Origin of the sequence: Microbacterium pumilum (assembly GCF_039530225.1) — a bacterium.
Classification (GTDB): Bacteria; Actinomycetota; Actinomycetes; order Actinomycetales; family Microbacteriaceae; genus Microbacterium; species Microbacterium pumilum.
Window position 1 is genome coordinate 3,317,490 of the sequence record NZ_BAAAOH010000001.1, and the last position, 113,866, is coordinate 3,431,355.

Annotated in this window: 111 protein-coding genes, 1 tRNA gene, 2 pseudogenes and 1 riboswitch (2 of these 115 only partly in view); of the genes and pseudogenes, 47 read left to right on the forward strand and 67 right to left on the reverse strand. The window is 69.0% G+C overall.

Annotated elements, in window-relative coordinates:
- Nucleotides 1–214, forward strand: partial view of a DEAD/DEAH box helicase gene (locus ABD188_RS14960; RefSeq protein WP_344063953.1) — the end only. 1,280 nt of this gene lie to the left of the window's left edge; only the last 214 of its 1,494 coding nucleotides appear in the window; the start codon falls outside the window, past its left edge; the stop codon is at nt 212–214.
- Between the two features lie 119 nt (nt 215–333).
- Here ABD188_RS14960 and ABD188_RS14965 read toward each other — a convergent pair whose 3' ends face one another.
- On the reverse strand, nt 334–1,197 hold the full coding sequence (locus ABD188_RS14965; RefSeq protein ID WP_344063956.1) for a PHP domain-containing protein: 864 nt from the start codon (nt 1,195–1,197) through the stop codon (nt 334–336).
- 123 nt (nt 1,198–1,320) lie between these two features.
- Here ABD188_RS14965 and ABD188_RS14970 point away from each other — a divergent pair, with 123 nt between their 5' ends.
- The 3 genes from ABD188_RS14970 to ABD188_RS14980 are packed head-to-tail and all read left to right on the forward strand — an operon-like array spanning nt 1,321 to nt 5,609.
- Entirely contained in the window at nt 1,321–2,340 is a 1,020-nt protein-coding gene (locus tag ABD188_RS14970; protein ID WP_344063959.1) for an endonuclease/exonuclease/phosphatase family protein, read from the forward strand.
- 39 nt (nt 2,341–2,379) lie between these two features.
- Nucleotides 2,380–3,801, forward strand: a complete 1,422-nt coding sequence (locus ABD188_RS14975; RefSeq protein WP_344063962.1) for an aminopeptidase P family protein — start codon at nt 2,380–2,382, stop codon at nt 3,799–3,801.
- 5 nt (nt 3,802–3,806) lie between these two features.
- Nucleotides 3,807–5,609: a gamma-glutamyltransferase family protein gene (locus tag ABD188_RS14980; RefSeq protein ID WP_344063964.1), complete on the forward strand. Its 1,803-nt coding sequence runs from the start codon at nt 3,807–3,809 to the stop codon at nt 5,607–5,609.
- A gap of 8 nt (nt 5,610–5,617) precedes the next feature.
- On the opposite strand, the gene ABD188_RS14985 is transcribed toward ABD188_RS14980, so the two are convergent.
- Complete coding sequence (locus ABD188_RS14985) at nt 5,618–6,301, reverse strand: alpha/beta hydrolase family protein (protein WP_344063967.1); 684 nt, start codon at nt 6,299–6,301, stop codon at nt 5,618–5,620.
- Entirely contained in the window at nt 6,301–6,990 is a 690-nt protein-coding gene (locus ABD188_RS14990; RefSeq protein ID WP_344063970.1) for a YflT domain-containing protein, read from the reverse strand. The genes ABD188_RS14985 and ABD188_RS14990 overlap by 1 nt, the downstream gene beginning before the upstream one ends.
- A gap of 40 nt (nt 6,991–7,030) precedes the next feature.
- Between ABD188_RS14990 and ABD188_RS14995 the strand changes: the two genes are divergently transcribed.
- The 3 genes from ABD188_RS14995 to ABD188_RS15005 are packed head-to-tail and all read left to right on the forward strand — an operon-like array spanning nt 7,031 to nt 10,001.
- A complete protein-coding gene (locus tag ABD188_RS14995) occupies nt 7,031–8,320 on the forward strand; it encodes a magnesium transporter MgtE N-terminal domain-containing protein (protein ID WP_344063973.1) in 1,290 nt (429 codons plus the stop codon).
- Nucleotides 8,320–8,850 carry a DUF1003 domain-containing protein gene (locus ABD188_RS15000; RefSeq protein ID WP_344063976.1) on the forward strand — a complete coding sequence of 177 codons (531 nt, stop codon included), beginning with the start codon at nt 8,320–8,322 and terminating at the stop codon, nt 8,848–8,850. Before ABD188_RS14995 ends, ABD188_RS15000 begins: the two co-directional genes overlap by 1 nt.
- Nucleotides 8,847–10,001, forward strand: a complete 1,155-nt coding sequence (locus ABD188_RS15005) for an Mrp/NBP35 family ATP-binding protein (protein WP_344063979.1) — start codon at nt 8,847–8,849, stop codon at nt 9,999–10,001. The genes ABD188_RS15000 and ABD188_RS15005 overlap by 4 nt, the downstream gene beginning before the upstream one ends.
- A gap of 67 nt (nt 10,002–10,068) precedes the next feature.
- On the opposite strand, the gene ABD188_RS15010 is transcribed toward ABD188_RS15005, so the two are convergent.
- A complete protein-coding gene (locus tag ABD188_RS15010) occupies nt 10,069–10,443 on the reverse strand; it encodes a twin-arginine translocase TatA/TatE family subunit (protein ID WP_344063981.1) in 375 nt (124 codons plus the stop codon).
- A 72-nt stretch (nt 10,444–10,515) separates the two neighbouring features.
- Here ABD188_RS15010 and ABD188_RS15015 point away from each other — a divergent pair, with 72 nt between their 5' ends.
- Complete coding sequence (locus ABD188_RS15015; RefSeq protein ID WP_344063984.1) at nt 10,516–11,151, forward strand: O-methyltransferase; 636 nt, start codon at nt 10,516–10,518, stop codon at nt 11,149–11,151.
- A gap of 74 nt (nt 11,152–11,225) precedes the next feature.
- On the opposite strand, the gene ABD188_RS15020 is transcribed toward ABD188_RS15015, so the two are convergent.
- From ABD188_RS15020 to dapE, 3 genes are all read right to left on the reverse strand, one after another.
- Nucleotides 11,226–11,399: a DUF3117 domain-containing protein gene (locus tag ABD188_RS15020; RefSeq protein ID WP_344063987.1), complete on the reverse strand. Its 174-nt coding sequence runs from the start codon at nt 11,397–11,399 to the stop codon at nt 11,226–11,228.
- Between the two features lie 116 nt (nt 11,400–11,515).
- The gene (locus ABD188_RS15025; protein ID WP_344063990.1) at nt 11,516–12,748 is read right to left on the reverse strand and encodes a hypothetical protein; all 1,233 of its coding nucleotides are present in this window, start codon (nt 12,746–12,748) and stop codon (nt 11,516–11,518) included.
- Nucleotides 12,730–13,806 (reverse strand): succinyl-diaminopimelate desuccinylase, encoded by a 1,077-nt coding sequence (dapE, locus tag ABD188_RS15030; RefSeq protein ID WP_344063993.1) that lies wholly within the window; start codon nt 13,804–13,806, stop codon nt 12,730–12,732. Before dapE ends, ABD188_RS15025 begins: the two co-directional genes overlap by 19 nt.
- A 56-nt stretch (nt 13,807–13,862) precedes the next feature.
- Here dapE and dapD point away from each other — a divergent pair, with 56 nt between their 5' ends.
- Together dapD and ppk2 are read left to right on the forward strand one after the other, a co-directional pair.
- The gene (gene dapD / locus ABD188_RS15035) at nt 13,863–14,819 is read left to right on the forward strand and encodes a 2,3,4,5-tetrahydropyridine-2,6-dicarboxylate N-succinyltransferase (protein WP_344063996.1); all 957 of its coding nucleotides are present in this window, start codon (nt 13,863–13,865) and stop codon (nt 14,817–14,819) included.
- Nucleotides 14,820–14,859: 40 nt separating this feature from the next.
- Nucleotides 14,860–15,660, forward strand: coding sequence for a polyphosphate kinase 2 (gene ppk2, locus ABD188_RS15040; protein ID WP_344067148.1), 801 nt, complete (start codon nt 14,860–14,862; stop codon nt 15,658–15,660).
- Nucleotides 15,661–15,673: 13 nt separating this feature from the next.
- Here the strand turns inward: ppk2 and ABD188_RS15045 are convergent, their stop codons facing one another.
- The 8 genes from ABD188_RS15045 to ABD188_RS15080 form a co-directional block, all read right to left on the reverse strand.
- Complete coding sequence (locus ABD188_RS15045) at nt 15,674–16,972, reverse strand: citrate synthase (RefSeq protein WP_344063998.1); 1,299 nt, start codon at nt 16,970–16,972, stop codon at nt 15,674–15,676.
- 184 nt (nt 16,973–17,156) lie between these two features.
- Nucleotides 17,157–18,266: a succinyldiaminopimelate transaminase gene (gene dapC / locus ABD188_RS15050; RefSeq protein ID WP_344064001.1), complete on the reverse strand. Its 1,110-nt coding sequence runs from the start codon at nt 18,264–18,266 to the stop codon at nt 17,157–17,159.
- Nucleotides 18,267–18,284: 18 nt separating this feature from the next.
- Nucleotides 18,285–18,605 (reverse strand): ferredoxin, encoded by a 321-nt coding sequence (fdxA, locus tag ABD188_RS15055; protein WP_344064004.1) that lies wholly within the window; start codon nt 18,603–18,605, stop codon nt 18,285–18,287.
- 9 nt (nt 18,606–18,614) lie between these two features.
- Entirely contained in the window at nt 18,615–18,986 is a 372-nt protein-coding gene (locus ABD188_RS15060) for a histidinol dehydrogenase (protein WP_344064007.1), read from the reverse strand.
- A 31-nt stretch (nt 18,987–19,017) separates the two neighbouring features.
- Nucleotides 19,018–19,332, reverse strand: coding sequence for an AzlD domain-containing protein (locus ABD188_RS15065; RefSeq protein WP_344064010.1), 315 nt, complete (start codon nt 19,330–19,332; stop codon nt 19,018–19,020).
- On the reverse strand, nt 19,329–20,033 hold the full coding sequence (locus tag ABD188_RS15070; RefSeq protein ID WP_344067151.1) for an AzlC family ABC transporter permease: 705 nt from the start codon (nt 20,031–20,033) through the stop codon (nt 19,329–19,331). The genes ABD188_RS15065 and ABD188_RS15070 overlap by 4 nt, the downstream gene beginning before the upstream one ends.
- 209 nt (nt 20,034–20,242) lie before the next feature.
- Nucleotides 20,243–22,156, reverse strand: coding sequence for a translational GTPase TypA (gene typA / locus ABD188_RS15075; RefSeq protein ID WP_344064014.1), 1,914 nt, complete (start codon nt 22,154–22,156; stop codon nt 20,243–20,245).
- A gap of 139 nt (nt 22,157–22,295) precedes the next feature.
- Nucleotides 22,296–23,996, reverse strand: a complete 1,701-nt coding sequence (locus ABD188_RS15080) for a dipeptide ABC transporter ATP-binding protein (RefSeq protein WP_344064019.1) — start codon at nt 23,994–23,996, stop codon at nt 22,296–22,298.
- Between the two features lie 38 nt (nt 23,997–24,034).
- Between ABD188_RS15080 and ABD188_RS15085 the strand changes: the two genes are divergently transcribed.
- Nucleotides 24,035–24,634, forward strand: a complete 600-nt coding sequence (locus ABD188_RS15085; protein WP_344064022.1) for a PH domain-containing protein — start codon at nt 24,035–24,037, stop codon at nt 24,632–24,634.
- On the opposite strand, the gene ABD188_RS15090 is transcribed toward ABD188_RS15085, so the two are convergent.
- The 3 genes from ABD188_RS15090 to ABD188_RS15100 form a co-directional block, all read right to left on the reverse strand.
- Nucleotides 24,625–25,860, reverse strand: coding sequence for an ABC transporter permease (locus ABD188_RS15090; protein WP_344064025.1), 1,236 nt, complete (start codon nt 25,858–25,860; stop codon nt 24,625–24,627). The genes ABD188_RS15085 and ABD188_RS15090 overlap by 10 nt on opposite strands.
- 2 nt (nt 25,861–25,862) lie before the next feature.
- Nucleotides 25,863–27,407 (reverse strand): ABC transporter permease, encoded by a 1,545-nt coding sequence (locus ABD188_RS15095; RefSeq protein WP_344064028.1) that lies wholly within the window; start codon nt 27,405–27,407, stop codon nt 25,863–25,865.
- Between the two features lie 209 nt (nt 27,408–27,616).
- Nucleotides 27,617–29,488 carry an ABC transporter family substrate-binding protein gene (locus ABD188_RS15100; protein ID WP_344064032.1) on the reverse strand — a complete coding sequence of 624 codons (1,872 nt, stop codon included), beginning with the start codon at nt 29,486–29,488 and terminating at the stop codon, nt 27,617–27,619.
- A 154-nt stretch (nt 29,489–29,642) separates the two neighbouring features.
- On the opposite strand from ABD188_RS15100, the gene ABD188_RS15105 reads away from it, so the two are divergent.
- Together ABD188_RS15105 and ABD188_RS15110 are read left to right on the forward strand one after the other, a co-directional pair.
- The gene (locus ABD188_RS15105) at nt 29,643–30,497 is read left to right on the forward strand and encodes a CPBP family intramembrane glutamic endopeptidase (protein ID WP_344064036.1); all 855 of its coding nucleotides are present in this window, start codon (nt 29,643–29,645) and stop codon (nt 30,495–30,497) included.
- 410 nt (nt 30,498–30,907) lie between these two features.
- A complete protein-coding gene (locus ABD188_RS15110) occupies nt 30,908–31,906 on the forward strand; it encodes a hypothetical protein (RefSeq protein WP_344064039.1) in 999 nt (332 codons plus the stop codon).
- 342 nt (nt 31,907–32,248) lie between these two features.
- On the opposite strand, the gene gcvP is transcribed toward ABD188_RS15110, so the two are convergent.
- The 4 genes from gcvP to ABD188_RS15130 form a co-directional block, all read right to left on the reverse strand.
- A complete protein-coding gene (gene gcvP, locus ABD188_RS15115; RefSeq protein ID WP_425561379.1) occupies nt 32,249–35,101 on the reverse strand; it encodes an aminomethyl-transferring glycine dehydrogenase in 2,853 nt (950 codons plus the stop codon).
- Nucleotides 35,102–35,157: 56 nt separating this feature from the next.
- Complete coding sequence (gene gcvH, locus ABD188_RS15120) at nt 35,158–35,541, reverse strand: glycine cleavage system protein GcvH (RefSeq protein ID WP_344064044.1); 384 nt, start codon at nt 35,539–35,541, stop codon at nt 35,158–35,160.
- 43 nt (nt 35,542–35,584) lie between these two features.
- Nucleotides 35,585–36,727, reverse strand: coding sequence for a glycine cleavage system aminomethyltransferase GcvT (gcvT, locus tag ABD188_RS15125; protein WP_344064047.1), 1,143 nt, complete (start codon nt 36,725–36,727; stop codon nt 35,585–35,587).
- 267 nt (nt 36,728–36,994) lie between these two features.
- Nucleotides 36,995–37,091, reverse strand: a riboswitch (glycine riboswitch).
- Nucleotides 37,092–37,158: 67 nt separating this feature from the next.
- The gene (locus ABD188_RS15130) at nt 37,159–38,334 is read right to left on the reverse strand and encodes a MarP family serine protease (protein WP_344064048.1); all 1,176 of its coding nucleotides are present in this window, start codon (nt 38,332–38,334) and stop codon (nt 37,159–37,161) included.
- Between the two features lie 122 nt (nt 38,335–38,456).
- Here ABD188_RS15130 and ABD188_RS15135 point away from each other — a divergent pair, with 122 nt between their 5' ends.
- The 6 genes from ABD188_RS15135 to ABD188_RS15160 all read left to right on the forward strand — a co-directional run bounded on the left by ABD188_RS15135 (nt 38,457) and on the right by ABD188_RS15160 (nt 45,262).
- Entirely contained in the window at nt 38,457–39,179 is a 723-nt protein-coding gene (locus ABD188_RS15135) for an NUDIX hydrolase (RefSeq protein WP_344064050.1), read from the forward strand.
- A 12-nt stretch (nt 39,180–39,191) separates the two neighbouring features.
- Nucleotides 39,192–40,541, forward strand: coding sequence for a quinolinate synthase NadA (nadA, locus tag ABD188_RS15140; RefSeq protein WP_344064051.1), 1,350 nt, complete (start codon nt 39,192–39,194; stop codon nt 40,539–40,541).
- 137 nt (nt 40,542–40,678) lie between these two features.
- Nucleotides 40,679–42,271, forward strand: coding sequence for an L-aspartate oxidase (nadB, locus tag ABD188_RS15145; protein WP_344064052.1), 1,593 nt, complete (start codon nt 40,679–40,681; stop codon nt 42,269–42,271).
- Nucleotides 42,271–43,122, forward strand: a complete 852-nt coding sequence (nadC, locus tag ABD188_RS15150; protein WP_344064055.1) for a carboxylating nicotinate-nucleotide diphosphorylase — start codon at nt 42,271–42,273, stop codon at nt 43,120–43,122. The genes nadB and nadC overlap by 1 nt, the downstream gene beginning before the upstream one ends.
- A gap of 17 nt (nt 43,123–43,139) precedes the next feature.
- Nucleotides 43,140–44,294 carry a cysteine desulfurase family protein gene (locus ABD188_RS15155; protein ID WP_344067153.1) on the forward strand — a complete coding sequence of 385 codons (1,155 nt, stop codon included), beginning with the start codon at nt 43,140–43,142 and terminating at the stop codon, nt 44,292–44,294.
- Nucleotides 44,291–45,262 (forward strand): glycosyltransferase family 2 protein, encoded by a 972-nt coding sequence (locus ABD188_RS15160; RefSeq protein WP_344064057.1) that lies wholly within the window; start codon nt 44,291–44,293, stop codon nt 45,260–45,262. Before ABD188_RS15155 ends, ABD188_RS15160 begins: the two co-directional genes overlap by 4 nt.
- 51 nt (nt 45,263–45,313) lie before the next feature.
- Here the strand turns inward: ABD188_RS15160 and ABD188_RS15165 are convergent, their stop codons facing one another.
- Both ABD188_RS15165 and ABD188_RS15170 read right to left on the reverse strand, forming a co-directional pair.
- Nucleotides 45,314–47,368, reverse strand: a complete 2,055-nt coding sequence (locus tag ABD188_RS15165; RefSeq protein WP_344064059.1) for an ABC transporter ATP-binding protein — start codon at nt 47,366–47,368, stop codon at nt 45,314–45,316.
- Nucleotides 47,369–47,434: 66 nt separating this feature from the next.
- Nucleotides 47,435–48,079: a DUF1345 domain-containing protein gene (locus ABD188_RS15170; RefSeq protein ID WP_344064062.1), complete on the reverse strand. Its 645-nt coding sequence runs from the start codon at nt 48,077–48,079 to the stop codon at nt 47,435–47,437.
- Nucleotides 48,080–48,187: 108 nt separating this feature from the next.
- Between ABD188_RS15170 and ABD188_RS15175 the strand changes: the two genes are divergently transcribed.
- Nucleotides 48,188–49,708 carry an MDR family MFS transporter gene (locus ABD188_RS15175; RefSeq protein WP_344064065.1) on the forward strand — a complete coding sequence of 507 codons (1,521 nt, stop codon included), beginning with the start codon at nt 48,188–48,190 and terminating at the stop codon, nt 49,706–49,708.
- A gap of 94 nt (nt 49,709–49,802) precedes the next feature.
- A complete protein-coding gene (locus ABD188_RS15180; RefSeq protein ID WP_344064068.1) occupies nt 49,803–50,384 on the forward strand; it encodes a carboxymuconolactone decarboxylase family protein in 582 nt (193 codons plus the stop codon).
- A 6-nt stretch (nt 50,385–50,390) separates the two neighbouring features.
- Here the strand turns inward: ABD188_RS15180 and ABD188_RS15185 are convergent, their stop codons facing one another.
- Nucleotides 50,391–50,525: a hypothetical protein gene (locus tag ABD188_RS15185; protein ID WP_344064071.1), complete on the reverse strand. Its 135-nt coding sequence runs from the start codon at nt 50,523–50,525 to the stop codon at nt 50,391–50,393.
- A gap of 63 nt (nt 50,526–50,588) precedes the next feature.
- On the opposite strand from ABD188_RS15185, the gene ABD188_RS15190 reads away from it, so the two are divergent.
- A complete protein-coding gene (locus tag ABD188_RS15190; RefSeq protein ID WP_344064074.1) occupies nt 50,589–50,963 on the forward strand; it encodes a hypothetical protein in 375 nt (124 codons plus the stop codon).
- On the opposite strand, the gene ABD188_RS15195 is transcribed toward ABD188_RS15190, so the two are convergent.
- The 3 genes from ABD188_RS15195 to ABD188_RS15205 form a co-directional block, all read right to left on the reverse strand.
- Nucleotides 50,949–51,809, reverse strand: a complete 861-nt coding sequence (locus ABD188_RS15195; protein WP_344064077.1) for a DNA-formamidopyrimidine glycosylase family protein — start codon at nt 51,807–51,809, stop codon at nt 50,949–50,951. The genes ABD188_RS15190 and ABD188_RS15195 overlap by 15 nt on opposite strands.
- A 139-nt stretch (nt 51,810–51,948) precedes the next feature.
- Nucleotides 51,949–53,427 carry a cardiolipin synthase gene (cls, locus tag ABD188_RS15200; RefSeq protein WP_344064079.1) on the reverse strand — a complete coding sequence of 493 codons (1,479 nt, stop codon included), beginning with the start codon at nt 53,425–53,427 and terminating at the stop codon, nt 51,949–51,951.
- Between the two features lie 93 nt (nt 53,428–53,520).
- Entirely contained in the window at nt 53,521–54,438 is a 918-nt protein-coding gene (locus tag ABD188_RS15205; RefSeq protein ID WP_344064081.1) for an SMP-30/gluconolactonase/LRE family protein, read from the reverse strand.
- A gap of 237 nt (nt 54,439–54,675) precedes the next feature.
- Here ABD188_RS15205 and ABD188_RS15210 point away from each other — a divergent pair, with 237 nt between their 5' ends.
- Nucleotides 54,676–55,770, forward strand: coding sequence for a fatty acid desaturase family protein (locus ABD188_RS15210; protein WP_344064084.1), 1,095 nt, complete (start codon nt 54,676–54,678; stop codon nt 55,768–55,770).
- A 165-nt stretch (nt 55,771–55,935) separates the two neighbouring features.
- Complete coding sequence (locus tag ABD188_RS15215; protein WP_344064087.1) at nt 55,936–56,121, forward strand: hypothetical protein; 186 nt, start codon at nt 55,936–55,938, stop codon at nt 56,119–56,121.
- A 13-nt stretch (nt 56,122–56,134) separates the two neighbouring features.
- On the opposite strand, the pseudogene ABD188_RS15220 reads toward ABD188_RS15215, so the two are convergent.
- Nucleotides 56,135–56,628, reverse strand: a pseudogene (locus tag ABD188_RS15220) (metallophosphoesterase family protein).
- 171 nt (nt 56,629–56,799) lie between these two features.
- On the opposite strand from ABD188_RS15220, the gene ABD188_RS15225 reads away from it, so the two are divergent.
- Entirely contained in the window at nt 56,800–57,258 is a 459-nt protein-coding gene (locus ABD188_RS15225; protein WP_344064089.1) for a DUF6325 family protein, read from the forward strand.
- A gap of 1 nt (nt 57,259) precedes the next feature.
- The gene (locus ABD188_RS15230; RefSeq protein ID WP_344064092.1) at nt 57,260–57,421 is read left to right on the forward strand and encodes a hypothetical protein; all 162 of its coding nucleotides are present in this window, start codon (nt 57,260–57,262) and stop codon (nt 57,419–57,421) included.
- 27 nt (nt 57,422–57,448) lie between these two features.
- Here the strand turns inward: ABD188_RS15230 and ABD188_RS15235 are convergent, their stop codons facing one another.
- The 4 genes from ABD188_RS15235 to ABD188_RS15250 all read right to left on the reverse strand — a co-directional run bounded on the left by ABD188_RS15235 (nt 57,449) and on the right by ABD188_RS15250 (nt 62,212).
- Nucleotides 57,449–58,951 carry a glycoside hydrolase family 130 protein gene (locus ABD188_RS15235; protein WP_344064094.1) on the reverse strand — a complete coding sequence of 501 codons (1,503 nt, stop codon included), beginning with the start codon at nt 58,949–58,951 and terminating at the stop codon, nt 57,449–57,451.
- The gene (locus tag ABD188_RS15240; protein WP_344064097.1) at nt 58,948–59,994 is read right to left on the reverse strand and encodes a glycosyltransferase; all 1,047 of its coding nucleotides are present in this window, start codon (nt 59,992–59,994) and stop codon (nt 58,948–58,950) included. Before ABD188_RS15240 ends, ABD188_RS15235 begins: the two co-directional genes overlap by 4 nt.
- Nucleotides 59,991–61,121 (reverse strand): glycosyltransferase, encoded by a 1,131-nt coding sequence (locus ABD188_RS15245; RefSeq protein WP_344064100.1) that lies wholly within the window; start codon nt 61,119–61,121, stop codon nt 59,991–59,993. The genes ABD188_RS15240 and ABD188_RS15245 overlap by 4 nt, the downstream gene beginning before the upstream one ends.
- Nucleotides 61,122–61,336: 215 nt before the next feature.
- Entirely contained in the window at nt 61,337–62,212 is an 876-nt protein-coding gene (locus ABD188_RS15250; RefSeq protein WP_344064103.1) for an ion transporter, read from the reverse strand.
- A 223-nt stretch (nt 62,213–62,435) separates the two neighbouring features.
- Between ABD188_RS15250 and ABD188_RS15255 the strand changes: the two genes are divergently transcribed.
- Nucleotides 62,436–63,437: an LLM class flavin-dependent oxidoreductase gene (locus ABD188_RS15255; RefSeq protein ID WP_344064106.1), complete on the forward strand. Its 1,002-nt coding sequence runs from the start codon at nt 62,436–62,438 to the stop codon at nt 63,435–63,437.
- A gap of 10 nt (nt 63,438–63,447) precedes the next feature.
- Here the strand turns inward: ABD188_RS15255 and ABD188_RS15260 are convergent, their stop codons facing one another.
- Complete coding sequence (locus tag ABD188_RS15260) at nt 63,448–64,506, reverse strand: uroporphyrinogen decarboxylase/cobalamine-independent methonine synthase family protein (protein ID WP_344064109.1); 1,059 nt, start codon at nt 64,504–64,506, stop codon at nt 63,448–63,450.
- Nucleotides 64,507–64,705: 199 nt separating this feature from the next.
- Here ABD188_RS15260 and ABD188_RS15265 point away from each other — a divergent pair, with 199 nt between their 5' ends.
- A complete protein-coding gene (locus ABD188_RS15265; protein ID WP_344064112.1) occupies nt 64,706–65,056 on the forward strand; it encodes a LysR family transcriptional regulator in 351 nt (116 codons plus the stop codon).
- Between the two features lie 15 nt (nt 65,057–65,071).
- Here the strand turns inward: ABD188_RS15265 and ABD188_RS15270 are convergent, their stop codons facing one another.
- Genes ABD188_RS15270 through ABD188_RS15285 form a run of 4 tightly spaced genes read right to left on the reverse strand, consistent with a single transcriptional unit; the run spans nt 65,072 to nt 68,183 of the window.
- On the reverse strand, nt 65,072–65,635 hold the full coding sequence (locus tag ABD188_RS15270; protein ID WP_344064116.1) for an alpha/beta fold hydrolase: 564 nt from the start codon (nt 65,633–65,635) through the stop codon (nt 65,072–65,074).
- A gap of 29 nt (nt 65,636–65,664) precedes the next feature.
- Entirely contained in the window at nt 65,665–66,738 is a 1,074-nt protein-coding gene (gene ychF / locus ABD188_RS15275; protein ID WP_344064119.1) for a redox-regulated ATPase YchF, read from the reverse strand.
- 60 nt (nt 66,739–66,798) lie between these two features.
- A complete protein-coding gene (locus ABD188_RS15280; protein ID WP_344064123.1) occupies nt 66,799–67,413 on the reverse strand; it encodes a dihydrofolate reductase family protein in 615 nt (204 codons plus the stop codon).
- A 20-nt stretch (nt 67,414–67,433) separates the two neighbouring features.
- Nucleotides 67,434–68,183: a class I SAM-dependent methyltransferase gene (locus ABD188_RS15285; RefSeq protein ID WP_344064127.1), complete on the reverse strand. Its 750-nt coding sequence runs from the start codon at nt 68,181–68,183 to the stop codon at nt 67,434–67,436.
- A gap of 81 nt (nt 68,184–68,264) precedes the next feature.
- Here ABD188_RS15285 and ABD188_RS15290 point away from each other — a divergent pair, with 81 nt between their 5' ends.
- Both ABD188_RS15290 and ABD188_RS15295 read left to right on the forward strand, forming a co-directional pair.
- Nucleotides 68,265–68,867: a 3'-5' exonuclease gene (locus tag ABD188_RS15290; RefSeq protein ID WP_344064130.1), complete on the forward strand. Its 603-nt coding sequence runs from the start codon at nt 68,265–68,267 to the stop codon at nt 68,865–68,867.
- A gap of 81 nt (nt 68,868–68,948) precedes the next feature.
- Complete coding sequence (locus tag ABD188_RS15295; RefSeq protein WP_344064133.1) at nt 68,949–70,262, forward strand: DNA recombination protein RmuC; 1,314 nt, start codon at nt 68,949–68,951, stop codon at nt 70,260–70,262.
- Nucleotides 70,263–70,310: 48 nt separating this feature from the next.
- Here the strand turns inward: ABD188_RS15295 and ABD188_RS15300 are convergent, their stop codons facing one another.
- Both ABD188_RS15300 and glpX read right to left on the reverse strand, forming a co-directional pair.
- Nucleotides 70,311–70,610, reverse strand: a complete 300-nt coding sequence (locus ABD188_RS15300) for a hypothetical protein (protein ID WP_344064136.1) — start codon at nt 70,608–70,610, stop codon at nt 70,311–70,313.
- A gap of 48 nt (nt 70,611–70,658) precedes the next feature.
- Nucleotides 70,659–71,648 (reverse strand): class II fructose-bisphosphatase, encoded by a 990-nt coding sequence (gene glpX / locus ABD188_RS15305; protein ID WP_344064139.1) that lies wholly within the window; start codon nt 71,646–71,648, stop codon nt 70,659–70,661.
- Nucleotides 71,649–71,833: 185 nt separating this feature from the next.
- Here glpX and fbaA point away from each other — a divergent pair, with 185 nt between their 5' ends.
- On the forward strand, nt 71,834–72,865 hold the full coding sequence (fbaA, locus tag ABD188_RS15310; RefSeq protein WP_344064141.1) for a class II fructose-bisphosphate aldolase: 1,032 nt from the start codon (nt 71,834–71,836) through the stop codon (nt 72,863–72,865).
- Nucleotides 72,866–72,880: 15 nt separating this feature from the next.
- Here the strand turns inward: fbaA and ABD188_RS15315 are convergent, their stop codons facing one another.
- The 4 genes from ABD188_RS15315 to ABD188_RS15330 are packed head-to-tail and all read right to left on the reverse strand — an operon-like array spanning nt 72,881 to nt 75,778.
- Nucleotides 72,881–73,588, reverse strand: a complete 708-nt coding sequence (locus tag ABD188_RS15315) for a zf-HC2 domain-containing protein (RefSeq protein ID WP_344064144.1) — start codon at nt 73,586–73,588, stop codon at nt 72,881–72,883.
- On the reverse strand, nt 73,585–74,115 hold the full coding sequence (locus tag ABD188_RS15320) for a sigma-70 family RNA polymerase sigma factor (protein ID WP_344064147.1): 531 nt from the start codon (nt 74,113–74,115) through the stop codon (nt 73,585–73,587). Before ABD188_RS15320 ends, ABD188_RS15315 begins: the two co-directional genes overlap by 4 nt.
- A gap of 53 nt (nt 74,116–74,168) precedes the next feature.
- Nucleotides 74,169–74,741: a DUF6264 family protein gene (locus ABD188_RS15325; RefSeq protein WP_344064150.1), complete on the reverse strand. Its 573-nt coding sequence runs from the start codon at nt 74,739–74,741 to the stop codon at nt 74,169–74,171.
- Complete coding sequence (locus ABD188_RS15330; RefSeq protein WP_344067155.1) at nt 74,741–75,778, reverse strand: 4-hydroxy-3-methylbut-2-enyl diphosphate reductase; 1,038 nt, start codon at nt 75,776–75,778, stop codon at nt 74,741–74,743. Before ABD188_RS15330 ends, ABD188_RS15325 begins: the two co-directional genes overlap by 1 nt.
- Before the next feature lie 116 nt (nt 75,779–75,894).
- On the opposite strand from ABD188_RS15330, the gene xseA reads away from it, so the two are divergent.
- From xseA to ABD188_RS15365, 7 genes are read left to right on the forward strand one after another with little or no spacing between them, the layout of a single operon-like run.
- Nucleotides 75,895–77,229: an exodeoxyribonuclease VII large subunit gene (xseA, locus tag ABD188_RS15335; protein ID WP_344064153.1), complete on the forward strand. Its 1,335-nt coding sequence runs from the start codon at nt 75,895–75,897 to the stop codon at nt 77,227–77,229.
- Nucleotides 77,230–77,238: 9 nt separating this feature from the next.
- The gene (locus ABD188_RS15340) at nt 77,239–77,490 is read left to right on the forward strand and encodes an exodeoxyribonuclease VII small subunit (protein ID WP_344064156.1); all 252 of its coding nucleotides are present in this window, start codon (nt 77,239–77,241) and stop codon (nt 77,488–77,490) included.
- Nucleotides 77,490–78,125 carry a DUF4245 family protein gene (locus ABD188_RS15345; RefSeq protein ID WP_344064159.1) on the forward strand — a complete coding sequence of 212 codons (636 nt, stop codon included), beginning with the start codon at nt 77,490–77,492 and terminating at the stop codon, nt 78,123–78,125. Before ABD188_RS15340 ends, ABD188_RS15345 begins: the two co-directional genes overlap by 1 nt.
- A gap of 38 nt (nt 78,126–78,163) precedes the next feature.
- Nucleotides 78,164–78,778 (forward strand): carbonic anhydrase, encoded by a 615-nt coding sequence (locus ABD188_RS15350; RefSeq protein ID WP_344067157.1) that lies wholly within the window; start codon nt 78,164–78,166, stop codon nt 78,776–78,778.
- A 33-nt stretch (nt 78,779–78,811) separates the two neighbouring features.
- A complete protein-coding gene (locus ABD188_RS15355; protein WP_344064162.1) occupies nt 78,812–80,206 on the forward strand; it encodes a class II fumarate hydratase in 1,395 nt (464 codons plus the stop codon).
- A 47-nt stretch (nt 80,207–80,253) separates the two neighbouring features.
- The gene (locus ABD188_RS15360; protein ID WP_344064165.1) at nt 80,254–81,765 is read left to right on the forward strand and encodes a sensor histidine kinase; all 1,512 of its coding nucleotides are present in this window, start codon (nt 80,254–80,256) and stop codon (nt 81,763–81,765) included.
- Nucleotides 81,762–82,418, forward strand: a complete 657-nt coding sequence (locus ABD188_RS15365) for a response regulator transcription factor (protein ID WP_344064168.1) — start codon at nt 81,762–81,764, stop codon at nt 82,416–82,418. Before ABD188_RS15360 ends, ABD188_RS15365 begins: the two co-directional genes overlap by 4 nt.
- Nucleotides 82,419–82,501: 83 nt before the next feature.
- Here the strand turns inward: ABD188_RS15365 and ABD188_RS15370 are convergent, their stop codons facing one another.
- The 4 genes from ABD188_RS15370 to ABD188_RS15385 all read right to left on the reverse strand — a co-directional run bounded on the left by ABD188_RS15370 (nt 82,502) and on the right by ABD188_RS15385 (nt 86,780).
- The gene (locus ABD188_RS15370; RefSeq protein WP_344064171.1) at nt 82,502–83,101 is read right to left on the reverse strand and encodes a hypothetical protein; all 600 of its coding nucleotides are present in this window, start codon (nt 83,099–83,101) and stop codon (nt 82,502–82,504) included.
- Nucleotides 83,102–83,270: 169 nt separating this feature from the next.
- Entirely contained in the window at nt 83,271–84,626 is a 1,356-nt protein-coding gene (gene phoH2 / locus ABD188_RS15375; protein ID WP_344064174.1) for an RNA 5'-3' helicase PhoH2, read from the reverse strand.
- Between the two features lie 191 nt (nt 84,627–84,817).
- Nucleotides 84,818–85,936 carry an aminotransferase class V-fold PLP-dependent enzyme gene (locus ABD188_RS15380; RefSeq protein WP_344067160.1) on the reverse strand — a complete coding sequence of 373 codons (1,119 nt, stop codon included), beginning with the start codon at nt 85,934–85,936 and terminating at the stop codon, nt 84,818–84,820.
- 58 nt (nt 85,937–85,994) lie between these two features.
- A complete protein-coding gene (locus ABD188_RS15385) occupies nt 85,995–86,780 on the reverse strand; it encodes an isoprenyl transferase (RefSeq protein ID WP_344064177.1) in 786 nt (261 codons plus the stop codon).
- A gap of 111 nt (nt 86,781–86,891) precedes the next feature.
- Here ABD188_RS15385 and trhA point away from each other — a divergent pair, with 111 nt between their 5' ends.
- Nucleotides 86,892–87,617 carry a PAQR family membrane homeostasis protein TrhA gene (trhA, locus tag ABD188_RS15390; protein ID WP_344064180.1) on the forward strand — a complete coding sequence of 242 codons (726 nt, stop codon included), beginning with the start codon at nt 86,892–86,894 and terminating at the stop codon, nt 87,615–87,617.
- Between the two features lie 23 nt (nt 87,618–87,640).
- On the opposite strand, the gene ABD188_RS15395 is transcribed toward trhA, so the two are convergent.
- Nucleotides 87,641–87,970, reverse strand: coding sequence for a hypothetical protein (locus tag ABD188_RS15395; RefSeq protein WP_344064183.1), 330 nt, complete (start codon nt 87,968–87,970; stop codon nt 87,641–87,643).
- A 103-nt stretch (nt 87,971–88,073) separates the two neighbouring features.
- Here ABD188_RS15395 and ABD188_RS15400 point away from each other — a divergent pair, with 103 nt between their 5' ends.
- Together ABD188_RS15400 and greA are read left to right on the forward strand one after the other, a co-directional pair.
- Entirely contained in the window at nt 88,074–88,481 is a 408-nt protein-coding gene (locus tag ABD188_RS15400; RefSeq protein WP_344064186.1) for a DUF4307 domain-containing protein, read from the forward strand.
- 92 nt (nt 88,482–88,573) lie between these two features.
- Complete coding sequence (gene greA / locus ABD188_RS15405) at nt 88,574–89,065, forward strand: transcription elongation factor GreA (RefSeq protein WP_344064189.1); 492 nt, start codon at nt 88,574–88,576, stop codon at nt 89,063–89,065.
- Between the two features lie 56 nt (nt 89,066–89,121).
- Here greA and ilvA read toward each other — a convergent pair whose 3' ends face one another.
- Both ilvA and ABD188_RS15415 read right to left on the reverse strand, forming a co-directional pair.
- On the reverse strand, nt 89,122–90,390 hold the full coding sequence (gene ilvA / locus ABD188_RS15410) for a threonine ammonia-lyase (RefSeq protein WP_344064192.1): 1,269 nt from the start codon (nt 90,388–90,390) through the stop codon (nt 89,122–89,124).
- Nucleotides 90,387–91,580, reverse strand: a complete 1,194-nt coding sequence (locus tag ABD188_RS15415; protein WP_344064195.1) for an AI-2E family transporter — start codon at nt 91,578–91,580, stop codon at nt 90,387–90,389. Before ABD188_RS15415 ends, ilvA begins: the two co-directional genes overlap by 4 nt.
- A gap of 104 nt (nt 91,581–91,684) precedes the next feature.
- Between ABD188_RS15415 and ABD188_RS15420 the strand changes: the two genes are divergently transcribed.
- Complete coding sequence (locus ABD188_RS15420; RefSeq protein WP_344064198.1) at nt 91,685–92,962, forward strand: winged helix-turn-helix domain-containing protein; 1,278 nt, start codon at nt 91,685–91,687, stop codon at nt 92,960–92,962.
- Between the two features lie 9 nt (nt 92,963–92,971).
- Entirely contained in the window at nt 92,972–93,883 is a 912-nt protein-coding gene (locus ABD188_RS15425; RefSeq protein WP_344064201.1) for a hypothetical protein, read from the forward strand.
- A gap of 3 nt (nt 93,884–93,886) precedes the next feature.
- Here the strand turns inward: ABD188_RS15425 and ABD188_RS15430 are convergent, their stop codons facing one another.
- The 12 genes and pseudogenes from ABD188_RS15430 to ABD188_RS15485 form a co-directional block, all read right to left on the reverse strand.
- Nucleotides 93,887–94,972 carry a DNA glycosylase AlkZ-like family protein gene (locus tag ABD188_RS15430; RefSeq protein ID WP_344064204.1) on the reverse strand — a complete coding sequence of 362 codons (1,086 nt, stop codon included), beginning with the start codon at nt 94,970–94,972 and terminating at the stop codon, nt 93,887–93,889.
- Between the two features lie 28 nt (nt 94,973–95,000).
- The gene (locus ABD188_RS15435) at nt 95,001–95,888 is read right to left on the reverse strand and encodes a M48 family metallopeptidase (protein WP_344064206.1); all 888 of its coding nucleotides are present in this window, start codon (nt 95,886–95,888) and stop codon (nt 95,001–95,003) included.
- A 29-nt stretch (nt 95,889–95,917) separates the two neighbouring features.
- Nucleotides 95,918–96,487: a LemA family protein gene (locus ABD188_RS15440; RefSeq protein WP_344064209.1), complete on the reverse strand. Its 570-nt coding sequence runs from the start codon at nt 96,485–96,487 to the stop codon at nt 95,918–95,920.
- 83 nt (nt 96,488–96,570) lie between these two features.
- The gene (locus ABD188_RS15445) at nt 96,571–97,884 is read right to left on the reverse strand and encodes a D-arabinono-1,4-lactone oxidase (RefSeq protein WP_344064212.1); all 1,314 of its coding nucleotides are present in this window, start codon (nt 97,882–97,884) and stop codon (nt 96,571–96,573) included.
- Nucleotides 97,881–99,110 (reverse strand): alanine racemase, encoded by a 1,230-nt coding sequence (locus ABD188_RS15450; RefSeq protein WP_344064215.1) that lies wholly within the window; start codon nt 99,108–99,110, stop codon nt 97,881–97,883. The genes ABD188_RS15445 and ABD188_RS15450 overlap by 4 nt, the downstream gene beginning before the upstream one ends.
- Nucleotides 99,111–99,269: 159 nt before the next feature.
- Nucleotides 99,270–99,342 (reverse strand) — tRNA-Leu (locus ABD188_RS15455).
- A gap of 84 nt (nt 99,343–99,426) precedes the next feature.
- Nucleotides 99,427–100,857: an NAD(P)/FAD-dependent oxidoreductase gene (locus tag ABD188_RS15460; RefSeq protein WP_344064218.1), complete on the reverse strand. Its 1,431-nt coding sequence runs from the start codon at nt 100,855–100,857 to the stop codon at nt 99,427–99,429.
- A gap of 20 nt (nt 100,858–100,877) precedes the next feature.
- A pseudogene (locus ABD188_RS15465) lies at nt 100,878–102,160 on the reverse strand (S8 family serine peptidase).
- Nucleotides 102,157–102,675 (reverse strand): DUF501 domain-containing protein, encoded by a 519-nt coding sequence (locus ABD188_RS15470; RefSeq protein WP_344064221.1) that lies wholly within the window; start codon nt 102,673–102,675, stop codon nt 102,157–102,159. The pseudogene ABD188_RS15465 and the gene ABD188_RS15470 overlap by 4 nt, the downstream one beginning before the upstream one ends.
- A 74-nt stretch (nt 102,676–102,749) precedes the next feature.
- Nucleotides 102,750–103,292 (reverse strand): FtsB family cell division protein, encoded by a 543-nt coding sequence (locus tag ABD188_RS15475; RefSeq protein ID WP_344064224.1) that lies wholly within the window; start codon nt 103,290–103,292, stop codon nt 102,750–102,752.
- 33 nt (nt 103,293–103,325) lie between these two features.
- Nucleotides 103,326–104,606, reverse strand: coding sequence for a phosphopyruvate hydratase (eno, locus tag ABD188_RS15480; RefSeq protein ID WP_344064227.1), 1,281 nt, complete (start codon nt 104,604–104,606; stop codon nt 103,326–103,328).
- Nucleotides 104,607–104,712: 106 nt separating this feature from the next.
- The gene (locus ABD188_RS15485) at nt 104,713–105,381 is read right to left on the reverse strand and encodes an O-methyltransferase (protein WP_344064229.1); all 669 of its coding nucleotides are present in this window, start codon (nt 105,379–105,381) and stop codon (nt 104,713–104,715) included.
- 155 nt (nt 105,382–105,536) lie between these two features.
- On the opposite strand from ABD188_RS15485, the gene ABD188_RS15490 reads away from it, so the two are divergent.
- Entirely contained in the window at nt 105,537–106,022 is a 486-nt protein-coding gene (locus ABD188_RS15490; RefSeq protein ID WP_344064231.1) for a DUF4442 domain-containing protein, read from the forward strand.
- Nucleotides 106,023–106,053: 31 nt separating this feature from the next.
- Complete coding sequence (locus tag ABD188_RS15495) at nt 106,054–107,307, forward strand: APC family permease (RefSeq protein WP_344064233.1); 1,254 nt, start codon at nt 106,054–106,056, stop codon at nt 107,305–107,307.
- On the opposite strand, the gene ABD188_RS15500 is transcribed toward ABD188_RS15495, so the two are convergent.
- From ABD188_RS15500 to nhaA, 3 genes are all read right to left on the reverse strand, one after another.
- The gene (locus ABD188_RS15500; protein ID WP_344067163.1) at nt 107,291–108,700 is read right to left on the reverse strand and encodes a histidine--tRNA ligase; all 1,410 of its coding nucleotides are present in this window, start codon (nt 108,698–108,700) and stop codon (nt 107,291–107,293) included. The genes ABD188_RS15495 and ABD188_RS15500 overlap by 17 nt on opposite strands.
- 39 nt (nt 108,701–108,739) lie before the next feature.
- Nucleotides 108,740–109,378, reverse strand: coding sequence for a nucleoside triphosphate pyrophosphohydrolase (locus tag ABD188_RS15505; protein ID WP_344067166.1), 639 nt, complete (start codon nt 109,376–109,378; stop codon nt 108,740–108,742).
- Between the two features lie 68 nt (nt 109,379–109,446).
- Nucleotides 109,447–110,601, reverse strand: a complete 1,155-nt coding sequence (nhaA, locus tag ABD188_RS15510) for a Na+/H+ antiporter NhaA (RefSeq protein ID WP_344064236.1) — start codon at nt 110,599–110,601, stop codon at nt 109,447–109,449.
- Between the two features lie 96 nt (nt 110,602–110,697).
- Here nhaA and ABD188_RS15515 point away from each other — a divergent pair, with 96 nt between their 5' ends.
- Both ABD188_RS15515 and ABD188_RS15520 read left to right on the forward strand, forming a co-directional pair.
- On the forward strand, nt 110,698–113,373 hold the full coding sequence (locus tag ABD188_RS15515; RefSeq protein WP_344064240.1) for a phosphoenolpyruvate carboxylase: 2,676 nt from the start codon (nt 110,698–110,700) through the stop codon (nt 113,371–113,373).
- Between the two features lie 49 nt (nt 113,374–113,422).
- Nucleotides 113,423–113,608 carry a hypothetical protein gene (locus tag ABD188_RS15520; protein WP_344064243.1) on the forward strand — a complete coding sequence of 62 codons (186 nt, stop codon included), beginning with the start codon at nt 113,423–113,425 and terminating at the stop codon, nt 113,606–113,608.
- Nucleotides 113,609–113,615: 7 nt separating this feature from the next.
- Here ABD188_RS15520 and ABD188_RS15525 read toward each other — a convergent pair whose 3' ends face one another.
- A protein-coding gene (locus ABD188_RS15525; RefSeq protein WP_344064245.1) for a gamma carbonic anhydrase family protein crosses the window boundary here: on the reverse strand, nt 113,616–113,866 show its 3' end. It continues 349 nt past the right edge of the window; only the last 251 of its 600 coding nucleotides appear in the window; the start codon falls outside the window, past its right edge — the gene reads right to left on this strand; its stop codon occupies nt 113,616–113,618.

Consider the following 113,866-nt stretch of genomic DNA (forward strand, 5'->3'; position numbering starts at 1 on the left):
CGCCGCGGGTGGCTCCGGATCGGGTTCGACCGGACCCGCTGCCCGCAGCGCTGCTCCCGACGTCCCCGCCGACCACGGCTCGAACGACGCGGCCGAGGGCGAAGGCACGCACGACGGAGGCGGCAGCGAGCATCACGACGGAAATGCCGCCCCGCGTCGCCGTCGCCGTCGTCGCGGCGGCTCGCGCGGGGGCGCACCCGTCGCCGGGGCCTGAGCCGCGGCATCCGCTCGACGGCTTCAGGTGAATCGACCGATTCAGGACGATTCGGCGTCGGAACCTCCTGAATTCGCCGAATCACCTGATCTGGATGACACGGCCACCGCGCGGAAACGTCAGGGGTAGACCGGTGCGGTCCCGGTCGACTGGTCGATGATGCGCGCGACCATGTCGTCGTCGGTCGTGTTCTCCGCCGGCTGGTTCGGCTTGCCGAGCCCGTGGTAATCACTCGAGCCGGTGATGATGAGGTCTCGCTCGCTCGCCAGGCGGCGGAGGGTGCGGATGCCGCTCTCGAGGTTCTCGCGGTGGCCGAGCTCGAATCCGCCGAGGCCGGCGGCCAGCATGCGGTCGAGCAGGGGCTTCGGCAGCACCCCCGCCCTGCCTGCGGGATGCGCGATGATCGCGACGCCGCCTGCTCCCACGACAAGCTCCACCGCCGTGACCGGATCGGGTGCGTAGAGCGCGACGTAGTAGTCGCCGCGGGGGCTCAGGATGCTCGAGAACGCCTCGGCGCGGTCGCGCACCAGGCCACGCGCGACGAGCGCATCGGCGATGTGCGGACGCCCGACCGTCGCGCCGTCGGAGGTCTGCGCGACGATGTCGTCCCATTCCAGGTCGTAGTCGCGCCCGATGCGGTCGGCCATGATCCGCGCACGATCCAGGCGTGACGAGCGGATGCGGTCGGTCATGGCTCGCAGCGACACATCGTCGGGATCGACGAGATAGGCGAGCACGTGGACGCTCCGCCACTCATGCCGAGCCGACAGCTCCATACCCGGGATGAGCGTCATGCCGAGGGATGCCGCCGCCTCGGCCGCCTCGGCCCAGCCCGATGTCGTGTCATGGTCGGTGAGTGCCGCCGTTCGCACGCCATGCCGGTGCGCAGCCGCCATCACTTGCGAGGGAGACTCCGTGCCATCGGAGTGGACGGAGTGCAGATGAAGGTCGCTCGGCCCTACGAAGCGTCGCGTCCCCTGCACGTTCCGAGCGTAGCGCGCGGCGCAGACGCACCGACTCCGCGCCGGCAGCGATCGCCTGCGCGACACCGTGACACGGTGTGTGCGCTGACGGATCTCTCAGCCTGCTGACATAGAGTCGCGGTCGTGCTGCGCCTCGTGGGGATCCTGGTGACCGTGCTGTTCGCGGTCGGCGCGGCGGTCCTCACATGGCCGTCCTTCTTCCGCGTCGAGCGGCACTATCCGATCGCGCAGATCATCTCCTTCCGCGGCGTCGTTGTGCTCGGCTTCGCGGTGCTGATGGTCATCGCGCTGCTCCTGGCGATCGCGCGCCCGATCCGCGGGCTCGCCCTTTCGATCGCCCTCGTCGCAGGTCTCGCGGCCGTCGCCGGCGGCATCACGATGTGGTCGCGGGGACTCGGCACCGACACGCTTCCGGCAAAGACCGAGAGCAGCATCCGCGTCATGACGTGGAACACCGCCGGCTCGGCCACATCGGCCGAAACCGTGGCGCGGATCGCCGTCGCGATGGATGCCGACATCGTGACGCTGCCCGAGACGACGATCGAGACCGGCGAGCAGGTCGCCATCGCGATGGGCGAGCTCGGACACCCGATGTGGGCGCACCACGCCGAATACGGCACGGACGGGTGGGATGCCCGTTCGACGACGCTGCTCATCTCTCCGGATCTCGGCGACTACGCCGTCATCGAGTCGTCGCAGGACGGGTCGAGCAACACCTCGACGCTGCCGAGCGCCGTCGCGATGCCGACCTCGGGCGACGGCCCGATCGTCGTGGCGGCGCACGCCGTCGCCCCGCGGCCGAGCTACATGCAGCACTGGCGAGACGACCTGCAGTGGCTGGCCGACCAGTGCTCCACCGCCAACGTCATCATGGCCGGCGATTTCAACGCCACCGTCGATCACATGGGCCAGCTCGGGGTCGACGGCGGCGCACTCGGGCTGTGCCACGACACCGCGAGCGACACGGGCAACGGTGCGATCGGCACCTGGTCCACCGACATGCCGGCTCTGCTCGGCGCGCCGATCGACCACGTGATGGCCTCGTCGGGATGGAAGGCGACAGGCTCGCTCGTGCTCCGGTCGCTCGGCGACTCGACGAGCGACCACCGGCCGCTCATCGTGCAGCTCGAGCCCGCCGGCTGAGCCCGGGCGGCGATTTCGCCGGCGTGCGAGACTTGATGCATGAGCACGACAGGCGACAGCGATACGATCGCACAGACCGACTCCGAGTCCCCCTCCACCACCGTCAACCGGCGCCAGCCGTTCGGCCAGGGTTTCCTCGACACCATCTCGACCGGATGGGCGGATCGGCCGGCATCGGCACCCCCGCAGCGCGAGCAGGCTGTGTTCGCCAGCGCGCGACGCAGCGCGGTGTCTGCGGCGTTCCCCGGTAGGCGCATCGTGGTGCCGGCCGGTGAACTCAAGCAGCGCAGCAATGACACCGACTATCCGTTCCGGGCGCACTCGGCCTTCTCGCACCTCACGGGCTGGGCGGCCGACTCCGAGCCCGACTCCACTCTCGTCCTCGATCCCCGACCCGATGGCGGCCACGAGGCGACGCTGTACTTCCGCGAGCGCGCCGACCGCACGACGCCCGAGTTCTACTCCAACGCGTCGATCGGCGAGTTCTGGATCGGGCCGCGCCCGTCGCTCGGCGGCGTGGCGACGGACCTGGGACTCCCGACGAAGCACATCGACGCATTCGAAGCCGGCGACGACGACCTGGTGGTGGACGTCGACGACGAGCTCACCCGGTTCGTCTCGGAACTGCGGCTCACGAAGGACGCGTACGAGATCGCGCAGATGCGGCTCGCGGTCGAGGTGACGGCGCGCGGGTTCGACGACATCGTCGCGAACCTTCCTGCGATCATCGAGCACCCGCACGGCGAGCGCATCGTCGAGGGCGTCTTCCATCAGCGGGCGCGCTCCGACGGCAACACCGTCGGCTATGACACGATCGCGGCGGCCGGCTCGCACGCGTGCTACCTGCACTGGACCCGCAATGACGGCGCCGTCGTGCCGGGCGACCTCATCCTGGTGGATGCCGGCGTCGAGGTGGACAGTCTCTACACCGCCGACATCACCCGGACGCTGCCGGTCAGCGGCCACTTCACCGAAGTGCAGCGTCGCGTCTACGAGACCGTGCGCGAGGCTGCGGATGCCGGATTCGCAGCCGCCCGCCTCGGCGTGAAGTTCCGCGACGTACACGAGGCGGCGATGCAGGTCATCGCGCGACGCGTCGCCGAGTGGGGGCTGCTTCCCGTGACCGCCGAGGAGGCGCTCGATGCCGACAAGGGCGGACACCACCGTCGCTACATGGTGCACGGCACGAGCCACCACCTCGGCATCGACGTTCACGACTGCGCGCAGGCCCGTCGCGAGATGTACTACGACGGCATCCTCGAACCCGGCATGGTCTTCACGATCGAGCCGGGGCTGTACTTCCAGATCGACGACCTCACCGTGCCCCAGGAGTACCGGGGCATCGGCGTGCGCATCGAGGACGACATCGTCATGACCGCCGAGGGACCCGTCAACCTCTCGGCCGCCATCCCCCGCACCGCGGACGAGGTCGAGGCCTGGATCGCCCGACTGAACCCCTGACCCGCGTGGCCTACACCGCTCCCCCGTCGTTCACGACGCGTCCGACCCTGTCGGGAACGTTCGGGATGGCGGCATCCACGCACTGGCTGGCGACGGCGAGCGCGCAGAGTGTGCTCGAGCGCGGCGGCAACGCGTTCGACGCCGTGGTCGCCGGTGCGTTCGTGCTCCACATCGTCGAACCGCACCTCAACGGCCCCGGCGGTGACCTCGTCGGTATCTTCGCGACCGCGGATGACGCGACGCCCACGGTGCTGATGGGCCAGGGTCCCGCTCCCGCCGGCGCCACGATCGAGCGATTCCGGGCCGAGGGGCTCGACCTCGTCCCCGGCGCGGGCGGCCTCGCGGCGGCGATCCCGGGCGCGGTGGACGCGTGGCTCCTGCTGCTGCGCGACCACGGCACGTGGGAGCTCACGGACGTCCTCGCCTACGCCATCGGCTACGCCCGAGACGGACACGCGCTCGGACCGGCCGCAGCCGCCACGATCGGCCGCGTCGCGAGCCTGTTCATGCGGGACTGGACCACCTCGGCCGACCTGTGGATGCCGGGAGGCGCACCGCCGGCCGCCGGCACCGTGGTGCGCAACCCCGCGTATGCCGCGGTGCTGGACGGTCTCGTGCACGCGTCGTGCACGGTGCGCGACGACGGACCGATCGGCCGCGCCGCGCGGATCGACGCCGCGCGCAGCGAATGGAAATCAGGCCTCGTCGCGCAGGAGGCGGCCGCGTTCGTCGCCGCTCCGCACCGGCACTCCAGCGGCGGGCTCCACGCCGGAGTGATCGGCGTCGACGACTTCGCGTCGTTCGACGCCGGCTACGAGCCCGCAGTGACCGGCGAATTCCGCGGACGCACGATCGCGAAGGCGGGGCCCTGGACCCAGGGGCCTGCGATCCTGCAGACGCTCGGGATGCTCGAGCCACTGGCGGACGACCTTCTCGATCCGTCGCAGGAGGAGGGTGCCCACACCATCCTCGAGGCACAGAAGCTCGCGTTCGCCGACCGCGACGCGTGGTTCGGCGACGACGACGTCGACCTCGACGCGCTCCTTTCCGCCGACTACCTGGACGAGCGCCGGTCGCTGATCGACGGCGAGGCATCGACCGCGTTTCGCCCTGGCGCCCTGCGAGGTCGCGCCGCATCCCACCCACCGCTGCGCACGACGCCGGCATCGGCCACGGCTCTCGGCGTCGGTGAGCCGACCGTTGCGAAGTCCGGTGAGACGCGCGGGGACACGTGCCACATCGACGTGATCGACCGGTGGGGAAACATCATCTCGGTCACCCCGTCGGGCGGGTGGCTGCAGTCCTCGCCGACGATCCCCGCGCTCGGCTTCTGCCTCGGCACCCGCCTTCAGATGACGTGGCTGGAGCCGGGACTCACGTCGACGCTGCGACCCGGCAGACGGCCTCGTACGACGCTCACGCCCACGCTGGTGCTTCATGACGGGCTGCCGGAGTTCGCCATCGGCTCCCCCGGCGGCGATCAGCAGGACCAGTGGCAGCTGCTGGTGCTGCTGCGCATGATCGTGGGCGGGTACTCACCGCAGCAGGCGATCGACGCTCCAGCCCTGCACACGACCGCTCTCGTGGACTCGTTCTGGCCTCGCACGTGGGACCCGGCGGGCGCCGTGGTGGAGGACCGCCTGGGCGACGACGTCATCGCCGGGCTCGAGCGTCGGGGCCACGTCGTGACCCGTGCGGGCGACTGGTCGCTCGGCCGGGTCTCGGCGGTCGGACGCGATGCGTCCACGGGCCTCGTCTGGGGCGCCGCCAATCCGCGAGGCATGCAGGGCTACGCCGCCGGTCGCTGAGCTCGCCGTCAGGCGCGTTCCCGCATCCACGTCGCAACGAGGCCGGCCAGCTCCTCGCCGATCGCGTCCGCGGACCGCTTGGCACCCTTCACCTCGAAGGAGTGGCCGCCGCCCTTGATCCACGCGATGGCAGCGTCCTGACAGCTTGCGACGGCTTCCTCGAGCTGCGCATGAGGGTCGATGAACGGGTCAGTCGTCCCCTCCACGAACAGCTGGGGCTGCACGACATCCGGCAGGTGAGCGACGCGCGCCTTGGACGGATCGCCGGGCGGATGCAGCGGATAGCCGAGGTAGATGAGCCCGGAGGGGTCGATCACGCCCTCGGCAGCCGCCATCGACGCCATGCGCCCGCCGTACGACTTGCCCGCCGCCCACACCGGCACCCCGCCACCCACGTGAGATGCGAACGCGCCGATCGCCGCCCAGGTCGCGACGGCGTGCGCAGCCGGGCCGGGCATCCGTCGCCCCGCCTCGACGTAGGGGAAGTTGAAGCGCACGGTGGCGACGCCCAGCTCGTTCATGCCGCGTGCGAAGCCGAGCAGGAACGGATGCCGGTACCCCGTGCCGGCTCCGTGGGCGAGGGCGATGGTCGCCCAGGCATCCACAGGCACGGTGCTGTCGGCCGACACCTCGACCGCACCGGCGGGCAGCGACACCGTGACACGGTGTCCTGCAGGCGCAATGTCGGCCATCAGGACTCCGGCCGGGCTCGCGGGATCTCTTCGTCCCCCGCCAGTGGTACAGCCGCTCCCTCGACTCCTCCGCCTTCGACGGCCCCGGGCTCGCCGTCGGGGATGTCAGGCGTGGGATCGGAGTCGGCGGTGCTGACCCGCTCGCCATAGCGCGGCGGATCGGCCGGAGGTGCGTCGGGCGTCTCCACCCGCTCGGGCTCACGCGGCGGCGCGGCCGCTGCCTGGGTGCCGAGCACCTGCCGCGCGCGCTGGATGCTCGTCGCACTCACGGTCACCTCGTAACTGTCCGCGACGACCTGCATCACAGATGCGAAATCCCGCCGGCGCCGGACGAACGAGTAGGTCACGATGCTCAGCAGCATGCCGATCGCGATACCCACGAACAGCACGCCGACGAACGCCTGGATCGGCACCGAGGGCGACCCGATCACGAGGATCGCCGAGAAGAGAAGTCCGAGCAGCAGACCGTTGATGGCGCCGGAACGGGCCGCCGCTGCATATCCCAGTCGACCCGTCACGCGCTCCACCGACCGCAGGTCCTTGCCCACGATCGCGATGTCGCGCGCGGGGATGTCGGCGGCGATGAGCGTCGAGACGGCCTTCTGCGCGGCCTCGTAAGTCGGGAAGTTCGCAACGGTCTGGCCGACCTCATCGCGCCCCTGCGGCATCCGCCCGCCCATCATGCTCATCTCTCCATCCTTCCACGGTCTCCGGGCTACGCTGGGACGCGTGAGCACGCAGAGGGTATTCGTCGCGCGCCTGTCCGGGTGCTCCGTCTTCGACCCCGTGGGCGACCGTCTCGGCAAGGTCCGCGACGCCGTCGTCATCTATCGCAAGGACGATCCGCCGCGCGTCGTGGGCCTCGTCGTCGAGATCCCCGGCCGCCGCCACGTGTTCGTGTCCATCGGCCGGGTCACGTCCATAGCGACCGGCCAGGTGATCACGACGGGGCTCATCAACGTCCGCCGGTTCCAGCAGCGCGGGGGCGAGGTACGGGTCCTGTCCGAGCTCGTCGGACGCCGAGTCCACCTCGTGGACGGCAGTGGCACCGCCGTCATCGAAGACGTCGCGATCGAGCGGAACCGGCTGGGCGAATGGGATGTCGGTCAGCTGTTCCTGCGTCGCCCGCGCACCAGCGCATCTCCCTTCGCGAAAGGCCCCACGACGTTCGCCGTGTGGAAGGACGTGCGCGAAGACCAGATCCCCGGGGAGGCGCAGTCCGCCGAGCAGCTCGTCGCCACATACGCAGATCTGCGTCCCGCCGACCTGGCGAACACCCTGCTCGATCTCTCTGACGCGCGCATGATCGAAGTCGCCGAAGAGCTCTCCGACGAGCGACTCGCCGACGCACTTGAGGAGATGCCCGAGGAAGAGCAGGTCCACATCCTCGAGCAGCTCGGCGACGAGCGCGCTGCCGACATCCTCGACGCCATGGAGCCGGATGACGCCGCCGACCTGCTCGGACAGCTGCCCGAGCAGCGCTCCGAGGAGCTCCTCGACCTGATGGAACCGGAAGAGGCCGAGGACGTGCGCGCCCTTCTGCAGTACGGCCCCGACACCGCCGGCGGTCTCATGACGAGCGAGCCGATCGTGCTGTCGGCAGATGCCACGGTCGCCGAGGCGCTCGCCCTCATCCGCCGCCACGAGCTGCACCCTGCCCTCGCCGCGGCGGTGTTCATCACGCTGCCGCCGTTCGAGACGCCGACCGGCCGGCTGCTGGGCACCGTGCACTTCCAGCGGATGCTGCGCTATCCCCCACACGAGCGTCTGGGCGCGATCATCGACGACACGCTCGACCCGGTCCCCGCCACGGCGACGGCCGCCGAGGTGGCACGCATGCTGGCGAGCTACAACCTCGTCTCGCTCCCCGTCGTCGACCAGGCTCGGCGGCTCGTGGGTGCGGTGAGCGTGGACGACGTGCTCGACTACCTGCTGCCCGATGACTGGCGTTCCCACGACGATGACGGGCCCGCCGCGTCGGTCTCGACGTCGACTGCGAGCATTCCGAGGAGGCGTTGATGGCGCGACAGTCACGCCTGCCGTCGCTGGATGCGCCGCTCGGACGCACCGGCATGCTCCAGCGCGCGCCGCAGCCCTCGCAGGACCGTTTCGGGCGCTTCTCCGAGGCGTTCGCGCGCGGGATGGGCACCTCGGGCTTCCTCATCGGGATGACGATCTTCGTCGTCTTGTGGCTCGCATGGAACACCTTCGCCCCGCGGGAGCTGCAGTTCGACCCGCGCGAATACAACTACACGCTGCTGACCCTCATCCTGTCGCTGCAGGCGTCGTATGCCGCGCCGCTCATCCTGCTCGCGCAGAACCGGCAGGATGACCGCGACCGCGTGCAGATCGAGCAGGACCGCCAGCGCGCCGAGCGCAATCTCGCCGACACCGAGTACCTCGCCCGCGAGATCGTGGCGCTGCGGATGGCGCTCACCGACGTCTCGGATGAGGTCGTCACGAGAGACGTGCTGCGCACCGAGCTGCGGGCCGCGCTCGAGCGTTTCGATGTGCGCGCCGAACGGGCCGAGGACGGCGCCGGCCGATGACGGTCGCCGACGCCGACGCCGTCCGGCGTGCCGTCGAAGCGGTCGTCGATCCGGAGCTGCGCCGCCCCATCGGCGAACTCGACATGGTGCGCGACATCTCGGTGGACGCCGAGGTCGCCCATGTCGGGATCGTCCTCACGATCGTCGGGTGTCCCGCCTCGGATCGCATCTCACGCGAGGTCACAGCGGCCGCGGCATCCGTCGCCGGCATCTCGGATGTCGCACTGGAAGTCGGCGTGATGTCGCCCGACGAGCGCCGGGCGCTGACCGATCGCCTCCGCGGCGGACGCGCGGCGCGCGAGATGCCCTTCGGCCCCGGAACGCTGACGCGAGTCATCGCCGTCACGAGCGGCAAGGGCGGCGTGGGCAAGTCCACGGTCACCGCCAACCTCGCGGTCGCCCTCGCGGCTCGCGGACTGTCGGTCGGCCTGATCGATGCGGACGTCCACGGGTTCTCGATCCCCGGCCTGCTGGGGCTCGTCGGCGCCGACGGCAGTGCACCCCAGCCCACCCGCATCGACGACCTCATGCTGCCGCCGGTGGCCCACGGGGTGAAGGTGATCTCGATCGGCATGTTCCTGCGCCGCACCGGCGGCGATGCACCCCTGGGGGCCGTGGCGTGGCGCGGGCCCATGCTGCACCGCACCGTGCAGCAGTTCCTGACGGACGTCTACTTCGGCGATCTCGACGTGCTGCTGATCGACATGCCGCCGGGCACCGGCGACGTGGCGATCTCGGTCGGGCAGCTCCTTCCCAACGCCGACGTCGTCGTCGTGACGACCCCGCAGGTCGCCGCGTCCGATATCGCGGTGCGCAGCGGGCTCGTCGCACGCCAGACCGGTCAGCGGATCGCCGGGGTCGTCGAGAACATGGCTGCCATGACACTGCCCGACGGCTCGCAGCTCGCACTGTTCGGCGCAGGCGGGGGCGCCGCTGTCGCGGCCGCGCTCTCGGAGCCGCCGGACCAGGTGCCTCTGCTGGCCTCCATTCCTCTCAGCGCTGCCCTGCGCGAAGACGCGGATGCCGGCATCCCCAGCGTCCTTGCACACCCCGACGACGTGGCATCCACAGCCATCGAGGGGCTCGCCACCGCGCTCACCGCCACACCGCGAGGCCTCTCCGGCCGGCCGCTGCCCTTCCGCCCGCGCTGAATCCGGCCCGGAAGTCCGGGTTCCGCAGTTTCTGCGGCTCCGAAACCTGCGGAACCCGGACCTCGCGTCAGGTCGCTTCGGCGTCGAACGGCGGAATCTCTCCCGGGACGAACGGCGTGCGGCGATTCTCATCGGGGGCGGCGGAGGACGCCAGCGTGGCCGTGGCGGCTCGGGGCGGGACGGGAGCATCGTCGAGCAGGGCCTCGCGGATGATGCGTCGCGGGTCGTACTGCCGCGGATCGAGCGTTCGCCAGTCGAGGTCTTCGAAGTCGTCGCCCATCTCGTCCTTCACCCGGGTTCGGGCGGTCGACAGCCACTCGCGGGCGCGCTTGGTGGCGGCAGCGAGAGCCTCGGCGTAGCGGGGCAGACGCTCGGGACCCACGACGAAGGCTGCGACGACACCGATCAGCAGCAGCTTCTCGATCGTGAGCCCGAAGAACATGAGTTCAGGTTACCGCCGCGCCTCGGAGGCGGGCGCCCGCGGGACGCGTAGGCTGGCGCCCGGAGGGTGCATATGGGCGAGCAGGACGCGAACTACCGGTTCGCCGCGGAAGCGACGATCGAACCGGACCACATCGCCCGGGCCCGGGCACACGCCCTCGAGCTCGGAGCGGATCCCATCAGCCCCGGCGTCGGTGCGCAGTGCGCCGTCATCGCGGCCGCCTCCCAGGCCCTCAACATCGTCGAGATCGGCACCGGCGCGGGCGTGTCCGGTCTCTGGCTGCTCCACGGTTCGCCCCGGGCGACGCTCACCACGATCGACAACGAGCCCGAGCATCTGGCCGCTGCCCGACGGGTGTTCGCCGATGCCAAGGTGCCGCCCGCGCGCGCGCGGTTCATCACGGGCCGCGCCGCCGAGGTTCTCCCCCGCATGAACGAGGCGTCGTACGACATCGTGCTGGTCGACGCCGATCCCGAAGGCGTCATCGAATACGTGGAACATGGCCTGCGACTGGTGCGCGCCGGCGGAACCGTGCTCGTGCCGAGAGTGCTGGCCCGCGGCGCGGTGGCGGACCCGGTGCGCCGCGACCCCATCACGGTCGCCTATCGCTCCTTGATCCAAGAGACCCAGGCCTCGCCCGCGGTGATCGGTGCGCTCTCGATCGTCGGAGAAGGCCTGCTGCAGCTGACGACGATCGCCGCGGAGTGACAACCGCCTACCCGCCGCAGAACGCGAAGAACGGCCGACCTTGAGAGGTCGACCGCTCTTCGGGATGCTGGGGCTCAGACGGGCTGAACTACTCCGCCCAGCACATCGTAGAGTTCCCGTGCCTCAGCGTCGTTGACGGAGACGACGAGTCGACCGCCACCCTCGAGCGGCACGCGCACGATGATGAGTCGACCCTCTTTCACGGCCTCCATCGGCCCGTCTCCGGTTCTCGGCTTCATGGCTGCCATTGCGGCTCCTTTTCATGGGGGGTCTGTCAGTGAAGTTTATCGTGCGGTCAGGACGGGGGATAAATCGCGGCGAAATCCTGTGGACGCGCGCTGGTTCGGGATGCGTTCGTCCCGCGTCACGGGACCTGCAGATTCGTATTCCCCAGCGCGTACATGTTGTAGATCCACCACCACTGGCCGACGAGTCCGGCAACCAGCACCCCTACGCGCCAGAGCCTGGAGCGGGGCAGCGCGACAGCGCCCCACAGCGGTGAAAGCGGGACCAGCAGCCGGAAGATGCTCGACTGCGGGAAGAACACGAGCAGGAGGTAGACGAGGTAGCTCGCGCTCCACAGCCGCAGCTCGACGCCGAGGCGCCGGACGTGCGGCTCGAAGAGCAGCACGGCGGTCAGTGCGACGAGAGATGCTCCCACCACCACGTATCCGATCGGCGGGGTCAGACTCCACACGGTCCCGAACCAGTATTCGATGCCTGCCAGGAATCCCTCGAAGGGCGCGAAGGCCGCATCGCCGGGGATCCAGTTTCGCCGCCAGGCCAGTTCGGTCGAGAGGTAGGCGCCCGAATCCCCCGTCACCCACCCGGCGAGCAGCTGCCATGAGAACCCCATGAGCACGGCGAGCAGTCCGAGCGCGACGATCTGGACGATCTCCGGCCCGGCCAGCTGCTCACGTCGCCGCGAGATCCACCGCCAGATCCCGAACAGACCGAGGAACAGGGCGAACGCCAGCACCCCAGGACGAGTGAAGGCCATCAGCGGGATGAGCAGATACAGCCACGCATATCGCCGGCGCATCACGCACCAGAGAGCGAGGAACAGCCAGAGGAGGTAGAGCGACTCGGCGTACCCCACCTGGAACAGCCCGGCGAGCGGCCCTGCAGCGAAGAACGCCACAGCCCACATCGAGGAGCCCGCATCGATCCTGTCGCGGAGCATCCGATACAGGACGAGTGAGGCGCCGAACCCCGCAGCAACCGACACCAGGAAAGCACCGACGACCCACTGACCGCCGAACGGGAGGGAGACGTACTTGGCGAGGTAAGGATAGATCGGCATGAACGCCCACTGGTTCTCAGCCACCACGCCCGAGTCGGTCAGCGGGAGCTGCGACGGATACCCGACCTCGGCGATGATCCAGTACCACCGCGAGTCCCACCCGAGGACGAGATCGCCCAGCCCGGCTTCCGGACCGAACCGCGATTCGAAGCCCGACAGGTTCGCGGCCATGAGGAAGAAGACAGTCGTGACGATTCGCGCGAGAAGGTAGACGACGCCGACCCGCGCCGCCGCCGGCAGCCGCGCCCATGCGCTGTGCTCCGTATCGGCGTCCGTCAGCGGTTCGTCAGCCACGCCCGCAGGCCCCGCTCGACGGAGTCGATCTGTGCGAGCGGCACGCGCTCCTCATCATGGTGCGCGAGCATGGGGTCACCCGGCCCGTAGTTGACGGCCGGCACCCCGAAGGCGCTGAACCGCGCCACATCCGTCCAGCCGTACTTCGGACGCGGCTCGGCGCCGACGGCAGCGAGGAACTCCTGCGCAAGGGGCGCGTCGAGCCCCGGCCGGGCCCCTACTGCGAGATCCACGACTTCGACCTCGAACCCGTCGAAGACGTCGTGCACGTGCTGTGCGGCCTCCGCCGCGCCGCGGCTCGGCGCGAAGCGGTAGTTGACCTCGACCTCGCAGAGATCGGGGATGACGTTGCTCGCGATCCCTCCCCCGATGCGCACGGCGTTCAGCCCCTCGCGGTACACGAGTCCGTCGACGTCGATCGAGGCCGGCTCATAGGCGGCGAGACGGGCGAGCACGGGAGCCGCCTTGTGGATGGCGTTCTCGCCCACCCACGCGCGTGCGCTGTGCGCGCGAACGCCGCGGGTGCGCACGATGGCGCGCAGCGTGCCGTTGCAGCCGCCTTCGACCTGTCCGTTCGAGGGCTCACCGAGGATCGCGAAGTCCGCGACGAAGAGGTCGGGGCGCGTACGCGAGAGCCGGGTGAGTCCGTTGAGGTCGGAATCCACCTCTTCGTGGTCGTACCACATCCAGGTGATGTCGACCCGCGGGTCGGCAAGCTCGGCGGCGAGCTTCAGCTGCACGGCGACGCCCGCCTTCATGTCGACCGTGCCGCGGCCCCACAGGTGCGGCTCGCCCTCCATCTCGATGTCGCGCGTCGGCACGTTGCCGTTGATCGGCACGGTGTCGATATGGCCGGCGATCGCGACGCGCTGTGCGCGTCCGAGGTCGGTCCGCGCCACGATCGTGTCTCCGTCGCGGAAGACATCGAGGTGGGCCAGCGCTCCGACCGCGGCGTGGATCGCGTCGGCGAGCGTGGTCTCGTCTCCCGAGACGCTCGGCATGTCGCAGATGGTCCGGGTGAGATCGACGGATGTGGCGGACAGGTCGAGCGCAGGCATCCACCGAGTCTAGCCACGCACCCTTTGCCGGCCCGCCCTTCGGTACGGTGGAGTCCATGAGCGACGAGCGATGGGTGTGGGGCGTCGGACTCGCGACGACGGCGGCGGACGGCACCGTCCTCGATACGTGGTACCCCGCTCCCGGCGTGGGCCGGATCCCACTCGGGTTCGATCCCGCCATCCCGCCCGATGACCTCGATCGGTTCGCGGTGCCCGACGCCCGCCGCGCGGTCACCGTGGATGTGGTGACGGTCGAGGTGGACCTCGACGCGGCGCCGAGCTCGACATCCGACGCGTATCTGCGCCTGCAGGCGCTCTCCCACCGGCTGGTGCGCCCCAACGAGGTCAACCTCGACGGCATCTTCGGGCATCTGCCGAATGTGGCATGGACGAACGCCGGGCCGATGCATCCCGACGACGCGACACGCTTGCGGCCGGTTCTCGCGCGCGACGGAATCCAGGTGCAGGGGCTCGACAAGTTCCCCCGCCTGCTCGACTACGTGACCCCGCCGGGTGTGCGCATCGCGGACGCGAGCCGCGTGCGCCTCGGCGCCTACCTCTCCCCCGGCACGACGGTCATGCACGAGGGGTTCGTGAACTTCAACGCCGGCACCCTCGGCACATCGATGGTGGAAGGCCGCATCTCGCAAGGAGTCGTCGTGGGCGATGGCAGCGATGTCGGCGGCGGCTCGTCGATCATGGGGACACTGTCCGGCGGCGGAGCGCACAAGGTGTCGATCGGCGCGCGCACGCTCCTCGGCGCGAACGCCGGCATCGGCATCTCGCTGGGCGACGACTGCGTCGTCGAGGCGGGGCTCTACGTGACGGCGGGCTCGAAGATCGTGCTCGCTGATGAGGCGCCGACCGCCGACGGGGCGCGACCCGTCGTCAAGGGTGCAGAGCTCTCGGGGCGCGACGGCATCCTGTTCCGCCGCAACTCGCTCACCGGGGCCATCGAAGCCGTCCGACGCGCCGGCGTCGGCGTGACGCTGAACGAAGCGCTGCACGCCTAGACGCTGGGCGGGATCACAGGAGGTCACGGTGGGCAAGCGGATGAAGAAGGCGCTCTACGAACAGGAGCTCAAGGAACTCCAGGCGAAGCTCGTCGACATGCAGGCCTGGGTGCAGGCGAGCGGTGCCCGCATCGTGGTCATCTTCGAGGGCAGGGATGCCGCGGGCAAGGGCTCCACGATCAAGCGCGTCTCGGAGTACCTGAACCCCCGCGTGACGCGTATCGCCGCACTTCCCGCGCCGACCGAGCGTGAGCGCACCCAGTGGTATTTCCAGCGCTACATCTCGCACCTTCCCGCCGCCGGCGAGATCCTGCTCATGGACCGGTCCTGGTACAACAGAGCCGGGGTCGAGCACGTCATGGGCTACTGCACCAATGTGGAATACCACCGGTTCCTGCATCAGGCGCCGATCTTCGAGCGGATGCTGGTCGAAGACGGCGTCATCCTTCTGAAGTACTGGTTCAGCGTGTCGGACATCGAGCAGGAGAGGCGGTTCCGCTCGCGGGCCGAGGATCCGATGCGACGGTGGAAGCTGTCTCCGAACGACGTGAAGTCGATCACCAAGTGGGAGGACTACTCACGGGCGAAAGACACCATGTTCGTCCACACCGACATTCCGGAAGCGCCCTGGTTCGAAGTCCGATCCGACGACAAGCGCGCGAGTCGCATCAACATGATCGCTCACCTGCTCTCACGCGTCCCGTACCGGATGGTGGAGCGTGAAGAGGTCGCGATCCCGCCGCGTCCCCAGCCGGGCGGCTACGAGCGCCCGCCGCGCAACGTCGAGAACTACATCCCGGATGTCGCGTCCGACCTCGAGCGCAGGGCGGCGGAGGCCTAGCTGCCGAGGACGCTCAGGCGACGCCCGGGTAATCGCGGCGCTGGGCGCCCACGTACAGCTGCTGCGGGCGGCCGATCTTGGTCTGCGGGTCGGCCTGCATCTCACGCCAGTGCGCGAGCCAGCCCGGCAGACGGCCGATGGCGAACAGCACGGTGAACATCCGCGTCGGGAAGCCCATCGCCTTGTAGATCACGCCGGTGTAGAAGTCGACGTTCGGGTAGAGCCTGCGCTCGCGGAAGTAGTCGTCGGCGAGCGCGATCTCCTCCAGCTCCTTCGCGAGATCCAGCAGTGGGTCGCTGACCCCGAGGGCGGTGAGCACCTCGTCGGCGGACTCCTTCACGAGCTTGGCGCGCGGGTCGTAGTTCTTGTAGACGCGGTGCCCGAAGCCCATGAGCTTCACACCGTCTTCCTTGTTCTTGACGCGCTCGACGAACCGCTGGACGCTCTCCCCCGACTCGCGGATGCGCGCCAGCATGTCGAGGACGGCTTCGTTCGCGCCGCCGTGGAGGGGTCCGTAGAGGGCGTTGATGCCGGCAGAGATCGATGAGAACTGGTTGGCGCCCGTCGAGCCGACGAGGCGGACCGTCGACGTCGAGGCGTTCTGCTCATGGTCCTCGTGCAGGATCAGCAGGCGCTCGAGCGCGCGCGACATGACCGGGTTCATCTCGTACAGCTCGGACAGCACGCCGAAGTTCAGCTTCAGGAAGTTGTCGACGAAGCTCAGCGAGTTGTCGGGGTAGAGAAACGCCTGACCGATGCTCTTCTTGTGCGCGTAGGCCGCGATGACCGGCAGCTTCGCGAGCATCCGGATCGTGTTGAGCTCGACGTGCTCGGGGTTGTTCGGGTCGGACTCGTTCTCGTAATAGGTCGAGAGCGCGGCGGTGGCCGAAGACAGCACCGACATCGGGTGCGCGGTGGACGGCAGCGACGAGAAGAAGCGCTTCAGGTCTTCGTGCAGCAGCGTGTGGTGACGGATGCGCTCATCGAACTCGGACAGCTCGGACGCGGACGGGAGGTTGCCGTAGATGAGCAGCCACGCGACCTCGAGGTAGGTGCTGTTCTGCGCCAGCTGCTCGATCGGGTAGCCGCGGTAGCGCAGGATGCCATGATCACCGTCGATGAAGGTGATTGCCGACTTGGTCGCCGATGTGTTGACGAAACCGTAGTCCAGTGTGGTGTGGCCGGTCTGGCGGGTGAACGTCGAGATGTCCACACTCGGCACCCCATCGGTGCCGTTCAGCACCGGGAATTCGGCGGTCCGACCTCCGATCGTGAGGGTGGCCTTCTCCTGCTGGGTGCCCGCGTCGCTCACGGCGCCTCCTCGCGATTTCTGGTCGTGCCGGGGGTGTCGCCCGCCTCCGAGGTGCGCTGTGGGGCGTCATCCGGGAGCCGGCGCGGGACGGGGGATGCCGCGCCGCCGCGTCCTTAGAGCCTAGTGCTCCCGCGCGCCTACTGCCGACAGCGCCAAAGGCTCGCGACATCCGATGGAGGAAACCTCACGATTCGGCGCGTAACCTTCGCGCGGCGGCGGCGATGCGCTCGTCCGTAGCCGTCAGCGAGAGGCGCACGTGCCGGGGGTAGTGCGTGCCGTAGAAGTGGCCCGGACCTGCGAGGATTCCGAGATCCGCCAGACGCCCGATGCTCTCCCAGGCGTCGCGGCCCTCGGTCGCCCAGAGGTACAGCCCGGCCTCACTCGCATCGATGCGGAATCCGGCGCCGACGAGGGCGGGCTTCAGGAGCGCCCGGCGCCCCCGATAGCGCTCCTTCTGCCCGGCGACGTGCGCGTCATCCCCGAGTGCGGCGATCATGGCGGACTGCACCGGTGCCGGGAGCATGAGCCCGAGGTGCTTGCGCGCCGTGACGAGCCGCGAGACGAGTGCGGGATCACCCGCGACGAACGCCGCACGGTAGCCTGCGAGGTTCGACTGCTTGCTGAGCGAATAGACCGACAGGATGCCGGCCACGTCGCCGTGCGTCACTCTCGGATCGAGCGCAGAAGGAATCGGGTCGGAGTCCCACGGGGCGTCCCAGCCGAGCTCGGCGTAGCACTCGTCCGACGCCAGGACGGCGCCGAGTTCTCGGCAGCGTGCCACCGCCGCACGGAGGGCCGCGGCATCCAGCACACGTCCGTCGGGGTTGCCCGGCGAGTTCACCCACACCAGCCGTGTGCCGACGGGCCACTCCGCAGGGTCGTCGGCCGCGACAGGGGTGGCGCCGACGAGGCGCGCACCGACCTCGTAGGTCGGGTAGGCGGCACGCGGGTGCACCACGACGTCCTCCGGACCGAGTCCGAGCAGGAGCGGCAGCAGCGCGACCAGCTCCTTCGAACCGACGGTGGGCAGCACATTCGCCGCGGTCAGACCTGGAACGCCGCGACGGCGCGCGTACCAGGCGGCGATCGCCGCGCGCAGGGGTGCGGTGCCCACTGTCTGGGGGTAGGAGTGGGCGTCTGTCGCGGCTGCGAGCGCGTCCGCGATGATCCGCGGCGTCTCGTCGACGGGCGACCCGATCGACAGGTCCACGATGCCGTCGGGATGCTCGGCGGCACGTGCGGCGTAGGGTGCCACCGAATCCCATGGATAGTCGGCGAGGTCGGCGACTCCCACGTCAGCGTCCGCGGTCGGTCACGTCGCCTGGGGCGGAAGCGCGTCGATGATCGGGTGGTCCTTGTGGATGACGCCCACCTTGGCGGCACCACCGGGGGAACCCACGTCGTCGAACCACTCGACGTTCGCCTTGTAGTAGTCCTGCCATTCGTCGGGCAGGTCGTCTTCGTAGTAGATCGCCTCCACGGGGCACACCGGCTCGCACGCACCGCAGTCCACGCACTCGTCGGGGTGGATGTACAGCATCCGATCGCCCTCGTAGATGCAGTCCACGGGACACTCGTCGATGCATGCGCGATCTTTCAGATCAACACACGGCAGGGCGATCACATACGTCACGAGTTCAGTCTAGTTGCCCCTCAGCGCCCCGACGCGGTCAGGCCACACCACGACGATCAGCACCAGGATCGGCAACGCGAGCGTCCACACCGTGGCGAGCGCCGTCTCGGGAACGATCACCGAACCGCCGGGGCCCTTGCCCGAGAAGAAGAGCGTTGCCGCGACCATCCCGAGCCCCGTCGCGAGCGCCGCCCACCGATCGCCGGTCAGCAGTCGCACGGCCGCCAGCAGCGCCCCGCACCCGATGACGGCGAGCACCAGCCCGAGCGGAAACCAGCCGAGCGTGTACGAGTGCGCGATGGTGCCGGCGAGGCCGTAGACACCGCCGACGACGAATGCGACGATCCATGTTGCGAGCCGTACCAGGAGCGAACCGCGCATCATCCGACTCTAGCGGCGCACCGCGGGCTGCTCAGTCCGCCCAACCCCACAGCCTGAGGAGGGCCGCGACGAGTGCGGCCGCGGCGACCACGACGAGGAACGGCGCGCGCAGCAGCAGCAGGCCCGCGGCGACCAGCACAGCCGGCAGCCGGGCGTCGACGACGATGGCCTGCCCGAGCCCGAACGTCTGAACGGCCACCAGCGCCGCGAGCAGCGCCACGGTCAGCAGGTCGGCGATGCGAGCCGGGCGGGGTGCTTCGAGCCAGCGCGGCGGGATGAGGTAGCCCAGGGTCTTGAGCACGACGCACACGATCGAGGCGATGAGGATCGCCGTCCACATGGTCACGGCAGCCCCTCCCGCTCGGCCACGTCGTCGGGCTCGGCATCCTTCTCACCGGGCGAGCCCAGCCAGTTCGTCCAGCCGACGACGATCGCGACCACCGCGGCGATGATCACCGGGAGGCCCGGCATCAGCACCGGGGTGAGGAGCGTCGCCAACACCGCCGCGGCGATGCCGACGGCGATCGGCTGGCGGTGACGCAGCCGCGGCCAGAGCAGGGCGAGGAATGCGGCGGCGGCCGCGGCATCCAGCCCGTAGGCACGAGGGTCCCCGAGCACATCACCCAGGAGCGCGCCGGCCAGGGTGGACAGGTTCCAGCCGACGTAGATGCCAATGCCGGTCACCCAGAAGCCGACGGTGCGCGCACGCTGCGTGCGCTGGGCGAGCGAAACGGCCGTCGACTCATCGATGGTGAACTGCGCGGCGGCCGCGCGGCGCCAGAATCCGCGGCCGATGACGGGCGACATCCGCATGCCGTAGGCGACGTTGCGCACCCCGAGCAGCGACGCCGACGCGATCGCCGCCGGCGCCGCGACAAGGCCGCCCGCCCCGACGACGCCGGCGAAAGCGAACTGCGAGCCGCCGGTGAACATGAACAGGCTCATGAAGCACGTCTGCCACACGTCGAGCCCCGCCGCCACGGCGAGCGCACCGAACGAGATGCCGTACGCGCTGGTCGCGAATGCGACACCCAGCCCCTGACGCATCGCGCGGCGCGCTTCGCCCGCGCTGTGCGCGTCGTCGAAGTGCGGTTCGAGGGTCACCCGCCCGATGCTACCCACCGTGGTGCGGGCGGCGCAGACGCCACCCTCGGGTCTGTGGCCCGCTCCCCTACAGCCGGTTACGGACGCGAAACGCCGCCCGGCTCGGGGCCGGGGCGGGGGGTTGCGTCCGTAACCGGGTGTTGGAGCGGGGGTCAGGCGTTGGCGTCCTGGCGCTTCACACGCGCGGTGTTGCGGGCGCGGAGCGTCTGGTCGAGCTCGACCTTGCGGATGCGGACCATGTCGGGCGTGACCTCGACGCACTCGTCGTCGCGCGCGAACTCGAGGCTCTCCTCGAGCGAGAGCCTGCGCGGCGGCGTCATCGCCTCGAACGTGTCGGAGGTCGACTGACGCATGTTGGTCAGCTTCTTCTCCTTGGTGATGTTCACGTCCATGTCGTCGTTGCGCGAGTTCTCACCGATCACCATGCCCTCGTACACCTCCTGCGTCGGCTGCACGAAGAACGACATCCGCTCCTGCAGCGCGATGATCGCGAAGGGCGTGACGACACCGGAGCGGTCGGCCACGATCGAGCCGTTCTGACGCGTCACGATGTGACCGGCCCAGGGCTCATAGCCGTGCGAGATGGCATTCGCGATGCCGGTGCCGCGGGTCGTCGTGAGGAACTCGGTGCGGAAGCCGATGAGCCCGCGGGACGGCACGACGAACTCCATGCGCACCCAGCCCGTGCCGTGGTTGGTCATGCCCTCCATGCGGCCCTTGCGGGTCGCGAGCAGCTGCGTGATCGCGCCGAGGTACTCCTCCGGAGCGTCGATTGTGAGGTGCTCGAACGGCTCGTAGGTCTTTCCGTCGACCTTCTTGGTGACGACCTGCGGCTTGCCGACGGTGAGCTCGAAGCCCTCTCGCCGCATGTTCTCCACGAGGATCGCCAGGGCCAGCTCGCCACGGCCCTGCACCTCCCACGCGTCGGGCCGGCCGATGTCGACGACCTTGAGCGACACGTTGCCGACGAGCTCGCGGTCGAGACGGTCCTTCACCATGCGCGCGGTCAGCTTGTGCCCCTTGACCTTGCCGACGAGCGGCGACGTGTTCGTGCCGATCGTCATCGAGATCGCCGGGTCGTCGACGTGGATCTGCGGCAGCGGGCGGATGTCGTCGGGGTCGGCGATCGTCTCGCCGATCGTGATGTCTTCGAAGCCCGCGATGGCGACGATGTCGCCGGGGCCGGCGCTCTCTGCGGAGTAACGCTCCAGGGCGCGGGTCTTCAGCAGCTCGGTGATGCGGGCGTTGCTGGTCGTGCCGTCGGCGCGCACCCAGGCCACGGTCTGGCCCTTCTTGAGCGTGCCGTTGAAGACCCGCAACAGCGCGAGGCGGCCGAGGAAGGGGCTGGAGTCGAGGTTCGTGACCCAGGCCTGCAGCGGCGCCTCGTCGTCGTATGACGGAGCCGGAACGTGCTCGAGGATCGCCTCGAACAGCGGTTCGAGATCGTCGTTGTCGGGAAGGGTGCCGTTCTCAGGGCGGTTGCGGGATGCCGCGCCGGCGCGACCGCTCGCGTACACGACTGGCACGTCGAGGAGTGCATCGACATCGAGGTCGGGCACATCGTCGATGAGGTCGCTGGCGAGGCCGAGCAGCAGATCGTGCGCCTCTTCCTCGACCTCGGCGATCCGCGCATCGGGACGGTCGGTCTTGTTGACGAGCAGGATGACGGGAAGCTTCGCCTCGAGCGCCTTGCGCAGCACGAAACGGGTCTGCGGCAAGGGGCCCTCACTCGCGTCGACGAGCAGGACGACGCCGTCCACCATCGACAGGCCCCGCTCCACCTCGCCGCCGAAGTCGGCGTGGCCGGGCGTGTCGATGACGTTGATCGTCACTGGACCGTCGGTGGCGTGCTCGCCGCGGTAGGTGATCGCCGTGTTCTTGGCGAGGATGGTGATGCCCTTCTCGCGCTCGAGGTCATTCGAGTCCATGGCCCGCTCTTCCATGTGCTCGTGCGAGCCGAAAGAGCCGGTCTGACGCAGCATGGCGTCGACGAGGGTCGTCTTGCCGTGGTCGACGTGGGCAACGATCGCGACGTTACGGAGGTCCGGACGGAGGGCGCGCGCCATGAGAGGATCCTTGCAAGTGTGGGGGCAACCCGGAATCGGGCCCCCCAAGTCTACCGCCCGGAGCCTGAGCGAACGCCGCCACGAGCCCGTCGCGCGTGGCGCGGGCTCGTGGCGGTGTTCGTGCGGAGCGCGCGAGCGCCTACTCGAGCCCGCTCGCGAGGAGCGCCGCACGCGCCTCGCGGCGGATGCGCTGCTCGCCGGGATCCGGCACCGGGACGGCCGCGAGGAGCCGCTGCGTGTACGGGTCCTTCGGGTTGCGGAGGATCTGCTCTTTCGTGCCCTGCTCGACGATCCGGCCGTGCTGCATCACGGCGATGCGGTCGGCGAGGAGGTCGACGACCGCCAGGTCGTGCGTCACGAAGAGGGTCGCGAACTGCTTCTCCTTCTGGATGTTCTGCAGCAGCTCGAGTACCCGTGCCTGCACAGAGACATCCAGAGCGCTCGTCGGCTCGTCGGCGACGAGCACCGTCGGGTCGAGGGCGAGTGCGCGTGCGATGCCGACACGCTGGCGCTGACCGCCCGACAGCTCGTGGGGATAGCGGTTGCGGAAGTCCCGAGGCAGTTCGACGAGGTCGAGCAGCTCGACGATGCGCCGATCGATCTCTTTGTCGTCCCGGCCGGCGAGCTCCAGCGGCTCGCCGATGCTCTCGCCGACGGGCCAGCGCGGGTTCAGCGACGAACCGGGGTCCTGGAAGACGATGCCGATCTTCCGGCGGACGGCGCGCAGCTGCTTCGCGTCGACCCCGACCATCTCCTGACCGGCGACCCGCAGCGTTCCTTCGGCTATCGGAACCAGGCCGACGATCGCGCGGGCGATCGTCGTCTTGCCCGAACCCGACTCGCCGACGAGCCCGAGCACCTCGCCGGGCTGGATCGTGAGGGATGCCTCGGCGACCGCTCGGAACGCGGGCACGCGCCCCCGCTTCGGATAGTCGATGGAGGCGTTCTCGAGCACCAGCGCCGCGGTCGTGTTGTCGCGGCCGTCGTGCACGTCGGCGCTCGCCTCACCCAGGCCGAGGTGCGGCACGGCCGCCATCAGGGCACGGGTGTACGGGTGGGTCGGCGCATTGAAGATCTTGTCCGCACTGGCTTGCTCGACGACGTCGCCGTCCTTCATCACCATGACGTCGTCAGCCATATCGGCCACGACACCCATGTCGTGCGTGATCAGGATGATCGCGGAGTCGAGCTTCTGGTGCAGATGCCGCAGCAGATCGAGGATCTCCGCCTGCACCGTCACATCGAGCGCTGTGGTGGGCTCGTCGGCGACGAGCACACGCGGGTCGAGCGAGATCGACTGAGCGATCATCGCACGCTGCCGCTGGCCGCCGGAGAGCTGGTGCGGGTACGAGTTGTAGGCCTTGAGCGGATCCGGCATCTCGACGAGGCCCAGGAGCTCGAGAGAGCGGTCCTTCGCCTCTTTGCGGGTCATGCCCGCACGGTGCGTGAGCAGCGACTCCGAGATCTGGAACCCGATCGTGTAGACCGGGTTCAGTGCGGTCATGGGCTCCTGGAAGATCGCCGCGATGCCCTCACCGCGCACTCGTCGCAGGTCGACCTCGCGAGCGCCGATGAGCTCGCGGCCGGCGAGCTTCGCGCTCCCCGTGACACGGGAGTTCTTCGGGAGGAGTCCCATGAGGGCCATGGAGCTCGTGCTCTTGCCGGAGCCGGACTCGCCCACGATGGCGAGCACCTTGCCCGGCATGAGGTCGTAGTTGATGTGCTTGGCAGCCGCGTTCCACTGACCGCCGACCCAGAACTCGACGCCCAGGTCCTTCACCGACAGGGCTGGACCGCCCTCCTGGTGGACGTGGCCCTTGCCGCGTGGTCGATCTCTCATACTCATAGAACCGTCGTCTCCCGTGTCAAGATGGGCGAATGGCGCCACCGGTCACCTTCAGACCCCGCGGCGGCGCAATCCTCGCCGCCATCGCGATCGCGATCTGTGCGATCGGACTCGCCTACGTGGCAGTGACGGAGGGAGTGGTCTCTCTCGTCACGTGGGCGTGGCCGATCGTCGCCGTGGCGTGGGGCGCGTGGCTTCTCTACATCCGGCCGAGCGTCCGCGTCACGGATGGCTTCGTCGAGGTGCGCAACATCGTGCGCACCTACCGTGTGCCATGGGGCGATGTCGAAGACATCGACTCCCGTTACGCGCTGACCATCCAGACGGTGGACGGCCGCCGCATCCGCGCGTGGGCCGCGCCGGCACCCGGTGCCCGTCAGGCGATGACCACGCGTCGCGAGGAGGTCACCCGCACTCCCGGCGAAGGAGATACGCGTCGTCCGTCCGATGCGAGGGGCACCTCGTCCGGCGACGCCGCGGAGGTCGTGCGTCGCGCGTTCGAGACCTACCAGCGCGAGGGCGGCACTGTCCTGCCGGGCGGAACCGTGACCACGTGGGACATACCGGTGATCGTCGTCACGATTCTTCTGGTGGCGGGCGCGATTCTGACTCTCGTGCTGCCTCACGGCTGACCGTCTTTGTCACCGCGCGGGCCCGACCCGCCATCGGAGTCGTTCAGCGGGTGCTCGCTGTACGTGGGCGCCTGCGGCGGTCCCGAGAACGAGTCGGTCTCGCGCTCCTCGTCGTACCCGGATGTCGGAACGTCGACCATCTGGACGCCCTGAATCGAAGGGATCGCGGCGACCGCACGGTTCGCCCGCCGCTGGCTGACCTTCGACTGCTGACGCGGATCGAACGCATCGCGCAGTCCGTCGCCGATGAAGTTGATGCACAGCGCCAGCGTGACGATGAACAGACCCGGCCACCAGAACAGCCACGGCCTCGTGCGGAACGCCTCGCGGTACTCGCTGATGATCTGGCCGAGCGAGACATCCGGTGGTGTGATCCCGAACCCGAGGAAGCTCAGCGCCGCCTCTGTCAGGACCGCGGCGCTCATCAGCAGCGTCGTGTTGACGATGATGACACCCACAGCGTTCGGCAGGATGTGGCGGAAGATGATGCGCGAGTCGCTGGCACCCGCCACACGGGCGGCGTCGACGAACTCCCGTTCTCGAAGGGACAGGAAGTCGCCGCGCACGAGTCTCGCGAGACCCGTCCAGCTCAGGATTCCGAGGAAGATGCCGAAGACGAAGGCGTTGCCTCCGAAGATGCGACCGAAGATCGAGCCGATGACGATGATCGGGATGATGATGATCACGTCGGTGAACCGCATGATCAGCGCGTCCGACCAGCCGCGGAAGTAACCCGAGACCGCACCGAGCAGCACCCCGAGGATCAGGGACGTGATGCCCACGAGGAACATGACGGTGATCGACTGCTGCGTTCCGCGCATCACCTGTGCGAAGACGTCCTTGCCGAGGGTGTCCTGACCGAAGGGGTGCTCCCCCAGGCTGAACGGCCACAGCGTGATCGTGGGCATTCCGTTGTTGACGATCGGGTAGGCGGACCACCAGTTCAGCGGCCACCAGCCGGGGATGCGCCAGCCGTTGACCTCGAGGCCGCCGTCGGGTGCCGCCTGGAGCTTGCCGGTGCCGCCGACTACGGTGCCGACCGAGGTGAACGCGAGCAGAATGACGAGGATGAGCACGACGAGCGCGATCATCGCGAAACGGTGCCTGACGAAGCGGCGACGGACGAGAGCGCCCTGGCTGAGGCCGGCGACGGCCTTCTGCTCGATCGACTGCTCGCTCCCGCGATCCTGCGGGGCGTCGGCGTCGGTGGGGATCGTTGCAGTCATGGTCAGCTCACCCGGATTCTCGGGTCAAGTCCCGAATACAAGAGGTCGGCGACGAGGTTGAAGATGACCGCGAGCAGACCGGTGACGAGGAAGAATCCCATCACGAGGTTCACGTCTCCGGCTCTCAGCCCGTCGGTGAAGAGTGCGCCCATGCCCTTCCAGGCGAAGATCGTCTCGGTGATGACCGCGCCGCCGATGAGGGCGCCGATGTCGAACGCGATGATCGTCGCGATGGGGATCAGCGCGTTGCGCATGGCGTGGCGGATGACGACGGTGCGCTCGGTGAGGCCCTTCGCACGTGCGGTTCGCACGTAGTCCTGGTTCATCACTTCGAGCAGGCTGGAGCGGGAGTAGCGGGTGTATGCCGCGAGCGACACGACCGCGAGCGCGATGGTGGGCAGGATCAGGTGGGCGAACCCGTCGAGGATCTGGAACCACATGTCGCCCTGGAGCCCCGGCGTCTCGGAGCCGATCGTCGCGATGACGCCGCTCTGCGGGATGCGCTCCAGGTAGTCGGGGTACACCAGCATGACGCGGTCGATGACGATCACGAAGAACGTGATGAAGCTCACGATCGCCGCGGTGCGGGCGACCTCCTTCTTGCCGTCACCGCCCATCAGCAGGCCCACGCCGATGCCGAGGCCGATGGCCACGATGAACATGATCCACAGCATCCAGCCCGTCGGCACGTAGAAGAACAGATACTGCAGCGGGTACCAGAGGGCGGCCCAGATCGCGACGACGATGAGCGACGCGTAGAGCGCCCGCCTGTTGGCCAGTCCCGTCGAGATGGCCGTCACACCGACAGCGGCGCCGACGCCGGTGATGATGATCCCGATGAGTCCGACGGACGGGTGCTCGAACCAGCCTGTGACACCAAGGAGGAAGAGGAGTCCGCCGCTCGCGACAGCTGCCGCTCCGAAGGTGATGAGCCGTCGTCGCCAACTGCCGCCGAGTATCGCGGCGAAGATGAACCCGGTTATGAGGCCGGTGAGCAGGACCGCCCACCACGTTATGACGGGGTCGTTGAGGAAGGCGTTGAAGCGGATCGCTCCGAACTCCTTGAGGAGCACCGCGAACCAGAAGATGGGGAGCGAGTAGACGATGAACGTCAGGAACGTGACCGAGTAGTCGAAGCCGCTGTACTGGCGCAGGGCCGTCAGGATGCCGATCGTGACGCCGAAGATGATGGCGATGATCGTCGCCGCGGTGACGAGCTGGATCGTGGATACGGCTGCCGCACTCACGGCTTCGGTGACCGGCTGATCACTGCGGCTGAAGGCGATGCCGAGGTCGCACGGCATGAAGAACGGGACCAGGCACTTCGCGGCGCCTGCCAGCCATGTGAAGTAGCGCAGAATCGGCGGAACGTCGAGGTGGAGCTTCTCGATGCGGTTGTCGATGAGCTCCTGGCGATTGGAGGCCGTGCTCCCCTTCAGGTCCTGGAGCGGATCCACTCCGATCGCCGTCAAGGTGTAGACGATGAAGGAGGCGACCAGCAGCACGAGGACTGTCGCGCCGAGTCTCCGCAGGATGAAGGTCAGCACTGATGCCCTCGCGGTGATCGTGGAACACGGTTCATGTTGGTTCGTCCGTTCGGGAGCCCGTGAGCCCCAAGGTACTCCTAAGGCGCCGCCGGATCACGGACCGCCTGTTTCTGACACGAATGTGGGTGCCGAGGGCACTCGGCACCCACATTCGATTCGGTGTGTCGATCCGGGAGGAGCGGCGGTGCCACTCCTCCCGGATGGGTCGACTACTCCGCGGCAGCGTCCGCCGGTGCCCACTCCCAGAAGTTCCAGAAGTAGTCCGGGCTCAGCGCCATGGCCTTGACCCCGGTGACTTCTTCGCTCGAGACCGTGAGGCCCGGGAACTGGAAGATCGGGATCGTGACATTGTCAGCCCAGATTGCGGCCTCGGCCTGCTTCAGGAGCTCGGTCTGCTTGTCGGCGTCAGCCGTCACGTTCAGCTCGAGCAGCAGGTCGGTGACCTCCTGGTTGCAGTAGCCGTTGTAGTTTCCGCCCTTGAGGCTCGGGTCGTCGTAGCACGCGTAGATCTGGTCGGATCCACCCACGGCGAGGCTCGTCTGCGACCACGCGAAGATCGTGGCGTCGTGCGAGTTGATCGGCTCCTGCGACGGGTCGGTGAACACCCAGTTCGGCTCGCTCTCGTCGACCAGCTGGAAGCCGGCCTTGGCAGCGGATGCCGCGATCAGCTCGTACTCCTGGCCACGACGGACGTTGCCCTCGGGGTACCAGAAGCCGACCTCGATCGGACCGGTGACGCCGGCGTCGGCGAGGAGCGCCTTGGCGCCCTCGATGTCGACCTCAGCGAAGTCCGCCGAGCCGTTGGAGTCGGCGAGGATCGGGTAGCGCACCGGGTCTTCGGCGCTGACGAGGTCGGTGTTGCGAACCTCGGCGTCGGCCTGGAGCGGAACGATGATCTTGTCGACGATCTCCTGGCGGGGGATGGTCTTCAGGAAGGCGAGACGAACGTTGCTGGCCTTCTCCTCGTCGCCGCCGTACGTGGCGGGGTCGAACGGGCCGCCGTTGTTGACGGTCAGGTCGACGTGCTCGTGCGAAGCCTGGACACCCTGCTGAACCTCAGCGGTGTCGATGCCCTGCGCGAGCTGGAGGATGTCGGCCGTGGGCTGACCCGACCAGATGTCGAGCTCACCCGACTGGAGCGCCTGCAGTGCCGTGGTCGAGTCGCCGATGGCGCGCACCGTGATGCGCTCGTACTTCGGCGAGGGGCCCCACGTGAAGAGCGGGTTCGCGACGATCGTCGTGTACTCGTCTTCCTTGGTCTCCTCGAGGTTGTACTGACCGGCGGTCAGGAACGCGGCCGGGCTGTCGGGCATCGTGGTGTAGACGTACGCGTCGTTCCAGGCGGTCGCGAGAGCGGTGAGCACCTCTTCGTCGCCGTCCTGGATGGCCTTGACGACCTTCTCCTTGGCGCCCGTCGCGAACTTCTTCGCGGCGTCGGAGTACTTGGTGAAGTCACCCTCGTCGCCCGAGTCCTTGTAGGTGTCCCATGCGGCCTGCACATCGGCGTACTCGTCCGGGTAGGCGAGCGCGTACGTGCCGTGAGCCGAGACGCCGAGCGGCGACTGCAGCTCCCAGTCGACGAAGGGCTTGTCGTAGACGAGCGTGATCTCCTTGTCGTCGACCTCGGGGGTCTTGGTGATCAGGTTCCAGCCGGCGGTCGAGGCCGGGGCCCAGCCACCAGCGACGTTGCTCGACATGGCTGCCCAGTGCATGAGCATGTCGGCCTCGTCGATCGGCACGCCGTCGGACCAGACCGCGTCGGCCGTGATCTTGTAGTCCACCGTCAGCGGATCGTCGCTGGTCTTCTCGTAGCTGCCGAAGTCGGTGTTCTTCACCCACTCAGGAGTGTTGTTGTAGTAGCCCCACGACGACGCAGAGTCGGTGAGGTACTTGATGTTCGAGTTCGCGGTGTTGTTGCCGGCGCTGCTGCTCGAGTTGAACGCCATGAAGCCTTCGTTGTAGGCGACGTTGATTTCGGTGCCTTCAACGATTTCTGACTGGTAGGGGTTACCGCAGCCAGAGAGCACGAGAGCGCCCACCGCCACGACGCCCACGCCTGCCAATAGACGTGAGATCTTCACATTTCCTCCTGTGCAAGGGTTATGTGCCCAGCCTGTGACAGCACTGGACACGGACATCGCCACCCTAAGCAGACCGTGCGGTCTTAGCAAAACGGATTGGAAAACCGTTACATATCCTTAACTCAATCCTGCGGGAGTGTGGCAATCTGGCAACGTGAGCGCAGGTCTGGCTGAGAACGAGCCGTATGTTCCCCTCAGCCGCGCTGAGCGCATCCGCACCTGGTGGGAGATCAGCATCGTGCTGCTCCTCTCGGTCGGGCGCTCGGCGATCTACTCCGTCCTCTCACTGATCCAGGCGTTGCAGCGCGATGTGTCGCTCGGCGACCAGACGTCGTCGCTCAATCCGTCGGCGGATGCCGAGGCGTTCTGGGACGTGCTCTACCAGTTCCTCGGTCAAGCGTTCGGGCTCGTGCCCGTGGCGCTGGCGATCTTCCTGCTGTGGGACCCGGGGATGTCTGCCTTCCGCCGCATCGGACTCGACTTCCGCCGCTTCGGCGGAGATCTCGGACGCGGCGCCGCGCTCGTGGCCGTCATCGGCATCCCGGGCCTCGCCCTCTATGCGGCGGGCCGCGCACTGGGAGCCACCGTCCAGGTCGACGCCTCGCCTCTCGACCCGTCGCTGTGGACCATCCCCCTCCTCCTGCTGGCCGCACTGCGCGCCGGCCTCACCGAAGAGGTGATCTTCATCGGCTACCTCTTCGACCGGCTGCGCCGGCTCGGCTGGGGGTGGTGGGCGATCATCCTCTCGACGGCCGCGCTGCGAGGGGCCTATCACGCCTACCAGGGCCTGCCCGCGGTGCTGGGGAACTTCGCGATGGGCGTCGTCTTCGGCTGGTGCTACCGCCGCTGGGGGCGCGTCATGCCGCTCGTGATCGCGCACACCCTCATCGACATCGTCGCCTTCGTCGGCTATCCGCTGGCGGTGGCGCTGTGGCCCGGTCTGTTCGGTCCGGCGCCGTCGCCGAGCCCGACCCCCTCACTCTCGCCCAGCCCGACTCCATCGGCCTGACCCAACCGTGTTGCCCTGACTCTCCATAGCGGCTGCTGACACCCCGGAAGCGGTCCGAGACCCCGGACCCCCGCCGACACCGGGTCGTGTAACACCGGGTCTCGGCGACGAAGCCGGGTCTCGGCGCCGAGACCCGGCCCCGGTCGCAGATCCCTGGATCCGGTGCACAGACCCCGCAGCTACGCCGAGACCTGGGAATTACGCCGACACCGAGCGGCACATCACCGGGTCTCGGCGTCGAGAGCGGGTCTGGAGCGCCGGGAAGGGGCGGATGCCCGGCAGTCGCGGCCGTCGGGGCCGTCGAGATTCCCGCTGGTCCCCGTTCCTCCCCGCGCAGCGTCGGCGGTGACCTGTCCACAGTCAGAGGCGGGGGCGGCGCGGGGACGGACATTTCGCATCACAGTGGCGGGATGCCGCCATCCGCCAAGCCCGAACCGACCCTGTATCTCAGCAGAGACGAAGCCCTTGTCTCGGGACGACTTCACCGCGACCCGGGATTGATCCGCATTCGTCGCGGCGTCTACGCGGAGGAGGCCGGGTGGCGGGAACTTGCTCCCTGGAACCGCTACCGCGCGAGAGTGCGCGCCGTATCGATGACGTGGAAGGATCCGGTGTTCTGCCTCGAGTCGGCAGCCGTGCTGCTCGGTCTGCCCATCTTCGGCGAGCCGCGCGACATCCACCTTCTCGATGTCGGCGGCAAGTCTCGACGCTACGGGGACATCGTCGTACACGGGAGCACGGAGGCGCTCGAGCTGACCACTCGCGATGGCTTCGTGACAACGTCTGTCGTCGACACCACGCTCGAACTCTGTCGTGCGCTGCCGCCGGCCTTCGCACTCGCCACGGCGGATGCGGCCCACCGCCTCCACGCGCCGCAGTCCGTCGACCTCAGTGCGCTCGGACGGGAGCGGCCCAACCGACGAGGGCGCCGACAGCTCGATTGGGTCCAGGAGAGGGCGACCCCGGATGCGGAGTCGCCAGGCGAGTCGGTCAGCCGCGCCGTCATCGAGTGGCTGGGATTCGATCCGCCGGAGCTCCAGGTCTCGTTCCGTCATGAAGACGTCGAGGACCGTACCGACTTCTTCTGGCGAAGCCGACGCGTCATCGGCGAGTCGGACGGCTATGGCAAGTACGACGCATCGGATGCGGAGGGGTCGAAGGCTGTCTTCCTCGCCGAGAAGGTGCGCGAGGACCGACTCCGACGCCACGTGAACGGATTCGCACGGTGGGACTGGTCGGACGCGATGCGGGCGACCCCTCTCGGCGAGAAGCTCAGCGCCGCGGGGGTGAGCCAAACCCGACCCGCCCAAAAGGGGCTTCTCGCCACCCTTCGCCACAACCCGCGGTCGATAAAACCCAAGGCGAAGACCGCCGGCGGCGCTCCCCCAGCCGAGGGGTCGGGTACTTGACCCGACTGAGACCCGTGCGCTGCGCGACTCACCGGCGCCCGGGCCGGGCCCCGAGACCCGGCACTGACGCGGAGACCCGGCCCGGGGGCCGAGACCCTGCTGCACACCACCAGGTCTCGGCGCGAACGCGGGGTCTCGGCGCGGCCACCAGGCGTCGGCGCCAACACTGGGTCTCGACACGAACTCCGCGATCGCCGCCGAGACCTCCCCGCACACCAGCAGGTCTCGGCGCAAACGCCAGGTCTCGCCGCACACCGCAGGGCCTCGGCGCAAACACCGCGACGGATGCCGCATGCTGCGGCGACGGATGCCGGTGGCACCGGCATCCGTCACGCACGGCCGCTACGCGAAGGCCTCGATCGGCGGGCAGGCGCACACCAGGTTTCGGTCGCCGTACGCCTGGTCGATGCGGCGCACGGGCGGCCAGTACTTGGTGCGGACGAGCGTGCGCACCGGATACACCGCGATCTCGCGCGAGTAGGGATGCGTCCACTCGCCGGTGACGACCGCTTCGGCCGTGTGCGGGGCGTTCACGAGCGGGTTGTCATCCGCCGGCCACTCTCCCGCTGCCACCATGTCGGCTTCGACCTTGATCGCGATCATGGCGTCGATGAACCGCTCGATCTCGGCGAGATCCTCCGACTCCGTCGGCTCGACCATCAGCGTGCCCGCGACCGGGAACGACATCGTCGGGGCGTGGAAGCCGTAGTCGATGAGGCGCTTGGCGACGTCGTCGACGGTGACCCCGGTGGCATCGCGGAGCGGCCGCAGATCGAGGATGCACTCGTGTGCGACGAGTCCGCCCTCGCCCGCGTACAGCACGGGATAGTGCTCGCGCAGGCGCACCGCGATGTAGTTCGCCGCGAGGACCGCAGCGGCGGTCGCCGACCGGAGCCCTTCGGACCCCAGCATTCGGACATACGCCCACGAGATCGGCAGGATCCCGGCCGATCCGTGCGGGGCACCCGACACCGGCCCTCCCTGGAAGACGCCGCCCGCGTGATCGGCGCGCTGCGAGAACGCGTGCCCGGGCAGGTGCGGTGCGAGGTGCGCCTTCGCTGCGACGGGTCCGACGCCCGGTCCGCCGCCGCCGTGCGGGATCGCGAACGTCTTGTGCAGGTTCAGATGCGACACGTCGCCGCCGAGGTCGCCGAAGCGGGCGTAGCCGAGGAGCGCGTTGAGGTTGGCGCCGTCGACGTAGACCTGGCCGCCGGCGTCGTGGACGGACTGCGTGATCTCGAGCACGTCCTGCTCGTAGACGCCGTGCGTGGAGGGATATGTGATCATCAGGGCGGCGAGCGCATCGGCGTGCACGGCGATCTTCGCACGCAGGTCGTCGAGATCGACGTTGCCCGCATCGTCGCACGCGACCACGACGACCTTCATGCCCGCGAGCACCGCGGATGCGGCGTTCGTGCCGTGCGCGGAGGACGGGATGAGGCACACGGTGCGGTCGAGATCGCCATTGGCGCGGTGGTACCCCCGGATGGCGAGCAGGCCGGCGAGCTCGCCCTGCGAGCCGGCGTTCGGCTGCAGCGAGACTGCGTCGTAGCCCGTGACCTCGGCCAGCCACACCTCGAGCTGCTCGATCATCGCGAGGTAGCCGTGGACGTCCGCCTCCGGCGCGAACGGATGAACGCGCGAGAACTCGGGCCACGAGACCGCCGCCATCTCGGTCGCTGCGTTGAGCTTCATGGTGCAGGACCCGAGCGGGATCATGCCGCGATCGAGCGCGTAGTCGCGATCGGCGAGCTGCTTGAGATAGCGCATCATCGCCGTCTCGGAGCGGTGGGTGCTGAAGACCGGATGCGTGAGGTACTCGTCGGTGCGATGCAGCGCCGAAGGCACACCCGCGAGGGCGACGGCATCCGAGAACGGCAGCGACCGCTCGCCCTGGTCTCCGGCGCCCGCGAATTCGTCCTCGGGCAGGCCGAACGCCCACGCGACCGCGGCGAGGTCGTCAGCGGTCGTCGTCTCGTCGACGGAGATGCCGATCGACGCGGCATCCGCCCAGAAGAGCTGGTAGCCGCGCTCTCGCGCGCGGTCGATGACCCGGCGCGAGGGGCCAGGGGTCACCACCCGGATGGTGTCGAAGAACGAATCGTGCCTGACCACGAGTCCGTACTCGCGGAGTCGCCGCGCGAGCGCCTCAGCCTTCTTCGAGACATCCGTCGCGATCGCACGCAGGCCGTCCGCACCGTGGTACACCGCATACATCGCTGCCATGACGGCGAGCAGAACCTGAGCGGTGCAGATGTTCGACGTGGCCTTCTCACGACGGATGTGCTGCTCACGCGTCTGCAGCGAGAGGCGATAGGCAGGGTGCCCCGCGGCATCCTGCGACACACCCACGAGACGGCCGGGCAGCTGACGTTCCAGGCCGGAACGCACAGCCATGTAGCCCGCGTGCGGGCCGCCGAAGCCGAGCGGCACCCCGAAGCGCTGGGTGGTTCCGACCGCGACGTCGGCGCCGAGCGAGCCGGGCGAGCGCAGCAGCGTGAGGGCGAGGAGGTCGGCTGCGACCACGACCAGTCCGCCCTGTGCCTTGACCGCCGTGATCACCTCGGAGGGGTCCCACACTCGGCCGCTGGCACCGGGGTACTGGATGAACGCGCCGAAGGCTTCCACAGGCTCAGCCACGCCGGTCCCTGATCTTGTCGAAGCGTCGTACGGCGTGTATTGCAGCTCGATTCCCACGGCGGCTGCGCGGTGCTCGAGCAGCGACTTGGTCTGCGGCAGGGTGTCGGCGTCGACGAGGAAGATGTTCGACGCGGACCTCGAGGCGCGGCGCGCGACGAGCATCCCCTCGACGACCGCGGTCGACTCGTCGAGCATCGATGCGTTCGCCGTCGCCAGACCCGTGAGGTCGGTCACCATCGTCTGGAAGTTGATCAGGGCCTCGAGGCGTCCCTGCGAGATCTCGGGCTGGTAAGGGGTGTACGCGGTGTACCAGGACGGGTTCTCGAGCACGTTCCGCGTGATCACCGAGGGGGTGAGGGTGTCGTAGTAGCCCAGACCGATCATCGGCCGCGCGACGCGGTTCTGCGACGCCAGCGAGCGCAGCTCGGCGAGCGCCTCGGCCTCGGTCGCGGCGGGCGGGATGTCGCTCGTCGATCGCTCCGCGACATGGATGGATTCCGGCACCGCCGCCTGCACGAGCGCATCGACGTCGGCGTAGCCGAGCGCGTCGAGCATCGTGCGCTGGGCTGCGGCATCCGTTCCGATGTGACGCTCGGCGAATCCCCTGGCGCTCACGCCTCGCCACCCGTGAGGGCCACGTAGGCCGCGCGGTCGAGCAGCTCCGCGACGGCCGAAGGATCGACCCGGAGCTTGATGAGCCAGCCATCGCCGAACGGATCGGAGTTGACGAGCGACGGATCGTCGACGACGCCGTCGTTCACGGCGACGACCTCGCCGGTGAGCGGGGCATACAGCTCGCCGACCGATTTCGTCGACTCGATCTCGCCGCACACCTGACCTGCCGAGACGTCGGAGTGGACGCCGGGCACTTCGACGAACACCACATCGCCGAGCTTGTCGGCGGCGTAGTCCGTGATGCCGACGGTGGCGATATCGCCCTCGAGGGCGATCCACTCGTGCTCGGCGGTGTACTTGAGGCTGTTGAGATCGGTCACTTCCGCCTCCGGTCGGTGGATGCTGGGTAGGAGCGCGCGCACATCACCGGGCACGCCGGTAGAAAGGCAGCACGGTCACGGTGGCGGGGATGCGGGTGCCCCGCACGTCGATGGTCAGTTCGGTGCCGGGTTCGCTCACGCGAGGTGAGACGAAGGCCATGGCGATCGGATGCCCGAGCGTGGGGCTGAGCGCGCCGCTGGTGATCTCGCCCACGGCGGTTTCGGTCCCTGAGCTTGTGGAAGGGTCGTAGACGGCATACCCGGCGCGGCCCGCGCGCTTGCCCGCCGAGGCGAGTCCGACGAGCACCGGGGCATCCGATGCGATGACCGCGGAGAGCCCCGCACGGCCGACGAAGTCGTCCTTGTCGGCCGCCACGACCCGGCCGAGCCCGGCCTGGGCCGGAAGGATGTCGAGCGAGAGCTCATGGCCGTAGAGGGGCATGCCGGCTTCGAGCCGCAGCGTGTCGCGGGCCGCGAGGCCGGCGGGCACCAGTCCGAGCGGAGCACCGACGGCGAGCAGCTCGTCCCAGAGCGCCCCCGCGGAGGTGGCCTGGATGTAGAGCTCGAACCCGTCTTCGCCCGTATACCCGGTGCGGCCGATGTGCATCGGCACCGGGTCGGCCCCGGCAGCCGAGTAGTCGGCGTGCGTCATTCGGTAGTACTTCAGATCACCGAGTGGCAGCCGGGTCGCACCGATCCCCGACGCCGCTTCGACGATCGCCTGCGCCGCCGGACCCTGCACCGCGATCAGCGCGATGCGGTCGGTCGCATCCTCGACCTCGACGTCGAATTCGAGCGAGCGCTCCAGGAGCGCCGGAGCGACGGCATCCCGGTTTCCGGCGTTCGCGACGACCATGTAGCGCTCGGCGCTGTGTCGGTACACGATGACGTCGTCGATGATCCCGCCGTCCGCATCGAGGAGCAGGCTGTACTTCGCCTGGTCGTCGGCCATCGTCGACAGCCGCCCGGCCAGCGCATAGTCGAGGAACGCCCCGGCGCCTTCACCCTCGACCAGGAACTCCGCCATGTGCGAGATGTCGAACAGGCCGGCCGCCGTGCGGACGGCGTGATGCTCGGCCAGATCGGAGCTGTAGCGCACCGGCATCAGCCATCCACCGAAATCGGTGAAGGTGGCTCCGAGCGCCTCGTGGCGCTCGTACAAGGGGGTCGTGCGGGGGTCTGTCATGAGTTCTCCCGTCGGCGATCGGGCAGACGCCGGACGGCGTCTGTGAACTCCCCCTCTGTCATGGGCCTGAGAGCTTCGCGACGGCAACCGTGGGTGAGACGGATGTCGGGGCTTTCACCTTCGGCGGATTTCTCGCTGTGCTTCGACTAGTGCGTGGAGACGCGTAGCTGTCAGCTTGCGTAAGGGGCTTCGATACGGCGCCGGGGCGCCTGCTCAGCCCGATTTCCTGCTCGCTTCGCTCGCTCGAAATCGCTTTCCAGAGCGGCCGGACGCATCGCGGTAACGGGACCTGAGAGATTGGCGGGGAGGCTTGCTCCTTCGGTGCCCGACGATGACGCTGTCGAGGCTCTCCCGCGAGGGTCGTTCGGCCTGTGTTAAGTTGCGCGTCCAGCATACCGGTGCGGTGTGCGCTGCACGGCAGCCGCGCGTCGTCAGCCGGTGCAGTGTCCCGGCGCGACCGCGGCATCCATTCCGGCGACACCGCCCAGCACCGCAGACAGCTCGGTCGTCGTCATCGCGTACCCTCGCGCGGCATCGTCGAGGCCACGCGCGAACACCAGTCCGGCGACGGCGCCGTCATCGGTCAGCAGCGGGCCTCCGGAGTTGCCGGGGAGGACGGCCGCCTCGAGCGAGTAGATCTCACGGGGCGCCGCACTCTCGTCGTACACATCCGGCACCGGCACGATGCCGACCGACAGCACCGTCGCGGGGATGCTCGTGAACGGCCCGCCGTTGGGGTATCCCTGCACTGCTGCGGCCGCGCCGGCGCCGAGAACCGATCCGAACGCGAGCGGCGCGGCCCCGAGGTCGTCCACCGCGACCACCGCGAGGTCGTCGACGGGGTCGAAATACACCACACGACCCTCGCGTGGCTCGCGCCCGGGCAGTTCGACGATGGGCGTTTCGACCCCCGCCACGACGTGCGCGTTCGTGATCAGGCGATCCTCGGCGATGACGAACCCCGACCCGGTGACTCCGGTGCCGCAGGCGTAGGCGGTGCCCGAGATCCGGGCGACGGATGCCGCGGCCTGCTGCAGCTGCGGATCGTCGAGCGCGATCGGGGGCGCCGCCGGAGCTGCACCGCCGGGCCCGAGCAGATCGCGGAGCCGCGGCAGCCCGTCGCCCATCACCGTCGCCCGCAGCTGCGCGATCGTCGCATCGACCGGCGCGGGGGTGATCGCGTCGATCCCCTGCAGCACGCGCGACGAGCCGATCGCCGTCGCCACGGCAGGAGCACCCGAGATGGCGATGGCGGGCGCGACGACGACGATCGCCAGCGCAGCCACCACGACGCTCGCGACGCCGCCGAGCAGGCGCTCGAAGCCCTTGAGGGGCGTGCGGTCCACACCACGTCGCAGGGCCGCGCCCACAGCCGATCCCAGCAGCGCTCCCAGCACCAGCAATCCGATCCCCAGCGCGACGACCGCGACGCCTCGCCACACCGGCGACGGCAGCCACGCACTCGCGAGCGGCAGCAGCCAGAACGCGGCGACGCCGCCGACGGCCAGTCCGACGATGGTGCCGAGGCTCGCGAGCAGACCCCGCTGCAAGCCGGTGACGAGTGCAATGACCAGGATCACGGCGATCACGACATCCGCGATGACCACGGCACCTCCTCATTCAGGCCAGCAGCCAGAGTATGGGCTCTGCCTGAGGAATCACCGCTGGAAGCGCCGTTTGCCTTCTGGTCGAAGTGACTATAAGATCGCAAGGAGGAGTTAGAGTCACCATGACACGAACAGCCACCCTTCCCGACATCCGCCCCGCCGCGCCCACAGCGGGGGATGCGACGCGCGTGGCCGTCTCGACGGTGATCTTCACCCTGCGTCGCGACCGCGGCGCCGACCGCGCCTCCGTGGTCATCCCGCTGGTGCGACGCACCCGCGACCCGCACGAGGGACTATGGGCTCTTCCGGGCGGCTGGCTGGATGTCGCCGAGAGCCTCGACACCGCGGCCGCGCGCACGCTCGCCGAGACGACCGGGCTCGCTCCGAGCTTCCTCGAGCAGCTGTACGCCTTCGGAGCCGTCGAGCGCTCCCCCAGCCGCGTCGTGTCGATCGTCTACTGGGCACTGCTGCGGTCGGATGAAGTCATCGCCGCCGATGCACGCGAGAACGTGCAGTGGTTCGATGCGGCATCCCTCCCCCGGCTCGCCTTCGACCACAACGAGATCGTGGACTACGCGCTGTGGCGACTGCGCAACAAGGCCGGCTACAGCCGCATCGCCCACGGACTGCTCGCCGACGAGTTCACGCTGGCCCAACTGCGCGAGGTCTACGAAGCGGTGCTCGGCCGACGACTCGATCCGGCCAACTTCCGCCGTCAGGTCGAGAACTCCGGAAACCTCATCCCCACCGAAAGATTCCGCACGGGCAGCCACCGCCCCGCCCGTGTCTACCGCTACAACCAGGACGTCGAGCTCGCCGATCGCGGCCCACTCGTCCGACACTGAAGAGAGCACGTCATGACCGCGACATCCATCACCCTCGAGCCTCGACCCGCAGACCCCTCCGTCGACCATGCGATCCAAGCGATCGTGGCGGGCGCGTCGACGGCCGAGACCTGCAACACCGACCTCGCCGCCGGCCCGTGGAACTTCGACGCGCGGCCGGGGTATGGCCCGGGCTCTTCGATGGGCGACGTGATCCCGGTCGGATCCCCACGGCAGGGCGAGCTCCCGGCCGAATACCGCGACGCCTCCCCCGACGAGCTGGACGCGCGCGTGCGCGCGGCCAAGCTCGCCCTCGGCGACCGGGTCGTCATCCTCGGCCACTTCTACCAGCGCGAAGAGGTCATGCGTCACGCCGACTACGTCGGGGACTCGTTCCAGCTCGCCAACGCCGCTGTCGAGCACCCGGACGCCGAGGCCATCGTGTTCTGCGGCGTCCACTTCATGGCCGAGACCGCGGACCTTCTCTCACGCCCCGAGCAGTCCGTCATCCTGCCGAACCTGGCCGCCGGCTGCTCGATGGCCGACATGGCCGACATCGACCAGGTCGAGGAGTGCTGGGAGCAGCTCGCAGACGTCTACGGCGACATGGACACTCCCGACGCAGACGGGCTCGTGCCCGTCATCCCGGTCACCTATATGAACTCCTCCGCGGCGATCAAGGGCTTCGTCGGTCGCCACGGCGGCATCGTCTGCACGTCGTCGAACGCGCGGACGGTATTGGAGTGGGCGTTCGAGCGCGGCCGCCGCGTGCTGTTCTTCCCCGATCAGCACCTGGGCCGCAACACCGCGAAGGCCATGGGGGTGCCGATCGAGCAGATGCCGATGTGGAACCCGCGCAAGCCGCTCGGCGGCTCGAGCGCGAACGAGCTCGACGACGCGCGCGTCATCCTCTGGCACGGCTTCTGCTCGGTGCACCGTCGGTTCACGGTGGAGCAGATCGAGCGGGCGCGCGCCGAGCACCCCGGGGTGCGGGTCATCGTGCACCCTGAGTGCCCCATGGCCGTCGTGGACGCCGCCGACGAGTCCGGCTCGACGGACTACATCCGCCGGGCCATCGAGGCCGCGACCGAGCCCACCACCTTCGCGATCGGCACCGAGGTCAACCTCGTGCAGCGTCTGGCCGCCGACAACCCGCAGCACGAGGTCTTCTGCCTGGACCCGGTGGTGTGCCCGTGCTCGACGATGTACCGCATCCACCCGGGCTACCTGGCCTGGGTGCTCGAGGGACTGGTGGCCGGCGAGGTGCTCAACCGCATCGTCGTGCCGCAGGATGTGGCCGACCCCGCCCGTCTGGCCCTCGAGCGGATGCTCGCCGCCAAGCCGCCACAGGCACCCGTCTCGGATTGGCAGAACGCCTCATGACCCGTCGACAAGCGCAGGAACCGGAAAGCTCCGACATCCGTGTCCCGAATTCGCCCGCTTCGCGGGGCTCATTCCAGAGCATTCCGGGACATGATGCACAGCTTTCGGGACACCAGGCGGCAGGGGATGTCCACGTCGTGGTCGTCGGCAGCGGCATCGCCGGCCTGACGGTCGCACTCCACGCGGTGCAGAACGGATGCCGCGTCACCCTCGTGACGAAGGACGTGCTCGAACACGCCAACACCCGCTACGCGCAAGGCGGCATCGCGGGCGTCATGTTCGCCGACGACCGTGCCGAGGACCACATCCGCGACACACTCGTCGCCGGTGCGGGCCTCAGCGACCCCGATGCGGTGCGCGTGCTCGTGGATGAGGGCCCCGCCCGCATCCGCGAGCTCATCGCGCTGGGTGTGGCATTCGACCGCGACGGCGAGGGGGCGTTCGTGAAAGGCCTCGAAGCAGCTCACTCCTACCCCCGCATCCTCCATTCCGGCGGGGATGCCACGGGCACCGCGATCGAGAAGGCCCTCGTCGCGAGCCTCCGGGCGAGCGACGTCCGCGTGATCGAACACGCGTTCCTCATCGACGTCGTGCTTCGCGATGGGCGGGCACGCGGTGTCGAGCTGCTGATCGACGACGCCGTCCGCGAGGTCGTCGAGGCCGACGCGGTCGTGCTCGCAACCGGCGGCGCGGGTGAGCTGTACGCGCACTCCACCAACCCCGAGGTGGCTACGGGCGACGGCATCGCCGCGGGCATCCGCGCGGGCGCGGACGTGCGCGACCTCGAGTTCTTCCAGTTCCATCCGACGATCCTGGGTGTCGGCGAGGCGTTCCTCGTCTCGGAGGCCGTGCGCGGCGAGGGTGCGACCCTCATCGACGAGGGCGGGCGGCGCTTCGCGTTCGATGCGCACCCCGACGGCGAACTGGCCCCGCGGGATGTCGTCGCGCGGGCGATCGCACACCAGATGGACGTACAGGGCGGCCGGCCCGTGTTGCTCGACGCGACCGGGCTGCGCCCGACGTATGAGGAGCGCCGGGAGTTCCTGGCGCGGCGATTCCCGACGATCGACCAGGCCGTCCGAGCGCGCGGTCTCGACTGGGCGCGGGACCCGATTCCGGTCACCCCTGCGGCCCACTACCTGATGGGCGGTGTGACGACCGATCTCACCGGCCGGACCACGGTTCCGGGCCTGTACGCCGTCGGCGAAGTCGCTCGCACAGGCGTACACGGCGCCAACCGCCTGGCGTCGAACTCGCTGCTGGAGGGCGCCGTGTTCGGCGCGCGTGCGGGCGACGCACTCGCGGCCGACACGGCCTCCGGTACGTGGCCGGCGGCCGCAGCCGATGACACGATCACCCTTGCCCGGGGTTTCGCCGGCGGTCAGGCCGACTCGCACGTCATGCCCTTCTCACGGGCGGCCCTGCAGCAGCTGCTGTGGGAGGACGCCGGGCTCGTGCGCAATGCCGAGGGCCTCTCTCACGCGGCACGGGTGCTGGCCGTCTGGAACTCGCAGGCGCGTGCGCCGCAGACGGAGAAGGAGTTCGAGGACGAGAACCTCCTCCTCGTCGCGACGCGACTCGTCGATGCGGCGCTGCGGCGTCGCGAGTCGGTGGGCGCGCACTTCCGGAGCGACGCCTCGAGCGTTGCACCGCTCGCCGGATCGACCAGCGGCATCAGCCGCGCGTCGAGGTCCGCCGACCCCATCGCCGTCTCCGTCGGAGCAGCCTGATGCTCACGAGAGCGACGATCGATCGCGTGGTCAGCGCCGCCCTCGACGAGGATGCGCCGTGGGGAGACATCACGAGCGAATACCTCATCGTCGAGACAGCCACGGCGCGCGCGGATCTCGTCGCACGCGAGAACGGCGTCTTCAGCGGCGGTGACGTCTTCGTGGCGGCCTTCCGCCTCACCGATCCGCGGGTCGAGGTCGAGCTGGTCGTCGAGGACGGCGAATGGTTCGAAGCGGGCGCCGTGCTGGCGGTCGTCAGCGGCCCCGCCCGGTCGGTGCTCACGGCCGAGCGCATCGGGCTCAATTTCACGCAGCGGATGTCGGGCATCGCGACCCTCACGGGTCGCTACGTCGCCGAGGTCGCCCACACCGGAGCGCGCATCGCCGACACCCGCAAGACCACCCCTGGGCTCCGCGCGTTCGAGCGCCACGCCGTCGTCAACGGCGGCGGCCACAATCACCGCTACTCCCTCTCGGACGCGGTCATGGCGAAGGACAACCACCTTGCTGTGGTGGCGCGCAGCGGGATCTCGGTGACGGCCGCGCTGCAGGGGGCGATCGCACGACTGCCGCACACGACGCACGTCGAGGTGGAGGTCGATCGTCTCGACCAGATCGAGCCCGTGCTGGCTGCGGGGATCGACACGATCATGCTCGACAACTTCTCGCTCGACGACCTGCGCGCCGGTGTCGCGCAGATCGCCGGGCGGGCCACCGTCGAGGCATCGGGCGGCGTGTCACTCGCGACCGTGCGCGCGATCGCCGAGACCGGCGTCGACGTCATCTCGGTCGGGGCACTCACGCACTCGGCGCCCGCGCTCGACCTCGGTCTCGACATCCGGATCTCCTGAAGGCCGCCGCGGTGAGCATGCTCTATCTCGACAATGCGGCCACCACACCGGTGCGACCCGAGGTGCTCGAGGCGATGATGCCGTACCTGACGCAGTGGTTCGGCAACCCGTCGAGTCACCACACGGTCGGCGAGGCGGCAGCCAATGCCCTGACCGACGCCCGCGCACGGATCGCTCGCATCCTCGGTATGCGCACCAGCGACATCGTCTTCACCTCCGGCGGCACCGAGGCCAACAATCTCGCCGTGAAAGGCATCGCGATCGCGGCGCAGCTGTCGCGCGCGGCCACGCGTGGCGGACACATCGTCACGTCGCCGATCGAGCACGAGTCGATCATCGAGTCGGTCGACTACCTGACGCGCGTCCACGGCTTCGAGGTGACACGCGTGCCTGTCGACCGCGCCGCAAAGATCGACCCCGAAGCGCTGGCCCGCGCACTCCGCGATGACACTGCTCTCGTCACGATCGGCTATGCGAACAACGAGGTGGGCACGATTCAGGATGTCGCCACCCTCGCCGCGATCGCGCACGAGCGCGGCATCCCGATGCACGTCGACGCCGTGCAGGCGGCCGGCTGGCTCACCCTCTCGGCGAGGGATCTCGGCGCGGATGCCGTGTCGATCGCCGGCCACAAGCTCGGCGCGCCGAAGGGCACGGGACTCCTCGCCATCCGCGGGCGCGTCCCGCTCGAACCGCTGCTGCACGGGGGCGGACAGGAGCGTGGTCGGCGCAGCGGCACCGAGGACGTCGCGGGAGCGGTCGGGCTCGCCGCGGCGCTCGAGCTCGCCGAAGCCGAGCGGGAGGAGGCGTCCGCACGCGTCACAGCTCTGCGAGACAGGTTCATCACGCGCGTGCTCGCCCTGGTTCCCGCCGCGCGGCTGACCGGCGACCCCGTGCAGCGCCTTCCCGGCACGGCGAGCTTCACGTTCGCGGGCACGAGCGGCGAGGCGATCCTGCTCGAGCTCGAACGCCGCGGCGTGGTGTCGTCGAGCGGGTCGGCGTGCGCGGCCGGAAGCGACGAACCATCCCACGTCCTCGTCGCCATGGGCATTGCGCCCGAGGTGGCCCAGACGGCGGTGCGGTTCACGTTCTCACACGCTCAGCACGGGTCGCTGGATGTCGTCGCCGACGCGGTCGCGGCATCCGTCATCGCCGTACAATCGGGCGGGTGAGTCCGTCCCAGGCGCCCGTCGTCACTGTCATCGTGCCCGGCTTCGACGTGGCGGACTACGCCGACGACGCACTCGACTCGTTGCGGGCGCAGACCCGCGACGACTGGGTCGCGGTGCTGGTCGATGATGCGTCGACGGATGAGACGGGCCGCATCTTCGATGATGCCGCGGCTGCCGACGCGAGATTCCGCGTCGTTCACCATTCCACGCGGGTGGGCCTCGGCGCCGCCCGGAACACCGGTCTCGATCTCGTCGAGACGCCGTTCGTCGCGTTCCTCGACGCGGATGACCGGCTCGCCCCCGCGGCACTCGATCGGCTCGTCGGCACTGTGACCGCGAGCGGCAGCGACTTCGCCGTCGGTGCCTACGTGCGCCTGCGCCCCGATGCCGGCGGCGGCTACACCGCGGGCGTCGTGCAGCCGTGGGTCGCGGCATCCACGGATCCGGCGCGCACGGCGACAAGTCTGGAGCTGCATCCGGAGGCGAGCGGCAACATCGTCGCGTGGTCGAAGGTAAGCCGCACGGGCCTCTGGCAGCGCACCGGCCTGCGATTTCCCGTCGGCAAGGCCTACGAGGATCAGATCGTCGCGCAGCAGATGTACACGCTGGCGCGGGCGTTCGACGTCATCCCGGATGTCGTGGTGGAGTGGCGGGAACGCGCCGACGGGTCGTCGATCACGCAGCACAAGGACGAACTCCCCGTGCTCGAGGACTACCTCGAGGCCCTCGCGGGAGGGATTGCCATCCTCGACACGGCGGGCTACCCCGCGGCGGCCGCTGCCCGCGTCCGGCTCATCCTCGCGATGGACCTTCCTCCGCTGATCGCCATCGCCCGCGACCACCCCGACGACGCCTACCGTCGCGCGATCGGCGCGTTCGCGCGGGAGCTGTGGGCACGGGCGGACAAGCCCCCTGCCGTGCTCGACGAGGCGACCCTTAACGCCCTCGCCGCTGCGCGGCTCTGGTAGGGCAGCCGGCGGGCCGGAGGCTGGAGCCGACCGGCCGAGGGGCCCCGGACCTCAGGCCTCGGGCACCCCGGGCACATCCGGCACGAACGCCGGCGCCCTCGCGCCGGCGCCTCCGCCGACTGCACCGACGGGGTCCAGGACGGTGGGCTCCGCCGGCGGCCGGTCGGCGCGGCGCTCCGGGTGGTCGGCGGAGGGCTCCGACTGCTCGGCCTCAAGGATGCGCGACGACGCGAGCTGCTCGGCCGCGAGCTCGGCGTAGAGACCGCCGGCCGCAAGCAGCGTCGAGTGCGTGCCGGACTCGACGATCCGGCCGGCCTCGACCACATGGATCACGTCGGCCGCGATCACGGTCGACAGCCGGTGGGCGATCGAGAGCGTCGTGCGACCGCGGGCCGCGGCATCCAGCGCCTCCTGCACGACCCGCTCCGACACCGTGTCCAGCGCCGACGTGGCCTCGTCCAGGAGCAGCACCGGCGGGTCCTTGAGCAGCACGCGGGCGATCGCGATCCGCTGCTTCTCGCCACCCGAGAGGCGGTAGCCGCGTTCGCCGACGACGGTGTCGTACCCCTCCTCGAAGCTCTCGATCACGTGGTGGATGTTCGCAGCGCGGCAGGCGGCCTCGAGCTCGGCGTCGCTCCCGCCGGGCTTGGCGTAGCGCAGGTTCTCTCGGATGGTGGCGTGGAACAGATACGTCTCCTGCGAGACGATTCCCACCGCATCGATGATCGACTCCTGAGTGAGCTGACGCACGTCCTCCCCTGCGAACAGCACTGCACCGCCGGAAGCCTCGTACATCCGCGGCGTCAGGTACAAGATGGTCGTCTTGCCCGCGCCGGAAGGCCCGACGAACGCGACATGCTGGCCGGGATCAGCCGTGAAGGTCACTCCTCGGAGCGTAGGCCGGGCGTCGGCCGCGGCATCCGGATACCGGAATGTGACATCGCGGAACTCGATGCGTCCGATCGGACCGGGAGCCGCGTCGACCGAGATGGCATCGGGGGCCTCGCGGATGGCCGGCACGAAGTCGAGGTACTCGAAGATGCGGGCGAACAGCGCTTCGGACGTCTGCACGTCGAGCGCCACCCGCATGAGGCCCATGAGCGGCATGAGCAGCCGCGCCTGAACGGTCGTGAAAGCCACGATCGTGCCCGCCGTGATGGTGTCGGTGCCGCCCGCGATCAGGAATCCCGAGACCAGGTAGATCACGGCAGGAACGCTCGCCATCAGGACCTGCACGACGGCGAAGAAGCCCTGACCGCTCATCGCGCGGCGCACCTGAAGCCGCACCTGGTTGCGGTTCTCGTCCTGATAGCGAGCCGACTCGGTGCGCTGGCGATTGAACGACTTCGACAGCAGGATGCCGGAGACGCTCAGCGTCTCCTGCGTGATGGCGGTGAGCTCGGACAGCGACTCCTGCGTCTCGCCCGCGATCCTGGCGCGTACCTGGCCGACACGACGCTGCACGATCACGAGGAACGGCATCATCACCACCGCGATGAGCGTCAGGCGCCAGTCGATCAGGATCATCGCGACGAGCGACGCGATCACAGTCACCAGGTTGCCCAGGATGCTCGTGACGGTGTTCGTGAGCACACCCGAGACACCGCCGACGTCGTTCTGCAGCCGGGACTGGATGACGCCTGTCTTGGTCCGCGTGAAGAAGCCGAGCTCCATCGCCTGCAGGTGCTCGAACAGTTTCACCCTGAGGTCGCCGGTCACCTGGTTGCCCACGGTGGAAGTGAGGTACGTCTGCACCACGCCCAGCGCGGCCGACATCAGGAAGAGCGCGATCATGATGGCGACCAGCCGCCAGAGGAGCGGGATGTCGGGGGCCCCGCCGTCGACGGGGAACAGCGCGTCGTCGAAGATCCGCTGCACGATGAGCGCCGGGACGACCGCGATCGCAGCACCGGCGACGACGAGGAAGCCCGTGAGGATGATCCGCGCGAGATACGGACGGAAGAGCGCGACGACCCGGCGGCCGAGGTCGGGGATCTTCGGCGCCTGTGCGTTCAGCTTCTTCTGCGCCGCGATGTCGACGCCGCGGAAGCCCGAGGGTCCGCCTCCGCCGCCCGCTCCGCCGCCGCCGCGCCCTGCCGTGCTCATGCGCGCAAGCCTAACCAGCGCCGAGGACGTCGCGGCCGAAGTCGGGACGCTCGAAGCGAGGGCCGCTCAGCCGAGGCCGGTGACGAGGTTGATGATCGTGGCCAGGATGACAGCGCCGAAGAGATAGGCGAGGAACGTCTGTCCGAGTACGATCCGCCGCAGCTGGTTCGTCCTGAGACCGGTGTCCGCGACCTGGTAGGTCATTCCGAGAGCGAACGCCAAGTAGGCGAAGTCGGTGTACACGGGGTCCTCGACTTGATTGAAGTCGATGCCGCCGACGGGATCCGAATAGTACACGCGGGCGATCCGCAGCATGTAATCGGCCTGTATGAGAGCCCAGGATGACGCGACCGCGACCACGGCGATGCCGGCGAGTGAGTAGGACTCGAACGGAGGGACGATCCGGGTCTGGATGAGAACGACGGCCACGGCGCCGAGGCTCGCGACGCTTCCAATCATCACCGCGGTGATCCGGGCTATGACGAGTGCTGGGTCCTCACGCGTCGCGTGCTGGCGGGTCTCCGATGCATCCATGGGCCAAACGAGCCGCAGGATCCAACTCACGCTGGTCGCGGCGACCCCGGCCCACCCCGCCAGGAAGCCCGCGGCGAGACCCAGGAACGGCGCGACGGCGACGGCCGCGAGGACGCCGACCGCGAGGGCGACGGTCAAGCGCAGAAGCGCCGACGCGCGCTTCGAGGACTCAGCCATCCCCGAATGCTTCCACGCAATTCGGGAATGCCAGGTCAGGCGCGGCCGTTATCGTCGTTCGCGGGCACCTCGGTGCACCTGCCCACGCACACGACGAGGAGACGACCCATGGCCGCCACCGACACGAATCCCGGCACCGACTCCATCAGCCTTCCCGCGACGAAAGCTCCTGCGCTCTCGCGCGAGCAGAACCGGGTGATCTGGCTGCTGCTCGCGGCCGCGTTCGTCGCGATCCTCAACGAGACGACGATGGGCGTCGCGATCCCCCACCTGATGGTGGATCTGCAGATCACGGCGCTTCAGGCGCAGTGGCTGACCACATCGTTCATGCTGACGATGGCGATCGTGATCCCGATCACCGGATTCCTGCTGCAGCGGTTCACGACGCGCGCGATGTTCGTGACGGCCATGAGCCTCTTCTCGGCGGGAACACTGATCGCGATGCTGGCGCCCGGATTCCCTGTGCTGCTCGTGGCGCGAGTGGTGCAGGCCTCGGGCACCGCGATCATGATGCCCCTGCTCATGACGACGATCATGACTGTCGTTCCACCGCAGTCCCGCGGCCGGATGATGGGCCGGGTCAGCGTCGTGATCTCGCTCGCCCCCGCGATCGGCCCGACGCTCTCGGGCTTCCTCCTCGACACCGTCGGGTGGCGCGCGATCTTCGCCGTCGTGCTGCCGATCGCGCTGCTCGCGCTGGGCGTCGGCGCGCGCTGGATCCACAACCTCGGCGATACGATCAACGCCCCCATCGACGTCCTGTCGGTGATCCTTTCCGCACTGGGATTCGGCGGCATCGTCTACGGACTGAGCCAGATCGGTGGTGCCGCGGCGCATACGACGGATGCGGCCGAAGCGGCGGCGAGCGCCAATTCCACCATCGCGCTCGTGATCTCGCTGTCAGTGGGTGCGGTCGCGCTCGGGCTGTTCATCTGGCGTCAGCTGCGACTGCAGAGGGTGGACGACGCGCTGCTCGATCTGCGGGTCTTCCTCTCGGCGAACTTCTCGCTGTCGATCGGTCAGATGGTGCTCCTCTCGATCGCCTTCTTCGGTGCCATCACCGTCATTCCGCTGTACATGCAGAACGTCCTCGAGGTCTCGGCCTTCGAGACCGGATTGGTGGTGCTGCCCGGCGCCCTCGTGATGGGCCTCACCGGTCCGTCCATCGGGCGGATCTACGACCGCTGGGGCAGCCGGGTGCTGCTCGTACCCGGATCGATCATCGCAAGCGCCACGCTGTGGGTCTTCACGACGTTCGACGAGACGACGCCTGTGTGGGCGGTCGCGGTGGCGCAGACCGTGCTCTCACTCGGACTCGCGATGTCGTTCACCCCGCTGTTCACGGCATCCCTCGCCTCGCTCGAGCGCCGCTTCTACTCCTACGGCTCGGCTGTCGTCGGCACGGTGCAGCAGGTCGCCGGCGCCGCCGGCATCGCCCTGCTCATCGCGGTGTACTCGGCGGTGTCTGCCGACGCCTTCGCCGCCGGCGCCTCTCAGGTCGAGGCCGATGCGGCAGGCGCTCACATCGCCTTCATGATCGCCGCGATCGTGTCGGTCCCGCTGATCGTGGGGGCGTTCCTCATCCGCAAGCCCGACGAGGAGCCGTTCCCGCCCGTCGCCGCCCACTGACCCGTCGCCGCTGATCGGCGCGGGCATCCCAGCGTGCGTGCCAAGCTGGTCGCACGCGCCGGAGTGCACTCGACCGGCCGGTGAGGAGGTCCCCATGATCGTCGTCCCGCCCACGATCGACGAAGCCGAAGGTCACGCCGCCGAGATGTACGAGGGCGATCTCAGTGGCGACGGATTCGTCTACAGCCACACCCAGGTGATGGCGATCAATCCCGAGGCGCATCAGGCCTTCGAGGCTCTGATCGGCGCCATCGTGCCTTCCATCGGCGTGCGCGATTACGAGCTCGCCACCCTGGCCGCGGCGCGCGCCATCCGGTCACCGCACTGCCTGCTGGCCCACGGGCGCAAGACCCTGCGGGCGGGTGCGCTGAGCGCCGAGCAGCTGGAGCGCGTCGCGCTGGACTACGAGACCGCGGGACTCGACGCGGCCGATGTTGCGGTCATGCGCTTCGCCGAGAAGCTGTCGACGGATGCCGCGGCCATGACCGATGCGGATTCCCAGTCGCTTCGCGACCACGGTTTCAGCGACCGGCAGATCCTCGACCTCGCACTCGCGGCGGGGGTGCGCAACCTGTTCAGCCGCACGCTCCAGGCGCTCGCGGTGCCTGTCGAAGACGTGCCGGGGCTCAGTCCCGAACTGACAGCAGCTCTGCTGTCGCCCGTCTCGGACCGATAGCGCGGATCAGTCGATCGCGCAGGACGAGCCGCCGCAGCAGGATCCCGCGGACTCGACGACGGTCAACAGGTTCTTCTCATCACCGATGGGCTGCAGACCGATGGTCTGGAGGGTCGGCGCCGGATGCTGCGAAGTCGTCATGGTTCGATGCTACCCGTCCGTGCCGGCGGCAGGCGGCATCCGGACTCTCCTAGGCTCGGCCCTATGGACGATGCGCCCGCCTCGATGCGCTGGTGCCTGAGCCGCCACGGCCCTGCGATCTGCACGCGCCCGATCGGTCACGCCGGGCTGCACAACCGGGCGGGAACCTCGCTGATGTGGTCGGATCGTGAGGCCGATCCGGCGTTGTGTCCGGCGTCCGGCATGCCTGCGGTCGCCGCCGCCGAGTCGGCCGACGGGTTCCCGCACGGCCGTGCGCTCTGCCCGACGTGCCTTGCATTCGTCCGGCTCACCGACGACGGCAGACTCTGGAACCACGACTCGTTCCGGGGCACCCGCAGCGAGGCCGAGAGCGCGCAGCGCGCCGAGTGGTTCAACTCCCACGGCTGGGACGACCCTGACGCCTCAGCTCTCCAGTAGCTCGCCGTTCGTCTGGCAGGTCGGGCAGTACTGCGCCGCCGCGCCCGAGAACACATACTCGTGGATCGTCCCCCCGCAGACCGGGCACGTCTCGCCGGTGCGCCGGTGCACGCGCAGCGCCGCATGCTTGGCCGCACGGAGTTCCGCAGGAGGGATGCCGCGACGGGCCGCTGTCGCGTCGAGCAGCACAGCCCGCATCGCGGTGAAGAGCCGCTCGACCTCTCCGGCCGAGAGAGACGCGGCATGCACCACGGGCGAGAGGCGCGCGGCGTGGAGGATCTCGTCCGAGTAGGCGTTGCCGATGCCCGCGAGGGCGGTCTGGTCCTGCAGGAGTGCCTTGATCTGCTTGCGGCGTCCGGCCAGGATGCCGGCGAACTCCGCTTCGGTGAACTGCGGCGCGGTCGGGTCCGGACCGAGCTTCGCCACGGCCGGCACATCGTCGGGCGCCTTCACGACGTGGATCGTGAGGGCCTTCCACTGGCCGGCATCCGTGAGATCGAAGCCGGGGCCGGAGGATCCGGCCGAGAGACGCACGCGTGCCATCAGCGTCGCATCGCCCGCCCGCTTGAGGTCGCCGGGCGCCGAGTCGTGCCACAGCACCCAGCCGTCGTGGCCGAAATGAACGATGACGTGCAGGATGCCGGCATCCGTCGTCTCGACCGCGAAATCGAGCATCTTCGCGATGCGGGTGACGCCGGAGATGCGTCCGCCGAGCAAGACGCCGATCGGTGGAGACTGCGTCTTGAGCGCCTTCGGCAGGAGCACGTCGACCGTGCGGACGGCGGCAGCCGTCGTGCGCGCATCGAGGAAGTTCGCGAGCTCCTGGACCTCTGGGGACTCCGGCATGCGCCCATGATTCCACGAACGGCGACGCCGTAGCCTCGCACCGTGGCCGACGCCGCGCTCACCGGTTCCGCGCGGCCGATCGTCGCGACGCGCGGGGCCCCGCAGTGGAGCTGCCGGGGTCGGCGTGGAGCGGGCGAAGTCAGTTGACGGCTGAGGTGAGTCGTGCGATCCCGTCGAGGAAGGTGGCTTTGCCGGGTTCGCGTTTCCATTCCTCGAGCGTGAGCTGGCGGCCGGCATCCCGGTAGCCCTGCTCCACCTCCCGCATCCCGGCGACGAACGACTCGCCGAGCACCATCAGCGAGACCTCCATGTTGAGGCTGAACGAGCGGATGTCCATGTTGGATGATCCGATCACGGCGATGTCGTCGTCGATCGAGAAATGCTTCGAGTGGAGGATGTAGGGCGCGGGGTAGAGGAAGATCTTCACGCCCGCCTCGAGCAGCGCATCGTAGTACGACCGCTGGGCGTGATACACGAGCCCCTGGTCGCCGATCTCGGACACGAACAGCTGCACCTCGAGGCCCCGCTGGCAGGCCGTGGTGATCGCGTAGACCATGGCCTCGTCGGGCACGAAGTACGGCGACGTGAGGATCACCTTCTCGGTCGCACCGTAGATCAGCGACAGGAACAGTCGCAGATTGTTCTCGGTCTGGTAGCCGGGGCCGGACGGCACCACCTGGCACACGAGGGCATCCGCCGACGTGCTGGCGACGACGTCCTTCGCCGGCAGGTGCTCGGTGTCGAGCAGGTTCTCACCCGTCTCGATGAGCCAGTCCGAGAGGAAGACCGCGTTCACGGATGCGACGACGGGCCCCGTGAGCCGGGTGACGAGCTCCTGCCACTTCAGGCCGCGCTTGATGTTCTTCTCGGAGTTGTACGTGCGGTCGATCAGGTTCTGCGAACCCAGGAACGCGACCCTGCCGTCGACCACGACGATCTTGCGGTGATTGCGGAGGTCCGGGCGCTGGTACTTGCCCTTGAAAGGCATCACCGGGAGCATCCACTCCCACTTCACCCCTATCCGGTCCAGCTCGGCGAAGGTCTCCTTCGAATGCGCCATCTTGCGCGATGAGATGTGGTCGGCGAGCAGCCTCACACTCACACCGCGCGCGACCGCCTGCTCCATCGCGGAGAAGAACCGACGAGTGGTGTCATCCCACGACACGATGAAGAACTCGACGTGCACCCACTTCTGCGCCCTTTCGATCTCGGCCGCCATCGCGTCGATGGACGCCTGATAGTCGCCGTACAGTGTCGCGTCGTTGCCGCCGAGCGCGGGCAGGGCCGTGAGATCCTCATTCTGCTGCGCGATCCGCTGGAACCACCGCGGCCACGTCGACTCGTCGGCGATGACGCTGCCGGCGTTCGCCGCCCGCCCTTTGATGAGCGAGTCGATGCGCGCCTGTTCGTCCCGCCTCTTCTTCGGCAGGCGGAAGTTGCCGATGAGCAGGAACAGCAGAATGCCGACGAAAGGTATGAGGAAGATGGCGAGCAGCCAGGCCATCGCAGCGGTCGGCTTGCGGTGTCGGGGGATGAAGATCAGCGCCAGGACCTTGATCGCGAGATCCGCGAAGAAGGCGATGGCCCAGATCAGATTGGCGAGGAGGGTGCCGTCCATAATGCGGTCAGGCTATCGGCATCCTGGTCGCCGCGAGCACCACGCGGCCGTAACACTCCGGCGCGCACCCGCCCGCGCGGGTGCGCTGGGGTCTCAGCCGACCGGCATCCCGTCGTCCACAGCGGGTACATGCCCGTCGAGGACGGATGCCGCGACCCGCGCGGAGGGGACGCCACGGACGCCCGGGCGAGCCGTGAACAGCCGCCCCGAGTCCGGGTAGCCGACGACGTCCAGCGTCCCGTGGTCGTCGGATGCCGTCGTGATCACGAGCACATCGAGATCCGGCCCGGCGAATGCGACGCTCGAAGTGAACGGTGCCGCGACATCGAGGCGATCGACGACGGCCCCATCGGGCGAGAACCGCAGCACGGCGCCCTCCCCCCAGACCGCCACCCAGAGGTGGTCCTCCGCATCGATGCAGATGCCGTCGGGACTCCCGGCATCCAGCGTCGCGAAGGGCGTCCACTCGCCGGAGGACCCCGCCGTCGAGTCATGATCACGCATCCGGATGACGGCGGTCAGCGTGTCGACGCTGTACATGCGCGATCCGTCAGACGTCCAGGCGAGGCCGTTCGACAGCGTCAGATCGTCGTCGACCACCTCGACGTCTGCGCCGTGCACCCGGAACAGCTGCTCGGCGGACGAATGTCCCGACAGGCTCATCGTGCCGACCACATAGCGACCCGAGGGGTCCGCCTTGCCGTCGTTGAAGCGGCGGCGCGCATCCTCGAAGAGCGGCGGACCGGCGCGGCGCGACCCGTCTGGTGAGACCCGCACGAGCCGATCCAGCGCCGCCACGAGAAGGTCGTCCGCCTCCGTCAGAGCGACCGCCCCGACCATGGTCGGGAAATGCAGCTCGTCTACGATGCTGATCCGGTCGTCGTCGCCGAGCGATCCGATGAGCACGTCGCCGGCGAGGATGTCCACCCACAGCAGACGCTGGGTTCGGTCATCCCACACCGGCCCCTCGGCGAGACGGAAGGCGCGGTCTGTCGCAGGCGTCGCGATCACGTGGTCTGTCCTTCGATGGGATGCGGATACAGGATTCCGGGTGCTCCACAGGGTAGTTCGTCCCGTGGGGAGGTCGAAGAACGCCGAGTACGGGCATGCCGAGATTGCTGAGCGTTCGACGGGAACATCACGACACCGGACGGCGGCGGTTGGCAGAGGTGTAGCCTGACGCTAAGTGCCCCGGACCCCGGCTTTCCGACACGCGATGCGCGTCGGAGTCGCGAACGGTCGGGGCCCATGGCTACTCTGCTCACCACCTCCACAACATCGCCCGTTCCGCGCGCTGTTCGTACACCATCGAACAAGGACTTCACCGAGCTGGCCAAGGCGGTCGGCGCCTCCGGCTATATGCGGCGGCGCTACGGCTACTACTGGACGCGGCTCATCGCCGCCCCCGTGGCCATCGCGGTCGCCCTCGTCGTCTTCGTCCTCGTCGGCGACACGTGGTGGCAGCTGTTCACCGCCGCCGCGCTGGCGATCATCTTCACTCAGGTCGCGATGCTCGGGCATGACGCCGCACACCGTCAGATCTTCCGATCCGGGCGATGGAACGACTGGACGACGCTGGTGATCGGCAATCTGCTCGTCGGCATGAGCTATGGATGGTGGCAGCACAAGCACACGCGTCACCATGCGAACCCGAACAAGATCGGGTCGGACCCCGACATCGATCTGCCGGTGATCTCCGTCACCCCAGCGCAGGCGTCGCGGCGCTCGCGCGGCGCGCTCGGCTGGGTCATGGCCCACCAGGGGGTCTTCTTCTTCCCCATCCTGCTGCTCGAAGGCCTGTCGCTGCACGCATCGAGCGTGCGACGGGTGTTCTCACCCGAGCCGCTGCGGCGGCGGCCCGCCGAGATCGCGTTCATCCTGATCCGTCTGGGCGGCTTCCTCACCTTGGTGTTCCTCATACTGTCGCCCGGCATCGCGTTCGTCTTCCTTGCGGTGCAACTCGGCCTCTTCGGCTTCTACATGGGCATGTCGTTCGCTCCGAACCACAAGGGCATGCCGCTCGTGCCCAAGGACATGAAGCTCGATTTCCTTCGTCGCCAGGTGATGATGAGTCGCAACATCGCGGGAAGCCGTGTGCTCGACACCGCGATGGGTGGACTGAACTACCAGATCGAGCACCACCTGTTCCCGTCCATGCCGCGGCCGCACCTCCGGGCCGCATCGCCGATGATCGCGGAGTACTGCCGCGCACACGGGGTGCCCTACATGGAGACAGGGCTCTTCGAGTCGTACGGGATCGTGGTCCGCTACATAAACCGCGTCGGCCTGGGCGAGCGCGATCCCTTCGAGTGCCCGATGGTTGCACAGCGACAGTCCGTCTGACCCGCCCCGCGTCGGCGCCGTCTGCACCCTCCCCCAGGTCCGGCGCCGACGCGGGTGTACGCGTGGCGTGCGGATGCGCCGCGCATCGTGTGCGCGTGTCAACCCCGGCGACGGATGCGGGTATCGGACGTAGCGTCGCGGTAGGACAGATCCCACGGAGGAACCATGGCCCAGTCAGACAGCGAGAGTCCCGTCCAGGCGGAGGACGAGCCGCAGGAGGCCGGTGAGACGACCGAAAAGCCCGGCGGACTCGGTCAGGACGGCACGATCCCCGCGCACCCGGGCGGTGTCGCAGCCGGTCACACCGGAACGGCGTCGACCTTCGAACCCGAAGAGGACGAGCAGGCCTGATCCCGCCCGGCCCTCACACCGGCACGAGTTCGAGTTCGCGAAGGGCGCCGTCGGCTACCGTCGCGGTCATCATCGTGCAGCGCGGCTGACGGCGACGGTCGGTCGGAGAACCGGGGTTCAGCAGCAGCAGACCGCCGGCCGTGACGGTGTGCCACGGGATGTGACTGTGGCCGAACACGAGCACGTCGGCGTCCGGGAACGCGGCGTCCATCCTCGTGGCTCGACGCTGGGCGTCGCCCGTCTCGTGGACCACCGCGAAACGCACGCCGTCGATCTCGCACCGGGCGACTTCGGGCAGGCGATCCCGCACGTCGAGTCCGTCGTTGTTGCCGTATACGCCGATGACCTCGGCGTGCTGCACGAGTCGTCCAGAACGGATGCCGCCACCCAGTCCCCCGCATGGATCACCAGGTCGGCGGCATCCGCCGCGTCCAGCAGTGCCGGCGGAAGCACGCGGGCTCGACCGGGGATGTGGGTGTCGGAGGTGAGCAGCAGCCGGGTCGCCATACGCCTCAGTGAACCAGCGAAGCGGCGGCAGCGGCATCCCGCATTCGCGAATCGGACGGCGCCGCCCGCAAAATCATGCACAACGGGTGATGCCGCGCCGATACCGCGGGGGCATGGTGGAGGCGGTGCGAAAGCGTGCCCTCCAGCCGAAGGAAGACGAGGACGGATCACATGAGTGAGTACGAACTATCGGAGTTGGGGCCAGTCGATTACCTGGTCATCGAATTTCCCGAAGGACACCAGAACTTCACCGGCGAGATCGCCGAGGAGCTGCTGAATCTCGTGGATGCCGGCACGATCCGCGTGATCGACGCGATCATCCTGACCAAGGACGAGGACGGCGCTGTCGATGCCGTCGAGCTCTCCGATGCCGGAGACCTCGGTCCACTGGTGCAGCTCGAGGCCCAGCTCGCAGAGCTCCTGGCGGTGGAGGACGTCGCTCACCTCGCCAACGCCATGGATCCCGGCAGCGTCGCTGGCGTGCTGGTGTACGAGAACCTCTGGGCCGCGCCCTTCGCGTCCGCCGCCCGGCGGGCCGGCGGTCAGCTCATCGCGAACGGCCGCATCCCCATCCAAGCGATCATCGCCTCGCTCGAGGCCGATGAAGAACTCGAAACGACAGGAGCCTGACATGCCACTGAGAGCAGCACGAGTCGGACGGGTCGGCGTCGTCGGCGCCCCCGTCGCCAAAGCCGCAGTCGTCGCCTCGGCGGTCTCGCCCGGACCTTCGCCGATCGCCAAGGCGGCGGTCGTGGGCGCCGTGGTGACGCCCGGACGACGCCGGCGCATCTAGCCGATACGAATCAGCGCAGCCCCGGAGTCACCAGACTTCCGGGACCGCACCGTGGGCGGCGCCGGACGGATTCGACTCCGTCATCGACTCCAGGAGTTCGTCGACCCCGACTGAGAAGACGCGGATGCGGGAGTCGCCGATGCCGACGGGGATCCACAGGGTGCCACGATGGACGATGCCACCGCACGAGTACGCCACGCGGGGCACGTATCCGTCGCGCAGGTCGCCGGTGGGCTTCAGCAGCGGTTCCGTCGTTCGCGCGATGACCCGCAACGGGTCGTCCACGTCGAGAAGCAGCGCGCCGAGCGAATAGGTGCGCAACGGTCCCACGCCGTGCGTGAGCACGAGCCATCCCCGGTCGGTCTCGATCGGTGCGCCGCAGTTGCCGAGCTGCACGAGCTCCCACAGTTCAGTCGGAGGGTGGACGATCCCCACGTCCTCCCAGATGACGCCGTCACTCGACTTCGCGAGGGAGATGTTCTCGCCATCGGTGCGGCTGAGCGCCAGGTGGTGGCCGCCGACAAGTCTCGGGAACAGCGCCATCCCCTTGTTCCGTGCACCGGTTCCGGTCAGCCGATGGATGGCGAACTCGGCCAAGTCGGGAGAGGTGATCAGCCGCGGGGCGATATCGCGTCCGTCGTATGCCGTATAGGTGGCGCGGTAGCCCACGACACCGTCGGCGTCGGTGAAGCGGACGAACCGCGCGTCCTCCATGCCGTGGTTCTCCTCCGCGGCCACGGGCAGCAGCATGCGTGCGCTGAGCGGAGTGCCCGCGGTGAAGTCGGCACGGTAGGCGGATGCCGCCATGTCGCGCATAGCCTGCGTCGGCCGTCGGCTGTCAGGTCGGGTGGAGAGCTGGTCGGGCAGTTCGAGGAGCGCGTACTCCAGCTCGGCCACCGTGAAGCGGTCGGGCAGCTCACCGAGCACCGCGGTTGCAAGGTCGCTGAGATGACCTTCGTGCTCGAGCGCGCGCGCGTAGTGCGTCCGCGACCAGTCGCCACTCCACACGGTCGGCGGACTGAGCGGGGTTGCGCGCGGGGCGAAGGTCCACGCGCCGCCGGCGTCGATCACGGCCTCCGCGAACCCGATGGATGAGATGTGACCCTCGCCGATGCACCGCAGAGCGATCGCGACCCGCAGATCGCCCTCGCCGAGTCCCTCCTGCGAGGGATGCTCGATCGCACTCGGGTTGCACAGTGCCGCCCCCTCCACCGCGTACTCCGCTGTGAAAGCCGCGCCGAGCACGAGAAGCTGGGCCTCGGTGAGCCGCGACGCGTCCGCGATCCGGCTGCCGACGGCCCGCGCGTTGGAAATGAGCAGGTCCTCGGCGTCCGCGTGGCGTCCTTCGAGGTCGGAGACGACCAGTTCCGCCATCTGCTCCGTCAGTGCGGCCGAGCTTTCGAGCACCCGCCCGACGATCTGGGCGACCCGCGAATACGACGAAGGCAGACCGTCACCGGGGAGGAAGAATCGGGCGACGATGCGCGCCGGATCGTGCTCGAGATGAGCGTTGTGCTCCCGAACGATCAAGACGCCACCAGCTCCAGCACCTCGAGGCGGCGGGCGTGCTGGTATGTGCTCAACGCCGCGAGCGTCGACTCCGCCCCCCGGTTCCCGTTGCGACCATGCTCGTGCAGACCATCGAATCCGGCACCCGACACGTGATCGAACATGGGTGTGGACGCGTCATTGTCGCCCGTGAACCAAGCCCAGGCGATCGCGACGACATCGCGCCACTCGCTGTCCTGGGTGATCTCGAAGGCACGCGCGCTCGCGTCCGCGAGGGCGGCCACCTCGATCGGCTGCTGGTCGAACTGGGCCGATCGCTGCGCCGGACCACGTCCGGCGACGCCGGCGACCGAGAGGTGACCTCGGGCGGTCTCGATGTGGACCAGGAATCGCAGCATCAGCAGACCGCGGGCGATGATGCGGGGGTTGTCGGTCGCGGAGCCGCCGGCCAGGAGCGCTTCGGGGAGCACCGCGTTCGCGTAACGGAGGCGTGGCTCGGGCCACTCCCACGAGTCGACGTGCGGCGTCGCGATCGTCGCCATCCCGTCGAGCACCAGGGCACGAGCGGCGAGATCGTGCGGATCGTTGATGAGCACCTCCGCGGCACCGAGCGTGGCGAACGCCATCGCCCTGCCGTGCGGCGAGCGAGCCAGTGCCGCGCGGTGGAACGCGGCGAGCGCCTGGTAGCGCAGCTGCTCGGTCGGGGCGCGGACGGCCGCGAGGCCGAGAGCCTGCACGGCACGGCCCCACCAGTCGCCCAGCGCCGGCTCGTCGGTCCAGCCGCCCCCGTCCGCCATCCGGTTGTGTGCCCGGCCGTCCGGGTCGACGGCCTGCTCGACGAAGCGAAGACATGTCCTCATCAGCACGACCAGCTCCGGAGCGGGATCGGGCTCACGAAGCAGGACGCCGATCGCGCGGGCGACGTCATCGACGCAATAGCCGTGCTCGCGCCGCGGCGCGTCGAGGAGAGCGTGCTCGAACACGCCGTGCTCATCCGACAATGCGAGCAGGTGCGAGAACGAAGGGGCCGCTGCCGAGGTGACGTTCGACTCCGGTCGGGTCATGCGGCGACCGCGGCCAGTCGGGTGGCGATCGCCCTGTAATGCTCGGCGACGACCGGCCAGGAGGAATCGTGCGTGTCACGGAGGGCCGCTTCATGCATGCGCTCGGCCGTCCTCTCCTCCTCGATGATGATGCGGATGGCGTCCGCCATCGACTGCGGGTCGCGGTGCTTCGCGATCAGGCCGGCGCCGCCGGCGAGCAGTTCGATCGCGTGGGGGAATCCGGTCGCCACGACCGGGATCCCCGCCGCCACCGCCTCGACCAGGACGCCGGACGTGGCCTGGTCGTGCGAGTCGTAGGGCAGCAGGACGACGTCGGATTCGGCGGCGAGCTCGGCGAGCTGATCGGCCCCGAGGTAGCGGTCGTCGAGCGTGACCAGATCGGCGAGATCGAGCTCGGCGATCAGCTCATGGAGCGATTCGCGATAGCGCTCACCCTCGCGTGCGAGCACCTTGGGGTGGGTCTGGCCGGCGATCAGGTATTCGACCGGCGGAACGACATCGCGAAGCTGTGCGATCGCCCGGATCCCCCACTCGAGTCCCTTGCCGGGCGAGATGAGGCCCCAGGTGAGGATGCGCCGCGATTCGGTGCGCATCCTGGGACGAGCCGGGATCGGCACCGGAACACCGTGCGGGATGACGCGGACCTTGGAGTCGCGCACGTTGTACGTCCGGCGCAGGATGTCGCGCGCGTTCGCCGTCATGACGACGACGTAGTCCGCGAGCTTGCACACGGTGTCGAGCACGGCGCGCTGGTGCGGTGTCGGAGCGTCGAGCACCGTGTGGAGCACGACGATCGATCGGGTCGCGAGAGACCGCAGCAGTGGGATGATCTCATCACCGTCCGGCCCGCCGTAGATGCCGTACTCGTGCTGGATGATCGCGACGTCGCACCGATCGAGAGCGCGCACGGAAGTGCGCATGCTGACGCGGTTTCCCGCGATCAGCTCGGCGGTGATGGGGATGCGGCCCACGACGGCGGGGCCCGGCCGGCCGTCCCGCACATCGAGCACGCGGACGATGGTGGTCTCGTGCGTGTCTCCGGAGAGGGCGTCAGCGAGGCCTTCCGTGAAGGTGGCCAGGCCGCAGCGGGTGGGCGGGTACGTGGACAGAAAACCGAAGTGGGTCATGGCGACCATCTCTGTCGGCCCGGGTCGGACGACGCCGGGTTACTTCGAGACGTCTGCCAACGGCATCCCTCGTGGGACTGCGCCTGCGTCGCCGCCGTCCGGTGTACGCAGCGGCGTGAAGCCACCGCGCGGTGGTCCAACTTTACACCCTGGTCGCGTCAGGCCCCTCCGATGGATCTGCCCCCCGACGAGCTCCCCCTCACTGGACGGCAGTGTCACTGGCTCGCGACGGCGCCTCCCCCGGCATCGACCAGCCGCTTGATCTCGGCCAGTTCGGCCTGCGATCGAAGCATTAGGGCGCGGAGTTCATCGAGTGTCGCGGCGGAATCGGCAGGTGCGGCATCCGTCTGGATCGTCGCATTCGCGTCATCGCTCGCCGCCGACTCGATCGAGCCCGTGTCCACCGGCTCGGGCTCATCCGCCGACGGCTCCTCATCCTCCTTTCGGGGCGACAGGAAGACGTTCGCCAGATACCCCGTGAACGTGCCGAAGATGCCGACACCCACGATGATGATGACGGTGCCCACCAATCGGCCCGCGTTCGTGACGGGGTACTGGTCACCGTAGCCGACCGTCGAGATCGTGACCATGGTGTACCAGAGCGCGTCGGATGCCGTCGTGATGTTGGCGCCTTTGGCGTACTGCTCGACCTGCAGCACCGTCAGGCTGCCGAACTGGAGCACCATGATGCCCATCAGCAGAAGTATCAGCAGTGCGCTGCCGGCGCGATCCCTGATCAGCGTGCGCCAGATCGTGCGGATGCCGACCTCGCGCAGCAGGCGCGTGACGCGGATCAGCCGGAAGATGCGCAGCACCTTGAACTGCGGGAAAGGCAGGCTGGCGAGCAGGTCCGCCCAGCCGAAGTGCTTGAAGAAGTATGTGCTGCGGGATGGCGCGGTCACCATCCGGTACGTGAAGTCGCCGAGGAAGATCGCGCTGAACAGCGCGTTCATCACCTGCAGGACCGTCTGCATCGCCGCGTCGTCGACGTACGCGTACAGAAGCACGAGATTCAAGATCGAGAGTATCGACAGGATGCCGATGAAGATCTCGTAGCCGGTCTTCTTGAGTTCGGTCTTGACCTTCGCCATGCCCGGAGTATGCCAGGTGCGTCGGCGGACAAGCGAGCCGGGGTCAGCCCCTGGAGTCGTCGGGGTTGTCGCCGTGGCTTTGGCGAGTCTGCGTGGTCCGCTCGTTCAAAAGCGAAACGATCGGACCGCTCGCCGTGCCGATGATGGCGACACCGCCCGCCATGAGCACCACGGCCGGAATCAGTCCGACGACGGTGACCGGCCGTTCTGCAAGGATCTGGGTATGTCTGCCGTCACACACACCCCGGCCAGCGTGGGTGTCATGCTCCCCCGCGATCTTCCCGCAGATCAGGTGCTCACCTTCGCCCGTCGCGCCGAGGACCTCGGCTTCGACGAGCTCTGGGTCGTGGAAGACCTCGGCTTCCGCGGGGGCATCGCGCAGGCGAGCGCCGTCCTCGCCGTGACCGAGCGGATCACCGTCGGCATCGGCATCCTCCCCGCAGGAGCTCGCAATGCCGCGTTCACGGCGATGGAGCTCGCCACCCTCGCCCAGCTCTTCCCGAACCGGCTCGTGGCCGGGATCGGGCATGGGATGCCGGTATGGATGCGGCAGGTCGGCGCCTGGCCGAAGAGCCCCCTGACGCTCCTCGAGGAGTACACGACGGCGATTCGCACCCTGCTCCGGGGTGAGCCGGGACCGGGGGCCGGGCGCTATGTCGATGTGGCGGGCGTCACGCTGACCGAGATTCCCGATGTCGTGCCGCCGATCCTGCTCGGCGTCCGCGGTCCCAAGTCGCTCGCCGTCGCCGGGAGGTCAGCCGACGGCGCCATCCTCGCCGAACCATCCACGCCCGGGTATGTCGCGGCCTCGCTCGGCATCGTCGGCACTGCTGCACCGGTAGGCGCCGACATCCGGATCACGACCTACGACGTCGCGGCGATCGATGACGAAGCCGAGGCCGCCGTCGCGCACGCACGACCCGCGCTCGCCTGGTTCGGCGAACCGGACTGGGCGCCGCACCTCGTCGACCTTCCCTTCGCGGCCGAGCTCGCACGCCACCGCCAGGGCTGCTCGGGACCGGAGGAATTCGCGATGACGATTCCCGCCGAGTGGGTCGCCGAGCTCTCGCTCGCCGGCACGCCCGACCAGGTGCGCGACCGAATCGCCGCCCGCGCGCGAGCGGGAGCGACGAGCATCATCCTCACGCCCGTCGGCGCCGACCGCCTCGGACAGCTCCGCCGCTTCGCGGAGGTGCGGGCCGGGCACGGGGTCGCAGTGCCCTGACCGCGCCCGATCAGCTGTGTGCGTCGACGACCGCCGCGTGCAGATCGAGGAGCGGAGCGGTGCGCTCTGCCGGCCCTCGGCCGAATCCGCATTCGGTGCCGACCCCGAAGCTGTCGAGGACCGTCGCCGCAGCCGCGATTCGGCGCTCGGCGCCCTCGAACCCGTCCTCGTGGTGGAGCAGGCCCAGGTCGAGTTCGGTGCCTGCGGGCAGATCGAGGTCCGCGAGGGGCGCGAAGTAGGCCGCGTCGTCCCGCTCTATCGGCACGGGAAGGTGGAACCAGCTCACGGTTCGAGGTGACGCCGCCAAGATCCCGCGGATGACGGATGCAAGGGTTCCGGCATCCTTCGGCTGGATGAAGTGCTGCTCCTCGACGTCGCCGTAGCAGAGGTGGAAGCCCACCTCCACGTCGTCGGGAACGGCGGCGATCTGGCGGATCGCGCGATCGATCACGCCACCGAGGAGGTCGCCCTCCCACCCCGCGCTGAACGGCACGCCGCCGAACTCGGCGCGATCGAGGATTCCGAACTCGACCGCCGAATCCCACTGGATCGCGAGGTCCTCGTGCGGGATGGCGTCGGCGATGCGGGAGACCTCGGCGAAGAGGGCGTGCTCGTACACCGGCTCGACGGCGGTGCGGTCGTCGGGCACGATGAAGGCCCCGACGACACCCACTGGCGTCGGGAGCGAGACCTGGAAGCGCGCCCCGGCAGGGATTGCGCCGCCCTCGCGTACCGCGGCGAACTGTGTATACGACTCGATCGCCGCGTCAGCGTAGCCCAGGTTCGGGAACTGCAGGTCCGCTGCGGCGACGGTGCCGTCGAGGGCGAACGGGCGCAGGTCGAAGATGTCGCGGATCCGATAGGGCAGCTCCTCGCCCACACGGACGAGCCCGGGGGTCTCGTCGAGGCGGAAGGTCTGGAACTGTATCCAGTAGAACCGCTCGCCGACCTCGCCGTCGGGGATGCGCTTGGCGCGATCCCCGAGGTGCTCGCCGACGGCGCGGAAGACGGACTCGGCGTCGGGCTGGTTGATGCTGCCGACAAGGTGGGCGTTGGTGACGGTGACCATGGCGTGGTGCTCCTTGGAACGGGAGCCGCGATAGCGCGACTCCGCGGAACGAAACCGCAGGCGTGTCCCGCGAGTGGGATGCGAGACTTCGCTGCGCGCTGCGCGCTCAGAGTAACAGCGGGTGCGAACGTCATCCGCTGCGTTGCGGTCCATTACGCTACTCAGCCATGAGCTACGCGGATGACGCCAACGGGTCCTCGTGAACATCACCGTGCTGCAGCGGTTCGTCGCCGTCGTGGACGAGGGGCTGCACGTCCCGCGCGCCGCAGAAGCCCTCGGCATCCCGATCGCCGCCGTCTACTCCTCCCTCGACAAGCTCGAGGACGAAGTCGGACATCCGCTCTTCAACCGCGCCAAATCCGGATGGACATTGACTGCCGCCGGAGTCCTGCTTCTCGAGGAGGCCGAGCGGCAGATCGCCGCCGCACCCGCCCCGGCCGCTAAGCCGGTGGTGCCGGCGGGCGGCAAGGCGAAGGCCTCGAAGGGCAAGGGGAGGGCGCCTGCCGTCAAAGGGCAGCCGAAGCCGTTCAAGAAGCGACAGGGCCGTTAGGCCGCAGTCGCCGGGCTAGTCCCAGTCGAGGTATTCCTCGATGATGAACGCCGTCTGGATCGGGTGCGTCAGGGGGAACAGGTGGCCTGCACCGTCGACGGTCTTGACGCTCGCACGCTCCGGCGCGGTCGACTGCAGGCGCTCGCCATTGACAGGCGGGGTGGTCTCGTCATCCGTTCCCTGGATGATCAGCACCGGCATGATCGGCGCGAGCGGGATGTCCTGATCCTCCACTCCGAGCAGCAGCAGGCCGTTGACCCGTTCGTGGTGCGACGCGGCGAACGCCCGTGCCACCGTTCCGCCGGCGCCGTGCCCGCCGATCCAGGTGTGGTCGAGCCCCAGATGGTCGATGACCGCCGCGACATCCTGCACCCGCTCGTCCAGGCTGTCCGAGTCGGCGCGGGTGTCGACCCGCACGACATGGAAGCCGGCCTCCTCGACGAGGTAGTGCGAGATCACGCCGAGACCATCGGCGCCGAGGTCGCGCTCGGACAGGAGCACGAGTGAGACCGGTCCCTCACCCTCCACGGCGAAGGGGATGGCGCGTCCGTCCGGCTCGAAGGTCTGGGTGTCGGTCATGGGCGTCCTCTCAGCTGGGGAACTGCGACTCAGACGTTGAAGCGGAACTCGACGACATCCCCGTCGTGCATGACGTATTCCTTGCCCTCGAGGCGCGCCTTGCCGCGGTGGCGGGCCTCAAGCACCGAACCCGCGTCGATCAGGTCCTGGTACGAGATGACCTCGGCCTTGATGAAGCCCTTCTCGAAGTCGGTGTGGATCACACCCGCCGCCTGCGGCGCCTTCCAGCCCTTGCCGATCGTCCAGGCCCGCGCTTCCTTCGGCCCGGCGGTGAGGTAGGTCTGCAGCCCGAGGGTGTCGAAGCCGATCCGGGCGAGCTGGTCGATGCCCGACTCCTCCTGACCCGTCGATGCGAGCAGTTCGGCGGCATCGTCGGGGTCGAGGTCGATGAGCTCGGACTCGATCTTCGCGTCGAGGAACACCGCGTGGGCTGGCGCGACCAGGGCCTCGAGCTCGGCCAGACGCGCGGCATCCGTGAGCACCGCCTCGTCGACGTTGAACACATAGATGTACGGCTTCGCGGTCATCAATCCGAGCTCTTTGATCGGCGCCAGGTCCAGATCCGAGTGCGACAGCAGCACGCCCCTCTCGAGGGCATCCTTCGCGGCGACGGCGGCCTCGAGCGTCGCGGCATCCGCTCGCTTGCCCTTGACGTCCTTCTCGAGACGCGGAATCGCCTTGTCGAGAGTCTGCAGGTCGGCGAGCATCAGCTCGGCATTGATCGTCTCGAGGTCGTTCTTCGGGTTCACGTCACCCTCGACGTGCACCACATCGTCGTCGGTGAAGCCGCGCACCACCTGCGCGATCGCATCGGCCTCGCGGATGTTCGCAAGGAACTGGTTGCCGAGCCCCTCGCCTTCGCTCGCCCCGCGCACGATCCCGGCGATGTCGACGAACGACACCGTCGCGGGGAGGATGCGCTCGGAGTGGAAGACCTCGGCGAGCTTCGCCAGGCGTGCATCCGGCAGCGACACCACGCCCACGTTCGGCTCGATCGTGGCGAACGGATAGTTCGCCGCCAGCACGTCGTTCTTGGTCAGCGCGTTGAAAAGGGTGGACTTGCCGACGTTGGGCAGGCCGACGATGCCGATAGTGAGAGCCACGGGCATCCAGTCTACGGGTGACAGCAGCCGCCTCCCGGCGTCAGGCGCCGTGCTGGTCCCTCAGTCGGCGGGATCGACGCGCCACCGCATCAGCACATTGCCCGACTCGGCCCATGCGTGCGTGCCGAGGAGCTTGAGCGACACCGGTGGCCGGTCGCCGAACAGCGGAACGCCGCCGCCCGCGATGAGCGGGAAGGTCACGAGGTGCAATTCGTCCACGAGCCCCGCGTGCATCAGGTCGTTCCAGAGCAGCCGCGAGAGCAGGATCAGGATGCCGCGCCCGTCGCCCTGCTTGAGCGCGGCGACCTCGGCGCGCGAGTCGGCGATCCGAACGATGCGGGTGTTCGGCCACGGAGCGATGTCGTCCTCGGTGATGGTGTCCGAGACGACGATCTTCTCGATGTCCAGGATGAGCTCGGCCAGCTGACGACGGATGCCGGTGGCACTCGCATCGCCTTGGACGCCCAGCCAGTACTCCATGTTCCCGAGAAAGGACCGCCTGCCGGCGAGGAGGAACGTGTCGGAGTCGCGCAGCAGCCCCGCGGTGTAATGGTCGAACGAGTCCGCACCCGCATAGTCGGAGTGCTGGTTCTCGAAGAACGACACGATGTCGTGGTCGTCGTCTTCGTACCGTCCGTCGACGGTGGTGAAGTTGCAGACCGTGAGCGTGCGCATGGCCGCCACGCTACCCCGCGCTACGGCCGGATGGTGCGGTAGGCGCGCGTGACGTACGGCAGAGTCACCGGCTCCGAGCCGACGGCTCCGATCTCATCGAAGAGGTCGGCGAGGCCCGACTCGATCCGATCGCGGTCGTCGGGCGCTGCTGTGATGACATAGCTGCGCGACCGCGCCATCGCGAGCAGCGCGTCTCGGGTCATGGGCCTGCTCCATCGCCAGACACGCGCCTCGACCCCGTCGAACGGGTCGCGCACCGCCGGGTCGCCGTCGGCGAGCATCTCCTCGGCATGGCTGCCGTGCATGATCTCGGTGAGCCGGTGAACCCACGGCACCGACTCGTCGCGGATGTTCCAGACGAGACCCAGCACACCGCCCGACCGCAGCACGCGGCCCGCCTCGGCGGAGGCCGCGACAGCGTCGACCCAATGCCACGCCTGGCCGAAGAGCAGCGCATCGACCGACGCATCGGGGAGCGGCATCCGCTCTGCCGACCCCACGAAGGTCGGCACGCCGTGAACGTGAGTCCGCAGCTCGGCGAGCATGGCCGCGTCCGGATCGATCGCGACGACCTCTGCACCCAGCTCCACCGCGACGCGGGTGAGCTTGCCCGTGCCGGCCCCGGCATCCGCCACTCGGAGCGCGCGACCGTCTCGATGCACGGGATCGAGCAGCCACTGCACCGCCGCGGTCGGGTAACCGGGGCGGCCGGCCTCGTACACGCTGGCGTTCGAGCCGAACGACTTCGACATCTCCTCGCGGCTGGCCATGCATCGAGCCTACGACGCGGGTCGCACCCGGTCACGGCGCGCCTCCGCGCATACCCGTGCCGCGCGGGTGACTCTGACAGCGTGCCCCTGGACTTCACCGCGATCGACTTCGAGACGGCGAACTCCAGCAACGCGTCAGCGTGCGCGGTCGGGTTCGCCCGGGTGCGAGACGGCCAGGTCGTGGCGACGGCGGGATGGCTCATCCGCCCACCGGCAGGGCACGACCGTTTCTTCGAGCTGAACACGCGGATCCACGGCATCCAGGCCGAAGACGTCATCGACGCGAAGGGCTGGACCGAGCAGCTCGGCGATCTCGCCGCCTTCGCCGGCGCGGATGTGCTGGTCGCACACAACGCCGGCTTCGACATGGCGGTGCTCAAGCGCGCGTGCGAGGCGACCGGTGACGACTGCCCGCCGTACCGCTACGCGTGCAGCCTGCAGGTCGCCCGCAAGCTGTACCAGCTGGAGTCCTACCGCCTGCCGTTCGTCGCGGCGCAGGCGGGGTTCGCCGACTTCCCGCACCACAACGCCACCGCCGACGCCTTGGCGTGCGCGCACATCATGATCGACGCCGCGCGCCGCGTCGGTGCCGACGACATCGAGGCACTGGCCCAGGCAGCATCGATCCGGGTCTGCCAGATCGCGATCACCGACGCCCCCGCCGTGTCGTTCGCGGTCGCCTGAGCCCACCACCTTGCCGCTCCGGGCGGTCGCCGCGCCGTGACGCGAGCGACGGATGTCGGGGGCTGCCGTCATCCTGAACCCATGGACGCACTCATCCTCTCCGGCGTGGTGATCGGATCCCTGCTGCTCGGCGCACTCGCCGGCTGGGTTCTCGGCATCGCGCGAAGCAGCGCCCGGAGCACGCGCGAGCACGCCGAGGTGAAAGCGCGACTCGCCGCAGCCGAGGCGGCGCGACTGGGCGTGCAGGCCCAGCTCGACCACCAGCAGCTGCTGTATCGCGACCTCGCCGGCCAGGCTCGAGCCGACCAGGCCGCGCGCGAAGAGCGCGAGCGCCGCGAGCAGTCCGTCCTGCGGGCGCTGGCTCCGGTCCAAGAGACCCTGCACTCGATGCAGACCAAGGTCGACGAGCTCGAGCGCGACCGGCACACCCAGTTCGGCACGCTCGCCGAGCAGCTGCGGCGCGCGAATGAGACCGACGATGCCCTGCGGACGATGACCGAGTCACTCGCGAGTGCGCTGCGCTCGGGCAGCACTCGGGGCGTCTGGGGCGAGACCCAGCTGCGGCGAGTGGTCGAGGCGGCAGGACTCACGCGCTACATCGACTTCGACACGCAGACCTCGATCATGTCGGATGCCGGGGCCGGCCGCCCCGACATGGTCATCCGCCTTCCCGGTGACAAGGCGATCGCCGTCGACGCGAAGGTGCCGCTCGACGCGTACCTGGAGGCGAGCGCGATCTCGCTGACCGCGCAGGGCGCAGAGGCGGCGCGCCGCCGAGCGCTGCTCGACAAGCACGTCAAGGCCGTGCGATCGCATGTCGACGCGCTGGCGAAGAAGACGTACTGGGCGGGTCTGCCGTCGAGCCCCGAGTTCGTCGTGTGCTTCCTGCCGAGCGAGTCGCTGCTGGCGGCCGCGCTCGAAGAGGATCCGTCGCTGCTGGATTACGCGTTCGGCAAGCGCGTCGCGCTCGCCTCGCCGGTGAACCTGTGGGCAGTGCTGAAGACCGTCGCCTACACCTGGACGCAGCAGGATGTGTCGCGAGAGGCCCGGACGCTGTTCGAGCTCGGCAACCAGCTCTACGAGCGGCTGGGCGGGCTGGCGAAGCACGCCGACGATCTTCGCCGTGCGATCGAGCGCACCGTCGACAGCTACAACAGCTTCGCGGGCTCGCTCGAGACCCGGGTGCTCGTGAGTGCGCGGCGGTTCCCCGGCATCGACCAGACCAAGCTCGACGCCCTGGCACAGCCGGGGGCGATCGACAAAGCACCGCGGCGGCTCACCGCTCCCGAACTGCTGGACGGTGCGCTGGCCATGGACGAGCCTTCTGCCCTGGCCGATCTGGGAGACCTGCGCGACCGGCTCGCCGATACGCCGGAGCACGATCCCGCAGCGTGACGCGACCAGGGGCGGCTCGGGTCGATCGCGGTCCGGTCGAGGGTCAGCTCACGCGCCGCCGGGCACGAAGCTCAGCAACGCGATCACGGCCGCCGACACGGCCACGAAGGCGCCGATCATCCACCAGGCGCTGACCTCGTGACCCTCGTCCCGGCGCACCCGCAGCAGGACGTCGGGACGGCGCGCTGGGTCGTGCGCGTCGGCGATGACCGCCTGCGCGCCGGTCTGCGGCGACGAACCGCTCAATTGTGCCGACATCGAGATACCCCCTCGGGCGTGGGAAAACGAAAGCGAGTCCTCGTTGACACCGGTTCGATTGTGCCAGACAACCGCCTCGGACGTGGTCACAAACGCGTCACTGCGATCCCTTGCCGTGCCGGCGGGAGCAGCCGGCGACTACAGCCACTTCGAGACGAGGTGCTCCGAAGAGATCCGACGGAGCGTGCCCGAGGCGCCGCGCAGCACCACGCTCTCCGTGTACAGGTACTCCCCCTCGCGGCGCACACCTGCCACCAGCTGACCATCCGTCACGCCGGTCGCGACGAAGATCGTGTTGCTCCCTCGCACCAGCTCGTCGGCTTCATACACGTAGCCTTCGAGCTTCAACCCGGCGTCGATGCCCTTCTGCTTCTCGTCGTCGTCGCGTGCCCAGAGCCGTCCCTGGATGTGACCCCCGAGAGCCTTGATCGCGCACGCGGTCACGATTCCCTCGGGGCTGCCGCCGATGCCGACGCACATGTCGGTGCGGGCGTTGTGGCGTGCCGCGTTGATGCCGCCGGCGACGTCGCCGTCAGTCATCAGCCGCGTGCCGGCGCCCGCGGTCCGGATGTCTTCGATGAGCTGCTCGTGCCGGGGCCGGTGCAGCACCGATACGACGAGCTCGTCGACGGGCTTGTCGAGCGCCTTCGCGAGCAGGCGGATGTTCTCGCCGATCGGAAGCCGGATGTCCACGACTCCGACTCCTGCCGGCCCCGTCACGAGCTTGTCCATGTAGAACACGGTGGAAGCGTCCAGCATCGTCCCGTGGTCCGAGACGGCGATGACCGAAAGCGCGTTGTTGCGGCCCGCAGCGGTGAGCGAGGTGCCGTCGATCGGGTCCACCGCAACATCGCACTGCGGTCCGCGGCCGCTGCCGACGTGCTCACCGTTGAAGAGCATCGGGGCGTCATCCTTCTCGCCTTCGCCGATCACGATGGTGCCGTCGAAGTCGACCGTCGTGAAGAACGCCCGCATGGCGTCGACGGCCGCGCCGTCCGCCGATTCCTTCGCGCCACGGCCGATGAACGGCACCGCCCGGATGGCTGCGGCTTCGGTCGCGCGAACGAGCTCCAGCGCGAGGTTTCGATCGGGATGCAGGGGGTTCATATCAGCGGTCAGACTCACCATGGCGCCAGCCTAACCAGCGCGGCATCCGCCAACCGGCGTCTGTCGCGACCAGTGCGCGAAGGAAATGCGATTCTTTCGCCAGGGATAGACGACGCCCCACTGCACGGACGAGTCGACCTCACCCTGCCACTCGGCGAGCGCTTCGCTAGAGTGACCATGACGTCCCCACAGACCAAGGAGCACTCATGCCCGTCGCCACTCCCGAGCAGTACGCCGACATGCTGGATCGCGCCAAGGCAGGCGGATTCGCGTATCCCGCGATCAACGTCTCCAGCTCGCAGACGATCAACTCCGTGCTCCAAGGTCTGACCGAGGCGGGGTCCGACGGAATCCTCCAGGTCACCACGGGCGGTGCGGACTACTTCGCCGGGCAGAGCGTCAAAGCCCGCGCCACTGGCGCCCTCGCCTTCGCCAAGTTCGCCACCGAGGTCGCGAAGAACTATCCGATCACGGTCGCGCTCCACACCGATCACTGCCCGAAGGATGCTCTGCCGGGCTTTGTGATCCCCCTCATCGAGGCATCAGAGGAAGAGGTCAGGGCCGGCCGCAACCCGATCTTCCAGTCGCACATGTGGGACGGCTCCGCGGTCCCCCTCGATGAGAACATCGAGATCGCGAAGGACCTGCTCCCCCGTCTCAAGAACATCAACGCCATCCTCGAGGTCGAGATCGGCGTCGTCGGCGGCGAGGAGGACGGCGTCCAGCACGAAGGCTCGAACGATGCGCTGTACACGACGGTGGCGGATGTCACCAAGGCCGTCGAAGCGCTCGGACTCGGCGAGAACGGCCGCTACATCTCGGCCCTCACGTTCGGCAACGTGCACGGCGTGTACAAGCCGGGCAACGTCAAGCTGCGCCCCGAACTGCTCGGCGAGATCCAGGAGGGCATCGCCGCGCGCTTCGGCACCGCAGCGAAGCCGCTCGACCTCGTCTTCCACGGCGGCAGCGGCTCGACCTCCGAGGAGATCTCGCTCGCGGTCTCGAACGGCGTCGTCAAGATGAACATCGACACCGACACCCAGTACGCGTTCACGCGTTCGGTGGCCGGCTTCATGTTCTCGAACTACGACGGCGTCCTGAAGGTCGACGGCGAGGTCGGGAACAAGAAGGCCTACGACCCCCGTGCATGGGGCAAGGTCGCCGAGTCGGCGATGGCCGTCCGCGTCGTCGAGGCCACCCAGCAGCTCGGTTCGCACGGCAAGAGCCTCGGCGTTTAGCCCGCCGGCGGACGGCTACCCGGTCAGTTCAGTCCGCATGAGGACCTTTCCCGACGTGACGGAGCGGATCTCGATGGCGGAGATCTGATCGGGGTCGAGGGATGTCCCGGCACCCAGCCGGGCCGTCGTGCCGGGGAACGCCAGCCAGCTCGACACCTCGCTGGTCGTACCGTCCGCGGCTTCGATCACGAGTGCGTACGGCCATCCCTTCGAGGGTTCATCGGGGTCTGCAGGCTCGGTGTAGCGGCAGATCATCTCGAGCCGCGTGCCCCATGCCACGTCGACGAGTTCGACCGTCGCCGTGATCGGCAGGTCGGCGACAGGCTCGAGGGCCACGACCTGGATGTTGCGCACAGCGGGCGCGATCGAGATGGTGACCGCCAGGACCACCGCGGTGACGACTGCCGCCGCGGCCGCGACACCGGTCGCCCACCAGGTGCGACGACGCCGGCGCGCCTGGCGGACCCCCAGGGCGATGAGGTCCCCGCGGCGCTCACTGCTGGGCCCGTCACCCGCGTCGGCCGGCTCGAGCAGCGACTCGGCGCGCTCGGGCGAGACGCGGGACAGCAGCCCGATCGTGGGGGCGGTCTCGACGATCGCCGCGCGGCACGCGTCGCAGTCCTGCAGGTGCGCCTCGAACAGCCGTCGGTCTGCGGGGCTCAGCGCGCCGAGGAGGTAGGCGGCGTCCCATTCCGCGAAGTACGCGTGATCCGGGTTCGTCATCGCGTCACCCCCTTCTCCTGCAGCGCGAGCCGCAGGGCGCGAAGTCCGTAGTGAAGCCGCGACTTGACGGTGCCCGCGGGGATGTCGAGTTCCGCCGCGATCTCGGTGATCGGAAGGCCGCCGAAGTACGCGCGGACGATGACTGTGCGGTGATCGGAAGAGAGCGATGCGAGCGCCTCCTCGACGAGGATCGCCTCGAAGAGCGCATCCGTCAGGTCTGCCGTCGCGACCTCCGGAGTCTCGGCGACCGCGATCTCACGGCGGCGATGAGCACTGCGCGCGTCGTCTATCACGAGGTGACGGGCGACCGTGAACATCCACGACCGGGCGGTGGCAGGATCCTGCTCGAGGATGCGGGGTGTGCGCCACGCGCGCAGCAGCGTCTCCTGCACGACATCGTCGGCCGCTGCTCGATCTCCGGTGAGGTGCACGACGTAGCGCCACACCGGCGCGGCGTGCGCGTCATAAAGCGCACTCAAGCGCGTGGCATCGTCAGTCGCACGGTCACCAGCACCGTCACGTGGCATCTTCACCTCCCGCTGGAGACACGAGACACAGTGGCGGAAGGTTCAGCCGTGTGTCAGCGGACCGAGCCGACCAGGACGTCCCAGACGGCGGGATCGGACATGAGCGGCACCAGCATGAGACTGCCGCACGCGAACGTGAAGACGATGCCTCCGACGAGCGGGATCCACCATGTCAGCCGTCCGCGGCGCAGGCTCCACAGAGACAGCGCAGCCGTGATGGCCCAGCCGACCGCGAGGATGATCGCGGCCGCGATGCCCCAGGGCCGTCCCGCGGCGGGGTCGGACAGCTCGACGTCGACCCCGAGCAGCCTGAAGACCGTGTCGGTGTAGGCGCCGTAGTCCACGAGTGCGGGGATCGATGTCACGACGTTCACCAGCCCATACGCGAGCAGCGCGAACGTGATGATGCGGTCGTAGGGCCGTGGTCGGCGCTCGGCCGTAGCGGCCGGCGCGGACGCCCGTCCCGGGACGACCGCCGGGGGCGTGGGCTCGAGCTGAACCGCTGGTCCGGCACTCGCGGCCAGGGTCGTCGCGTCCGGCTGACGGATGCGGGCGCGCTGCTCCTCGGGCGTCGCGTACTCGCCGTACTGCGGCCGCGGCGGCGAATCGGGGGTCTGGTCGGTCATCAGCGGCCACGTCCTCCCAGGGCGCGGTCATCACGCCGGCCGTCGGCATCCTGACGCAGCTCTTTCGGGAGCGAGAACAGCAGGTCCTCCTCGGCGGTGCGCACCTCTTCCACATCGCGGAAGCCGGCGAGCGCCAGGTCTTCCATGACCTGCTGCACGAGCACCTCGGGCACCGAGGCACCGCTCGTCACACCGACGGTCGCGACGCCCTCGAACCAGGCCTGCTCCACCTCATCGGCGTAGTCGACGCGGTACGCCGCCTTGGCGCCGTATTCGAGAGCCACCTCGACGAGCCGGACGCTGTTCGACGAGTTGGCCGAGCCGACGACGATCACGAGATCGGCATCCTTCGCGACCTTCTTGATCGCCACCTGGCGGTTCTGGGTGGCGTAGCAGATGTCATCCGACGGCGGATCCTGCAGCTGCGGGAAGCGCTCGCGCAGGCGCCGCACGGTCTCCATCGTCTCGTCCACCGAGAGTGTCGTCTGCGACAGCCACACCACCTTCGACGGGTCGCGCACCTCCACGACATCCGCGTGGTCCGGCGAGTTCACGACCGTGACGTGGTCGGGAGCCTCACCGGCGGTCCCTTCGACCTCCTCGTGACCCTCGTGGCCGATCAGCAGGATCTCGTAATCGTCGCGCGCGAACCGGACCGCCTCGCGGTGCACCTTCGTCACGAGCGGGCAGGTCGCGTCGATGGCCTGCAGGCCGCGATCGGATGCCGCGTTGACGACGGCCGGTGACACACCGTGTGCGCTGAAGACGACGTGAGAACCCGCCGGCACCTCGTCGACCTCTTCGACGAAGACCGCCCCCTTCTGCTCGAGCTCGGTCACGACGTGGATGTTGTGGACGATCTGCTTTCGGACGTAGACGGGAGCCCCGTAACGCTCGAGCGCCTTCTCGACGGCGACGACGGCGCGGTCGACTCCGGCGCAGTAGCCGCGAGGCGAGGCGAGGAGCACCCGCTTGGGTCGGCCGACCGGGATATCCTGGAGCGGTTCGCGCCGTCGCGGAATGCGCGGGACGGGCATACTCACAGAGGTCTTGCCCAAGGCGCTGGTGCTCACCCCTCGATTCTACGGTCGGCCCCCCTGAGCGCAGGCCGAACAGCGCGCCATCCCGGCGCCGACAGGCAGGAAAGGACCGCGTGACGACCTTCGAGCCTCAGATCGCCCCGGGCGAGGCGCCCCCGCCGGATTCCGTCAAGCCGCGCGACTCCACGCCCCAGGCGCCGACATCCGTGTCTCGGCTCAACGAGACGATCCGCGGATTCGTCTCGAATTGGGGCTCGGTGTGGGTCGAGGGTGAGATCACGGGGTGGAACCTCCGCGGCGGCACGGTGTTCGGCCGGCTCAAGGATCTCTCCACCGACGCGACGATCGCATTCCGGATCTGGTCGTCGACGCGCGAGCGGCTTGCGGACGACATGAAGGTCGGCGACCATGTCATCGCCTGCGTCAAGGCCGACTACTTCGTGAAGGGCGGGGACTTCAGCTTCGGCGTCTCGTCGATGCGGCATGTGGGTCTCGGTGATCAGCTCGAGCGCCTCGAGCGCCTTCGCGCCAAGCTGCGAACCGAGGGACTGTTCGACGCGTCGCGCAAGAAGCCGATCCCCTTCCTGCCGCACGTCATCGGACTGATCACGGGCGAACGATCGGATGCCGAGAAGGACGTGCGACGCAACGCCGAGCTGCGCTGGCCGCACGTGCGCTTCCGCGCCGCTTACGCCTCCGTCCAGGGCGACCGGTGCGTGCCCGAGACGATCGGCGCCCTGAAGGCACTGGACGCCGACCCGAACGTCGATGTCATCGTCATCGCCCGCGGCGGCGGCGACCCGCAGAGTCTGCTCGGGTTCAGCGATGAACGACTGCTGCGCGCGGTGGCCGCGGCATCCACCCCCGTCGTCAGTGCGATCGGCCACGAGAACGACCATCCGCTCCTGGACGATGTCGCCGACGTTCGGGCATCCACTCCGACGGACGCGGCCAAGCGGCTGGTTCCGGATGTCGCCGAGCAGCGCGCCGCGGTCGCGCAGCTCCGGTCACGCCTCACGTCGCGGCTGACCCAGCGCGTGACGCACGACATCGCGCAGCTCGAACAGCTGCGGTCGCGGCCCGCGCTGCGCGACCCCGACTCACTGCTCACGTCCCGCGCGCACGAAGTGGAGCTGCTCACCGCGCGGGGACGCGATCGGATCGGCCGGGGTCTCGAGGCGGGTGCACGGCGTACCGCCGAGCTGCGGGCTACGCTCGGTGCCCTCTCGCCCGCATCGACACTCGCCCGCGGCTATGCCATCGCCCATCTGGCCGACGGTGTGATCGTTCGGGATGCCGCGCAGGCGCCGAGGGGCGACAGGGTCATCGTCACGGTGGGGCGCGGATCGTTCGCCACGCGTTCCGAGGGCGAGATCGCCGAGGTGGATGGACGAGGCGTCGCGGGCGACCTCGCCGACGCCGCAGGCACCGGTTCGGAGCCGAACTAGGATGGAACCATGACCGAAGCCGCCGCTGACGTGGGGTCGCTCACGTTCGAGCAGGCCCGCGACGAGCTCGTGAGGGTCGTTGCCGAGCTCGAGCAGGGCACGCCCACACTCGAACACTCGCTCGCCCTGTGGGAGCGCGGCGAATCGCTCGCGGCACGGTGCGAGGAGTGGCTCCTCGGCGCGAAGCGTCGCCTCGATGCCGCCCGTTCCACGGGCGCCGCGGCAGCGTCGGCGCCCTCGGGCGAAGGCACGGTGGCGTGATGGCGCAGGCGCCCCGCGTGGTCGCCGAGCTCGGCAGGCCGGAGACCCCGGAAGAGACCGCCGACCGCAAGGCCGCGGCGTCGGAGGCCTATCGGGCGAGCAAGACCACCCGCAATCTCATCGCGGCACTGCTCGTGACGCTCGCTGTCGTGCTGGTCATCATCCTGGGGGTCCCCCGCGGCGCACCGCCGGCGCCCGACCGGATCGACGTCGCGGCCGTCGCCCGCGACGTCGAGCAGGCCGAGGGCCGGAGGGTCGTCATCCCCGATGCCCCCGAGGACTGGCTGGTGAACAGCGCGACGGTCGACGGTGACTCCACCCGCGCGTGGACCGTCGTCTATGTTCCCGCCGAGGGCTTCGTCCGCGTCTCCCAGGGGTTCGACGCCGACGAGTCCTGGCCGGCACGGGTGCTCGGCGGGGCAGAAGCAGACGACACCGTGACGATCGGCGGCGTCGAGTGGGACCGCTACGCCATCGACGACCCTGCGAAGGCCGGCAACGTCTCGGGCGCCCTCTCCACTGAGGCTGGTACCGATACCGTCATCGTTTACGGATTCGCCGACGACAAGGCGCTCGAGACCGCCGCCGCTTCTGTGGCGGAACAGGTCCTCGAACTCCGCGAGGAGGCCGAGTGACCTCGGACGGACCCAGTCCTCGCAAGGCGTGGGCCGAGATGCAGCGCGGCAACGCGCGCTTCGTCGCGGGCGAGCCCCGGCATCCCCGGCAGGACGTCGAACGACGCAATCTCCTGGCCGCGGGTCAGACGCCGCGCGCCGCGCTCTTCGGCTGCTCCGATTCGCGACTTGCCGCCGAGATCATCTTCGACAAGGGTCTCGGCGACCTGTTCGTGGTGCGCAACGCAGGTCAGGTGATCTCGGACTCGGTCATCGGCAGCCTCGAGTACGCGGTCGCCGTGCTCGGCGTACCCCTCATCGTCGTGCTCGGACACGATGAATGCGGCGCCGTGAACGCCGCGATCGAGAGCACCCAGCTCGATGCACCAGCTCTTCCCCCGCACATCTGGCGACAGATCGCGCCGATCGTGCCGGCGGTGCGCCGCGTCATCCAGCAGAGCGGCAACGGTGCGAGCCTGCCCCTCGAGATCGATGCCGAGCAGGTGGGGCGCGAGCATCTCCGGGACACGGTCGCGGAACTGCTGCACTCATCGGAGCTGATCAGCGAAGCCGTGGCCGAGGGACGCCTCGCCATCGTGGGCGCCAACTACCGCCTGGCAGAAGGCGCGGCGGTGCCCGACATCGTCGTCGGCGCCGCGACCGACGAGGCGTGACCGGAACGTAGCAACAGACGGAGGAACGACGACGTGACCGACATCGAATACCGCATCGAGCACGACACGATGGGTGAGGTGCGCGTGCCGAAGGACGCGCTCTACGGGGCGCAGACCCAGCGCGCGGTGGAGAACTTCCCCATCTCGGGCGATCCCCTCGAGCCGGCACAGATCGTCGCGCTTGCGCGGATCAAGAAGGCCGCCGCACTCGCCAATAAGGCATTGGGCACTCTCGACAGCACGATCGCAGAGGCCATCGCGCGCGCGGCGGACCGGATCATCGCAGGCGAGTTCGCCGACCAGTTCCCCATCGACGTGTACCAGACCGGCAGCGGGACGTCGACGAACATGAACATGAACGAGGTGCTCGCCTCCCTCGCGACCCAGGATCTCGGCTCCCTCGTACACCCGAACGACCATGTCAACGCATCGCAGTCGTCGAACGACGTCTTCCCGACCTCGGTTCACATCGCGGTCACGCAAGAGTTGATCGACGATCTCATCCCCGCGCTCGACCACCTCGCAGTCTCCCTCGAGGCGAAGGCCGAGGCGTGGCACGACGTCGTCAAGTCGGGTCGGACGCATCTGATGGATGCGACGCCCGTGACGCTCGGCCAGGAATTCGGCGGGTACGCCCGCCAGATGCGACTCGGGATCGAGCGGGTACAGGCCGTGCTGCCTCGCGTCGCCGAGGTTCCGCTCGGCGGAACCGCGGTGGGCACCGGCATCAACACCCCGCTGGGGTTCCCGCAGAAGGTGCTCGAGCTCATCGTGGCCGACACCGAGCTGCCGATCACCGAGGCGAAGGATCACTTCGAGGCACAGGCGAACCGCGACGCGCTCGTGGAGGCATCCGGGGCGCTGCGCACGATCGCCGTGTCGCTGACGAAGATCAACAACGACATCCGGTGGATGGGCTCGGGTCCCAACACCGGGCTCGGCGAGCTGCACATCCCCGACCTGCAGCCGGGCTCGTCGATCATGCCGGGCAAGGTCAATCCCGTCATCCCCGAGGCGACGCTGATGGTGTGCGCGCGCGTCATCGGCAACGATGCGACCATCGCCTGGGCGGGGGCATCAGGGAGCTTCGAGCTCAACGTCGCGATCCCGGTGATGGGCACTGCCATCCTGGAGTCGATCAGCCTCCTCGGCAATGCGGCGCGTCTGCTCGCCGACAAGACGATCGACGGACTCGAGGCGGATGTCGACCGCGCGGCCGCCTACGCCGGCATGTCGCCATCGATCGTGACGCCGCTCAACAAGCTCATCGGCTACGAGGCGGCGGCGAAGATCGCGAAGCACTCCGTCGCGAAGGGCATCACGGTCCGCGAGGCCGTGATCGATCTCGGCTACGTCGAGCGGGGCGAACTCACGATCGACCAGCTCGACGAAAAGCTCGATCTGCTGTCGATGACTCATCCCGGATGATCTGAAGGCTGTGCCGATTCGCGGCATGGTGGAGCGATAATCAGAGGGTGGCACGCTCACCCCGGCCGATTTCGGCGCGCGTCAGGATCCTCGGAGCGATCCTCGCTGTGGCGTGCATCGGCCTCGCGATCGTCGGCAGCGTCACATTCCTGGTCCAACGCGAGCGTGTCATCGTCGATGTCGACGCGCGACTCAAAGCTCAGGTGGACCGGCTCGAAACCGTCGCGCAGGGCGGCCAGGGCGGCCCTGCCAGCGATGTCGGCGACCCGTCCACGCCGAGCCTCGATGTCAACGAGTACGAATCGCTGACGGCTTACCTCAAGGCCGTGATCGGCACACTCGTCCCCTCACGCAATGAGGCATCCCTCGCGATCATCGACGGCTCCGCACGGCTGGTCCCGGGAACGCTGTCGGGCTTCGACATCTCTGAGCAGGATGAGCTGATAGCCCGGGCCGTCGCCGATACCGCCGGGGGCAAAGTGAAGGTCGGTACCGCGGTCACCGACATCGGATCGCTTCGATACATCGCCATACCGGTGGAGGTCGAGGGCGATCCGGCGTCGGGCGTATACCTCCGGGCCATCGACCTGGGGGCCGAGCTGGAGCCCGTCACGGCCGCCATGACGACCTACATCATCGCGGCGGTCGCCGTGCTCATCGCGATCGGCATCGTGGGATGGTTCGTCACAGGCCGCCTGCTCTCCCCCATCAGACACATGCGCGAGACGGCGGATGCCATCACGATCACCGACCTCTCGCCGCGCCTTCCCACCCAGGGCAACGACGACATCGCCGACCTGTCGCGCACCGTGAACTCCATGCTCGATCGCATCGAAGGCTCGGTCGACGTTCAGCGCCAACTGCTCGACGACGTTCGTCACGAGCTGAAGACGCCCATCACGATCGTGCGCGGCCACCTCGAGCTGATGGATCCCACAGATGCCGAGGATGTCGCCAGCGCCCGCCAGATCGGCATCGCCGAGCTGGATCGCATGACGCGACTCGTGGAGGACATCGACATCCTTGCGACTGCCGAGGGTGACGCCTACAACATGGCCGAGGTCGACCTCGGAGCGCTCACGGCGCGGGTTGCAGAGCTCGTCACGGTCATTCCCGACCACTCGTGGAGCATCGACGCGCACGGCGAGGGCGTCATCGTCGCCGACTCGGATCGCCTGCTGCAGGCGTGGCTGCAGCTCGCCGACAACGCCGCCAAGTACACCCCGGCAGGTGCTCCGATCGAAGTCGGCAGCGAGCTCGATGGGACGGGCGCCAGATTGTGGGTACGAGACCACGGTGCGGGCATCCCTCCTGCCGCCCGCCATCGCATCTTCCGCCGGTTCGACCGTGCCCACGGCAAGCGCTCGGTCGGCGGGTCCGGACTCGGCCTCGCCATCGTCGACGCCATCACCAAGGGCCATGGCGGGCAATGCGTCGTGACCGACACGCCGGGCGGCGGCGCGACCTTCACGATCCACCTGCCACCCGCCGCGGGGGCGGGGCTGCCCGCGCCGGTGCGCGCCGGCGACGTCGTGCTGCAGCGTGAGGCGTCCGAGTGACCAAGATCCTGATCGTCGAGGACGAGCCGCGCATCGCAGCCTTCGTCAGCCGTGGGCTGCAGTCTGCGGGCTACGAGACAGAGATGGTCGAAGACGGCGCAGATGGCCTTGCACGCGCCCTCAGCGGAGACGCCGACCTCGTGCTGCTGGACGTGGGACTGCCGACGATGGACGGCTTCGAGGTGCTGCGAGAGCTGCGCTCGCGTGGTTCCGCGGTGCCGATCATCATGCTGACGGCTCGCTCGAGCACCCGCGACACGGTCGAGGGACTCGATGGTGGCGCCAATGACTACGTTCCGAAGCCCTTCACGTTCGAGGAGCTGCTGGCCCGCGTGCGGTCACGCCTGCGCGAGACGCCGCTGGCCGCGGGCGTGTCTGTCACGCATGACGACGTGGTGCTCGACATACTCGCCCGACGGGCGACCGTCGGCGGACGAGAAGTCGACCTGTCAGCCCGCGAGTTCGCCCTCGCGGAGCAGTTCCTGCGTAATCCGGGCCGCGTGCTGAGCCGGGAGCTGCTCCTCAGCCGGGTGTGGGGGATGGACTTCGATCCGGGCTCCAACGTTGTCGATGTCTACGTGCGCTATCTGCGCGGCAAGCTCGGTGCAGATCACATCGCGACGGTGCGCGGAGCCGGGTACCGCTGGGAGTGATCGCCCTCATCCGGGCATGAAGAAGCCCCCGATGCTGGGGGACATCGGGGGCTGGTAAGGGCCGGGCTGGGGAAGCCGGCCACCTATCGGTCGTGGTTATCTGGGGTATCCCACGATCGATTCTTCTTCACACCGAAGCCATGCTTCTCTGAGTGGCGTTCGGCGTCTCTGTCCGCATCTGCGGAGTCCTGCGAAGAGCCCTCGTATGCCGCCTGCTCGAGCGCGGCCCGCTTCTCTTCAAGAGTCTTGATCATTGCGTCGATGCGTTCGTCGGACCAGCCGACACGGTTCGCCCACGCGCGCAGCCTGTCCCATGTTCCGGTCGCCTCGGCCTCGGCGACCGCGTCATCGACGACCGTGGGCTCAGCTGGCGTCGTGGGCGCAGGCACCGAAACATCCACCGGTGCCGGTCCCTCCACCGTCTCGGTTCCCTGATCGACAGGCGCCGCCGGCGCCGATGCCGTGGGCGCCGGGGTGGTGGGGGTCGGCGCCGGAGCCGGCGTGGGGGCCACGGCAGTGGCGGTCGGCGTGGCCGACGGGACGACGACACGGGCCGCGCCGATCGAGGCGCCGCCCGAGTCGGCGAGGGCCACGGAGTTTGTCAACGCGACGAGGCAGACGACGGCGACACTCGCCACGACGGTGGCCATGCCACCGACGGCGAAGCGTGTCGTGCTGTCCACGGTCGCCTCCGTTTCGATCGAGTTCGCAGTCCTGCTCATCAATCGTGACAGACCCGGCCCTGTGATAACGCCGATTCAGATGAGACTCTTCTCATTCCCACGGCTCGCGGGGAGCGGCGAAGCAGCGTGCCGGCGGGCGGGATGCGGCATCCCGCCCGCCTCCCGAGGACTAGGCCAGTTCGCTCGCCTCGAGCAGCTCGGTCACCAGCGCGGCGATCGCGGATCGCTCCGAACGCATCAGCGTCACATGCCCGAACAGGCCGTGCCCTTTCAGCGTCTCGATGACCGACGCGACGCCGTCATGGCGTCCGACACGCAGGTTGTCGCGCTGTCCGACGTCGTGGGTGAGCACGACCCGCGAGTTCTGCCCGATGCGGCTCAGCACCGTGAGCAGCACATTGCGCTCGAGAGACTGCGCCTCATCCACGATCACGAACGCATCGTGGAGCGAGCGGCCTCGGATGTGCGTGAGCGGCAGCACTTCGAGCAGCCCGCGCTCCACGACCTCGGTGAGCACGTTCGGCGAGACCACGGATCCAAGAGTGTCGAACACCGCCTGTCCCCACGGGTTCATCTTCTCCTGCGCATCGCCGGGGAGGTAGCCGAGCTCCTGACCGCCGACGGCGAAGAGCGGGCGGAAGACGATGATCTTGCGCTGCTGCTGGCGCTCGAGTACCGCCTCCAGCGCTGCGCACAGAGCAAGCGCGGACTTTCCCGTGCCGGCGCGGCCGCCGAGCGAGATGATCCCGACCTCGGGGTCGAGCAGCAGATCGATAGCGATGCGCTGCTCGGCTGACCGTCCATGCAGGCCGAACACCTCGCGGTCGCCGCGCACGAGCTTGTATGCCCGGTCGCCGGTGACGCGTCCCAGAGCCGAACCGCGCTCGGAGTGGATGATGAGGCCCGTGTTGATGGGCAGCCCATGGATGTCGTCGCTCGTCGCGACCTCGCTCTCATAGAGGTCGCTGATGTCGTCGCCTGAGACATCGAGCGTGGCGATACCCGTCCAGCCCGAATCGACCGCCTGCTCCGCGAGATACTCCTCCGCACTTATGCCCAGGGATGCCGCCTTCACCCGCATCGGGAGATCCTTCGAGACGACCGTCACCTCCTGGCCGTCCTGCGCGAGGTGCATCGCGACCGCGAGGATGCGGGTGTCGTTGTCGCCGAGCCGCATACCCGAGGGGAGCACGGTGGCATCGGTGTTGTTGAGCTCTACCCGCAGGGTGCCGCCGTCGCCCACGGACACCGGGAAGTCCAGCCGACCGTGTTCGATGCGCAGCTCGTCGAGGTGGCGCAGCGCCTGGCGGGCGAAGTAGCCGATCTCGGGGTCATGACGCTTGCCCTCCAGTTCGGTGATCACCACGACCGGGAGGACGACGTTGTGTTCGGCGAACCGGAAGAACGCTCGCGGATCGCTCAGCAGCACGGAGGTGTCGAGCACATAGGTCCTGAGATCCTGTGCGTCATCGATGGCCTCGTCGATGTCCTGAACGCGCTGCCCGTGTGATTCCCGTGTGGTCACAACCCACTCCCGCCCCGGGTTGATTCACCCGGCAGTCACGAGTCGACCAGGGGGCCACGAGTCGCGATCCGTGAGGCCGACCCGACCGGGCGCTCTGCCCGATGAATCGAACGTACGTCGCCCAGCGGACACCGAGGCGCCAGACACGCTGGATTGCGGTTACGGTCGGGTAAATTCCCGGCAACGGCGAGTCACCACACGCGGGTCGATGCGAACTCCGCAAGCGCGTCGCCGAACAGCCGGAGCGTGTCTGCGCCGGTTCCGACATGGGGTGCGACGCGGACGAGGTCGGACCGGGTGGTGACCGTCAGGCCGTGGTTCGCAAGGGATGCCGCCAGCGGGCCGGCATCCTGCCGACCCGGCGCCAGCGTCACGATGCCCGCGCGGTTCCCGGGCACGCGGGGCGTCACGACCGGCACTTCGTAGCGATCGGCGACGAAGATGACGTCGCGCGTGCGGTCGGCGAGTTCGGCCTCGATCACGTCGACACCGACGTCGCGGACGTCGCGCAGCGCTGTGGCGAGCCGTGCCGCCGCAAGGTAGTCGGTCCCTGTCACGGTGAACGCCTGCGCGGACGCCGACGGCTGCGGGACCGCGTCGACCGGCAGCTCGCCGTCGACGCCCGCGAAACCCGAGAGCACCGGCGAGATCCGTTCGAGCGCGCGGTCTCCGAACCACGCGAAACCGGTGCCCCGGCCGGCGCGCAGCCACTTGTAGCCGTTGCCGCACACGACGTCGGCGGCCGTGTAGTCCGCCTGCACAGCGCCGAACCCCTGGATGGCGTCGACGATCAGCAGCCGGTCGCCGATGACGTCACGCAGCGCGGTGAGGTCGGCGCGGTACCCGGTGCGGAAATCCACAAGGCTGACGCCGACCGCGCGGATGTCGTCGGTCAGCGCATCGCGAACGGCGTCAGGGGTGACGAATCCGTTCGGCGGCTCGAGCCAGTGCACCTGCATCGACCCGAGAGCGTCCGCCGCGCGGGTGGCCGCGACCGTCAGGCTCGGGAACTCGGCACGCGAGAGCAGCAGACCGCCGGCGAGCCCGTAGACCGCCTGCATCAGCCCGTGGGTGGTCGAAGGCTGCAGCACGACGTGCGAGGCATCCGACCCGATCAGCTCGGCGATGAGCTCGCGCGCCTCGCGCACGTGCTCCGCCACGAGGTCGACGCTCGATGTGCGGCCCGATCCGAGTAGCTCGGTATCCGCGTGTGCGTCCGCGCGCACGGCGGAGGACAGCGGGCCGAACGACGCCCAATCCAGATAGCCGGGTTCCCCATCGAAGGACGCCAGAAATGATTCCAGATCCATCACGGACACATTCTGGCACGCGCATGCCCTGGCGTGTGCTGCGAGCGGCCGCTAAGGATCAGCTGCCGAAGCGCCGATCGCGCGTAGCGAAGTCACGGATCGCGCGGAGGAAGTCCACCTCGCGCAGATCCGGCCCGAGCGCTTCCACGAAGTAGAACTCCGAATGCGCACTCTGCCAGAGAAGGAAGTCGCTCAATCGCTGCTCGCCCGACGTGCGGATGACGAGGTCGGGATCGGGCTGCCCTCCGGTGTAGAGGTGCTCGCCGATCTGCTCCGGCGTGAGGCTCTCGGCGAGCTCTTCGAGCGATCCGCCCCCTCCCCCGTGCTGCGCGATGATGCTTCGCACGGCATCCACGATCTCGCCTCGCCCGCCGTACGCGACGGCGAGGTTCACATGCAGCCCGGTGTTGTCCCGCGAGCGCTCCTCGGCTTCGGCGAGCACGCGCGCGAGCTCGGGAGGAAGGATGTCGGCGCGGCCGACGTGCTGCACCCGCCAATCGCGCTCGTGCGAGAGCTCGTCGGCCAGTTCCGCGATGATCTCCAGCAGATCGGCGAGCTCCTGGGAGTCGCGCTTGCTCAGATTGTCGGTCGACAGCAGGTAGAGGGAGACGACCCGCACGCCGACGTCGTCGCACCATCCGAGGAACTCGCGCATCTTCGCCGCGCCGGCGCGATGGCCGTGGGCGGCCGACGCGAGTCCGAGCTGGCGGGCCCACCGGCGGTTGCCGTCGATCATCATGGCGACATGACGGGGCACAACGGCGGGGTCGAGCCGGCGACGGAGGCGATTGATGTACAGCCGATAGAGGGGCCCCCTGCCCTCATTCGACGAAGCGCGCGCCACATGCCTACGCTACCGCCATCGCCGCACCAGCCCCATCCACGGCCTCGCCGCCGGCCGACGGACTCCCGCTATGTTCCGCTCCGAGCATGCGCGGGGGCCTAGCCTGGTGCAATGAGCCGACGCACTCGCCTGCCCAAGGCACCCGATGTACCCGTGCTGCCGCTCATGGAGGCGGCGGCCGTCGATGCGACGGTCGACCTGAAGCCCACATGGCGCGGCTGGATCCACGCCGCGACCTTCCCTGTCGCGATCGCCGCCGGCATCGTCCTCATCGTCCTCGCGCAGGGACCGGCGGCGAAATGGTCGTGCGCCGTGTTCATGGCGACATCCCTGCTGCTGTTCGGCAACTCAGCGCTGTATCACCGGTTCGACTGGGGTCCCAAGACCAAAGCGACCCTCAAGCGCATCGACCACGCCAACATCGTGCTGCTGATCGCCGGCACCTACACGCCGATCGCGGTGCTGGCGCTGCCCACCGACCAGGCCGTGCTGCTGCTGTCACTCGTATGGGGCGGCGCGATCCTCGCCATCCTGTTCCGGGTCTTCTGGCTTCACGCCCCGCGCTGGCTGTACGTCGCGATCTACCTGCTCCTCGGCTGGGCCGCGGTGATGTACCTCCCGCAGCTGTGGCAGGCGAGCGTCGCGATGGTCGTCCTGGTGGCGATCGGCGGCCTGCTCTACACCGGCGGGGCGATCGTCTACGCGATGAAGCGGCCCAATCCCTGGCCCGGCCACTTCGGATTCCACGAGATCTTCCACGTCTGCACGGTCCTCGCGTTCCTGTGCCACTGGACCGCGTGCCTCATCATCGCGACGAACCCCGCGTACCGCGGCTGAGGATTCGGGGCGTCTGCCAGGACTCAGGTTCGGGGCGCCCGCCCGTCATGGCCGTCGGCGCCGGCGTCCTCGACCGGATCAGCGGCGTCGGCGCTCTCATCGTCCACCTGCGTGGCCTCGACGGCCGCTGCTGCCTGCTGCTCGGCATCCAGTTCGTCGCGAAGATCGGCGCGCACCCGGCCGCGACGGATACGGCGGGTCATGTCCAACGCCAGCAGGATCGCGGCCACCGCGATCAGGACGATGATCACCAGACCCCAGGGACCCGGAGTGACGCTGTTCGGGTCGACCTGCGACGGAGTCGGCGTCGGGGTGACGGCGACGCGCGCGACTGCGGCGAGCGCATCATGCATGGGTGTCCTCGTTCTGGCCTGTGGCATTCCCGGACTGTGGCGCGGGTGCCGCGCGGAAGCGAATAGCCTGGATGCTCCAGCCTAATCTCGCGACGGAGCTGCGATGACGACGCCAGGTCCGACGACACAGGACATGCTCGATGAGCGATACGGCCGCGGCCGATCGCCCGGCCGACGCTGGGCGATCATCGTCGGCGCATCCATCGCGATCGTTGCCGTCGGCCTGTTCGGCTGGATGACGTTCGTCGACGCAGCCTCCGCCGTCGACGCCGACACGACGGGCTTCGAGGTCATCGACCAGCACTCGGTGGCGCTCAGCTTCCAGATCTCCGCACCCCTCGGGCGGTCGGTCGCCTGTGCGATCGAGGCGCAGGACGAGGAGCACGGCGTCGTGGGCTGGCGGATCGTCGAATACGCAGGTTCCGACCTGCACTCCCGGGCCTTCCGCGAGGTCATCCCCACGACGGCCGAGGCGACCACGGGTTTGGTCAACTCCTGCTGGGTGACGTAGTCTGTCGTGACTGCAGTCGATATACGCCCTGGCGGGAGCCGGGGCGTTTGACATATCGACCGTCCGTCCCCCCACAGTCGAAGGAGTCAGCCGTGTCCAGCGATGCCCCGGTGACGTTTCTCACCCAGGATGCCTACGACCGTCTTGCGCACGAGCTCGAGCAGCTCTCGACGACCGGCCGCGAAGACATCGCCAAGAAGATCGAAGCCGCCCGCGAAGAGGGCGACCTCAAGGAGAACGGCGGCTACCACGCGGCCAAAGACGAGCAGGGCAAGCAGGAGGCGCGCATCCGCACGCTCCAGCACCTCCTGAAGACCGCGACTGTCAGTGAAGCGCCCGAGAGCCACGGCGTCGTCGAGCCGGGCACTGTCGTGACGGCCATCGTGGCAGGGGGCGAAGAGGTCTTCCTGCTCGGAAACCGCGAGATCGCGGTGGGCTCGGAGCTCGACGTGTACAGCGAGGCGTCGCCGCTCGGCTCCGCCATCCTCGGTCGCAAGGAGGGCGAGAAGACGTCCTACACCGCGCCGAACGGACGCGAGATCAGCGTCGAGATCGTCAAGGTCGAGACCTACACCGGTCAGTGAGACTCACCGGCGGACGACGCCCGAACGGTCGTCGCTGTCCCCCCTCTGGCCGATGGTCAGTCCAGCATGACGGTCGGTGAGAAGCCGGCCTGCTCGAGCACCGAGATGACCGCCGCGCGATGCTCCTCACCGCGGGTCTCGACACTCAGCTGAAGTATCACCTCGCTGATCTGCAGACCCTGACCATGCCGGGTGTGCAGCACCTCGGTGACGTTCGCGCCGGCCTGCGCGAGCAGGTCCGACACCTGCGCGAGCTGGCCGGGACGATCGGGCAGCGGGATGCGCAGCGTCATGTAGCGACCGGATGCCGAGAGCCCGTGTGCGACGACGCGCTGCAGCAGCAGCGGATCGATGTTGCCGCCGGAGAGGACGGTGACGGCCGGCCCGGATGCCGTGATCTTGCCGGCCAGGATCGCTGCGACCCCGACCGCGCCGGCCGGCTCCACGACCTGCTTGGCGCGTTCCAGCAGGACCAGCAGCGCCCGCGCGATGTCGTCCTCGGATACCGTGACGATCTCATCCACGTACTCGCGGATGATCTCGAACGGCAGGTCGCCGGGTCTCGCCACGGCGATGCCGTCGGCGATCGTCGCACGCGTGGCGACTTCGAGCGGATGTCCGGCGGCCAGGGACGCCGGGTAGGCCGCGGAGTTCTCGGCCTGAACGCCGATGACCCGCAGCGTCCGTCCCTCGGCGGCGGCACGCTGCTTGGCTGCCGCGGCGACTCCCGCGACAAGTCCCCCGCCGCCGATCCCCACGATTATGGTCTCGAGGTCGGGCACCTCGTCGAGCAGCTCGAGACCGAGCGTGCCCTGCCCCGCGATGACGTCGGGGTGATCGAACGGATGTATGAACACCGCGCCGGTACGCTCGGCGAACTCGGCGGCCAATCGGAGCGGCGTCTCGACCGTGGCACCCTCCAGCACGACGTCGGCGCCGTATCCCCGCGTGGCGAGCAGCTTCGGAACCGGAACACCGAGGGGCATGAAGATGGTGGCCGAGATCCCCAGCGCCTTGGCAGCGAGCGCGACGCCCTGCGCGTGGTTGCCCGCCGATGCGGCGACCACCCCACGAGCCCGCTCTTCAGGAGTCAGGCGTGACAGGCGGTAGGTCGCCCCGCGGATCTTGAACGACCCGGTGCGCTGCAGGTTCTCGAGCTTGAGATGAACCGTGGCTCCGAGCAGATCGGACAGGTGCTGCGAGCGATCGACCGGGGTTCGTGTGATGACGCCGCGCAGGGCTGCGGCAGCGGTCTCGAATTCGGCCAGCGTCGGGGCGGCCGTAGCCGATGCGCGCGCCGGCGACGGGGATGGCGAGGTGGTCACGCGGGTGTCCTCCTGGGTCGTGGGACGGTGCTCCAGATCAGATCGGCCGGTGGGGGCCTTACGCCCGACTCCCACGTGCGATTGGAGATGTACACCACGACGACGTTGACGAAGGCGGCAAGCGGAACGGCGAACAGGGCGCCGGGGATGCCGGCGATCAGCGCGCCGCCGGCGACGACCAGCACGACCGCGAGCGGGTGGACCTTGACGGCGGAGCCCATCAGCAGCGGCTGCAGGACGTGGCCCTCGAGCTGCTGCACCCCGAGGACGACGACGAGCATCCACAGCGCGATCCACGGGCCGTTGTAGACGAGGGCGAGGAACACCGCGAGCACCCCGGTGACCACGGCACCGACGATCGGCACGAACGCGCCGAGGAAGACGAGCACCCCGATCGGGATCGCGAGCGGCACTCCGAGCAGGAAGGCGCCGAGCGCGATGCCGGTCGCGTCGATCGTCGCCACGAGCAGCTGCGTTCGCGCGTAGTTGATGACCGCGACCCAGCCTGCGCGTCCCGCGCCGTCCACGGCCGGTCGCGCCTTCTGCGGGAACAGGCGGGTGGTCCAGCGCCAGATGCCGCCGCCGTCGGCGAGGATGCACAGCAGGATGAACAGCGACAGCAGCCCACCCGTCGCGACATGGCCCAGAGTCGAGCCGATGGCGAGGGCGCCGGACCACACGAGCGCCGCCTGCTCCTGGAGGAACGTTCCCGCCTGGGCGAGGAATCCGTTGATCTGATCCTCGGTCAGGTGAAGGGGGCCGTCGATGAGGTACTGCCGCAGCTGGTCGATCGACTCGACGGTGCGGGTCTGGACAGACGCCCACTGCCGGGTGACCTGCCACACGGCGAGCCACAGCAGCCCGGAGACGATCGCGAGGGTGCCGAGCACCGAGATGACGATGGCGAGCCACCGCGGCACCCGATGCCGCAGCATCCAGTCGAATGCCGGCCACAGCAGCGCGGTGACGAGGATCGCGATGAGCAGCGGGATGACGAGCAGTTTGAGCTGGATGACGAGCCAGATGCCCACGCCCACGGCCGCGGCCACGACCAGAAACCGCCACGAGTAGGCGGTGGCGACGCGCAGGCCGTGCGGAATCGATCCCGACACATCGGTCGACACGATCCGATGCCGATCACGCAGGGCGTCGAACAGCGAGCCGCGTGGCTTTTCGTCGGAGCCGCTCATTCCGTCAGTCTAGGCGGGTCGCATTCCCCGGACGTCATGCGTCCGAGGGGTGCCAGCACCACCGTCGGACGTATGTGTCGGAGGCCGTCACTAGGCTTGCGCGAGTGAAGTCGTCGCTCAGCGCTGCCGAGGCGCGCCGCATCGCGGTCTCCGCCCAGGGCTTCGGACGAAGCCGCCCTGCCACACCCGGCACCCGCCAGTTGAACATCGAACTGAGCCGTATGGCGACCCTGCAGATCGATTCCGTGAACGTCTTCGCGCGCTCGCATTACATGCCGCTCTTCTCGCGGGTCGGCTCGTACGACACCGCAGCGCTCGATCGCCTGCTGTTCGCGCAGAAGAGCCCGTACGTCGAGTACTGGGCGCACATGGCGTCCTTCATCCCGGCGGGCGACTGGGAGCTCTTCCGGTTCCGTATGGACGACATGAGAGCGAAGTACGGGAATGGACCCGACTCGTGGGTCCATACCCACCACGAGATCGTGGAGTGGGTCCGCACCGAGCTCGCGACCCGCGGACCGCTGCGCCCCGCCGAGATCGAGCATGACGCGAAGAAGGGCGCCCGTGGACCGTGGTGGGACTGGGATGTCGTCAAGCACGCGCTGGAGTTCCTGTGGACGTTCGGCGAGGTGGCGATCGCGGGGCGCCGCAGCTTCGAGCGGCGCTATGCGCTCGCCGAGCAGGTGATTCCCCGAGAGGTCCTCGGCTCGCCGGTCGCCCGCTCCGACGCCATCCGCGAGCTGGTGCGACGAGCTGCGAGGGCCTATGGCGTCGCCACGGCATCCGATCTGGCCGACTACTGGCGCATCAAGGATCGCCGCGCCCTCATGGCCGCGATCGGCGAGCTTCAGGATGCCGGTGAGCTGACCCCGGTCACGGTTGCAGGCTGGACGAGCGCCGGCCGCCCTGCGAAGGCGTGGCTTCATCGCGATGCCACGCTCCCCCGCCGGGTCGACGCCACGGCGATCCTGACGCCGTTCGACCCCGTCGTGTGGTTCCGCAGCCGCGCCGAACGGCTCTTCGGCTTCGAGTACCGGATCGAGATCTACACGCCGGCACCGAAGCGCCGCTACGGCTACTACTCGCTGCCTCTGCTCCTCGACGACGACATCGTCGGGCGTGTCGATCTCAAGGCCGACCGCGCATCGTCCACGCTTCTCGTCCAGTCCGCGTGGTGGGAGCACGATGCGCCTGCCGACGCCGCAGCCCGCGTCGCGGACGCGCTCCGCTCAGCTGCGCGCTGGCAGGGGCTTGAGTCGATCTCGGTGTCGCGCCGGGGGGACGCCGTCGACGACCTCGCGGGTGTGCTGATCGAGGCTCGCCGCCATGAAGGGGGCCCGCCAGAGCCGGTCGCGCTCGCCGCGGACGAGCCCACCGGCTAGCGTGAACGTGTGAACCGCGGCGCCGTCATCGCGATCGCGGCTGCCGCGGTCGTGCTCGTCGTCGCGGGCGGCGTCACCGCCTGGATCCTGACGCGACCGCCGGGCCCCGAGGCCGTCGCCGAACGGTACCTGCAGGCGCTGTCCGACGGCGACTTCGGAACGATCGAGGGCCTCCTCGCGGAGCGCGATGAGGGACTCGACGCCGTCGGAGCGGCCCTCGCGGGTGCAACCGGCTTCATCTCCGACTATTCGTTCCAGATCGAGAACGAGTCGGATGCCGCCCGGACCGTGCGAGCGGATGTCGAACTCGACGGCGAGCCGGCCGTCGTCGGCTTCGGGCTGGTGCAGCAGGACGGCGGGTGGAAGATCGACGGCGACTACCTCGCCTCGCTCGAAGCGCAGACGATGATCGGCGACGCGGTGCGCGTCGGCGGCGAGCTCTTCCCCGCCGCGACCCCGATCCCGCTCCTGCCGGCCGTCTATCCCGTCGTCGCGGCCCCGGCGGGTCTGGTCGTCGGCGAGGGGATCGCCGTCGTGTCGAACGAGGCGCCCGTCACTGTCACCATCGACGCCACGGTGTCGCCCGATGCGACGGCCCGGGCACAGGAGCAGCTCGACGCGTACGCGGATGCGTGCGCCGCGCCCGCCGACGCCGTACCGGCGAACTGCGGGGTGCGCGTGCCCTGGGCCGCCGATCTTGCGACCCTGAACTCGATCACGTTCCGGATCGACGCCTATCCTGCCGTCACGATCGGGGACGACGGCCAGACGTTCGCCGCGGTCGACGGCGAGATCGTTGCGACCGCCCAGGGCACCACCCGCGCCGGCCAGCCCGGCACCTTCACGTACCGCGCCGACGACTGGGCGTTGCGCGGCACGGTGGAATTCACCGGAGACGAGATGGTGCTCGCGGTCCGCTGACCCTCAGGGCAGCCCCACGACGTCGAGCCCGAGCCACTCCGCCAGCTCCCGGATCTCGCCGTGGACGGCATCCGCCGTATCCGCGGTGAACTCCTCGTCGTCGTGCACCGCTGCCACGCGGAACACCCCGGCCTTGCGGTCGGCGGCCGCATCCAGCTTGCCGACGAGTCGATCGCCATGGAGGATCGGCAGCGCGAAGTAGCCCCACCTGCGTTTCGCCGCGGGCTTGTACATCTCGAGGATGTACTCGAACCCGAACAGCTCCTGAACGCGCTTGCGATCGAACGCCATGCGATCGAACGGCGACAACAGCGCGGTACGGCCCTCGAACGGCAGCCCGACGGCCGCAGGGTCCACCCGCCAGGTGCCGGGCACCCCATCGACGACGGCTTCTTCCCCTGCCCGGCCTACGTCCCAGGGCTCGACAGGCTGGGCAGGGGCCTTCGCGCGCGCGATGCCGAGCGACGCGAGCCGCCTCTCGTCTCGGCGCCGTCTGGCCTCATCGGAGGTCAACTCCTCGACCTCGGGTGGGTACACCCGTTCTGCGAGATCCCAGAGTCGTTCCTTGCCTTCGCGCCGCGGTATGGCGACCTCGCCGCAGCCCGCGAGGATCTCGAGCAGCTGGGTGACGTTGCGGTCGTTGGTCCAGCCTGTCGAGGGCCACGACACCTGACTGGTGTCGGGGATCTGGCTGGTGCGCAGCGGCCCCTCCGCCCTCAGGCGCGCGATCACTTCGCGATGGAAGCGTTCGTTCGAGGTCAGCCACTCGCGGGTGTGCACATAGCGCGGCGCCGCGCGCATCGTGGGCCGGTACAGATCGAGATCGGTCATCGGCCGGTAGAAGCCCGCCCATTCGAACACGGTGCGATCGACTTCGACGGCACGCGCGAGGTCAGCCGCCTGGAAGGGCCAGCCGAGCCGGCTCCAGAGGATCAGCTCGGCGCTCGGGGCAACCGCCGCCGTGGGTTCGATGTTGACGACGGTGAGCCCGTCGATGGTCTCGACCATGTCTGCTGGCCGGTCGGCGGCGAGCAGCTGCGCGCGCACCGCGATGCGACGCGCTTCATCGCGGTCGAGCCGGATCACCATGACGCGAGGTTAGCGCGGCCCGGCGCCGCTAGAAGGATCCACCCATGGCGTGCAGCCGCTCGATGCGCTGCGGGATCGGAGGGTGGGTCGAGAACATCCGCTCCATGGCGTTCGGTCGCAGCGGATCGGCGATCCACAGGTGCGCCATCGAGGTGTTGGCCTTCTTGAGGGGCTGTCCGAACTCGGCGAGCTTGCCGAGTGCCGAGGCGAGGCCGTCAGGGTCGCGAGTGGTCATCGCGCTCGTCGCGTCGGCGAGGTACTCCCGCTGCCGGGAGATCCCCGCCTGCACGGCGCCCGCCAGCAGCGGCGTGATGATCGCCGCAATGATCCCGAAGATCAGCAGGAAGAGCTGCGCCTGGCCGTTGCCGCCGCGGCGCCCGCCCCCGAAGAACGCGAAACGCAGCAGCATGTCGGCGAGGATGCCGACCGCGACGACGAGTCCGAACACGATCAGCGAGACCCGGATGTCGTAATTGCGGATGTGGCCGAGCTCATGGCCCAGCACACCCTCGAGCTCACGATCGGTCATCAGTTCGAACAGCCCCGTCGTGACCGTGATGGATGCCTGCTCGGGAGTTCGACCCATCGCGAACGCGTTCGGCGCGGGATCGTCCACGACGTACAGCTTCGGCATCGGACTGCCGGTCGTGATGCACAGGTTCTCGACGAGCCGGTAGTAGCGGGGGGCATCGACCTGGGTGACCTCTTGCGCACCGCTCATCGCGATCGCCTCGCGGTCCGCGAAGAAGTACTGGAACGTGGCGTAGCCGGCCGCGAACAGCAGGATGAAGCCCGTCACCCACCAGTTGTTGCCCATGAGCCAGCCGGCGAGGAGGCCGATTCCCGCGAGCAGCAGGATGAACGCACCGAGGATGAACCACGTGTTGCGCTTGTTGCGCGCGATGGCGGTGTACATCTCAAGTTCCGCGCGTCAAGCGAGTCGCGTCAAAACTGAACCCTCGGCGGCTCGGATATGGCGGCGCCGTCAACGACCTCGAAGAACTCGCGCTCGTCGAACCCGAGGTTGCGCGCGAACATGTTGTTCGGGAAGACCCGGATCTTCGTGTTGAGCTCGCGCACGCCGCCGTTGTAGAACCTGCGAGAGGCCTGGATCTTGTCCTCGGTGTCGACGATCGACTGCTGCAGCTGCAGGAAGTTCTGGCTCGCCTGCAGCTGCGGGTAGGCCTCGGCCACTGCGAACAGGGACTTGAGCGCCTGCTGCATGTGACCCTCGGCGACACCCGCCTCGGCGGGACCGGCGGCACCGAGCGTCTCCGCCCGGGCTCTCGTCACGTTCTCGAAGACAGCCTTCTCGTGGGCGGCGTAGCCTTTCACCGCCTCGATCAGGTTCGGCAGCAGGTCGGCTCGCCGTTTCAGCTGGACCGTGATGTCGCTCCAGGCTTCGTCGACACGCACATTCAGCTGCACCAGCGAGTTGTACGTCGCCCACAGATAGATGCCCGCGATGACGACCAGCGCCACCACGATGAGGACAGGGATCAGCCATTCCCACATAGCGAGCGACTCCGTTCGGTGATTGTCATCATCCTAGTCGCGGAGCCCGGCCGCGCATCAGGTCGAGCCGCGACTCTCGGCCGTTACTCACCCAGGACGCGCTCGAGGTACGTGTTCTGGAACATCCGATCGGGATCGAGCCGGTCCCGGAGGGCGACGAAGTCGTCGAACCTGGGGTATCGCTCACGCAGGATGCCGGCATCCAGCGTGTGCATCTTGCCCCAGTGGGGACGCCCGCCGTACGACAGCATGATCTGCTCCACCGCCTCGAAGTACTCGGTAGGGTCCTCGCGCCAGTATCGGTGGACAGCGATGTAGCCCGAGGCGCGACCGTGCGCGGTCGACATCCAGCGGTCATCGGCAGCGGCGAACCGCACCTCGACGGGGAATGAGATGCGCCAGCCGCGATCATCCACGAGGGCGCGGAGCGCGTCGAAGGCGGGACGCACGTTCTCGGTCGGCAGCGCGTACTCCATCTCGCGGAATCGCACCGAGCGGGATGTCGCGAAGACGTGGGTCGAGGCATCCGTGAATTCGCGATCGCCCCAGACCTTCACCGAGAGCCGATTGATCGACGGGACGGTGACGGGCACTGCCCTGGCCACGCTGCAGGCTGTCTGGTGCAGCATGCTGCCGACCACCCGGTCGTCGAACCACTTGCCGACCGGCGAGAGCGGGTGCCGGGGAGCGCTTTCGGGCAGGCGGGTGTTGTTCTTCGTCATCGCACGGTCGGTGTGCGGAAACCAGTAGAACTCGAAGTGATCCGATTCCGCGACGCGTCGGTCGAGCGCGGCGAGGACGTCGGACAACGGTTCCGGGTGCTCGACGGCGTGCAGCACGAATGCCGGGACGCACTGCAGGGTGACGTGGACGAGGATGCCCAGCGCGCCGAGGCCGAGGGCGACCGCCGGCAGCAGCTCGGCATTCTCGGTCTCGTTGACGGTGAGCAGCTCGCCCGCCGCCGTGACCAGCACGGCACCCGTGACCTGGGCGGCGATCCCCCCGAATCGGGCGCCGGTGCCGTGCGTGCCCGTGGAGATCGCGCCCGAGATGGACTGCCGGTCGATGTCTCCGAGGTTCTCCATCGCCAGGCCGTAGGGTGCGAGGAGCGTCGGAACCCGGTGGAGGCGCGTGCCGGCGAGGATCGTCACCCTGGACCGCTCACGGTCGACGTCGACGAGGCCGGTCAGGTCGGAGAGGTCGAGCAGGACGCCGGGCGCGACCGCGATGCCGGTGAAGCTGTGGCCTGCGCCGACCGCCTTGACCTGCAGGTTCGCCGCGGCCGCCGAGACCACCGAACGCTGCACGGCCTCGACGGTGCGGGGGAACTCGACCCTCCTCGGACGCACCGATGCCGAGCGTCCCCAGTTCTGCCAGGTGCCACCGGGGCGCGTCACAGGAAGGCCCGCCCTTCGCCGCGATAGGTCGGCGCGACGCCCACGACCGCTCCGTCGTCGACGAGGTGGTATCGGTCGACGCGCTCTGCGAGTTCGCCGCTCTTGGAGTGGCGGAACCACACCCGGTCGCCGACCGCGAGCTGCTTGGCGGACTCACCCTGCAGCGGGGTCTGCACTTCGCCGGCGCCCTCTCGCGAGAGCATCTTGAGTCCTGCGGGCCAGACCGGCAGCGGCTGACGCGAAGCCAGCGGCGGGCCGGAGGCGATCCAGCCACCACCGAGGACGGTCGCGATGTCAGGTGACGGCTTGCGGACGACCTCGAGGGCGAAGGCGGCAGCCGGAGCCGGATCGAACGCCCGATAGCCGTCGAACAGGTGGCCCGCGAGCAGTCCGCTGCCAGCGGTCAGCTCGGTGACGGCCTGATCGGATGCGGTGTACTCGAGCGAACCGGTGCCGCCGCCGTTCACGAATTCGAGGGGTGCGATGTCGCGCAGCGCAGCGACGATCTCGCCGCGACGCTCGAGCAGTTCGGCCTCGGAGCGGCGCTGCATCCAGCGGATGACGGAGTCGCCGGAACCCGTCGCGTCGCCCTGCCCTGCGATCTGCGCCTCGTACATCATCAGGCCGACGAGCCGGAACCCCGGCCTGGCGGCGATCGCCCGCGCCAGGTTCGCGACCTCCGCAGCGTCGTGGACAGGTGAGCGGTGCACGCCGATGTGCCCGAGCGCCGGAGCACGCCACGATGCGTCGGCATCGATCGCAACCCGCAGTTCGGCTCGCCGGCTCTGCGCGACGACGGCGTCGACGACATCCAGCTGGGCGATGTCGTCGACCATCAGCGTGACTCGCGCAGCGGCGCGCTCGTCGGCCGCGAGGGCGGCGATCGCGGCCCGGTCGACGGTGGGGTAGCCGAGCACGACGTCGTCATGGGTCTCGGCCAGCCAAAGCGCTTCGGGAAGGGTGAAGCCGAGGATGCCGTGATAGCCAGGAAGCCCGAGCGTGGCATCGATGATCTCGCGGACCCGCACCGACTTGCTCGCCACGCGGATCGGGACCCCGCTGGCCCGGACCAGCATGTCGAGCGCGTTGTAGCGGAGGGCCGACAGGTCGACCGCCGCGACGGGGCCGCTCACACCCTCGAGGGCGTGCGAGAGGGCCGGCCAGTAGGTGTCTGGGGCCGTCCAGGATGAGGTCTCCGGCGAGGTCGTCAGCAGGTCGAGGGTCATCGTGCCTGCTTGTGGGGCGCGCGCATGGCGACAAGCCTACGGCTCGGCCGACCCGCATCGAGGCGCCCTGTGAACAGGTGCCCCCGCCGGGACTCGTCCCCACCGCCACTCCACTCGCCGCTGCGCGGCGGGCGGAGCCTCGGGCGCCACGGATCGACGTACCCCCGCTGGGACTCGAACCCAGACTGGAGCGATTTTAAGTCGCCTGCCTCTGCCATTGGGCTACGGGGGCGCGCCGCGTCGACGGACCGTCGCGTCGCGTGATCAGGGTAATACGCCCGCCTCACGGGCAGCGGTCAGCGGAATGCCGAGAGCGTCAGCCCGCAGCGGGCGTCTTCGTGACCGCCTGTGCCGGTCGCTTCGTGATGGCAGGCTTCTCAGCCGCGGCAGGCTTCTCGGCCTCGACGGGCTGCGGCGGACGCGGACGAGCCGCGAACTCCTCGAACACGTATCGTGGGCTCTGCACCGTCGACAGGTTGACCAGGTCGCGGCGCAGCCAGAGGTTGTTCCACCAGTCCCACAGCACGCGGAACTTGCGCTCCCACGACGGCATCGCGAGGCCGTGGTAGCCGCGGTGCGCGATCCACGCGACGAAGCCCTTGAGCGCCAGGTTGCCGGACTGGAACACGCCGTTGTAGAGACCGAGCCCTGCGACGGCACCGAGGTTCTTGTGGAAGTACTCTCGCGGCAGTTCGCCGCGCAGTACAGCCGTGAGGTTCTTCGCGAGCAGCTTCGCCTGGCGCACCGCGTGCTGCGCGTTCGGCACGCAGTAGCCGCCGACACCGCCACCCGACAGGTCGGGGACAGCCGAGACGTCGCCGGCAGCCCAGGCGCCCTCGACGATCTCCTCCTCGCTGCCGACCCGGAGGTCGGCGCGGGTGCGGATGCGGCCACGCTCTTCGACCGGCAGGTCTCCCCCGCGGACGACGGTCGGGTTCGCCATGACACCGGCCGTCCAGATGATCAGGTCGGTGGGGATCGTCTCGCCGGTCGAGAGCTCGACGTTGCCGCCGACGGCACCGGTGACCTGCGTGTCGAGGTGCACGAACGCCCCGCGCTTCGCAAGATCCTTCAGCACCCACTCGCTCGTCTTCAGCGATACCTCGGGCATGATGCGGCTCATCGCCTCGATGAGGTGGTAGTGGGTGTCATCGAAGGTCAGCGTCGGGTAGCTCTTGACGAGCGACGACGCGAGCGAGCGCAGCTCCGCGAACACCTCGATGCCCGCGAACCCCCCGCCGATCACGACGACGGTCAGCAGACGGTCGCGGTCGGGACCCGGGGGCAGCATGGAGGCTTTGTCGAAGTTCGACATCAGGCGGTCGCGGATCGCCACGGCCTCTTCGATGGTCTTCAGCCCGATGGCGTTGTCGGCGATGCCCGGGATCGGGAACGTGCGCGAGACGGCGCCGGCCGTGACGACGATCTGGTCGTACTCCTGCTCATAGGGCTCGCCCGCGATCGGAGTGATCGTGGCGACCTTGCCGGCATGGTTGATGCCGGTGACCTTCGCGGCGACGACGGTCGTGCGCTTGAGGTGGCGACGCAGGGCGACGACGGCGTGACGGGCTTCGATGGACCCGGCGGCAACCTCGGGGAGGAACGGCTGGTAGGTCATGTACGGCAGCGGGTCGACGATGATGACGTCGGCCTCACCCTTGCGCAGGCTCTTCTCGAGCTTCCAAGCAGTGTAGAAGCCTGCGTAGCCGCCACCGACAATCAGGATCTTTGGCACGGTGTTGGTCACGGGGGGAATACTCCTCCTGGTCAGCGGCTCGGCGTGCGGGACGCCAATCGGATGCGTCGGACAGCAGCGGTGACGCCGAGCGCCACCAGTATAGCCGCGGCTGTGCCGAGCGTGAGCGGCAGACTCCCGTACACGAAGGTGTCACGGGTGGGCAGCAGGGGCGATGCGGGCCTGGGCGCGGCATCCGCCGGAGGCAGCGGCGCGACCTCGACCGGCCGCACCGTCGGCACCGGCAGCGGGTCGCTCTGCGCACGTCGGTACACGCGGATCCACTCCTCGAGGCTTCCCATCGGGTTGGCCGAGACCAGCGGCACCTCCGCGGTGACGGCGGATGCGGCATCCACGATGCCGTACCCGTACAGCGGATCGGGTACCGCCGTCGCCGCGGCGGCGGGGTGGGCGGTCTGGATGATGCGGTTGATCACATTCTCGGCGTCGAGGTCGGGATGGGCGGCGCGGACCAGGGCGGCGATCCCGGCACGATCGGCGCCGCGCCGCTCGTGCCGTTCCACAGCACGAGGCTGCCGTCCGCGGACACGCCGACGAGCTTCTCGCTCGGCGCCGACACGCCGATCGTGATGCCCTGCGTCGACGCCTCGACGCTCGCTCGTCCCTCCGGGTCCAGGCCGGCGACGGTGAGCACTCCGGGAATGGTCGCGGGGGCACCCACGCGTGTGGTGCCGCTGCCGCGGTTGCCGGCCGCCACCACCACGACGACATCGTGGTCGAACGCGTAGAGGAACGCCTGATCCCAGCTCTCGTCCCAGTCCGGTGTGTTCGTGGTGAGAGACAGGTTGATGACATCCGCCCCGTTGTCGACTGACCACAGGATCGCCTCGGCGATCTGCTCGGTGAACGGTCGCGTCGCGGACGCGCCGAACCCCACGGACACCGACAGCAGCCCGGCCTCAGGGGCGACGCCGATCATTCCGGCATCCGGTCCGGTGCCGCGTCCGGCCGCGAGGGAGGCCACCCAGCTGCCGTGGTTGGCGTCGACGGCTCCGATCGGAGTGCGGCCATCGTCGCTGCCGACTCCCGACACGTCGGTGCCGCCCACGACCGCCGCCGTGAACTCGACGGGTCCCCTCCCGACGCCGGTGTCGATGATCGCGATCCGCACGCCCGCGCCGCGTGTCGTCTCCCACGCCTTCTCGATGCCGTAGTCGTCGAGCCAGTACTCGGCGCTGCGAATCGGATCCTTCTCAGGCGTGGGCTCGGGCGGGGTCGCCGCGAGGGCCTGGGTGCCGCCGCCCGCGGCAAGAATGCCCCCGACGAGCAGAGCTCCGGCCAGTCGGCGGATCATCCGCTGGCCCTCGGATTCGTGCAGACGCACCGGTCGGGCGACCACGACGACAGGGCGAGAGCGCGATCGCCGATCGGATTGACACCGGGACCCGCCGCCAGTGCATGGCCCGCCACAGCGTGCAGGCACTTGACACGCGTGGGCATGCCGCCGGCAGAGATCCCCTCGATCTCGTCGACCTCGCCGTATTCGGCGCGGTCGGCCAGGTAGGCCTCGTGCGCTTTCGCGTAGGCGTCGGCGAGCTCTTCGTCGGCCGCGAGCTCATCGTTGAGGTCGCGCATCATATGGCTCGCCTCGAGCGTCGACATCGCGGCGGTCGCCGCGGGATGCGTGAGGTAGTAGAACGTGGGGAACGGGCTTCCGTCGGCCAGCCGTGGTGCAGTCGCGGCCACCGTGGGGTTGCCGCAGACGCAGCGTGCCGCGATGCCGACGACACCCCGTGCGGGACGGCCGAGCTGCTCGCGCAGAGCCGCGAGATCGGCGTCGCTGACGGGCGGGAACGGAGGGGTCGTCACGCTGAAAGGCTACCTGCGGACGGCTGGGACGAGGCTGGGCCGGCGGCCCGCCGCGCCTCGCTCTGAGCGCCGGCTCACGGCGCTCCGGTGCCGGTCTCGCTCGGTGTCGATGTGGGGTCCGGCACGCCGACGGTGAGGGGCTTGACCGTCTGCGCGAGCCCCGCTGCGGTGACCGATCGCACGAGCTGCGACATCCAGTCCGTCCGTGTCTGCTCGAGCTCGGCGCTGATCGGCGTCTGCTCCTGCGGGGCGAGCTCGGGCGGCAGATCGTTGTCGACCAGGTAGACGACCTCGCCGGGCCTCACGTAGTAGAGCCGCTCGCGGGCCTGGGTGGTGATGTACGCCGGATCGGTCCATCGAGCACGCTGAGACTCGAGGTCGGCGACTTCCTGGCGGGTGAGTTCGACGGCTGATTCCAGTGCGGCGATCTGCTGCCGCTGGTCGAGATACGTGCCGATGGTGGGCACGAGGACGAAAGCCGCGAGAACGACGAGCCCCATCATGATCACCATGAAGCCCGAGAGACGGATGCCGCCGAGCCACCCTCGCACGTCGACCGGTCGGCGCGCCGCACGCCGCTGGGGAGCGCGAGAAGGAGGAGCCGCCTTCTCTGCCACGGCTCCTCCTTACGTGAATCCCAGTGCTGGGCCTCAGCCCGTGAAGCGCGGGTATGCCGAGCGGCCCGCGAATTCGGCCGCATCGCCCAGCTCTTCCTCGATGCGCAGAAGCTGATTGTATTTCGCGATGCGCTCGCTGCGAGCGGGCGCGCCGGTCTTGATCTGACCGCAGTTGACAGCCACTGCGAGATCCGCGATGAAGGTGTCCTCGGTCTCACCGGACCGGTGCGACATCATCGACGTGTACCCGGAACGGGTCGCGAGGCCCACCGCGTCGAGCGTCTCGGACAGCGTGCCGATCTGGTTGACCTTCACCAGCAGCGAGTTCGCGACGCCGCGCTTGATGCCGTCGGCGAGCCGCGCCGGATTCGTGACGAACAGGTCGTCGCCGACGAGCTGCACCTTGGAGCCGATGTCGTCGGTGAGCGCCTTCCAGCCGTCCCAGTCGTCCTCGCTGAGGGCGTCTTCGATGGTGACCAGCGGGTAGTTCGCGAGGAGCTCCTCGTAGTACTTGGTCAGTTCTGCGGCCGACCAGTCCTTGCCCTCGAAGTGGTAGGCCCCGTCGGAGTAGAACTCCGTGGCGGCGACATCCAGCCCGACCGCGATGTCGGTGCCGGGCTTGTAGCCGGCCTTCTCGATGGCCGCGAGCAGGAAGTCCAGCGCGCCGCGGTTGCTCGGCAGATCCGGGGCGAAGCCGCCCTCGTCGCCCAGTCCGGTGGCGAAGCCCCCGGCCTTCAGCTCGCCCTTGAGGACGTGGTAGGTCTCGGTGCCCCAGCGCATCGCCTCGGCGAACGTCTCGGCGCCGAGCGGAACGAGGAAGAACTCCTGGATGTCGACGCCGGTGTCGGCGTGCGCACCGCCGTTGATCACGTTGAGCGCCGGCACGGGCAGCAGGTGGGCGTTGGGCCCACCGAGGTAGCGGAAGAGCGGCAGATCGGCCGAGTCGGCAGCGGCCTTCGCGACAGCGAGGCTCACGCCGAGGATCGCGTTCGCACCGGTGCGCGATTTGTTCTCGGTGCCATCGGTCTCGATCAGGATCGAATCGATGATGCGCTGCTCGCTCGCCTCGACACCCTCGATCGCCGGTCCGAGCTCGTCGACGACCGCGGCGACAGCCTTGAGCACGCCCTTGCCGCTGTAGCGGCTCTTGTCGTCGTCCCTGAGCTCATACGCTTCGAAAGCTCCGGTCGATGCGCCGGACGGGACGGCCGCGCGCTGGACGGTTCCGTCATCGAGCAGCACCTCCACCTCTACGGTCGGGTTTCCGCGCGAATCCAGAATCTCGCGCGCGCCTACAGCCTCGATCAATGCCACGGGAATGCTCCTTGCTCGTGGTGGGGTGGTGGTTCGGAGCGACGTCGGTCCGACCCGAGTCTAGTGAGGCGGATGCGTCGGCCACAGGCGCGGTTCGAGGGAGCGGTCACACGACCAGTGCGATCGCGATGCCGTCGTAGCCCTTGCGATCGAGCGTCTGCAGTGCTGTGGCGTCGAACCGAGGATCTCGGGCGAGCAGCTCGAGACCTCGCTGCGTCCCGATCACCTGAGGGTTCATGGTGGCGGGATTGGCCACTTCGCCGCCGCGGCCGATGTTGTCGACGACGACGACCGTGCCCGGCCTGCCGAGACGCGCCGCCCAATCGATGTAGATCGTGTTCGACTCCTTGTCTGCGTCGATGAAGACGAGGTCGAACGGCTCGGAGCCCTCCAGCGTGGGCAGCACGTCCGCCGCGCGTCCGACCATGATCTTGACCCGGTCGCCCACGCCGGCGCGATCGAGGTTCGCCCGGGCGATCCGCGCGTTCTCGGGTTCGGCCTCGACCGTGACCACGCTACCGCCGGGGGCGAGGCCGCGCGCCATCCAGATCGTCGAGTAGGCGCCGAGCGTTCCGATCTCGAGCACTCGACGGGCCCCGGAGATGCGGACGAGGAGCTGCAGCAGCTTTCCGGACACGGGTGCCACCTCGATCGCCGGCATTCCTGCGGCGTGCTGCTCGGCGACGGCGGTCTCGAGGTCGGGGTCGTGTCCGACGAGGGTCTCGGTGAGGTAGGCGTCGACACGCCGCCAGGACTCGGGTGTGGGGTCGGCCATGCCGCCAGCCAACCGCCCCGAGACCGGCCGGTCAAGGGGCTGAGGGTGCCGCGCGGGGCCGCGCAGCCGGCCCGATGGGTGGAAACCCCCCTCGGTTTGTAGACCGCCGACAGTCGATGTGTCCGCACGTCGCGGCCTCGGGCACACTGACCGGCATGGAAGTCACTCCCCGGCGCCTCGCCGTCGGCATGAGCCTCTGGGCACCCAACTTCTTCAGCGGTATCCGCATCAAGCGCTTCTCCGCCGACTGGACCAGCGCGACGGTCGAGCTGCATGTGAACCCCGTCACTCGCAACTACGTGAAGACGGCGTTCGGCGGCTCGATGTCGGCGATGACGGACCCCTACTTCTTCATGCTCGTAATGCACCAGCTCGGGCGCGAGTACGTCGTGTGGGACACGCGCGGCGAGATCGAGTTCGTGAAACCGGGGCGCGGCGTGCTCACCGCGCACTTCGAGGTGCCGCGCGAGAAGGCCGTCGAGCTGCGAGAGCGCGCTCGCGGTGGCGCGAAGGTGCTGGAGTGGTTCGAGACCGAGATCACCGACGCCGACGGCGACGTGATCGCCCGCGTGCGGCGCGAGGTCTACGTTCGCGAGAAGCGACGCGTCACGGGATCGAAGGCAGAGCAAGCGCCGAAGTGAGTGTCTGCCCGACCGCGGTAAGGTTCCGCGCGTGACCACACCGTCGCTCGAACGCCGGCTGGGGCTCGGCGACGCCGTCTTCATCGGGCTCGGCTCGATGATCGGCGCCGGGGTGTTCTCCGTCTTCGCTCCGGCCGCCGCCGCGGCCGGGACCGGGCTGCTCATCGGACTCGTGCTTGCGGCGATCGTCGCTTTCGGCAACGCCACGTCGTCGGCGCAGCTCGCTGCCGCCCACCCGACGTCGGGTGGCACCTATGCGTACGGTCGCGCGGAACTCGGGCCCTGGTGGGGATTCGTCGCAGGCTGGGGTTTCGTGGTCGGCAAGTTGGCGAGCGGCGCGGCGATGGCGCTCACTTTCGCCGCGTACGCCGCTCCACCTGGATGGGAGCGTCCGGTCGCGATCCTCGCAGTGGTGGCCATTTCGGCCGTCAACTGGTTCGGGGTCACCCGGACGGCACAGCTCGCTCGCGTCATCGTGGTGATCGCGCTCCTCGCGCTCGCGGTCGCCGTCGCGGCGGGTGCCGCAACGCCGGACGTTCCGAGATGGCTGGACGCCGACGAGGTGTGGGTCGGTGGGTGGTACGGCATTCTGCAGGCGGGCGGCCTGCTCTTCTTCGCGTTCGCGGGTTATGCACGCATCGCGACGATGGGCGAGGAGGTGCGCGACCCCGCGCGAACCATCCCACGAGCCATCGTGATCGCCTTTGCCGCCGCGGTCATCGTCTACGCGGCGGTGGGTGTCGCCGTGCTGTCCACCCTCGGCCCCGAAGCCACGGCGCTTTCCACCGAGCCTGTGGCCGACGCGGTCGCGACCGCCGGATGGGGCTGGGCTGTGCCTGTGGTCAGGATCGGCGCCGCGGCGGCGTCGCTGGGCGCGCTCCTGGCACTCATCGCGGGAATCAGCAGGACGATGTTCGCGATGGCCCGCGAAGATGATCTCCCTCGCCTGTTCGCCGCGGTTCATCCGCGTTGGAAGGTGCCGCACCGGGCGGAGGTCGCAGTCGCTGCGGCGGTGGTGGCGATCGTCTCCCTCGTCGACATCCGGGGCGCGATCGGCTTCTCGTCGTTCGGGGTGCTGCTCTACTACCTCGTCGCGAACATCGCGGCATTCCGGCAGCGCCCGAGCGCCCGTCGATATCCCCGGGTGCTGCAGATCGTCGGGGGCATCGGGTGCGTGGTGCTGGGCGTCACGCTGCCCTGGCAGAGCGTGGCCGCGGGTGCCGCGGTGGTCGCGATCGGCATCATCTACCGCGCACTGCGCCTGCGCTTCAGCCGAGCGGCTTGACCTCGAGCGTCTCGCTGGTCGCGCCGGATGAGACGGTCGCGAAGGCGGTGTATCCATCGGATGCCGCGCGCTCGAGCAGCGCCTTGAGGTTCTTCGTCCGCTGCTCGAGCCGCACGCGCGAGCCCTGGCCGACGAGAGCGGACTTCAGCGCCAGGAGTTCACCGAGCGGGACGTCCCGATCATGGACCAGCACGACCGCGGCGGCGGCGGCATCCGCTCTCGCCTCTACGAGGTCGACGATGCGCTCGAAGCCGATCGAGAAGCCGACAGCCGGGACGTCCTGGCCGAGGAATCGGCCGATCATGCCGTCGTAGCGTCCGCCGCCCCCCAGCGAGTACTCCACAGATGGGTGGGCGAGCTCGAAGATCGTGCCGGTGTAGTACCCCATGCCGCGCACCAGGAACGGGTCGAAGATGAGCGGGATGTCGGCGGACGCCCCGGCTTGCGTGCCGCGCGCCGCCGCGACGGCCTCGCCGATCTGCACCAGGTGCGCCACGATCTCATCGGGCGCCTCGGGCGGGAGGAGCTTTCGGATCTGCCCCTCGCCGTACGGGTTGTACTCGAGCGTCATCGGGCGCCGCAGGAACGCCTCCAGCGCGTCCACGGCCGCGTGCTCCGGTCCCTGAGCGTGCGATTCCGGTCCCTGAGCCTGTGATTCCGGTCCCTGAGCGTGTGATTCCGGTCCCTCAGCGTGTGACTCCGGTCCCTGAGCCTGTGACTTCGGTCCCTGAGCCTGTCGAAGGGCGCGGGTCCGCAGTTCCGCGACCACTCCCTCGGGTCCGACCTTGTCGAGTTTGTCGATCGTGATGAGAGCGCCCGGCCGCTCCTGCGCGGTGAACCCGAAGCCGTCGAGCATCCAGTCCAGCGCTCGTCGATCGTTGATCCGCACCGTCGCCCCTTCGAGACCGAGGGCGTCGACGGTGTCGAGGGTCGCCACGATGAGCTCGGCCTCGGCGCGGGGTGACGGATCTCCGATGATGTCGATGTCGCACTGCACGAACTGGCGGTAGCGGCCCTTCTGCGGACGCTCGGCACGCCAGACCGGCGCGCTCTGGATGGCGCGGAAGACCGTCGGCAGCTCGGCCCGGTGGCTCGCGTAGAACCTCGCGAGCGGCACCGTGAGGTCGTAGCGCAGGCCCAGATCCGCCAGGCGGGCGGTGTCCACAGCCACGGAATCCTCCGCTGCAGCGCGGACGGCCTCGGCATCCAGACCCCGCTTCAGGACGTTGTACGCGAGCTTCTCGTTGTCGCCGCCGATCCCGGCGTGCAGCCGCGAGTACTCCTCCACGACGGGCGTCTCGATCTCGTCGAAGCCGTGGGCGGCGTAGCGCTCGCGGATGACGCCGAGCACACGCTCGCGACGGGCCTTCTCGGCGGGGAGGAAGTCGCGCATGCCACGCGGAGGATTGACGGATGCCACCCGTGCATTCTTTCAGGTCGGGTCCGGTCCCACCGGCGCGATCGGGTCTTCCGACTCCGCGCGACGGGTTTCGGCTTGCAGCTCCCGCAGGCGTTCGCGGAGCGCACGGTCGGCATCCCATCCGTTCGCGCGGGCGGTCGCGACCAGCGCCAGGAGCGCGTCCCCGAGCTCGGATTCGGAGGAGGGCTCGACGGAAGCTCGGGTGTCGGGTGCCACCACCACGTCCACCAGTGCTGCCTTGCCGACGAGCTTCTGAGCGAGGGCGAGGCTCGGCATCCGTTCACTCACCCCGTCGAGCACGCTCGTGCGGGTGTGCTTCTCGGCCGCTTTCGCGGCGTTCCAGAGCACCAGGACCTGTTCGGGCGTCGTCGCGACGGCGTCACCGAAGACGTGCGGATGCCGGCGCACCATCTTCTCGGTCAGCCCCGCGGCCACATCGTCGATGTCGAACGGTTCGACGGGATCGCGCGAGGCGATCTCGGCGTGGAACAGCACCTGCCAGAGCAGGTCGCCGAGCTCTTCGCGCAGCTCCGCGCGGGATCCGTCCTCTACGGCGTCGACGAGCTCGGCGCTCTCTTCCACGAGGTAGGGCACCAGCGCGCGGTGGTCGATCTGCTGCGTCCACACGCAGCGATCGCGCACGGCGCGCATCGTGTCGGCCGCTGCTCGCAGCGGGTCGACGACTCCGGCATCCGGTCGGTCTGGTCTCGCTGGATCGGTCACGGCACCTCCACGACGACTCCGCGGCGATGGTGCGCCGCACGCAACGACACCAGGATCCCGGCGACGAGCAGGGAGATCACCGACCCGGCGAGCACTCCGAGCACGGCCTGGTCACGGATCTCGGGGCGCGCCGAGAAGGCCAGCTCCGACAGCAGGAGCGAGACGGTGAATCCGATGCCGCCCAATGCCCCTGCCGCGAGCAGGTCGGCAAAGGCGAGGTGGGGGGCGTCTTCGCGCCTGCCGAGGCGCAGCGCGATCCAGCCGAACACCGAGATGCCCAGGACCTTGCCCACCGGGAGCGCGATGAGCACACCCCAGAAAGCCGGAGAGAGATCGCCGATCGAGACCGCAGGGATGGCCACGAGCGCCGCCGAGAAGGCGAACAGCGGCATGACGATGACGTTGACCCAGGGTTCGAGAGCATGGCGGGTGCGAAGCGCGGGCTGCTGCGCCATGGCGAGGCCGAGCGCGACACCCGCGATCGTCGCGTGCACCCCCGACTGGAGGACGAGGACCCAGGTCGCGATGGCGAGGATCACGAGCACGACGGCGATCGGCACCCGGGCTCGGGTGCCGAGCCTGCGGCTGAGGACACCGAAGATCGCCACCGCGATCGCCGCCGCGGCGAGCAGGCCGAAGTTGACATCGGTGGCGAACAGCACGGCGATGAAGATGATCCCCACGATGTCATCGAGGATGGCGAGCGCCATGAGGAAGATCCGAAGGCTCGCGGGCAGCCCCTTGCCGAAGACCGCGAGCACACCGAGCGCGAAGGCGATGTCGGTGGCCGTCGGGATCGGCCATCCCGACACGGTGTCGGATCCCGAGGCGATCGCGAGATAGATCGCGATCGGAATGATGACACCGCCCGCGGCGGCGATCGCCGGCTGCATCGCCTTGCGGGCGGAGTTGAGCTCACCGCTGGTGAGCTCGAACTGCAGCTCGACGGCGACCACGAAGAAGAAGACCGCGAGCAGGCCGTCCTGGATCCAGTGCGAGACCGACAGCTCGAACATGCCCGGGATGCCGGCGTACTCATGCATGAAATGGTCGACCGCGGGGCCTGCCGGCGAATTGGCCACGATGAGTCCGAGCGCGGCCGCGGCCAGCAGCACGACCGCGGGAAAACGCGCGGAGCGAAGCAGCGACATCGGGTCCTTCCGTCGGAGACGAAGTCTATCGACGCGTTGCGTCACACGATCGGCGACGATACGTCCGCGAAACAGGGCGGCGATAGCCTCGACGGCATGCGCGAACTCACCCAGACCGAGGCGATCGATCTCGTCGGCCGCTTCGAGGCAGGCCAGGAGATCCCCGAGACCATGCGGGCCGATGTGCGGATGCTCGGCTCCCTGCTCGGGCGGGTGCTGCAGGAGAGCGGCTCGCCGGGGCTCTTCGACGATGTCGAGCGACTTCGGGTGGCCACGATCGACGCCTATACCGACGAGTCGTCTGCGGCATTCGCGCGGGCGCAGGCCATCGCCGATTCGTTCACGGTGCAGCGGGCGGACGAGGTCGCCCGCGCGTTCACGTGCTACTTCCACCTCGTGAACCTCGCCGAGGAGCATCAGCGGGTGCGCATCCTGCGTGAGCGCGATGGCCGCCCCGAGCGGGAGGATGCCACCGACTCCGTCGCGGCCGCATTCGTGCGACTCGCCGCCGAGGTGGGCGACGAGACCGCCCTGTCGCGGTTGCAGTCGATGCGCTTCCACCCCGTCTTCACGGCGCACCCCACCGAGGCGCGCAGGCGCGCGGTGTCCACGAGCATCCGGAGGCTCGCGGCGCTTCTCGAAGAGCGCGACGGGATGCGCCGCAACGGCGCCGATGTGCGCCGCGCCGATCGCCGCATCCTCGAAGAGATCGACACGCTGTGGCGCACCGCCCCGCTGCGCCCCGAGAAGCCCTCCCCTGTGGACGAGGTCCGCGCCGTCATGGCGGTGTTCGACGAGACGCTGTACACCGCCGTGCCCCACGTCTACCGCCGCGTCGACGACGCCCTGCAGGGCCCGGCCGCAGGCGGGCGCGCCCCGATCGTGCGACCGTTCGTGCGCATCGGGTCCTGGGTGGGCGGCGACCGTGACGGCAATCCGTTCGTGACGGCATCCATCACCCGCAAGGCGGCCTCGATCGCCAGTGAGCATGTGCTGCTGGGACTCGAGCGCACCGCACTGCGCATCGGTCGGGGGCTGACGCTCGACGGCACCAGCACGCCGCCGAGCGACGCGCTGATCGCCCTGTGGCAGCGTCTGAAGGCAGCCGACGAGGACGCCGCGGCCGAGGTCGCCAAGCGCTCCCCCGACGAGCCGCATCGCCGCATCCTGCTGCTGATCGCCCGCAAGATCGCCGCAACGCGCACGCGGGACGCCGACCTCGGATACCGCGATCCCGAGCGCCTGATCGCCGACCTGCGGGTCGTGCAGGAGTCGCTCGCCAGGGCCGGCGCTCCCCGTCAGGCGTACGGGCACCTGCAGCAGCTGCTCTGGCAGGTCGAGACGTACGGCTTCCACCTGACGGAGCTCGAGGTGCGGCAGCATTCGGCGGTGCACGCCAAGGTGCTGGCCGAGCTCGAGTCGGGCGCGCCCCGCACCGAGCTGACCGACGAGGTGCTCGACGTGTTCCGCGCGGTCTCGTACCTCCAGGAGCGCTACGGTGCGCGCGCCGCCGGACGCTACATCGTGTCGTTCACGCAGTCCGCCGATGACCTCGCCAACGTCCATCGGCTGGCGCGCTTCGCTGTCGGCCCCTCGGGCACGCCGCCGGTGCTCGACGTCATCCCGCTCTTCGAGACGTTCGCCGACCTGCAGGCAGCACCCCGCATCCTCGCCGAGATCGTCGAGCACCCCGAGTTCGCGGCTCGGCTCGAGGCGACCGGCCGCCGGCTCGAGGTCATGCTCGGCTACTCCGACTCGTCGAAGGATGTCGGACCCGTCGCCGCGAACCTCGCGCTGTACGAGGCGCAGGCCGAGATCGCCGCATGGGCGCAGCAGGAGGGAATCGAGCTGACCCTCTTCCACGGCCGGGGCGGCGCGCTCGGACGCGGCGGCGGCCCCGCCAACTCGGCGATCCTGGCCCAGCCGCCGCACTCGGTGGACGGGCGCTTCAAGCTCACCGAACAGGGTGAGGTGATCTTCGCGCGCTACGGCGACCCCGCGATCGCGATGCGCCACATCGATCAGGTGGCCGCCGCCATCCTGCTCGCATCCTCGCCGTCCAACGAAAAACGCAACCGCGACGCCGCCGAGCGCTACACCGATGTCGCGGCGACGATGGATGCCGCATCCCGCGACCGCTTCTTCTCCCTCGTGAAGGCGCCCGGCTTCGCGCCGTGGTTCGCGCGCGTCACGCCGATGGAGGAGCTCGGACTGCTCGCGCTCGGCTCCCGCCCCGCGCGCCGTGGGCTCTCGGTCGAATCGCTCGAGGACCTCCGAGCGATCCCGTGGGTGTTCGCGTGGACGCAGGCGCGCATCAATCTCACGGGATGGTTCGGGCTCGGCAGCGCCCTCGAGGCAGTCGGCGACGAGCCGCGGCTCGTGCGCGCGTACGACGACTGGCCGCTGTTTCGCACCCTGATCGACAACGTGGCCATGAGTCTCGCGAAGGCCGACGACCGCATCGCACGGCACTACCTCGAACTCGGCGACCGCGAAGACCTCGCGGCGCTCGTCCGCGACGAGATGGCGCTCACCCGCTCGTGGGTGGTGCGGCTCACGGGAGGGACCGAACTGCTCGGCAACAAGCCGGTGCTGCAGCGAGCCGTGAAGATGCGGAGCCCCTACGTCGACGCGCTGTCGCTGCTGCAGCTGCGGGCGCTGCGTGCCCTGCGCACGGACGCCGAGGCCGGTGCACCGATCGATCCAGAGCAGCAGCGGCTGCTGCTGCTGTCGGTGAGCGGCGTCGCGGCGGGACTGCAGAACACCGGCTGACACGCGCGTCGGTCCGGCCAATGCCACCGCACGGGGTTACCGTGGCCCCATGAACGCCAGATCCGCCGTCACAGCGGAGATGTGCCCCCAGTGCGGCTCGTTGGACGTACGGGCAGCCGAGCCCCGCTGGTTCGCCGTCGACGTCGACCGTCGCGGCGAGCTCGGATCGTGGGACTCCGACTGGGTCGAGCGCATCGAATTCGGATGCCGCGAGTGCGGCACCGCCTGGGACTGAGCAGACCTCAGTCGACCCGGCGGTCGTCGGCGTGCCTCGCCAGGCCGCGGCCATAGCGCTCGGTGAGCTGCACCATGAGATCCGGTGTCTCGCGATCGAGGCCGAAGACATAGCCCGGGAAGTCGAGTTCGCGCTGCGCCGCCCAGATCTCGTCATGGCGGTCAGGTGGGAGGATCTGCACCGGATCGCCGATCGCGACCCAGCCGATGGGCACGACGGTGTCGACCGGAAGGGTCGTCCGCAGATGCACGACGGCGT

Coding starts and splice junctions, on each gene's coding strand:
- ppk2 (WP_344067148.1), top strand. CDS start 14,860: ATGAAGAAGGCGCTCTACGAACAGGAGCTCAAGGAACTCCAGGCGAAG.
- dapD (WP_344063996.1), top strand. CDS start 13,863: ATGAGCGACGAGCGATGGGTGTGGGGCGTCGGACTCGCGACGACGGCG.
- cls (WP_344064079.1), bottom strand. CDS start 53,427: ATGGACGGCACCCTCCTCGCCAATCTGATCTGGGCCATCGCCTTCTTC.
- ABD188_RS15350 (WP_344067157.1), top strand. CDS start 78,164: ATGCAGCGCGGCAACGCGCGCTTCGTCGCGGGCGAGCCCCGGCATCCC.
- ABD188_RS15225 (WP_344064089.1), top strand. CDS start 56,800: ATGAGTGAGTACGAACTATCGGAGTTGGGGCCAGTCGATTACCTGGTC.
- ABD188_RS15435 (WP_344064206.1), bottom strand. CDS start 95,888: ATGTACACCGCCATCGCGCGCAACAAGCGCAACACGTGGTTCATCCTC.
- ABD188_RS15395 (WP_344064183.1), bottom strand. CDS start 87,970: ATGCATGATGCGCTCGCCGCAGTCGCGCGCGTCGCCGTCACCCCGACG.
- ABD188_RS15215 (WP_344064087.1), top strand. CDS start 55,936: ATGGCCCAGTCAGACAGCGAGAGTCCCGTCCAGGCGGAGGACGAGCCG.
- ABD188_RS15060 (WP_344064007.1), bottom strand. CDS start 18,986: ATGCGCGGTTCGCTCCTGGTACGGCTCGCAACATGGATCGTCGCATTC.
- ABD188_RS15185 (WP_344064071.1), bottom strand. CDS start 50,525: ATGACGACTTCGCAGCATCCGGCGCCGACCCTCCAGACCATCGGTCTG.
- ABD188_RS15070 (WP_344067151.1), bottom strand. CDS start 20,033: ATGCGTCAGGGGCTGGGTGTCGCATTCGCGACCAGCGCGTACGGCATC.
- ABD188_RS14985 (WP_344063967.1), bottom strand. CDS start 6,301: ATGGCCGACATTGCGCCTGCAGGACACCGTGTCACGGTGTCGCTGCCC.
- ABD188_RS15415 (WP_344064195.1), bottom strand. CDS start 91,580: ATGAGCGGCTCCGACGAAAAGCCACGCGGCTCGCTGTTCGACGCCCTG.
- fbaA (WP_344064141.1), top strand. CDS start 71,834: ATGCCCGTCGCCACTCCCGAGCAGTACGCCGACATGCTGGATCGCGCC.
- ABD188_RS15485 (WP_344064229.1), bottom strand. CDS start 105,381: ATGGCCGACCCCACACCCGAGTCCTGGCGGCGTGTCGACGCCTACCTC.
- ABD188_RS15240 (WP_344064097.1), bottom strand. CDS start 59,994: ATGACCCGACCGGAGTCGAACGTCACCTCGGCAGCGGCCCCTTCGTTC.
- ABD188_RS15175 (WP_344064065.1), top strand. CDS start 48,188: ATGGCCGCCACCGACACGAATCCCGGCACCGACTCCATCAGCCTTCCC.
- ABD188_RS15270 (WP_344064116.1), bottom strand. CDS start 65,635: ATGACCGACACCCAGACCTTCGAGCCGGACGGACGCGCCATCCCCTTC.
- ABD188_RS15190 (WP_344064074.1), top strand. CDS start 50,589: ATGGACGATGCGCCCGCCTCGATGCGCTGGTGCCTGAGCCGCCACGGC.
- ABD188_RS15195 (WP_344064077.1), bottom strand. CDS start 51,809: ATGCCGGAGTCCCCAGAGGTCCAGGAGCTCGCGAACTTCCTCGATGCG.
- ABD188_RS15280 (WP_344064123.1), bottom strand. CDS start 67,413: ATGCGCACGCTCACGGTCTGCAACTTCACCACCGTCGACGGACGGTAC.
- ABD188_RS15255 (WP_344064106.1), top strand. CDS start 62,436: ATGTCTGCCGTCACACACACCCCGGCCAGCGTGGGTGTCATGCTCCCC.
- ABD188_RS15085 (WP_344064022.1), top strand. CDS start 24,035: ATGGCGCCACCGGTCACCTTCAGACCCCGCGGCGGCGCAATCCTCGCC.
- ABD188_RS15340 (WP_344064156.1), top strand. CDS start 77,239: ATGACCGAAGCCGCCGCTGACGTGGGGTCGCTCACGTTCGAGCAGGCC.
- ABD188_RS15135 (WP_344064050.1), top strand. CDS start 38,457: ATGACACGAACAGCCACCCTTCCCGACATCCGCCCCGCCGCGCCCACA.
- ABD188_RS15505 (WP_344067166.1), bottom strand. CDS start 109,378: ATGCGCGCCGTGCGCGATCGCTGCGTGTGGACGCAGCAGATCGACCAC.
- ABD188_RS15210 (WP_344064084.1), top strand. CDS start 54,676: ATGGCTACTCTGCTCACCACCTCCACAACATCGCCCGTTCCGCGCGCT.
- ABD188_RS15490 (WP_344064231.1), top strand. CDS start 105,537: ATGGAAGTCACTCCCCGGCGCCTCGCCGTCGGCATGAGCCTCTGGGCA.
- ABD188_RS15325 (WP_344064150.1), bottom strand. CDS start 74,741: ATGACCGACCAGACCCCCGATTCGCCGCCGCGGCCGCAGTACGGCGAG.
- dapE (WP_344063993.1), bottom strand. CDS start 13,806: ATGCCTGCGCTCGACCTGTCCGCCACATCCGTCGATCTCACCCGGACC.
- ABD188_RS15440 (WP_344064209.1), bottom strand. CDS start 96,487: ATGTGGGAATGGCTGATCCCTGTCCTCATCGTGGTGGCGCTGGTCGTC.
- ABD188_RS15020 (WP_344063987.1), bottom strand. CDS start 11,399: ATGGCAGCCATGAAGCCGAGAACCGGAGACGGGCCGATGGAGGCCGTG.
- typA (WP_344064014.1), bottom strand. CDS start 22,156: ATGGCGCGCGCCCTCCGTCCGGACCTCCGTAACGTCGCGATCGTTGCC.
- ABD188_RS15230 (WP_344064092.1), top strand. CDS start 57,260: ATGCCACTGAGAGCAGCACGAGTCGGACGGGTCGGCGTCGTCGGCGCC.
- ABD188_RS15110 (WP_344064039.1), top strand. CDS start 30,908: ATGCCGCCATCCGCCAAGCCCGAACCGACCCTGTATCTCAGCAGAGAC.
- ABD188_RS15320 (WP_344064147.1), bottom strand. CDS start 74,115: ATGCCACGTGACGGTGCTGGTGACCGTGCGACTGACGATGCCACGCGC.
- ABD188_RS15080 (WP_344064019.1), bottom strand. CDS start 23,996: ATGAGAGATCGACCACGCGGCAAGGGCCACGTCCACCAGGAGGGCGGT.
- ABD188_RS15345 (WP_344064159.1), top strand. CDS start 77,490: ATGGCGCAGGCGCCCCGCGTGGTCGCCGAGCTCGGCAGGCCGGAGACC.
- ABD188_RS15315 (WP_344064144.1), bottom strand. CDS start 73,588: ATGACGAACCCGGATCACGCGTACTTCGCGGAATGGGACGCCGCCTAC.
- ABD188_RS15180 (WP_344064068.1), top strand. CDS start 49,803: ATGATCGTCGTCCCGCCCACGATCGACGAAGCCGAAGGTCACGCCGCC.
- nhaA (WP_344064236.1), bottom strand. CDS start 110,601: ATGTCGCTGCTTCGCTCCGCGCGTTTTCCCGCGGTCGTGCTGCTGGCC.
- ABD188_RS15285 (WP_344064127.1), bottom strand. CDS start 68,183: ATGGCCAGCCGCGAGGAGATGTCGAAGTCGTTCGGCTCGAACGCCAGC.
- ABD188_RS14975 (WP_344063962.1), top strand. CDS start 2,380: ATGAGCACGACAGGCGACAGCGATACGATCGCACAGACCGACTCCGAG.
- ABD188_RS14990 (WP_344063970.1), bottom strand. CDS start 6,990: ATGAGCATGATGGGCGGGCGGATGCCGCAGGGGCGCGATGAGGTCGGC.
- gcvT (WP_344064047.1), bottom strand. CDS start 36,727: ATGACAGACCCCCGCACGACCCCCTTGTACGAGCGCCACGAGGCGCTC.
- glpX (WP_344064139.1), bottom strand. CDS start 71,648: ATGGTGAGTCTGACCGCTGATATGAACCCCCTGCATCCCGATCGAAAC.
- ABD188_RS15155 (WP_344067153.1), top strand. CDS start 43,140: ATGCTCTATCTCGACAATGCGGCCACCACACCGGTGCGACCCGAGGTG.
- ABD188_RS15260 (WP_344064109.1), bottom strand. CDS start 64,506: ATGGTCACCGTCACCAACGCCCACCTTGTCGGCAGCATCAACCAGCCC.
- ABD188_RS15000 (WP_344063976.1), top strand. CDS start 8,320: ATGGCGCGACAGTCACGCCTGCCGTCGCTGGATGCGCCGCTCGGACGC.
- ABD188_RS15170 (WP_344064062.1), bottom strand. CDS start 48,079: ATGGCTGAGTCCTCGAAGCGCGCGTCGGCGCTTCTGCGCTTGACCGTC.
- trhA (WP_344064180.1), top strand. CDS start 86,892: ATGAGCCGACGCACTCGCCTGCCCAAGGCACCCGATGTACCCGTGCTG.
- ABD188_RS15010 (WP_344063981.1), bottom strand. CDS start 10,443: ATGTTCTTCGGGCTCACGATCGAGAAGCTGCTGCTGATCGGTGTCGTC.
- ABD188_RS15430 (WP_344064204.1), bottom strand. CDS start 94,972: ATGGTGATCCGGCTCGACCGCGATGAAGCGCGTCGCATCGCGGTGCGC.
- nadC (WP_344064055.1), top strand. CDS start 42,271: ATGCTCACGAGAGCGACGATCGATCGCGTGGTCAGCGCCGCCCTCGAC.
- gcvP (WP_425561379.1), bottom strand. CDS start 35,101: ATGCTCGACGCGCTCGGCTACGCCGACGTCGATGCGCTCGTGCAGGCG.
- ABD188_RS15500 (WP_344067163.1), bottom strand. CDS start 108,700: ATGCGCGACTTCCTCCCCGCCGAGAAGGCCCGTCGCGAGCGTGTGCTC.
- ABD188_RS15295 (WP_344064133.1), top strand. CDS start 68,949: ATGGACGCACTCATCCTCTCCGGCGTGGTGATCGGATCCCTGCTGCTC.
- ABD188_RS15520 (WP_344064243.1), top strand. CDS start 113,423: ATGAACGCCAGATCCGCCGTCACAGCGGAGATGTGCCCCCAGTGCGGC.
- ABD188_RS15450 (WP_344064215.1), bottom strand. CDS start 99,110: ATGACCCTCGACCTGCTGACGACCTCGCCGGAGACCTCATCCTGGACG.
- ABD188_RS15250 (WP_344064103.1), bottom strand. CDS start 62,212: ATGGCGAAGGTCAAGACCGAACTCAAGAAGACCGGCTACGAGATCTTC.
- ABD188_RS15400 (WP_344064186.1), top strand. CDS start 88,074: ATGACGACGCCAGGTCCGACGACACAGGACATGCTCGATGAGCGATAC.
- ABD188_RS15380 (WP_344067160.1), bottom strand. CDS start 85,936: ATGGATCTGGAATCATTTCTGGCGTCCTTCGATGGGGAACCCGGCTAT.
- nadA (WP_344064051.1), top strand. CDS start 39,192: ATGACCGCGACATCCATCACCCTCGAGCCTCGACCCGCAGACCCCTCC.
- ABD188_RS15005 (WP_344063979.1), top strand. CDS start 8,847: ATGACGGTCGCCGACGCCGACGCCGTCCGGCGTGCCGTCGAAGCGGTC.
- ABD188_RS15015 (WP_344063984.1), top strand. CDS start 10,516: ATGGGCGAGCAGGACGCGAACTACCGGTTCGCCGCGGAAGCGACGATC.
- ABD188_RS15165 (WP_344064059.1), bottom strand. CDS start 47,368: ATGAGCACGGCAGGGCGCGGCGGCGGCGGAGCGGGCGGCGGAGGCGGA.
- ABD188_RS15245 (WP_344064100.1), bottom strand. CDS start 61,121: ATGACCCACTTCGGTTTTCTGTCCACGTACCCGCCCACCCGCTGCGGC.
- ABD188_RS15515 (WP_344064240.1), top strand. CDS start 110,698: ATGCGCGAACTCACCCAGACCGAGGCGATCGATCTCGTCGGCCGCTTC.
- ABD188_RS15330 (WP_344067155.1), bottom strand. CDS start 75,778: ATGCCCGTCCCGCGCATTCCGCGACGGCGCGAACCGCTCCAGGATATC.
- ABD188_RS15090 (WP_344064025.1), bottom strand. CDS start 25,860: ATGACTGCAACGATCCCCACCGACGCCGACGCCCCGCAGGATCGCGGG.